This window comes from Streptomyces sp. WAC07094, assembly GCF_036320405.1.
Classification (GTDB): domain Bacteria; phylum Actinomycetota; class Actinomycetes; order Streptomycetales; family Streptomycetaceae; genus Streptomyces; species Streptomyces lannensis.
This window is the reverse complement of record NZ_JAVMJZ010000001.1, coordinates 4411736-4526006: the sequence shown is the minus strand read 5'-3', so window position 1 is coordinate 4526006 and position 114271 is coordinate 4411736. Positions and strand designations below refer to the sequence as shown.

Below are 114271 nucleotides of genomic sequence, written 5' to 3'. Positions count from 1 at the left end.
GCGAGAAGCTGGACACGCTGTACCACGACGCCGCGGTCGCCACCGACGCCTACAACGCGGCCGAGGAGAAGAGCAAGGAGCAGTCGGCGCAGATCGTCGAGCTGGCCCGGGAGATCGTCAAGGGGCAGGACAGGCTCGCCGAGTTGAAGGACCGCGCCGGTGCCGCGGCCCGCGCGCAGTACCGCGGCGGGGGTCTGCCGCCAGAGGTGCGCCTCTGGCTGAGCAGCGATCCGCAGGCGTTCCTCGACGACGCGGGCACCGTCCGCCAGGGCGAACGCGCGACCAAGGGCCTGCTCGCCGACTTGACGCGCACACAGCACGACTTGGAGCAGTACGCACGCGACGCCTCCGACCGCTGGAAGGAACTCGACGCCAACCGCAAAGTCAGGGCCGAGGCCAAGAAGAGGATCGAGAAGCAGATCGCCGCGGCGGAGAAGCTCCAGTCGCAGCTGCAGAAGAAGGAACGGGAGCGGCTGCGCAAGCTCGAGGAGGAGGCCGCACACAAGGCCCAGACCGCCTGGCTCGACTCCGGGATACTGAAGGAGATCAAGGCCAAGGCCTCCCAAGAGGGCAGGAAGGCCGTGCGGTTCGCCACGCGCCAGATCGGCAAACCGTATGTATGGGGCGCAGAGGGCCCCAAGTCGTACGACTGCTCGGGCCTGACCTCCCAGGCCTGGATCGCGGCCGGCACACCCATCCCCCGCACCTCCCAGGAGCAGTGGAAGCAGCTCCGGCACGTCGACGTCAAGGACATGCGCCCCGGCGACCTGATCATCTACTTCCATGACGCCAGCCATGTCGCGATGTACATCGGTCACGGCGCGATCATCCACGCCCCGCGCCCGGGCCGGACGGTGACCATCGCGGGCGCGGGCTCGATGCCCATCCTGGGGGTCGTTCGCCCGGACGCGTGATGCGTCTCACGTGACGTGGCACACGACGGCCCCGCCCAAAACCTCAACCACACGTGACATTCGTCATCCCAGGTGGGGTCCGCCCTGTCCAACTGCGGTACCTGATGCGGCATATGACGGCGGCCGGTTGCCCCGAGCCGCCCCACCGGGCATTCCGTTGCCCCCTCGGCTACCGCTATGGTCCCCGTCGGTGGGTCGAGGTCCCTCGCCCCGCCGTGCCCTCGGGGGGAGGGAAGGAACCCAAGACGATGCCCGTACCCGTACCGCGGCAGAGGGCGATCCCGGCCGCGGAGAGTGGTCAGGCTCAAGCCGAGTCCCTGCCCGTGACCGCGGCCGCACAGGGGCCGGCCGCCCGCGGCACCACCGCGGCCGAGACGCTCACCCTGCTGGTGATCGAGGACGACCCGGCCGGTTCGCCGATCGTGCCCGAGATGCTCGACACCGCGGGCCGTCCCATCCGGCTGCGCACCGCCCGCAACCTCACCGAGGCCGGGCGGCTGCTCACGGACGACGTCCACTGCATCCTGCTGGACCTCGCGCTGCCCGCCCCCGGCCGGGCCGCGGCCGAGGACGACGAGCTGGCGGCACTGCGGCACGTCCTGCAGATCGCGCCCCGGCACGCCGTCCTCGCCCTCACCGCGTCCTGCGATGCCGAGCGCGGCGCCGAGGCCGTGCGCGTCGGCGCCCAGGACTACCTGTTCCGCGACGAGCTGGACGGACGTCTGCTGAGCCGGGCGATACGCTACGCGGTCGAACGCAAGCGCTCCGAGACGGCCGAGCGCCGGCTGACGGAGTCCAAGCTGCGGGCCCAGGAGAACGCCCGTCTCGAGCGGGGGCTGCTGCCCAATCCGCTGCTCGACGGCTCGTCGCTGCGTTTCGCTGCCCGCTACCGCCCCGGCCGCTCCCGCGCGCTGCTCGGCGGTGACTTCTACGACACCGTCCGCACGCCCGACGGCACGGTGCACGCGATGATCGGCGACGTCTGCGGGCACGGCCCCGACGAGGCGGCGCTCGGTGTGGAGCTGCGCATAGCCTGGCGTGCCCTGACGCTCGCGGGCCTGTGCGGTGACGAGCTGCTGTCCACCCTCCAGCAGGTGCTGGAGCACGAGCGCGGCAACGAGGAGATCTTCGCGACGCTGTGCACGGTGGACATCGCGCCGGACGGCCGCCGCGCCGGACTGTGTCTGGCCGGCCACCCGTCCCCGCTGGTCGCCCGCCCGGACCGGCCTGCAGAGCTGCTGCCGTACGACAACAACGGCCCGGCGCTCGGTCTGCTGCGGCACGCCCGCTGGCCGCGTCTGCAGGTCGAGCTGGGGCCCGTCTGGAGCCTGATGCTCTACACGGACGGGCTGATCGAGGGACGTATCGGCGAGGGCCGCGAGCGGCTCGGCCAGGAAGGCATGCTGGAGCTGGTGCGACGCCGGCTGGCCGACGGCCTGACCGGCGAGGAACTGCTGCGCACCACGGTCAACGAGGTCCGCGACCTCAACGGTGGTGAGCTGGCGGACGACGTCGCGGTCGTCCTGCTCGACCGCGGACCGTGACGCACGGCGACAAGCGACGCGACGACGATCAACACGACGGCGGCGGGCCATGCCCGCCGCCGTCGTCGTACCGGTAGGACCGCTGTCCTCGTCTATCGTCCGCCGTTGTACGGACCGTAGGGACCGTCGCTGCTGCTTCCGCGCCGACGCCGGCCCCAGCCGCCTCCGGAGATCTGCTTGAGGGCGGGCCGGACGTCCACGAAGAAGACGATGCTCGCCACCAGGCCCGCGAGCTGCAGGAAGAGCATCGGCACCAGCAGGTTCACCGCGACAGCGATACCCAGGATGATCAGCCAGAAGCCCTTGTTCTGCTTGTCGGCCGCCCGGTACGCGTCATTCCGGTACAGCGCGGCCATCACCAGTGCCACCACGGCGAGCACCAGCATGGCGAGGTACAGCAGCGAGAGAAAGCCGCCGAATGCCGTCAACAGCACTATGCCCACCACCCGGGTCGAGTCCTATGTACGGCCACCGTACCCGTGTCCGGCAGCCGTGTATCCGTGAGAACGGACCGGGCGCTGCGCAAGTGCCCGGTCCGTACGATGTCACCCGATCCCTCGCACTTACTTACTTCGCCGGCGGCGTGGGCTTCTTCGCCGGGGCCTTCTTGGCGGCCGGGGCCTTCTTCGCCACCGGCTTCTTCGCCGGGGCGGCGGGCTCGGCCACGGCCTCGACGGGCTTCGGCTCGTCCTTGACGACGACGGGCTCCGGCTTGCCCTCGACGGCTACGGCCAGCTCCTCGATCTCCTCGGCGGCCTCGCCGCGCCAGGTCTTCACTGCCAGCTCGCCGTGCTCGGCGACCTTCTCGTAGGTCTCGCGGGCCTTGACGGCGTACTCGGCGGCGACACCGACGCTCCGCAGGGCGAGGTCCTGGGCGGTCTCACCGAGCTTCTTCAGGTCGGCGTCGAGGTTGGTGCCGAACTTCTTGATGTCGGAGTCCAGACCGTTGATGAACTCGTTGAACTTGGTCTGGAGGCTCTCCTGCGTCTCCTTGACGCGGGCACCGGCCACCTTGGCGCGGGCCGCGGCCCGCTCCTGGACGGCCTTCGGGTCGGTGTTGCGCACGGCCTCGATGCGGGCCGGGGCCTCGGAGCGCAGCTGCTCCACCAGGCCGGGCACCTTCCTGGCCTGCTGCAGCGCCAGATCGGCGGTGCCGGCGGCGAAGTAGAGCGGGGTCGGGTCGCTGAGGGTCTTGCGCAGGTCGTTGCTGATGGCCATGGGAACGGTCCTCCCGGATCGCATTTCGTCTGAGGGTTTTGGGTGGCCCGCGGGGCGCTTTCCAGTCGTCCCGTGCGTTTCGCTGGTCGTCACGGTCCTGAGGTCACCCCTCGCTCTTCCGCGGACCGGCATCACCGTCGTCGGCCGTACGGGGGCCGGGGGCTGCGGTGTCCTGGGCGTCGTCCGTGTCCGGGCGGGCGATCTCGAATCCGTTCTCCTTGCGGAAGGACTCGTAGATCTGGAGCAGCACCTGCTTCTGCCGCTCGGTGAGCGTGGGATCGGCGAGGATGACCGCACGTGTCTCCACCTCGTCCCGGTCCCGCTCGGCGTCGAGGATGCCGGCCCGCACGTACAGCGTCTCGGCGGAGATCCGCAGCGCCTTGGCGACCTGCTGCAGCACCTCCGCGCTCGGCTTGCGCAGCCCGCGCTCGATCTGGCTCAGATACGGATTGGACACCCCGGCGGCGTCGGCGAGCTGCCTGAGCGACAGCTGCGCATTGCGCCGCTGCTCGCGCAGGTACTCACCGAGATTGCCGACGTTGAGCGATGCCATACGTCCACCTTGCCGCACCCTTGCTAACAATTGCAAGCAGGCCGCTTGCAAAAGTGCGTCGTGTCACGTCCGGGGGGTGCCGCCCGTGCGGGGCGGCCCTGCGTCCGCGAAGGTCGGTCAGCCACGGTGCCGGGCCCTTCCGCCTCCTGCCCGCCATCGAGGAGCAAACTCCTCCGCCCGTGCCGGTGAGGTCGCATATCGTTCAACCACGGGACCAGGAACGGACGTTCGACCGGCGGCTTCTGCTGCGACGCGTCACGCTGCCCGCGGATTCCGGCGTCTGGAGGCACCGATGGCGGCGACGGGGCCGGGTACACCCGGCTGCGCCTGCTCGAACTGCGGCACGGCGGTGAACACGACAACGCCGGGACCGAACTGTCCGGAGCGCTGCGCATCGGCGGTATCGCCCGTGCGGTGGTTCGCTGCTTCGACGAGGTTGCGCTGGTCCACGGCGAAAGCGGATACCGGGTCAAGTGGGGTGAACACTTGCCCCGGAGCGAACTCGTGGCGCTCAGACACACCTGGCGGGCTCACCGTTCGCCTGAGATCCGGTGAGAGTGCCAGAAGGCAAGGTTGCGGCTTTTCCATCCGGCAATAGAGGCACCCCTCACGCCGTCGTCCCCTGTCTCCAGCTCGGGTTCGCGGCGAGGGTCCACAGGTCGTCGAAGTGCTTGTTCCATGTGGTGATCACGGTCTTGGCCTCGTCACCGCCCTCCTGGGACCAGACGTTGAGGTCCGTGCGATAGCCCTTCGGGTCGTAGAACTCGGGATCCGTGCTGCGCAGCATCGTCCGGGCGGCCACGTCGTAGAGGCCGTACAGCACCAACTCCCTGTTGAAGATGCAGACCTTGTCCCTCGGTATGCCGGGATAGACGCGGTACTCGCACTCCGCCGCCACCCGGCCGACCGCGGTGAGCCTCTCGGCGATGATGGAGAGGGTGCGGTCGTACTCCTGGCACCGCAGCTCGAGCCGCCTACGGAAGTCGGGGTCGTCCAGTGGCATCCCGTCCGGTCCCACCATCGAGGGCACGGTCATCGACTGTCCGAAGTCCGGGATCAGGAAACGAATGGTGACGTGTCTGGTCGGGCCGGGATCGTCGAGGAGCCCTTCGAGGCGATGGTAGAGCTCGTTGTAGAGCGTTTCGCCGGTATAGCCGAGGAAGCTGATCTCCACGGTGCGTGCGCTGAACGCCTCGCTGACGAAGCCGCCCAGCTCCCGCGAATTGACCTGCCGGCGCGGTGGCATCCGCAGGGACACGGTCAGGTCCTTCACCGAGTCGTACAGGACGTAGCCGACCAGGCTGAGCAGGGCGCCGCCAAGGAACACCTTGCCCTGAAGGGCGTCCCCCACCGGCTTCACGAACTGCGCGACCAGCCCCGTGACGAAGAACCCCAGCAGCAGGATCCGTGTGACCGCCGGCTCGTAGCGGGCCCGTAGCCTCTTCAGACGCTCGATCACATCGCCTTCGGCCGGCCTTCTCCCACCGACGGACATCCGCAGCCCCTCCCGGCGCCGAGGCGCCCAGCGGTGGTTCAGTTGTCCGCGGAGAGCCCGCCTACCCGTTGGGCTCCATGGTCCTTGTGTGGCAGCGCACGGACAAGATGGGGATTCGCAATCGATTTGACGCGCAATCCGAGTGCGGCCGTGGCCTCGGCCAGGGTCATCGCGTACGTGTCCACGGCCCGGCGCACATTGGGGGCATCCAGACTGTCGCCGGTCACGAGACGGTCGAGGTCCACGTAAGCCGAGCGGACGACCTCCATCCACCGATAGATGCGCCAGTCCTCCTGCCAGCCCCTCGTGTACGCCTCCGGCAGCGACCGGGACCACCGCGTGAACATCCTCCCGCGGATCTCGGGACGTGAGGGAGTGAGATGCATATGGCGGACCAAGTCGTACAGCGGGTCGCCCACCATGGCCATCTCCCAGTCGATGAGGGTGAGTCCGCCCGACCGACGCACCAGATTCCAGGGGTTCAGATCCCCGTGCAGCAGCGTGGTGGACCGGTGGGTCACCCGGTGCCGGGAAAGGATCTCCCGCAGGCGTTGCGCACCGGGCAGGCCCAGAACTCGGGCCAGTTGCTCAGACTCCTTGGGCAGATTTGCCACCAACAGGGCGAGTTGCTCACTCAGCCATCCGTAGAAGCCGTCCCCGCAGGGCACTTCGCAGGACGTCGGATCAACGGAGGCGCAGTCGACCCGTGTCAGGGCGCACAGCTGGTCGACCAGCCCGTCCGCCTCGTGGGGCAGCAGACCGTTGACCGGATGGTTCGGCGGCCGGTCCCCCTCGGGAGGGCCGACGTATGTGTGGATGGCGAAGGGGTCGCCGGCGTGACTCTCGCCGAGGGCGAGCACCCTCGGGGCCATCACCGGGACACCGGACCGCTCGATGGCTGCGAGGACCGCGTGTTCGCTCAGGTAACCGCGCTCGCGACGAGAGCCGGATGCCAACCTGCGTCGTACCACGACGGGGAAATCGATGTCCGCCACGCGCACCACCGAGTTGAGGTGGCCGGTGCCCTTGAACACCCGGTTGGCCGGCGCGGACCCCTCGGCGAGCAAGGCGTCGCGAACGGCCGAACGCGGAAAGTCAGGGTGCTCGGGAAGCCGCTCGTCTGGCTTCCACCTGAGAGCGGTGGCCGTCCGGCGGACACCGCTCGCCTGCTCGCCCCGAGACGTCCGCCACCGGATGAGAACCCGCTCGATCTCGGCGACGTCCGGCACATGGGCCAGCCGAAGGGGTTCGGCCGCGGCCTGGAGGGCGCGGCTCACGCTCTCGGTCGCCGTGTCCAGGCTCTTCTGGTCGAACGAGTCGTCCAGCGACGTCGCAGCGCGGATCACATCGGGGTAGATGGACTGGGCACGCTCGAATGCAACGTAGTGACGCAGATCCCTGGCCAGACCGTTGGCCGCCATCGGTCTGATGGCCTGCATGGCGTGCGCCCACCTGTCGATCACCTCGTCCCACTGGAACGCCGGGTACTTCATCCGGACCAGATGGGTGGCGAGGTCGTGCAGGGGGTCGCCGTAGGTCGCGAGCTCCCAGTCCACACAGATCAGGGGCGGGTCACCGCGGTAGGTGACGATCACGTTGTCCCGGTGCAGATCCGCGTGGAGCAGGCTGAAGGGCCTGCGGACCATGAGCGGCACTCGCTCGGCCAGCCGGATCAGTGCGTCCTCGGGGATGCCGAGCGCGGCGAACAGTCCGCCGAAGGCAGTCCAATTGGGCTGACGGATCTGCCGGTCGGCCCAAAGGGCGAGTGTCCTCAGAAAGCCCTGGCTGTCCTTGCGCGGCCACCCTTCGGGCAGTCGCGGCAGCGCCTCCCTGCGCACCTGCGACATCTGGGCGAGCAGTCCCGCCAGCGCGTCGATCAGCAACCTGTCGACCGGCTTGCCGTTGGGGCAGACCGTGGACAGCGGGACTCCTTCCACATAACTGTGGATGGACACCCCCCGGCCGCGGACCAGACAGGTGGGGACGTGCGGCAGCTCCCCCTTGATGGCGTCGAGGATCTCCGCTTCGTCCCGCCAGGTCCTGATCACGACCGGCAGCGCTTCCGGTCTGCGCATGCGCACGGTCACATTCGTGCCCGGCTTGCGTCTGACGCGGTGCGCCATGGCCTCGGTCAGGGGCAGCACATAGTTCCGGTTGTGATGACCCCTGGTCATCACCCCGCCCAGCTTTGCCTGGCCCACGAACTCGTCGTAGGCGTCACCGGCGGCCCATCGTCCCCATAAGGCGTGCCGGGGAACGGGAGGTGCGCCCACGGGCTGCTCCTGTTGCTCAAGTTGCGGCAACATTAGCGGCAACCTGAAGCGCGCACCCTCCGGACTGGTCTCAACGACGTAACGGGTCGCGAGGATGCAAGGCGGCGTGCCGCCATGGCGGCGAATCGGTCACCCGATTCGGAAGTCAGACCGCGAGCAGATCCCACAACGAGGCGAACCACAACTGCATACTGTCGACAAACGTCGAACCGGGTGAGTTCGGGTCGTGGTCCCTGATGTGGTGGGTGAGCGTGGCGCCGAGTCCGATCACATCGAGCGCCTCGATCTCCTTGCCGCTGTCCAGGACGATGGGCCGCTCGTCGACCACGTAGGGGCCGAACAGGGCTTCGGTCTCGTTGAACAGGTACACCTTGAACGCAGGTGGCAGTCTCACGTGGCGTACCTGGAGGTCGAAGGATTCGACGAGCTTCGCCGCCTGGAGGTTGCCCAGCACGCGCCGCAGCGAGGACGTGTGCTCCTGGGCGATTCCCAGGTGCCTCTCCGCCACGGCGGAGTCGTCCTTGGCGTTCCGGGCCTTCGGATAGGGAAGCTCCAGATCCTCCGCCGGCAGCAGAAGGCGCAGCTTCACCCGTGGGGGCGTGGGATGCGATTCGACTCTCCGATCGCGGACCCATTTGTCGTACAACATCTTGAGATGCATGTTGAGCGACTCCGATGTCAGCGTGTAGACGTCGAGGTCGACCTCCGGCAAATTGAACGCCTGCTCGATGAATGACCCCACGGTCACGGGGTCGCCCGGTTTCACGCCCCGGGGGGTCGAGGACTCGATGCGCTGGGTCTTGATCACTCGTGATCCGCTTCCGCGCTTGGACTCGATCCAGCCTTCGCTGGTGAGCTCCCTGATCGCCCGCTGCACGGTGTCGCGGGAGACGCCGAACTCGTCGGCCAGCGCCCGCTGCGGGGGCAGCGTGCCGTTCAACGGATAGGTCTCGTCGGCTATCCGGGCACGCAGGACTCCCGCGACGCGGTCGAACTCCGTGCCGCCACCTTCACCGACGCGCTCTGCATCCACACGCCGACCGTACCTCCTTCACCCGATCGGCAAACCGTTTCCAGCCAACCAAGCAGTCCAACTGCCCTGTTGGTTACAGGATCAAGCAAGCAGGGCACATGCCAATCACGATAACCAGTCCAATTGGTCGGTAAGTTGGTTGGTTGACTGGAAGCGGAAGGATCGGGTGGGGAAAGTGATCCAGTCAGAAGGACTTGTCGCCGCTGCGGAGTTCGTCCTGTCGATGCTGGCCCAGTCGAAGATCGGGCTACCGGGGGCGATCCTCATGGCGCTGATCTTCGCGGGCATCCGGATGAACCACACCCGCCTCGCGGTGGGAGCCGCGGTCGTGTTCGCCATCCTGATGTCTCAGGCCTGACCGCGCAGCATCCGCAGCACCGGTTCAAGCGACTCCACGACGACTTCGGCTCCCGCGCTCCTCAAACGTTTCTCCTTGTCCTGGTTGCGCGCGAAGCCGATGAACGCGACGCCGGCGTTCTGAGCGGCGTAGAAGTCCGAGGGGGCGTCCCCGATCATCAGGGAGGCGGTGCGGTCCGCGCCCATCGCGTTGAGGGCCTGGTTGAGGCAGTGCGGATGCGGCTTCAGCAGGTCGAGGTCGTGTGTGCGGCCGAAGACATAGGGGGCGAAGCAGGAATCCAGGTCGCGTCTCGCGAGGTACGCGGTCGCCACTCGGGCGGAGTTGTTGGTCGCCACGGCGAGCTGACCGCCGAGGGCGCTCCAGGTGCGGATCAACGGGTCGGCGTACGGCGTCGGCATCGCGGACGTCACCGCCTTCAACTCCTGCTGGGTGAGCCGTTCCTCCAGTTCGGTCACCAGATCGCTCTGCGGATGCCGTCGATGGATCGCCTCGAGGACGTAGTGCGGGTCCGGATGGACCCGCTCCTCCTCGGTCAGCAGGCCACGCAGCCCCCGGCTCTCGAGCCATTCGACCAGTCGGCGCGCGACGTCCTCCGCTGTGTGCCCCGCAAAGAGCCGACAGATCGGCCCATCGAAGTCAAAGAGTATAAAACGCGCCTTGGCGATCAACTTCCGCAGATTCTCAGTCTCTTCTGCCACCAGATCAGTCTGCGTCGTATCAGAAGTCACTAGGAGAGTGTCAGGTCCGACGTGATGGTTTCCCAGAGGGCGTCGAACCACTTCTGCGACTGATCGACGAAAGCCGCGTCCCGTTGCCCGGTCCGGCGTTCGAAGGAGAAGAGCAGGGACTCGGTGCCCAGGGTGTCGTACATCTCGAGCGTCTGGCTGTAGACCTCCTCCTCCCGCCTCGTGAGCATGTAGTAGGCGATCAGGGCCTCCGACCCGTTCAGCAGATAGAGCTTCACCGGCGGGGTGAACGGCAGGGCGCGGAACGTCACGCGGACGTCGATGCCGTGCGACGAGCGCAGGGACTGGAGGTTGTGGCGCAGGACGTGACCCTGGGCGTTGCGCTGGTCCAGCCAGCGCTTGTGGACCGGGTCGTCGTCACCCGGGCTCTGGACCGAGATCGGGAACGCCAGGTTGATGTCCCGGGACGGGAGCAGGATGCGGGCGTCGATCGACTCCGGGCGGATGCGGCCCTCGTGGATCTGCCGCAGCGGCTCGCCCAGCGCCAGCATCAGCGTCTCCGCGGTGAGGCAGGCCGCGTCGATGCGGACGTGCGGGGACCCGAACGCCTCCACGAGCCTCGGGGTCAGCCCGACCATCGTCGGCTGCGGCTCGTCCCTGACCGGCTGGGGCTGGGCGATCCTGGGCGGGCTCCCCTTGCTGACGTTGCTCAGCAGGCCGGCCTCCTGGAGAAGGCGCAGGGCCTGCCGGACCGTGCCCCGCTCCACACCGAACTCCTCGGCCAGCTCGGCCTGTGTGGGCAGGCGGTCGCCTGCCTTCAGCTCGCCGGCACGGATGCGGTCCCGCATCGTCTCGGCGATCTCCTGGGGCGAGAGCCTTCTGCTGTCGTTCACTGCGACGTTCTCCTGGGTCACGACCAAACGCTACAACCTACGTCCATCTATGTGGAGTTGTCTGATAGTTGTTTATAAGCATAGACCAACTGGGGATAACTCTAAAGGAGTTGGTTGCCAACTCGAAAGAGTTGGCGGAGGGATTGCCTCCTCTCGCGCACCAGCCGTAGGTAGTCGCCCCATGCAGACGGTTCGCTCACCCTTGCCCCGCCCGCCGGATCGCCCGGATCCACCCGCACGGAAAGAGGTGCCACCATGCCCGCCATAGCCCTTCTCTCCGCTCTCTTCGTCGTCGGCTTCGACCAGTTCGTCCAGTGGAAGTACGGGACGATGGGCATCATCGGCCTGCTGTTGCTGACCGTCGGCATCAAGGCCAAGAGCCCCACCTGCAGCTCCGTCGGGGCGGTCGTCCTCGCCCTGATGGTCGCCCAGCCGGCCCTCTGACCAGCCCTTCGGGAGACCGTCCGACCCGCTGGAGGACATCGGCTAGCCGCCGAGCTCCAGTTCCGAGCTGATGGTCTCCCAAAGGGCGTTGAACCACAGATGCGACTGCTCCACGAACGTCGTGTCCCGCAGTCCCGCCCCCTGCGCGAAGGGGAACAGCATGGACCGCGTGCCCTCCGCGTCGTACATCTCCAGGTACTCGTGGTCGATCTCCGCGCCGCGGCGGGTCACCGTGTAGTACGCGAAAAGCGCCTCCGCCCCGTTGAGCAGGTACAGCTTCACCGGCGGAGTGAACGGCAGCGCCCGGAAGGTGACATGCACGTCGATGCCGTGCGTGCTGCGCAGCGCCAGCAGGTTGTGCCTGAGGACCTGGCCCTGGGCGTTCCGCTGCGCCAGCCAGCGCCGGCGCAGCCGGCCGTCGTCGGTGTCCTCCACCGGTTTGGGGAACGCCAGCTCGATCCGGCCGCTCGGCAGCAGCAGGCGCACATCGACCTTGGCCGGTTTTATTCGCCCCGCGTGAATCTCGCGCAACGGCTCGCTCATCGCGAGCGTGAGCGATACCGACGTCAGACACAGGGCGTCTATCTCCACGTGCGGAGCGGTGAAGGCCGCCGAGATCCGTGGGGCGAGCGCCACCATCGTGGGCTGGGGCGGAGCCTCCGGGCCGGCCGCGGCCCCGCCCATGTGCGGTGCGACGGTCGCCGGGCTCCCTTTGGACACGTTGACGAGCAGACGCTCCGTCTGCAGGATGCGCAGCGCCTGCCGCACCGCGCCGCGCTCCACGCCGAACTCGTCCGCCAACTCGGCCTGCGTGGGCATGCGCTGGCCGGGCCGCAGCACTCCGGACCTGATCCGGCTGCGCAGCTCGTCGGCCACATCATGGTGCGACCTCTGTGGCCGCTGTGACCTCTTCCGTCCGTTGACGGAGGCATGTTCCGGCTCCACGACCAAACACTACAACTTCACGCCATCTTCCGGCAGTTCAGAGGAAGGTGGTTATGAGACGTCTCCAATCGGAGATAAGTAAGGTGAAGTTGGTCGCCAACTTCGAGAAGTTGAGAGAGCTTGAGCGCTCTTGGCCAGCACAATGGCTGACCGAACTCCCTTCCGGAGGGGAGCCGGGAGCTCGGTCGGTCCGCACCAGGCGTACCACCACAACTGAATCGCTACGGATGCACAGCACGAAGCGCCCACCGCCCGCACGGAAGGAGTGACACCGCAGAGACCGGCCAAGCCCGCGAGGGCTCAGAAGATGTCCGGGCACCACGGTCGCCTGGACGTACGCAGCAGGGCGTCGGCGACAAGGGCGGCGCCCTCTTGCTGTTCCCGCACCCGCCCGAGCGCCGCCAGACGCACCGCGGACTCGTCCCCCAGCCACAGCGTCGCCAGTTCGCCCACGGGAAGGGTCAGCTGGGGTTCCAGGTCGGTCGGCTTGCACTCCGCACCGTCGGGGCCGGCCTCCAGACGGTAGCGTCCGCCGGTCAGGCCCGCCTCGTCCACGACCTCGAGGACGAGCGCGCCACTGCCGCCGTACGTACGCGCCTCCAGAGCCCGTACGACGTCCAGGATCCGCACCCACAGCCAGTCCGCGTACGTGGTGAGACGGGCCGCACGCGGGTCGGGCAGGAGGTGCGGCAGCAGGTCGTCGGGGGCCCGGCGGCCCGACTTCACCGTGGTGACCCAGTCGATCGAGCACAGGTAGTGCCACAGGGCGCGCTCGGCCGCCGGGCTGGTGGTGATCAGGCTCTTGACGGACGCGGTGTTCGTGGGCCGCTTGTCGTCGCCCCAGTTGTCGTCGCAGGAATAGGCGACGAGTCCCTCGATCTCCCCGGACGGGGACCGGTAGACGGCATGGAAGGGCTCGGTCCACGGCCGGGCGTCCTGGCGGACCGCACCCGTGGTGACCTGCCACCAGCGCTCGTTGCGGTTGATCGCCCCCGGCTGGGCGAGCCGGAGGCGCTCGTGGAGCTCGGGGCCGAGCTTGCGCACCTCGCCGACGTCGACCAGGTCGATGCGGCCGCCGTCGTCCGGAATGGAGCGGTGACGGTCCAGACCGGTGCGGGGGAGGTCGACGGTCCACTCGGCGGTGTGGGTGGCGGGGCCGAAGCCGAAGCGGCCGTAGATGGGGTACTCGGCGGCGATCAGTGTGGCGGCGACGTCGCCGCGCTCCTTCGCCGCGGCGAGGTCCAGGGCCATCATGCGGCTGAGGATGCCGCGGCGGCGATGGGTGGCCGTGACGGTGACGTTGGTGATCGCGTCGGCGGGGACGGTCGCCCCGCCGACGGCGGTGAGCTCCTGGGTGAAGGAGCGGAAGGTCCCCACGATGCGGGCGGGGCCGCGGTCGAAGGCGGCGAGCGTACGGGACGGGACGACGTACGTGCCGAGGTCGGCGACGTCGTGGTCCGAGAGGGCCGGGGAACGCAGGAAGCCCGTGCTGAGCGCACGGCTCCAGTCCCGGATCTCGGGTTCGGTGATCGGGCGTACCTCGATGTCTTCGGCGCGGCGGCTCATGGCCCCACGCTAGGGGTACGGCGAATCGGGTGTCGCGCGGATTTCCGCGCCCCGGCTGCCACGAGGGCGCCCCCGGGACGATCCTGCCCGCGCTCCGTCCCGCCTCCGGCCACCGGGGGCGCGCGGCTAGAACACCGCGCGTATCTCCCCCACTTCACGGTCCCCGCCCAGCAGCGGCGCCCGGCCGATGCGGTCCACCACCGGGGCCTGCACACCCATCAGGGTCAGGGCGCGGGCCAGTATCGGGCCGAGCGACCGGGTCGCGCCGTCGTCCACCTTGAACGCGAGGGCCCGGCCGTCCGGGAGTGCCACCGCCTGGACCGCCTCCGCGCCCATCTTCGACAGGGCGCCGGGGATCTCCCGCATGAGCCAGGTGTCGGGGCGGCGCGTGCCCGCCACATACTCGGGATGCGCCCGCATCGCGTCGGCCACGCGGCGTTCCGCGGTGCCCGGCTGCGCGAGCACGAAGGACCGGAATGCGCGGGCCAGCCCGGTGAGGCTGATCGCCATGAGCGGGGCGCCGCAGCCGTCCGTGCCGACCGTCGCCACCGGCTCCCCGGCCGTCTCCTCCACCACCGAGTGGATCAGCTGCTGCAGCGGATGGCCGGGGTCGAGGTAGGAGTCGAGCGGCCAGCCCCGCAGCGCGCACACCGCCAGCATCGCCGTGTGCTTGCCCGAGCAGTTCATCGCGACCCGCTCGCGTACGGAACCGGACACCAGATACGCCTCCGCCTCGGCCGGGTCCAGCGGCAGGTCCGGCGGGCACTGGAGGTCCTCCGCGCTCAGGCCGTGCTCGCTCAGCATGGTGCGCACCAGATCCAGATGGAACGCCTCGCCCGAATGGCTCGCGGCGGCGATCGCCAGCCGCTCCCCGGCCAGGTCCAGGCCCGCCCGCAGCACACCGGCCGCCTGCATGGGCTTGTTGGACGAGCGGGGGAAGACCGGCGACGAGACGTCCCCCAGCGCGAACTCCACGGAACCGTCGGCGCCGAGCAGCACCAGGCTCCCCCGGTGCCGGCCCTCGACGAACCCGGACCGCACCACCTCGGCGAGTATCGGGGGTATGGCGGAGTGGTCGGATCCGGCGGGCAGGACGGTCTGGGCGGAAGTCGACATGGGTGCTTGCCTTCGCGACGGGGACCCGCCCCTCGGCCCGGATGCCGCCGGGGTACCGGGGCCGCCGCGCACACCCAGGGGCCCCGGGTTCGCCGGGGCCCTCCGCGTCACATGAGCAGGTCGTCTACTTGTGCTTCTCCCTCACGGTACCTGCGTGCGATCTCGGCGCTGCAATCGTCCGCCGTGCGCTGCAACCGCTGCCGCCGCCGCGAGACCTGCCGCTCGTACCGCACGAGGCGCTTCATGCCCGCCCCCAACTCGTCGTCCGTACGCGCCTGGAGGTCGGAGAGCTCCACCTCGGCGAGCATCTCCGCCGCAAGCCGCCGGAACTCCTCGCTCTGCGGTGTGCCGACCGTCACATGGCGGGCGGAGGAGCGATGGCGGGCGGGTGCGTCCCTGAGGATCTCCGGCAGCCGAGTCACCACCTCCTCGGGCATCCGACCGCCGCGCCGGGCCAGTTCCGCCCGGAGGATGTCGATACGGCCCTGGAGCAGGCGTCGTACATAGCTGAGATCGGCTTCGTCCCGCTGGGCGCCACGGCGCAGTGCGCGCAGTTCGGTCAGCCGCAGCGTGGACAGGTCCTGCCCGGACCCGTCCGCGGGCAGCGGGCTGTCCGTGCGCTGCACGGGAGCCCGGCACTCCCCGGCGCTCCCCGATCGGGCGGGCGCCGCAACCCCGGGTCGTCGCCCGGTACCCACTGTGCTCATGTCCTTACCGTCCCCTCGACCGGCGCGGCACCCCCCACGGATGCGCCGCAACACACGCATCGTGCCACCCGGAGTGGCCGCAATGTGACCGAGTGCCCCTGATCTGCCCCGGATGGAGGGTTACGGGCCGATAAGAATGCTCTCGTAAGAGAGGACAAACGGGGGCGCGGAATGCCCCGGACGGGCGGTCGCGCCGGCGCTGTCGGCCCCTCCCCGGGGCCGTCGGGAGGCACGGCATGATGGTCCTCATGCGTGCGGTGGTGCAGAGGGTGGACGGCGCGAGCGTCGTCGTGGACGGCGAGACGGTCGGCGAGATCAGCGGCGAGGGGCTGTGCGTGCTCGTCGGGGTCACACACGAGGACACCAAGGAGAAGGCGGCCCAGCTGGCCCGCAAGCTCTGGTCGATCCGCATGCTGCAGGACGAGAGGTCGTGCTCAGACGTCGACGCGCCCCTGCTGGTGATCAGCCAGTTCACGCTCTACGGCGACGCCCGCAAGGGCCGCCGCCCCACCTGGAACGCGGCGGCCCCGGGTGATGTCGCCGAGCCCCTCGTCGACGAGGTGGTCGCCCGGCTGCGCTCGCTGGGCGCGACGGTGGCGACGGGCCGGTTCGGTGCGCAGATGCGCGTGTCGCTGACGAACGACGGCCCGTTCACCGTGCTGCTGGAGATCTGAGCCCTACGGCTCCACGATCACTTCCTGGGCCGCCGCCGTCGTGTCGGCGACCAGGCGGGCGTCGAGCGGCACGTTCCGCTTGACCAGGGCGAGGGCCACCGGCCCCAGCTCGTGGTGGCGGACCGAGGTCGTCACGACACCGATCTTGCGGCCGTCGGGACCCTCGTCCGCCAGACGCAGTTCGGTGCCGTGCGGCGGCAGGTGCACCTCGCTGCCGTCCAGGTGGAGGAAGACCAGCCGGCGCGGCGGCTTGCCGAGGTTCTCCACCCGGGCGACCGTCTCCTGGCCGCGGTAGCAGCCCTTCTGAAGGTGCACGGCCGTGCCGATCCAGCCCAGCTCGTGCGGGATGGTGCGGTGGTCGGTCTCGAAGCCGACGCGGGGGCGGTGGTGCTCGACCCGCAGCGCCTCGTAGGCAAGGAGTCCTGCCGCGGGGCCGCTCTTGTGCGCGTAGGGCTCGAGGTCCGCACGCGGGAGGAAGAGGTCACGGCCGTACGGCGTCTCGCGGACCACGACACCTTCGGGCGGCTCGGCGATCGAGCCGGCCGGCAGATGCACCACCGCGATGTCCTCCGTCCGGTCGGCGACTTCGACGCGGTAGAAGAACTTCATCGATTCCAGATACGCGACGAGCGCGTCCTGGGTGCCGGGCTCGACATGGGCCCAGACCGTCTCACCGTCGTCCACCAGATAGAGCGCGTGCTCGATATGGCCGTGCGCGGAGAGGACGAGCGCCTCGGTGGCCTGATGCGGAGGCAGGTCGCTGACGTGCTGGGTGAGCAGCAGATGCAGCCAGCTCAGCCGGTCCTCGCCGCTCACGGTGACGACGCCGCGGTGCGAGAGGTCCACGAATCCGGAGCCGTCGGCAAGGGCACGCTGCTCACGGAACAGGTCGCCGTAGTGGGCGGCGACGCCTTCGTCCACGCCTTCGGCGGGAACGGCACCGGGCAGGGCCAGCAGGGGACTCTTCATGGGTCCAGCCTACGACGGGGTAGTTGAACTCTTGAGCGAGCAATCCTGGCAGCGGCCGAAGATCGCGAAATGCTTCATGTCCGTTTCGAAGCCGAACGTGTCGCGGAGCTTGGCGGTGAACTCGGCGGCCACGTCGAGATCGGCCTCGATGACGTTCGTGCAGTCACGGCACACCAGATGGATGTGATGGTGCCGGTCCGCGAGGTGGTACGTCGGCGCCCCGTGCCCGAGGTGGGCGTGACTGACCAGTCCCAGCTCCTCGAGAAGCTCCAGGGTCCGGTAGACCGTGGAGATGTTGACCCCCGACGCCGTCTTCCGCACCTCGCAGAGGATGTCGTCGGGGGTCGCGTGCTCCAGGGCGTCCACGGCTTCGAGCACAAGTTGCCGCTGCGGGGTCAGCCGGTAGCCGCGCTGCCGCAGATCGCTCTTCCAGTCGGTGCTCACCACACTGGAAAGTCTAGGACTACTTGAAGAATGCGATCCCGTCGTCCGGAAGGTCGTCCGGGAGAGCCTTCGCCCAGCGCTCCACGTCCTCCGGGGTGACGACCTTCTTCAGGTGCGCCGACATGTAGGGGCGCAGCGGAACCTCGGGGGTCTGCTTCTCGCCCACCCACATCAGGTCGCTGTTGACGTATCCGTACAGGCGCTTGCCGCCGCTGTAGGGACCCGATGCGGCCGTCCGGGCGACGGCGTCCGTGGCCATCTCGATCTGCGGCTTCTTCTGGGCCAGCTCGCCGTACCAGACCTCGACGACCCCGTCGTTGCGGACCATGGTGACCTCGACCTTGCGGTCGGCGTCGATCCGCCAGAACCCGGCCTCGGTCTCCAGCGGCCTGACCTTGTTCCCCTCGCTGTCCAGCACCCAGCTGTGCGAGTGGTACTCGAGGAAGTCCCGCCCGTCGTGGGTGAAGGACACCTCCTGGCCGAAGTTGCACTTCTCGGAACCGGGGAAGTCGTGCACGCCCGCGCCGGCCCAGTCGCCGAGCAGGAACACCAGGGGCACGAGGTCCTTGTGGAGGTCGGACGGGATCTCGATCATGAGCAGCTTCTCGTGGGAGTCGTGACGGTCGCGTACGTGATGGGTGCGGGGCTCAGCGCTGGCCCTCGTACAGCTTCTTCACGGTCAGTCCGGCGAAGGCGAGCACGCCGACGCAGACCAGGACCAGCAGGGTTTCGAAGAAGATCTCCACGGGTGCTCCTTGGTGAGCGAGGGTGGGTACACAGAGCCGGGTCCCACTCTAGTCGGGTGGAACCCGGCCCTCTCTTCGAGGTCGACTCAGTCCAGCAGCTCGCTCTGCAGGACGACCGTCTGCTGGAAGGGCACGGCGTTCGCACCGCCCTTCCGGGACTGGACGACCAGCGCGAGCACGTCACCGGCGGCCAGGTACGCCTGGCGCACCTGCTCAGCCCCGTACGGCTTGGACTCGGTGTACACGAAGCGCTCGATCCCCACGACCCGGGTCGCGGTCGGAAAATCCTCGTCGGCGACCGAGGTCTCGGTTCCACGCAACGGGTACTCCGGCTCGCTGTAGGGGGCCAGTTGGGTCCGCAGTTCGTCCGCGACGGCCCCCGAGTCGAACTGGAGCAGGTAGATCCGCGTGTGCGTGCCGTCCTGCGTGGTCCAGCCCCGGGCTGCGATGTGCCGCAGACCGTCATCGGACAACCGCTGGCCGAACTCCTTGCGATCCTGTGTGTCGGAGTACTCCGCAAGAAGGTCCTCGGTCGGCAGCCAGCCGTCCTTCCCGTGCAGCGCCTTGTCCTCCCGGGCTGCCGCGGGGGCGGGCAGCACCAGGGCGCGCAGGTCGGCGTAGTGCGAGCCGGCCACGTTGGCCTCGGCGAACGGACGGGGGCGGTCCGACGGCAGCGGCGGCCGGACGATCTCGGGGAAGTCCCAGCGCCCGTCCGACTCGGTGGCAAGGCCGGGCACGTCCGTACGGTCCATGCCAGTGATGCCGAACGCCATGGACGCGCCGACCGCCGCGAAAACGGCGACGGCCGCGGTCCAGCGCAGAGTGGCCCGCAGCACCCGGCGGTCCTTCTTCGCGGGCGGCGGCCCGGCGACGGCGAACGCGCCGGGAACGACGGCCTCCGCCGAAGTCCCCTCGGGCACCGGGGGAGCGGCCGGCTGCGGTGTGCCCGCCGCACTCGGCGAGTTCTCCGGCACCGCAGGGTGATCCGTGGTCTGCTGCTCGGTCATACCGCCTCCCCGGGGTCCTTGATGCGGTCCAGCTGTGCGCGGAGCAGGTCCGCCGCGCCCTTCTTGTCCAGTGGCTTGGCCCCGGACACGGTGGCGCTGACCAGGACGTCGCCCTCGTATGCGGAGCAGACCATCAGGTCGATCTTCTCGTCGCGGTTCGTCGGCAGCAGGAAGCAGCGGGCGTTCTTGTGGCCCTCGATCGTCGGTCCCGCCCGGAACACCTTCATGGCACCGAGGAACTCCTGCTGAAAGGCCGCGATCGAACGCACCGTCTGCCGGCTCTCCATCCGGGACAGCGCGATCTCGACTGTGAAGGCGTCCTTCCCGTACGAGGTGGAGGCGGTAGCGCTGTCCGCATTGAGGTAGCTGCGCATCGCCATGCCCTGGATGTGCTGCTTGTCGATCTCCTTCTCCAGCTGCAGCCGCTGGGAGCGGGGCAGGGTGCGGAGCGACTCCTTGCGCAGTTCAGTGGCCTCCCTGCCGCTCAGCTCGGCGTCCGAGCCGAACTTGCCCATGTCCGGACCGCGGCCGTAACCGCTGGTGCCGAAGGGCAGCAGCATGCCGTTGAGGCCGGTGGCCTCGGCCTGGGCCTTCTTTTCCGCCTCGGCCTTCGGCAGGCTCCAGACCGGCGCGCCCGGATCGCGGTCGGCGTTCTGAACGGTGACCACGGTGTACCCGGCGCCGCCGAGCACAGCGAGGAGCAGCACGGCGCTTCCGCCGATCACACCGACGCGTCGGCGGCGGGCGGGTCGCCCGGTTTCGGGTGCGGCCGCCACCGGCGCCGCGAACGGCTCCGCTGCCGGGGCCACGAGCCCGGGCTGTCCGGCCTCGTCCACCGGTCCGGCGGGTACGGGAGTCTGCGGGTTCTCGCTCACAGTCGTCCCATCTGCCGCTCGGCCAGGCTCATGATCTCTTTCTTGGTGATCGCTCTGGTGTCGTTGACGTAGATGTCGACGGCGATATCACCGCGCCAGGCGTGTGCCTCGGCCGAGTACAGCGGGAGGTATCCGGGCTCCCGGTCGGGTGTCGAATCCACGTAGGCCATGCCGTCGCCCGTACCGGGAATCGGCCAGCCGTGCGAGCCGGAGTGCCGTTCGGCCCAGTACGTGCCGTTCTCCGCCTCACCCCTGGCGTCCATGTCCTCCTCCTGCCGGTACTGGACGAGGTGGATCTCGACGTAGTGCGTGTCGCTCGTCCGCCAGGAGGTGACGGCCGCACGCCGGAACTCGCTCGTGACCTGGTCGGTGAAGGCCTGGTCCGGCTTCTCGAAGGTCTCCGCGTACGAGGCGAGGTTCATCCAGCCGTCGTTGCCCACCGGATACGGGGCGTTCCGGGCCCCGGCCGGCCGCGCGACCAGCAGCTTGCGCAGATCGCCGTCGGTCTTCACGCGGCGGTCCTGCGCTGCCGACAGCGGCTCCGCCTCTCCCTTGGCCTGCTTGACCACCGGCTGGGACAACGGCGGCAAGGGGGTGGGCGTGCGGTTCGCCTGCACGACGTAACCCGTGCAGGTCCCGGCGACGACGCCCAGCACGGCTGCACCGACGACGAGCACGGCGGTCCGGCCACGTCGACGGGGGCGGGGTGCGCCGTCGACGGGCCTGTCCGGTGCCTGTGCCGATTCTCCGGTGTCGCCCTCAGCACCCTCGGGCAACTGCGCTTCCGGTGTTTCCGGCGCCACAGCGGAGCTTCCCGGTCGCTCTTCGGGTCTTTCCGGTTCTTCCAAGACGTCCCCCACAGAACGAGAAGCACGGATTCCGTATCCGCGCACACAGGAGACTCATGGCTACTGAACGGAGTTGCACGGGAGTTGATCACGATTCGGACTACGATTCGAGCATGTCGAAGAAGCTCGTGATCAAGGTGACGGCCGGTGCGGACGCCCCCGAGCGCTGTTCCCAGGCGTTCACCGTCGCTTCCGTGGCCGTTGCCAGTGGAGTCGACGTCTCGTTCTGGCTGACCGGTGAGTCCTCGTGGTTCGCGCTGCCGGGCCGGGCCGCGGAGTTCGAGCTGCCGCACGCGGCGCCGCTGCCCGATCTGATCGAGGCGATCATGGCGGCCGGGCGGATCACCCTGTGCACCCAGTGCGCGGCCCGCCGGGACATCACACAACAGGACGTCATCGACGGCATCCGGATCGCCGGCGCACAGGTGTTCGTCCAGGAGGCGCTGGCGGACGACGCCCAGGCACTCGTCTACTGAGGCGTGCCCGGCGAGGGCGCAGACCTCAGTGCCGCTTCTTGCCGTCCAGCTCGTCCCACCACTCGTCGGACTTGGGGTCCCCGGACGGATCGTCCCACCACCGGTCCTCGGGACCCCGCCGGTTCGCCACCATGGCCGCCAGCGGCGGGATCACCATCGCGAGCAGGCACATCCCGACGGCCGCGGGGACCGACCAGATACGCACGACCCCCCAGGCCAGGACGAACAGACCGATGCAGGTCCCCATCATGGCGAAGTAGACGTGCCGCCGTCGCGCGTACATATCTCCAGGCTATGCCCGGACACGCCGAAGGGCCGCACCCCTGCAGACAGGTGTCCTGCCCCGGGATGCGGCCCTTCAGCCGTGCACGTACGGCCCCTCGGACCGTCGTGGAGTGATCGTCAGACGGCGATCGCGACCTCCGCGAGGCCGCCCGTCTGCGCGACGACCGTGCGGTCCGCGGTGGCGCCCGGCACCAGGGCCCGGACGGTCCAGGTCCCCTCGGCCGCGTAGAAGCGGAACTGTCCGGTCGCCGAGGTCGGGACCTCGGCGGTGAACTCGCCGGTCGCGTCGAGCAGGCGCACGTAGCCCACCACGGGCTCGCCGTCGCGGGTCACCTGACCCTGGATCGTGGTCTCACCGGGCTTGATCGTCGAGGCGTCGGGACCGCCGGCCTTCGCTCCACACATGGCTCTTCCTTAGGGGTAGGTCCGGGGATCCGGGGTTACTTGGCGGCGCCGAGCTCGATCGGGACGCCGACGAGGGAGCCGTACTCGGTCCAGGAGCCGTCGTAGTTCTTGACGTTCGGGACCTCGAGCAGCTCGTGCAGGACGAACCAGGTCAGCGCGGAGCGCTCACCGATGCGGCAGTACGCGATGGTGTCCTTGGCCAGGTCGACGCTCTCCTCGGCGTAGAGCGCCTTGAGCTCGTCGTCCGACTTGAAGGTGCCGTCGTCGTTGGCGTTCTTCGACCAGGGGATGTTGCGGGCGCTCGGCACGTGGCCGGGACGCTGCGACTGCTCCTGGGGCAGGTGCGCGGGGGCGAGCAGCTTGCCGGAGAACTCGTCGGGCGAACGGACGTCGACCAGGTTCTGCACGCCGATCGCGTCGACCACGTCGTCGCGGAAGGCGCGGATGGCCGTGTTCTGCTCCTTCGCCCGGTACTCGGTGGCGGCCCGCTCGGGGACCTCCGTGCCGTCGACCAGCTCGCGCGCGTCCAGCTCCCACTTCTTGCGGCCGCCGTCGAGAAGCTTGACGTTCTCGTGGCCGTACAGCTTGAAGTACCAGTAGGCGTAGGAGGCGAACCAGTTGTTGTTGCCGCCGTACAGGACCACCGTGTGGTCGTTGGCGATGCCCTTCTCCGACAGGAGCTTCTCGAAGCCGGCCTGGTCGATGAAGTCACGGCGGACCGGGTCCTGGAGGTCCTTGGTCCAGTCGATCCGGATGGCGTTCTTGATGTGGTTCTTGTCGTAGGCGGAGGTGTCCTCGTCGACCTCGACGATGGCGATCGTCGAGTCGTCCAGGTGCTCCTGCAGCCAGTCGGCGTCTACCAGGACGTCGCTGCGGCTCATGCTCTATCTCCTCCGGGGCAGTTGCGGCGGGGTCTGCGAGTCGGGGTGGGGTGCGGGTGTGCGGCTTCAGGCCGGCGTACACGGCGCACGGGTGGCCCTGCGTCAGGATCAGGGCCGGCGATACGGGAGTCGGGGCTCCCGCTCAGGAAGTGCGACAGAGCATGGCGGCGACGCGGCACAGGTCTACTGCCCGCCGCTTCGTGAGATCCGCCTGTCGCTGCATGGGGTCGATCGTAGGGACGGACCGCCGGGCATGTCACCGGGGTGTCGAATGGTGAGATACGATCGTCCACATTTTGAGAAACATGGGGCGTCGAGCCCGCCGGTGCAGGGCCCCCGGCGCTCCGGGGGCCCTGTCACAGCTGCGGTACGGACCGGACGTCTCGTCTTTCGGACGCCCGGTGCTCAGGACTCGTCCTACCCGGCCAGCCTGACGTCCGAACCCTTCACCGTGATCTCCACGCCCTTCTGGGCCGCGCGCACCGAGTCGATCCGGATGCCGCCGGGCAGTTGGTCGACGGCCTGCTGGAAGTCGGTGACGGCCCGCACCCGGCCCTCGGCCGGCCGGACGCCCCCGAACCTCGGCAGCGTGTCGGCGTGCACCTTCACGGTCTTGCCCTGCACCGTCACCGAGCTGAGCACGGTGACCGGGTCCGGCAGGGTCTTGCCGAGGACCGTCGCCTCGACCGCGACCTTGATCTTGCCGTTGCCGCCGTCCGAGAGGCCGACGACCCGGGCGGTGACACCGGGCGCCACCTGGGTGGGCTCGGCCTTGGCGGTCCTGAGCAGTTCCTCGTAGGAGATGAGCGCCGTTCCGGTGGCGGTGGCCGCGGTCGCGGAGCTGTAGTCGCCGGTGAACCTCACGCCCTTCATGTCGGCGTTCAGGTCGTCTATGCGGATCTTCTCGCCGCCGTCCCCGCTGGGGGCCTCGTAGTTCCTGATCCCGACCTCGATGTCGTCCAGCTCCCCGCCGGCCACCTGGGTGAGGAAGGGGAAGCCCTTGATGGACACGTCCGGGGTGTCGGTCAGCCCCTCGGAGGTCTTCAGCTTGTCGGCCGCCTCGCTCTCCGCGAAGTGGACCGCGACACGGTCCACCACGACGAAGAGGACGCCCAGGACCAGGACGACGATCAGCAGTCTCCGCAGTGCGCGCATGCTCGGTGTTTCCCCCACCTAGGCGGTCGATGACGGACCGGGTGACCGTCGAGCGCGACTGTAACCCCGTGCGGACGGAGGTCCTCCGAATTGTCGATCACCTGTGACACTGGCTAGCCGATGGCACGCCCGAGCAGATAGATCACCGGCGCCGCCGCGGTCAGCGGCAGGGCCACGCCCGCCGTGAAGTGGACGAAGCGGGAGGGGTAGTCGTAGGAGGCGACCCGGTTGCCGACCAGCGCGCAGACGCCCGCACCCAGACCGAGGAAGGCGCCCGACGTGCCGGCGCCGGTGGCGTTCCCCATGGCGATGCCCGCACCGGTCGCCGCCAGCAGGGCCACGACGACCGAGGCCGCGGTCGGCAGCGGCAGCGCCCGCGCAAGGACCGCCACGGCGACGGCGACGGCTCCGACGGTGACGGCGTCCGCCTCGGCCGCGAGGTGCCCCGCAGCGATGATCGACAGCGAGGCCGAGGCGACGGTCGCCATCAGGCCGTGCATCCGGGTGTCCGGGTCGGCGTGCGACCGCAGCTGCAGGACGAGGGAGAGCAGGACCCAGACGCCGAGGGCGCCGAGGATCGCGGCGGGCGCGTGTTCGCGGCCGGCCACGAGCACCGCGACGTCCGCGGCGACGGCGCCCAGGAACGCCAGCGCGATGCCCTGCCGGGCGGGCCACATGCCGTTCAGCCGGAACCATCCCGCGGCCGTCACAGCCTGGAGGATCACCAGCGGCACCACCAGGGCGTACGGTCCGAGGGCCGCGCCACCGGCGAGCAGCGCCCCGAGCAGCGCGGTGAGCGCGGCGGGCTGGAGCCCCGGCTCGATGATGGGCGAACGCCCTTCGAGCCGGGCCCGCTGATTCGCGGGGAGTCGGGAGATGTCGACGGGGGGTGCCGCGGGCGCGGTCGTGGTCTGCGTGCCGCCACCGCCGCGGGCCGCCGGCCCGCCGGGGCCGGTGGGATGGGCGCGGCCGCCCACGCCGTGCGCGGCGTAACCGTGGGGGTCGTACGCCTGGGACTCCGGCGGCAGCGGCTGGGCGGGGCCGTACGCCTGTCCGTCCCAGTGCTGCGGGTAGGCCGAGGGCTGCTGCGGATACCCGGCGCTCGGGTCGTACCACTCCTGCTGTTGCGGCTGCTGCGGATAGGAGTGCTGCTGATGGGGGTCGAAGCCCGGGTCGTAGCCCTCGTACGGCTGGTTGCTCATCGCTGTGCTCATCCTCCTGCGAACGGTGGGAGCACCTCGACCGTGCCGCCCTCGGCCAGCCGTACCGTCTCGTGCTCACGGGTCCCGACGGGGTCACCGTCGACAAGGAAGGAGCATCGCCGCAGGACGCGGACGAGTTCGCCCGGGTGCCGGCCGCGGGCCGCGTCGAGCGCCTCCGCGAGCGTGGTGGCGTCGTACGGTTCCTCGGCGGTCCCGGCCGCGGCCTTTGCGGCGGCCCAGTAGCGCACTGTGCCCTGTGCCATCTGCTTCCTCAACTCGGTCTTGGTGAACACCGTCAGGCTAGCCCGCGTGGGAGACCGCCCACGCCCCGATCCGCGCCACGAGTTCGTCGTCGCTGGCGTGCTCGGCGTGGCCCATGCCGGGCTCCAGCCACAGTTCGGCGTGCCCCGGTGCCGCGTCGGCCAGCATCCGGGGGTGGTCGACGGGGAAATAGCCGTCCTGGTCGCCGTGCACGATCAGCAGCGGGGTCGGTGCGATCAGGGGGACGGACTCCACCGGCGAGGTGGGGACCGGGTCCCAGTCGCGGTGGTGGATACGGGTGCGCAGACCGTAGCGGCCCAGCAGACGCCCCTCCGGCCGGGTCACCAGCCAGTGCAGCCGGCGCATGGGGGCCGTGCCCCGGTAGTACCAGCGGGCGGGGGCGCTGACCGCCACCACGGCGTCCGTACCGGCGTCCCCGAGGTGCAGCGCCGCGTGCCGCAGCACCACGGACCCGCCCATGGAGAATCCGACGGTCACCACCCGTGTGTGCCCGAGGGCACGCGCCCACTCCACCGCGGCCGCCAGGTCGTACACCTCGCGGTCGCCGACCGTCGAGCGTCCCCCCGACGCACCGTGGCCCCGGAAGGAGAACGTGACCACCGCGCCGTGTCGGGCGAGGACGTCGGCCACCCGGCGTACATGGGGCCGTTCCAGGTCGCCCGTGAAGCCGTGGGCGACCACGATCGCAAGATCCTCGAGATGACCGGAAGGTGCATGCCCGATGTCCGTCGCGGCGGCGCCGGGATCGTATGCGGCGTCGATCCGGACCCCGTCGACCGTGTGCAGCAGCGTCCGCAGCGGGCCCCGTCGGGCCGTCTCAGAGTTCGGACGAAGCATGGATCGTGCCGTATGACCTGCCGGACCAGAGCTCATGTGGGCTATTCTGCTGGGGAGAGGACTCGGGCAGCGTAGCCCCCGGGTCCTTTTGTGCTTTCGGAAGCGTTGTATACGAAGCGGGAAACCGCAGGTGTACGGGCCGCCGAACGTGAAGGCGGGTCCCCGGCGCGGGATCCGCACCGTACGAAGCTGTGCCGAAGGCTCCCCCACCGCCCGGAGGGCGTGGGAGGTACCCCCACTCGCAGGGACCGAGGAGGAACCAGACGCTATGGGCGAGCGAACCGTGCACGAACGTATGACGACCGGGGCGGGTGGGGTGCGATGAGTTCTCTGCTGCTCCTGACCAATGCCCTTCAGCCGTCGACGGAGGTGCTTCCCGCTCTCGGCCTGCTCCTGCACAACGTGCGAGTGGCACCGGCGGAAGGCCCCGCTCTCGTCGACACCCCGGGCGCCGACGTCATCCTGATCGACGGCCGGCGCGACCTTCCGCAGGTGCGCAGCCTGTGCCAGCTGCTGCGGTCCACCGGGCCCGGCTGTCCCCTCGTCCTCGTGGTCACCGAGGGCGGCCTCGCGGCGGTGACCGCCGACTGGGGCATCGACGACGTCCTGCTGGACTCCGCGGGACCCGCCGAGGTGGAGGCCCGCCTCCGCCTGGCCATGGGCCGCCAGCAGATCGTCAACGACGACTCCCCGATGGAGATCCGCAACGGCGACCTGTCCGTGGACGAGGCGACCTACAGCGCCAAGCTCAAGGGCCGCGTCCTCGACCTCACCTTCAAGGAGTTCGAGCTCCTGAAGTACCTCGCCCAGCACCCGGGCCGCGTCTTCACCCGCGCCCAGCTGCTCCAGGAGGTCTGGGGCTACGACTACTTCGGCGGTACGCGCACGGTCGACGTGCACGTACGGCGGCTGCGCGCCAAGCTCGGACCCGAGCACGAGTCGCTGATCGGCACCGTCCGCAACGTCGGCTATCGCTTCGTCACCCCGGAGAAGGCGGACCGCGCCTCCGGCGGCGCCTCCCGTCAGGGCGAGGCCGAGAACGGTGGGGGGACGAGCGCGAAGGCCGCCCGGGCAAAGCCGGAGGATGCGGGCGAGATGGCCGCCCTGTCCTCGACCGAGGTCACGGCTGAGGCATAGAAAGGCGTATGCCCTGCCCAGGGCGGGTCCATCCGCGTAGACTCCGCGCGTGGCCAAGGTGACTCGGGACGATGTGGCGCGGCTGGCGGGTACTTCCACCGCCGTCGTCAGCTATGTCATCAACAACGGACCCCGGCCGGTCGCCCCGGCCACGCGCGAGCGCGTGCTCGCCGCCATCAAGGAGCTGGGGTACCGGCCCGACCGGGTCGCCCAGGCCATGGCCTCCCGGCGCACGGACCTCATAGGCATGATCGTGCCCGACGCGCGTCAGCCCTTCTTCGGGGAGATGACGCACGCGGTCGAGCAGGCCGCCGCCGAGCGCGGAAAGATGGTCCTCGTCGGCAACACCGACTATGTGGCCGAGCGCGAGGTCCACTATCTGCGGGCCTTCCTCGGTATGCGCGTCTCGGGTCTGATCCTGGTCAGCCACGCGCTCAACGACCACGCCGCCGCCGAGATCGACGCATGGGACGCCCGGGTGGTGCTGCTGCACGAGCGGCCCGAGGCGATCGACGACGTCGCGGTCGTCACGGACGACCTCGGCGGTGCCCAGCTCGCCGTGCGTCACCTCCTGGAGCACGGATACGAGTACGTCGCCTGTGTGGGCGGCACCGCGGAGACCCCGGCGGTCGGCGACCCGGTCTCCGACCACGTCGAGGGCTGGCGCCGGGCGATGCAGGAGGCCGGGATCCCCACGGAGGGCCGGCTCTTCGAGGCGCCGTACAACCGCTACGACGCCTACCAGGTGGGACTGGAGCTGCTGTCCGGCCCCGACCGTCCGCCGGCCATCTTCTGCTCCACCGACGACCAGGCGATCGGCATGCTGCGCGCGGCACGCGAGCTGCGCATCGACGTGCCGGGGGAGCTCGCGGTGGCGGGCTTCGACGACGTCAAGGAGGCGGCGCTGACCGATCCCCCGCTGACGACCGTGGCCTCGGACCGCTCGGGGATGGCCCGGGCCGCCGTCGACCTGGTGCTGGACGACGGTCTGCGGGTCGCGGGATCGCGCCGGGAGCGGCTGAAGCTGTTCCCGTCCAGGCTGGTCGTACGGCGCTCCTGCGGCTGCACGGGCTGAGCCGGCCGGAGTCCGGTCCCGGCCGTCGCCCCGCAGGCGCCGTGCAGCGACCCGCGGGCGCCGAGCGGCGCGCCCTGCCCGGGCAAACCCGCGCAGTCATGCGGCGCCACCGCCACCGGAAGCCCCCTGCCACCGGACACCCCGCACGCAAACGGCCCGCCGGTGAACCGGCGGGCCGTCGGTGCGCTCGGCTGATCAGAACAGCAGGTTGTACTTGTTGTAGCCGGTGCCCAGCTTGATCCGGGCGCCGAAGAGGCCGGTGGTGGCCTTGTTCGTGCCGCGGTAGAGCCAGAGCGTGCCGCCGGAGTCGCGGGCCATGACATCGGCGATGCCGTCGCCCGTCACATCGCCGTTCGCCACGTACGAGGTGAACTTCCAGCCCGTACGCGCCTTGATCCGCGTGGACCACGGGGTGTGCTCCTGCTGGGTGCCCCGGTAGAGCCACAGGGTGCCGTCGCCGGAGCGGACCAGCAGATCCGCCTTGCCGTCGCCGGACAGGTCGCCGTGGCCGAAGATCTTCACGCCCTTCCAGGCCTTGTTGACGACCTTGACCTTGCCGTAGAACTGACCGTTGCCCTTGCCCGGGTACAGGTACACGGAGCCGTCCGCGTCCACCGCCACCAGGTCGGGGCGGGCGTCACCCGTCATGTCGCCCGGGATGGCGTACGACTTGTAGCCGCCCCACACCGTGCTGATCTGCATCCAGGCGAAGTCCTGGGTGGAGTGGTTGAAGTAGCTGCGGTACAGCTTGCCGTCGTGCTTGTCCCGGATGATCAGGTCCTGGAAGTAGTCCCGGTCCAGATCGGCCTGCAGGGCCCAGCTCATGTCCTGCCAGCCGGCGCTCTGGTAGCCGGGCCGCCCCAGCGTGGTGCCCTTGCTGTTCTGCTGGAAGAGGCCGCCCGAGGGCGTGCGCAGCAGCAGGTCGGCGCGGCCGTCGTACGACAGGTCGGCGTCGTCGATGCGCGGCTGGGCCCCCACGGTATAGGTGGAGACCTTGGTGAAGACCGGGTAGGCGCCCTTGGCCGTGCAGCCCTCCACGCCCCACGACACAATGCCGACGATCTTGCCGCTGACCACCAGCGGGCCACCGGAGTCGCCGTTGCAGGTGCTCTTGGTGCCCTCGTCGGAGCCCGTGGCCGGAGTGCCCGCGCAGATCATCGAGCCCTCGCGGAAGTAGTCCCCGCCGAGGACCGACCGCATGGCGGTGTTGCAGGTGGAGTCGGCGACCAGCGGAAGGGTGGCCTTGCGCAGGGTGGCGGACAGCTCCGAACCGCCGCCGGCGGTCAGACCCCAGCCGTACACGGTGGCATTGGTGCCCGCCCGGTACAGGGTGCTGTCGTTCGAGGCCGCGAGGCGCAGCCAGGGCTGCTCAAGCGGGCGGTCGAGGGTGAGGACGGCGATGTCGTTCTGGATGGTGTCGGGGTTGTAGTGCTGGTGGCTCCACTGACGCAGGACACCGGCGACGGTTCCGCCGCTGTAGTCGTCGAGCGCGGTGGCACCGGCCAGCACCGTGCCGTTCTTCGCCCAGTTCAGACCCGCGACACAGTGCGCGGCGGTGAGGACCTTGTTGGGGGCGACCAGGGTGCCGCCGCAGAAATAGCCCTTGTCGGTGGCGGGGTCGTAGTAGCCGAGCTGGACCATCCAGGGCGCGGAGGCGATCGTCGTCTGGGTGCCGCCGATGATGAACGGGGACACCTTGCCCGACCCGGTGGCGGCGGCAGGCGCCTCGGTGGCCGCCTCCCGCTTCTGTTCCTTGTTCTCGACCGCCTGCCTCCTGGCGGCGTCGAGCAGTCGGTCGCGCAGTTCCTTGTTGGAGGCGGTGGGCTTCGGGGCGGCGGTCCGCTGCTGGAGGACTCCGGGTTTCGGCAGTCCGCCCGCGGCGGCGGCCGGCTGGGCCGCCAGGGCGCCTGCGCCGCTCAGGGCCAGCGCGAGGGCGGTCGCCGAGAGCGTCGTCGCAGTGCGTCTCCAACGGCCGCGCGGGGCACGTATCACTCAGGACTCCTGGGGTGACGTCGTAGGAAGGGCCCGAGAAGGGCGTACGACACACCAGCCCGACGCAGCGCGCACAAAACAGCGCGGCACAGTCGGGCGAAACCGCGGAGCCCCCCTCCGGTCGCCGTGATCTTAGGCCTCAGCGGCCCCTGCGCACACGTCCCACACAGGTCTCAGACAGATGTTCGCCTGACGCTCCACGCACGCTCACCCGCCGGACATCCCGCGTTTCCTTGGTCGACGGAGGCCGGGGGCGGACCCCGGACCCGCGGATTCCGCCCCGGAAGGCCCTCCGAGGCGTCTTTATATCGGGCATACGAGGTTCTGTCGGGCTTCTCAGGGACGACTCAGCTGGCTCTCATGATCCCGGGACAACCTCTATTACATGACCGAGAGCTTCCGCCGCAGCGGCGAGTACGAGCACCCCGAGGGTGACGGGCACCAGTTCGCACACCCGGGGCAGCACGCCTCCTCCCCCGTAAACCCCGAGTGGCCGCCCCCGCCGGCGTACCGTCCGGCCCATCCGGTGGCCGTCGAGCCGGGGACCACGGTCTGGCCCGGACAGCAGCCCGCGTACCCGGCCACCACGGCCGCGGCGGGGCACGGCGGCACGGGCGACGGCGGTGGCACGGCTCCCCCGGCGGCGGTCCCCGCCGAGCCCGGGACGCCGAAGAAGCGCTCCACGGGTCCGCTCGCCCTCCTCGCCGCCGTGGCGATCGTCGCCGCGGCCATAGGCGGCGGCACGGCCTACGGCATCCAGGAGCTGACCGGCAAGAACACGGTCTCCTCCAGCTCCACCAGCACCGCCGTGGTGCCCTCGAGCAAGAGGGGCACGGTGTCCGGTGTGGCCGCCGCGGTCAGCCCGAGCATCGTGGAGATCAACGCCGCCTCGAACGCCGGCGAGTCGACCGGCTCCGGCGTGGTCATCACCGGCAACGGCGAGATCATCACCAACAACCACGTGGTCTCGGGCGCCACCTCGATCAAGGTGACGACGAGCAGCGGCAAGTCGTACACGGCGCGGATCGTCGGCACCGACAGCAAGAAGGACCTGGCTCTGCTCGCACTGGAGGGCGCCTCCGGTCTGAAGACCGCCACGCTCGGCAACTCCGACGGCATCCGGGTCGGCGACCAGGTCGTGGCGATCGGCTCCCCCGAGGGCCTGACCGGCACGGTCACCAGCGGCATCGTCTCCGCCCTCGACCGCGACGTGACCGTCTCGACCGAGGAGAACCAAGGGCAAGGGCAGGGCCAGGGCAACGACCAGTGGCCCTTCGAGTTCGGCGGCCGGCACTTCAACGGCGACACGGGCTCGTCCACCACCACGTACAAGGCGATCCAGACGGACGCGTCCCTGAACCCGGGCAACTCCGGCGGCGCCCTGATCGACATGAACGGCAACGTCATCGGCATCAACTCGGCGATGTACTCGGACGCTTCGGACTCGACCTCGTCGAACGCCGGCAGTGTCGGCCTGGGCTTCGCCATCCCGATCAACACCGTCAAGTCCGACCTGGCGAAGCTGCGCTCAGGCTCTCAGAGCTGAGCGGACCTCCCGCCACCGCGATCGGTAAGGAGCACGACATGATCAAGAAGGTTCTGCACGAGGCCACTGCCCCCATCGCCCCCGCCGGCATCTCCCTCGCCCTCGCCGTGGCCCACGAACTGCACGCACCGTCGATCAGGCGGGTGCCGAAGCCCCACGAGGCGCCCGCACGCGAGTTCCGCCTCCCGGAAGTGGCGGTCCCGCAGCTCATGGGCCTGCGCACCAGCGCCGCACGCCCCCACCGCCGCAAGGTGCCGCTCAACCGGCTGACCGCGGTGCTCGGCTGAGCCGTGTGCCGTACGGCTCGGCGATACCCGGCGAAAAAGCCCGAGCCGCCCTTTCCGTCCCAGCCGGGAAACGTGCGAGGCTGAATGCGTCCAGCCCCGCCCACCGCACCTTGAGGACACCGCACCCCGATGAGTCCCGCCGAAGGCGACCGTGAACCCCAGCGCATCCTGATCGTCGACGACGAGCCCGCGGTGCGCGAAGCACTCCAGCGCAGCCTCGCCTTCGAGGGCTACGAGACCGAGGTCGCCGTGGACGGCGCGGACGCGCTGGACAAGGCGACCGCGTACCAGCCGGACCTGGTCGTCCTGGACATCCAGATGCCGCGCATGGACGGTCTCACCGCCGCCCGCAGGATGCGCGGCGCGGGCACCACCACACCCATCCTGATGCTCACGGCCCGCGACACGGTCGGCGACCGCGTCACCGGCCTCGACGCAGGGGCCGACGACTACCTGGTCAAGCCGTTCGAGCTGGACGAGCTGTTCGCCCGCATCCGCGCCCTGCTGCGGCGCAGCTCCTACGCCGCCGTGGCGGTCGGCGCTCAGGAGGACGAGGCGCTGACGTTCGCCGACCTCCGCATGGACCTCGCGACACGTGAGGTCACCCGGGGCGGGCGGCCTGTGGAGCTGACCCGGACGGAGTTCACGCTCCTGGAGATGTTCATGGCCCATCCGCGCCAGGTGCTGACCCGTGAGCAGATCCTGAAAGCGGTGTGGGGCTTCGACTTCGAGCCGTCGTCGAACTCCCTCGACGTCTACGTGATGTACCTGCGCCGCAAGACGGAGGCAGGCGGTGAACCGCGACTCGTGCACACCGTCCGCGGTGTGGGCTACGTCCTGCGGCAGGGCGGCGCCGAGTGATCAAGCGGTTCCGGTCCCTTCCGCTCCGTTCCCGGCTGGCCCTGCTGGTGGCGGCGGCCGTGGCGTTCGGGGTGGCGGCGGTATCGGTGAGCTGCTGGTTCGTCGTGCAGGGCAAGCTGTACGAGCAGGTGGACAACGACCTGCAGAAGTCGGCGGCCAAACCGCAGGGGTACGCCGACGTACTGGGCACACTGGCCTCCTGTCCGCAGAGCCCGGGGACGGACAGCGACGACTTCCGGGTCCGCGACAACCTCTACGTCCAGCTGGTCAAGGCCGACGGGACACCCTGCCTCTCCTCCCACTCCGCCGGCATGGTCAAGGTCACCGACGCCGACAAGGACGTGATCGAGAACGCCAGCAGCAACAAGGGGATCCTTCGCAACGGCACGGACACGGAAGGCACCGACGTACGGGTGCTGACCCTGCCCCTGGTGGTCAGCACGGGTGGCATCGGCAGCCAGCCCCGGCTGTTCCCGGACACCGCTCTCCTCATCGCCGTGCCGCTCAAGAGCACCCAGAACACCCTCAACGACCTGGCCCTGCTGCTGCTCCTCGTCTCCGGCGTGGGAGTGGTGGGCGCCGGGGCGGTCGGGCTGGCCGTGGCACGCGCGGGCCTGCGTCCCGTCGACAAGCTGACCGAGGCGGTCGAGCACGTCGCCCGTACCGAGGATCTGACCATCCGCATCCCCGTGGACGCGCACGGTGAGGACGAGATCGCCCGGCTCTCCCGCTCCTTCAACTCGATGACCTCGGCCCTGGCCAACTCCCGCGAACTGCAGCAGCAGCTGATCGCGGACGCCGGACATGAACTGCGGACGCCGCTCACGTCGCTGCGCACCAACATCGAACTCCTCACCCGCAGTGAGGAGACGGGCCGCCCGATCCCGCCGGAGGACCGCAAGGCGCTGCTCGCCTCGGTGAAGGCGCAGATGACCGAACTGGCCTCGCTCATCGGCGATCTGCAGGAACTGTCGCGGCCGGAGCAGGGCCAGCACACGGGCAGGACGCAGACCGTGGAGTGGCAGGACATCGTCGAGACCGCGCTGGAACGGGCGCGGCTGCGCGGCCCGGAGCTGACGATCATGGCGAACCTCCAGCCGTGGTACGTACGGGCGGAGCCGTCCACGCTGGAGCGTGCCATGGTGAACGTCCTGGACAACGCGGTGAAGTTCAGCCCCGAGGGCGGCACGATCGAGGTCGTGCTGGCGGACGGTGTGCTGACGGTCCGCGACCACGGACCCGGCATCGCCGCGGAGGAACTCCCGCACGTGTTCGACCGCTTCTGGCGTTCCCCGAGCGCCCGGGCGCTGCCCGGCTCGGGCCTCGGCCTGTCGATCGTGGCCCGTACGGTCCAGCAGGTGGGCGGCGAGGTGTCCCTGACACCGGCGGAGGGCGGTGGCACGGTGGCGACGGTACGGCTGCCGGGCACGGCGACGCCGCAGTTGCAGACCGGCAGACACGAACTCGCGTGATGCGCACGCGGCCGTCCGGACCGGAAAGGCCCGCCCCCGTCGAGGGACGGTGACGGGCCTTCGATCATTGCGTCCCGGTCACCGCACGAGGGTGATCCGCTGGGCCGCCGGCACCGGATACGGCGCCGAGGCCGAGGAGTTGGCCGTGAGGTATCCCTCGAACGCGGCCAGGTCGTCCCCGCCGACAAGCACGTTCGCGCCCTTGCCGAGCTCCGCGAAGCCGTCACCGCCGCCCGCGAGGAAGGAGTTCATCGCGACGCGGTAGGTGGACGCAGGGTCGATCGCCGTGCCGCCCAGCCTGACGGAGTCCACGACCACACGCGCGGCGCCCGACTTCGTCAGGTCGAGGGTGTAGGTCAGGCCGTTCGACACCTGAAGGATCTTCGGCGAGGCCTCGTTGGCGCCGCTGACCTGCTGCTGCAGCGCGGTGATCACCTGGGCGCCGGTCAGGTCGACCAGGTTCACCGTGTTGGAGAACGGCTGGACCGTGTACGCCTCGCCGTACGTCACGACACCGTCGCCCTCGCCGCCGCTGGAGGCGTAGGTGAGCGACGCGCGGATGCCGCCGGGGTTCATCAGGGCGAGATCGGCTTCCGGGTCGAGGGACTTGGCGTACGCCAGCTGCGCATCCGCGATCAGGTCGCCCATCGGGGACTCGGTACCGCTGTTGCCGATCTCACCCGCGATGTAGCCGATGGGACGGGAGGAGATGGGCGCGGCGAGCGTCTTCCACTTCGTGATGAGGTCCGTCATGTCGGGGGCCTTGGCGACGTCCCGGGTCACCACGTGGTTGGCGGAGGTCACGGCGGTCCGGGCGATGTCCCCGGTCCGGCGGTCGTACGTCAGCGTGGTGTCCGTGTACAGCCGGCCGAACGAGGAGGCCGAGGTGACCATGCGCGGGCGGCCCGCCGGGTCGTCGATCGTGCACACGTACGCCTGGTGGGTGTGCCCGGTGACCAGGGCGTCCACGGCCGGGGTGACGTGCTTGGCGATGTCCACGATCGGACCGGAGATGCCGTCGCCGGCACCGGGGCTGTCGCAGTCGTAGTTGTAGGAGCCGGACGCGGGAGCCCCGCCCTCGTGGACGAGGGCGACGATCGACTGGACGCCCTGGCGCTGGAGCACCTTGGCGTACTTGTTGATCGTCTCCACCTCGTCGCCGAACTTCAGGCCCTTGACACCCTCGGCGGAGACGATGTCCGGAGTGCCCTCGAGCGTCACGCCGATGAAGCCGACCTTGATGCCGTTCTTCTTCCACACCCAGTACGGTGCGAGGATCGGCTTGCCGGACTTCTCGTCCGTCACGTTCGCGGCGAGGTAGGGGAAGTCCGCCCCGCGGAACTTCTTCTGCGCGTCGTAGCAGCCGTCCGTCGGGTGGCAGCCGCCGTTCTGGAGCCGGCCCAGTTCCTTGGCGCCCTCGTCGAACTCGTGGTTGCCCACGCTGGTGACGTCCAGGTCCAGCTTGTTGAGCGCGTCGATGGTCGGCTCGTCGTGGAACAGTCCGGAGATCAGCGGCGAGGCGCCGACCATGTCACCGGCGGCGGCCGTGATCGAGTAACGGTTTCCCTCGCGGGCCTGGCGCAGATGCGTGGCGAGGTACTCGACACCGCCCGCGTCGATGCTCTTGGTGGTGCCGTCCTCCTCCTGCTCGGTCACCCGTCCCGAGGATCCGGCCGGCGGCTCGAGATTGCCGTGCAGGTCGTTGAAGGACAGCAGCTGGATGTCCTGGTAGCGGCCCGGTTGCCCGTGACCGGACGGGTTGCCGTGGGCGCTGGCCGGCAGCGCCGCCACCAGGGCTGCGACGGTGGCCAGGCTCGCGGCCGCCCCCAGGGTGCGGTGAAGACGTCTGTGCCGGTGGATCGGCGGCATGTGCCCCCCTCTGTGTAGTGCGCGCGGCGGCCGCGTGCGCACAGCCGGCCCCGTACGGGCGGCCGGCTGCCTGTGCGCGCGTTGTGTAAAGAGTGCGCCAAGGCGGCCAATCGCGCAGCCTAGGATCAACGCGCGTAGCGCAACAGGGGGTTCGGGGTTACAAGCGCGTTGCCTTTGCCTCCCTTTTCCCCCGTCCGCCCCTTACCCTCGTACCCATGACCAGCGACGACACCGCCCGCCCGGCACTGCCCCGCTCCCTCGAGACCGTCACGGAACTCTCGCCCGAACAGAGCGAGGCCGTGCTCGCGCTGCTCGCCGAAGCCGCCCGGGTCGACGGCCAGCAGGCCGTGTCCGAGCAGGGCCGTCTGCAGCTGCGCGGCGGTGAGCGGGAAGGGGTGTCGCATCTGCTGCTGTCGGTGGGCGACACGCTCATCGGCTACGCGCAACTGGAGGACACGGACCCGGTGGAGGCCCCGGCCGCCGAACTGGTCGTGCACCCCTCGTACCGCGGTCACGGGCACGGCCGGGCGCTGGGCTCCGCGCTCCTCGCCACGTCCGGCAAGCGGCTGCGGGTGTGGGCGCACGGCGGTCACTCCGCCGCCCGGCATCTCGCCCAGGTCCTCGGCCTCTCCCTCTTCCGCGAACTGCGCCAGCTGCGCCGCCCGTTGACCGACCTCGACCTGCCCGATCCGAAACTGCCCGACGGCGTCACCGTGCGCGCCTTCGTGCCCGGGCAGGACGACGCGGCCTGGCTCGCCGTCAACGCGGAGGCCTTCGCCCACCACCCCGAGCAGGGCTCTCTCACCCAGCGCGACCTCGACGACCGCAAGGCCGAGCCGTGGTTCGACCCGCAGGGCTTCTTCCTCGCGGAGCGCACGGGCGAGCAGGGGCCCGAGCTCATCGGATTCCACTGGACGAAGGTCCACGCCGAGGAGGGCCTCGGCGAGGTCTACGTCCTCGGCGTCCGCCCCGGCGCCCAGGGCGGCGGCCTCGGCCGTGCGCTCACCACCATCGGTCTGCGGCATCTCGCCGCCCAGGGACTGCCCACCGCCATGCTCTACGTCGACGCGGACAACAAGGCCGCGCTGACCGTCTACGAGCGGCTGGGCTTCACGACCTACGAGACGGATCTGATGTACCGCACGGAGACGTGAGACGCGGAAGCCGCCGGCCGGGTGATGGCCTCGGCGCCGGGACCGGCGCGGGGGCCGCTGCGGGATCGCGTCCACGGACCGGCTCCGGCAGCAGCGCGGCGCCCAGGAGCAGGGTGATCATCAACAGCGCCGCCCACCGCTGACGGGCCGCCGTCCAGCAGGGTGCTCCCGCCGCGACGAACAGGGCCCGGCGCTCGGGCGGCACCATCGCGAGCACCACGCCCACCGGGAGCGCGGCCGCCGTGCCCGGTCCCGGCTCCGACTCACCGGTGCGGCGCACGGCGGCCGCCCCGCGGTGAGCGCCGGAGCCGTGAGCGCCGCCGCGTACGCCGTACCGGACTCGCCGGGGACCGACCGGGCCGCTCCGTCCGGAGCGAGGCCCGGGCCCCCGGCGGCACCGGGCCGCGGCCGGAGCGGACTGCGCCACACCGGCGGGACAAGGGCACGGACCTGCCCGCGCCCCGGCACCCGCCGCGCTACTCCTCGCACGGCTCCCCCTTGCCGGCCGCCCCCTTCGCCGGGGGCACCCCGAGGAGCTCCGCCACTCGCGCCTGCGATGTCGCCGTGGACGTCAGCTCCGTCCAGTGGGCCTTCACCCTGGCCGTGACCTCGTAGTGGGGACGCCGCAGCAGTTCCCGGACGATGCGTGCCTGCTCGGCGCTCATGGAGAGCGGTTCGGTGGGAGTCATGACGACGGCGGAGCCGCCGCCCCCGCCGTTCAGGCTGACCGAGCGCAACGCGGCCACCGGGTCGTCCTGCGCCGCCAGCGCCAGCCACATCACGGTCACCACGCGGGCGTCGCACAGGCCCGGGACGGCCTCCTCGTCGCCGGTGACGAGAACCGACGCCACCCCGACGGCGAACTCGGGAACCCGACTGCCACCCCAGCGCGTACCGACCGTGACTTCGCGCGGCGTGCTCGAAGGGGTCATGGCGGAGTCGCTGCTCAGGTCGTGAAGGACCGGTATCCGCTGCCGGATCGTCAGGCGCGTCCCCCCGGCTGCGCCGCCCGCGAGGTCCTGGACACGGTCGACGACCCGCGCCCAGTCGTCCCGCCAGTCGGTCCACTCCGGGAAGGAGCAGTACGTCGACCGGCCGTGCGCCACGCACGACTGGACCGTCTGCGGCGTCCGACTCAGCTGCGCACGGGCCTCGGTCAGAGCGGCCTCGTGGTTCGGGGACTGCCCGGCGATCCCCACGGCCGTGGCACCGAGTGCGACGAATGTGAGCGCCTTCAGCATCCGCGTGCGTCCCCCGCCGAGCAGGACCGCCAGGCACAGCACCAGCGCGGCCAGGCCCACGAGGTACAAGGCGTGCCAGCCGGCCGGACGGCCCAGGACGTCGGAGGGCACCGGAGGGGAGCCGTCCTCGGTGATGACCGGCTGCAGCCAGTTCAGCCAGTGCAGCCTGCCGCCGGTGACGGAGGAGGCGACCATGAACGTGGCGAACCCCACGACCACGAAGAGCGGACCACCGGCCATGCGGGGGTACAGCCGCGCGAGCAGCACCCCCACGGCGCCGCACAGAAGCACCACGAGAGGCGCCACGGCCAGTTCGGCCGCCGACCCCCGGCCCACGGCACCCGGCTTCAGCGCCGCCCAGCCGTACTCGATTGCGGTGACCACCGCGGTGACCGCCGCGAACGGCACCACGGACAGCGCGTGCGCCACCGTGCGCTGCCAGGGCTCCATGACGAGGACGCCGAAGTGCCGGTCCGTCCCGTGGCGCCGGGACCGCAGCACGGCGGCGTGCACACATACGAGGCATGCGATGCCCAGGAACAGGGAGCCGGACTGCGTGGCGCGATCGGCGTTCTGGAGGACGGGGAAGTCATCCATGCCGTCCCGGGAGAAGAGCGGCTTCCGGAGCGTGGCGCCGAGGTAGAGCGCGAAGAACACGAAAACCGGGATCGTGAGGAGGAGTTCGCGCGCCTCGAAGCGGGCGAGGGCGACGACGGCGGAGGCCGAATGACGGCCGCTCCGCACGCGAGCGGGGACCGCGGAGGTCCTTTCGACGACCGTGCTCATACGGACGCCACCTCCGCCGGTTCTCCGTCCAGGACGAGCAAGTAGCCGTCCTCCAGAGTGGGTTCGAGCAGATCGGCGCCCTTCGGCGGGTCGCCCACGTTCCGGAACGTGCCCAGACCGGTACGCCAGCCGGCGCGGGCGCCCGGGTCGCGCTGCGTGCCGATCCATACCCGGCCCGCGGCCCTGGCGGTCAACTCGGCCGGGGTGCCCGCGAAGCGGACGCGGCCGCGGGCCATGACGATCACACGGTGGCAGAGCATGGCCACGTCCTCCGTCTGATGGGTGGACAGCAGCACCGTGCGGCTCGCGCCCGCGTCGGCGATCAGCTCCCGGAACCGCATGCGCTGCTCCGGATCCAGGCCGACGGTGGGTTCGTCGAGCAGCAGCACGCCCGGGTCGCCGACGAGCGCGGCGGCGAGGGCGACCCGCTGGCGCATACCGCCGGAGAGCCGCTTGATGCGCTTGCCCCGCACGTCGGTCAGATCGACGGCCTCGAGCACGCGTCGCACCTCGCGGTGACGTGCGCCCCGGTCGGTGAGCTCCTTGAGGATCGCGACGTAGTCGACGAATGCGAAGGCCGTGAATTCCGGGTGGAAGCCCGGGTTCTGGGGCAGATAGCCGAGCCTGCGCCGTGCTTCCCGGCGTCCGGCGGCCGTGGCCGGATCGTGCCCGAGGACGGTGAACGCGCCACGGTCGGCGGGCACGGCGGTGGCGAGCACCCGCAGCAGGGACGTCTTGCCCGCGCCGTTGGGCCCGAGCAGGCCGGTCACGCCCTCGCCCAGGCCGAGGGTGACGTCGTCCAGAGCGGCCGTGCGGCCGTAGCGCAGGGTCAGGCCGGCGGCCGAGACGGTGGCGGCACTGGTCATGAGGTGCTCCTGCGGGCGAAGTGGGTGAAGGGGGAGGGGACCGGTGAGGCGTCGAACCGGTCACGCATGCGGTGGAGCACACAGGCCGCAATCACGGCGACCGCCGCCGCGACACCCTGGGCGGGCCCCGTGAAGGCCGCGAGCATTCCGTGGGTGGTCGCCTCGGTCACCATCAGCAGGGCGACCCAGCCTCCGCTGACCAGGGCGGGTGCGAGGACGGGGCCGAGACGTGCCGTCAGCGCGAGCCCCGTCGCCGTCAGCGCCAGGGCAGGCACCAGCCAGGCCAGGGCGCGCAGTCCGTATCCGGGGAGGGCCAGCGTCGCCAGCCCGTTCAGCCCCAGGCTCGCGACGAGCACCGCGATCGTGCGGGTCATCAGCAGGCGGAAGCCGTGCAGCGGCGCGACGACCGCCAGCTCATGGGTCGGGTCGAGAGCGGGGCCGTAGGAGAGCGCGACGCCCGTCAGGGGCAGCAGCGGGGCGAGTGCCAGAAACAGGACCGGTGAGTCCGACGTGTACACGCTGGCCACGGTCATGGCCAGGACCAGCAGAACCGCTCCCAGCCAGGAGGCCCGCAGCACAGGTGTCGCCAGGAGCAGCCGCGCGGTGTGGTCCGCGACGCCGATCCGCAGCAGCAGTCCCTCGACGAAACCCGGCCTCGGCGCATCCAGCTCGGCGTCGAGGCGCTCCCAGCCGGCGTCCAGGGTCTGCGGATCGCTGACCTCGGCGAGCGTGCCACGGCAGATCGCACACGTGACGAGGTGTGTGTCGACCGACCACAGGCGGGGCGCCCGCAGCTCGCCGCGCGCATAGGCGCGGAGGTCGTCGATGTCCGCGTGCCATCCGGTGCCGTCGTGCCCGTCGTCCCTCATGCCAGTTCCTCCCGCAACCGCTTGCGTGCACGCAGTGCCCGCGTCTTGACCGTTCCGGGGGGAATGCCGAGCAGGACGGCCGCCTCCCTGGTCGTCAGTCCGTCGATCACCGTCGCCTGCAGGACGGCGCGCAGCTCGGGCGAGAGCCGGGTCAGGGCTCCCGCCAGGTCGCCGTGTTCCACTCCCGCCAGGACGCGCTCCTCCGCGGAGGCCTCGTGCCGGTGCCGCAGCCGGGCCAGCGTCTGACGGAGCCGGCCGCGCGCGCCGTCGCCGCGCAGCGCGTCCACCAGCCGCCGGGCGCCGACGCGCCACAGCCAGCCGGCCACGTCCCCGTCCTCGCGGTAGCGCGCGGTGCCGCGCCAGACGGCCAGGAAGGTCTCCTGCACGACGTCGTCCACGACCCCCGGGTCGGCGCACCGGCCGCGAAGCCGTGCGGTGAGCCACGGCGCATAGCGCCGGTACAGCTCCTCGAAGGCGCGACGGTCCCCGTCTGCCGCGGCACGCAGCAGCTCCCCGTCACTTCTCGTTTCCCTCACGCCTCCTCATCGGACGAGCCCCCGCGACCGGTTCACGTTCGGGAGAACATTTTCGGCGGCCCACCACGGCCACCCCGCACGCCCCCGACAGAGGCGGCGCACGCCGGGCTTCCAGCGCCCCCGTACGCCACAGCGCCGTCTGTAGACGCCCGCGAGCCCCTCCCCGCTATCCCGCACGTCATGTCGCCGTAACCATTGATTCAGACGGACTTGCGACGCTCGGCCAATGAACACCGCCGTGCCAGAACACACACCCCCCTCGGAGAACGGGGCCGGTGCGGGGCACGGTCATGCCTTCACCGCGCCACCGTCCCGGCCTTCCGACGCGCCCGCCACCCGGTCCGCGCGGAAGAATGGGTTCATGAGCCAGCAGAACGCCCAGGCAGCGGCCCACACGTCCCCCACCGCCCCGAGTGACGGAGAGTCTTCGGACCGCGCGAACCAGCAGCACCTGCAACCCTCCGTAGGGTCCATCGCCGCGCATCGCCCGCACACCCTGGCCGCGACGGTCTCCGAGCTGGAGCCGGACATCGACGCCGACCTCTCGTCGTACGACGTGGCCGAGGGGGCTCTGCCCCAGGGCCGCTTCCTCGACCGGGAGCGCAGCTGGCTTCAGTTCAACGAACGTGTGCTCGAATTGGCCGAGGATCCGAACACGCCGCTTCTGGAGCGGGCGAAGTTCCTGGCCATCTTCGCCAGCAACCTGGACGAGTTCTTCATGGTCCGGGTCGCCGGTCTGAAGCGCCGCATCGCCACGGGCGTCGCCAGCCGGTCGGCGTCCGGGCTCCAGCCCCGCGAGGTGCTGGAGATGATCTGGGCCCGCTCCCGTGAGCTGATGGCCCGGCACGCTGCGTGTTTCCACGAGGACGTCGCCCCGGCACTCGCGGACGAGGGCATCCACCTGGTGCGCTGGAACGAACTGGGCGACAAGGAGCAGGCGCGCCTGTTCACGCTCTTCCGCCACCAGATCTTCCCGGTCCTCACCCCGCTGGCCGTCGACCCCGCGCACCCCTTCCCGTACATCTCGGGCCTCTCGCTCAACCTCGCGGTCGTCGTGCGCAACCCGGTCTCGGGCCACCGCCACTTCGCGCGGGTCAAGGTCCCGCCACTCCTCTCCCGCTTCCTGGAGGCCTCCCCGCAGCGGTACGTCCCCATCGAGGACGTCATCGCGGCGCACCTGGAGGAGCTGTTCCCCGGTATGGAGGTGCTGGAGCACCACACCTTCCGGATCACCCGCAACGAGGACCTCGAGGTCGAGGAGGACGACGCCGAGAACCTGCTCCAGGCCCTGGAGAAGGAGCTCATGCGACGTCGCTTCGGGCCGCCGGTGCGCCTCGAGGTCGAGGAGTCCATCGACCGGTACGTGCTCGACCTGCTCGTGCGCGAGCTGAAGATCTCCGAGGCCGAGGTGTACCCGCTGCCCGGCCCGCTGGACCTGACCGGCCTCTTCGGCATCGCCAACCTCGACCGGCCCGAGCTCAGGTATCCGAAGTTCGTCGCGGGCACCCATCGCGACCTCGCCGAGGTCGAGTCGGCGTCGGCCCCCGACATCTTCGCGGCGCTGCGCGAGCGGGACGTCCTGCTGCACCATCCGTACGACAGCTTCTCCACCTCGGTCCAGGCCTTCCTGGAGCAGGCGGCCTCCGACCCGGACGTCCTCGCGATCAAGCAGACGCTCTACCGGACCTCGGAGACCTCGCCGATCGTCGACGCACTGATAGACGCGGCCGAGTCCGGCAAGCAGGTCCTGGTGCTGGTCGAGATCAAGGCCCGCTTCGACGAGCAGGCCAACATCAAGTGGGCCCGCAAGCTGGAGGAGGCTGGCTGCCATGTGGTGTACGGACTCGTCGGCCTGAAGACGCACTGCAAGCTGTCGCTCGTCGTGCGGCAGGAAGGCGAAACGCTCCGCCGCTACAGCCACGTCGGCACGGGCAACTACCACCCGAAGACCGCACGGCTGTACGAGGACCTGGGGCTGCTGACCGCGGACCCGCAGGTCGGCGCCGACCTGTCCGACCTCTTCAACAGGCTGTCGGGCTACTCGCGCCGGGAGACCTACCGCCGGCTGCTGGTCGCCCCCAAGTCCCTGCGCGACGGCCTGATCTCACGGATCAACAAGGAGATCCAGCACCACCGGGCCGGTCGGCCCGCCTGCGTCCGCATCAAGGTCAACTCGATGGTGGACGAGGCGATCGTCGACGCGCTCTACCGCGCTTCGCAGGCCGGAGTCCCGGTCGACGTATGGGTGCGCGGCATCTGCGCGCTGCGCCCGGGCGTCACCGGCCTGTCCGAGAACATACGTGTCCGGTCCATCCTCGGCCGCTTCCTCGAGCACTCCCGGGTCTTCGTCTTCGGCAACGGAGGCGAGCCCGAGGTGTGGATCGGCAGCGCCGACATGATGCACCGCAACCTCGACCGCCGCATCGAGGCACTCGTCAGGGTGACCGACCCGGCCCACCGGGCGGCGCTCAACCGGCTCCTGGAGACCGGTATGTCCGACACCACGTCCTCCTGGCATCTGGGCCCGGACGGCGAGTGGATCCGTCACGCCACCGACGCGGACGGCCAGCCCCTGCGGAACATCCAGGAGATGCTCATAGACGCCCGGAGGCGCCGGCGTGGCACAGCAACACCTTGATCCCCCGACCGACCCCACGGCCGCGCCGACGTCCGGGGACGCCCTCGCGGGTTACCTGCGGGCCCAGGCCACGGAGTTCCTGCGCTCGTTGCGGCAGCACCGGGAGAACGGCGCCGCCGGCGGTCCCCCCGCTCAGGGCGGTTCTCCCGTGCGGGCGAAGTCGAGAGCGGGAGAGGATTCCAGAGCCGGCGACGGCGGCACGGAGGACGCCGCCGACGCGGCGCTGGCCCTGCGCCGCTCGGCCCGCCGCATCAGCGGCACCCTGCACACGTACCGGCCGCTCCTCGACGCCGACTGGTCCGAGGCGATGCGACCCGAGCTCGCCTGGCTCTCCGGCACGCTGGCCCGCGAGCACGCGTACGCGTCCCGGCTCGAACGCCTGCTCCTCGCCCTGCACCGGCTGTCGGGCTCGTCGGTGTTCCCCGCCCAGTCATCGAGCGCCGGGGAGACCGCCGGCGCCGGCCCGCGCCCCCAGACCGCGATCCCGGAACGGGGCAATCTGACCGTCGGCGCGGCGAAGGCGGGCGCCCTGCTGGAGCGCCAGCTGACCCTGGCCCGGACACGCGCGCACTCCGCGGCCCTGCAGGCCCTCGGTTCGAGCCGGTTCCACGCGGTGGCGGACAGCGTCGCCGTCCTCGCCAGCGAGGTCCCGCTCACGCCCGCCGCGGCCGACGCCGACCTGCGCCCGCTCGCGGCGGCGGCCGAGGAACGGCTGTGCGACGCGGTGGCGGCTCTGCCGCTGGTCACCGCCGGCCACCCGTACAACGCGGAGGCGCTGGTCCACGGACTGTCGCCGGACCCGTCCCCGCACCCGCAGGACGGCCCCTGGCACCAGGTCCGGCTGCTGCTGCGCCTGCACCGCTATGCCCGTGAGGTGCTGCACGGGGCGGAAACGGCCGTCGACGTCCGTCTGCTCGCGGCCGGCGAGGCGCTGAACCGCCACCGTGACGCCGCGGAAGCCGCGGCCGCCGCGGCCGCCGCCGCGCGCACCCCTCGCATCGCCCCTGCGACGGCGTACGCGCTCGGCGTGCTCCACGCCGACCAGCGGCACGAGGTGGAGGCGGCCCGCTTCGCCTTCCAGCAGGCATGGCAGAAGCAGACGGTGGTGACTCCTTAGGCGCCGGTGCGCAAGGCGCCTCGACGACGAGGCACCCGTACGACGGCACGGCGCGCCGACGGGCGCGCCGCAGGCACGGAGAGGAGCCGGAGCACCCGATGACCGACGACACCATCCGCGCGGCGGGCTGCGTCCTGTGGCGCCGCTCGCCCGTCGACGGCGAGCTGGAGATCTGTCTGGTCCACCGGCCGAGGTACGACGACTGGTCGCACCCGAAGGGCAAGCTGAAGCGTGGCGAGGACCCCCTCGCGGGTGCGTTGCGAGAGGTCGAGGAGGAGACCGGCTATCTCGCCGTGCCCGGATCGCCGCTGCCCACGGCCCGCTACGAGGCGAACGGCCGCCCCAAGGAGGTCCGGTACTGGGCGGCGGAGGGGGCGCGCGGTCACTTCATCCCGAACAACGAGGTCGACCGCATCCTGTGGCTCCCGCCGACGGCCGCCAGACACCGCCTGACCCAGCCGCGCGACCGCGATCTGGTCGACGCGTTGCTGAACGCGCTGAACCCGACGTAGCCCGGGTTCGTCGCCGTCGAAAAGGCGCCTCCTGTCCTGGAGGCATCCTTCGCGGCCGTACACATGTTCTGCATACACGTGTTCGGTCGCACACACCGAATTCATCGTCCATACCCGCGGCCGACACCGCGCCCGCCGCACCCGCGGCAGCTGACTTGGGTCCTGGAGACAGCTCGAGCGCCGTTCCCGCGCGGGGTCCACCGAGGTCTCTCACGAAGGGAAGGGGAATGCGCTCCGTAACCGACGAAGATGCCGGAACGACGGGACTTCTCGGACATGAACGGGCCAAGTCGGTTGCGCAGAGTGACGGCGATCGGGGTCGACCCCCGGGACCGCGCCGTGTCCTCGATGTAAGCGTTCCGTGACCTAACCGCACCGACCACAGGGGTTCACCCTCCGTTCACTTACGGCCATAAGCGGCTTCACCTGTTCTGCCTAATTTCGGCCTTACCTGATGGCGAGCGCGGCTTCGAATACGCGCTCGTATCACCAACACTTCGCACGCCGCCGGACAGGACGGCGGCTTCAGGAAGGAACTCCCGAAAGTGAAGCTTCAGCGCATGAACCGGCGGGCCCTCACCCTCGGTGCTCTCGCCGTCTCCGGCGCCCTGGCCCTCACGGCGTGCGGCTCCGACGACACGAGCGACAAGAGTGGCGGCAGCAGCGCCTCGTCCTCGTCCACGGCCAACGCCAGCTCGATCAAGTGTGACGACGCCAAGGGTCAGCTCCTCGCCGACGGCTCGTCCGCGCAGAAGAACGCGATCGACGCGTGGGTCGCGCAGTTCAGCCAGGCCTGTGGCGTGCAGATCAACTACAAGGCCAGCGGTTCCGGCGCCGGTGTGACGTCGTTCAACCAGGGCCAGCTCGCCTTCGCCGGCTCCGACTCGGCCCTCAAGCCCGAAGAGGTCACGGCCTCCAAGAAGGTCTGCTCCGGCGGCCAGGGCATCGACCTCCCGATGGTCGGCGGCCCGATCGCCCTCGGTTACAACCTGCCGGGCGTCGACAACCTGGTTCTGGACGCGAAGACCATCGCCGAGATCTTCAACAACCAGATCAAGACCTGGAACGCTCCGGAGATCAAGAAGCTGAACCCGGACGCCAAGCTCCCCTCCACCAAGATCCAGGCGTTCCACCGCTCGGACGAGTCGGGCACCACGGACAACTTCACCAAGTACCTCAAGGCCGCGGCTCCGTCGGTCTGGGGCAAGTACGAGGGTGGCAAGGCCTGGGAGGCTCCCGGTGGCCAGTCCGCTCCGCAGTCCGCGGGTGTCGCCCAGCAGGTCAAGCAGACCGCCGGCGCCATCGGCTACTTCGAGCTGTCCTACGCCAAGGACATGAGCTCGGTCCAGATCGACACGGGCGCCTCCGCCCCGGTCGCGGCCAACGTCGAGAACGCCACCAAGGCGATCGCGGACGCCAAGGTCATCGGCACCGGTCAGGACCTGGCCCTGCAGCTGAACTACAACACCAAGGCCGACGGTGCGTACCCGATGGTCCTGGTCACCTACGAGATCGCCTGCGACAAGGGCAACAAGGCCGACACCCTGCCCGCCACGAAGGCGTTCCTGCGCTACATCGCCAGCGAGGACGGCCAGAAGATCCTCGCCGACGCCAGCTACGCGCCGATCCCCGACGCGATCATCGCCAAGGTCCGCACCACCATCGAGGGCCTGAGCTGACCTGAGTGTGCGGTCCGGTCCCACCACGGGACCGGACCGCACCGTCCGGTGCACCGCCGCCAGGAGTCGCACAGCGCGTGCGGCTCCGCAGACCGGAGATCCCGATGGACATATCCACACAGAACACTGAAGCGCCTCCCCCTGCCCCCCAGCCGACCACGGGCGAGATGAAGCGCGCGGCCCGTGGCGCCACCCGACCCGGAGACCGGATCTTCCTCGGTCTCTCCCGTGGGTCGGGCATCCTGCTGCTGGTGATCATGGCCGCGATCGCGGTCTTCCTCACCTACCGTGCGTCCCTCGCCATCGGCAAGGACCACGGCAACTTCCTGACCACCTTCGAGTGGAACACCAACCTCAACCCGCCGGTCTTCGGTATCGCCGTACTGGCCTTCGGCACGGTGGTCTCCTCGATCATCGCCATGATCATCGCGGTTCCGATCGCGGTGGCCATCGCGCTCTTCCTGACGCACTACTCCCCGCGCCGGATGTCCGGGCCCATCGCGTACGTGATCGACCTCCTCGCCGCCGTGCCGTCCATCGTCTACGGCCTGTGGGGCGCCCTGGTCCTCGTACCGAACCTGGGCGGCGTCTTCAGCTGGCTGAACGACTACTTCGGCTGGACGGGCATCTTCTCGTGGGAGGGCGGCGCCCCCCGCTCGATGCTCACCGTCGGCATCCTGCTCGCGATCATGATCCTGCCGATCATCACCAACGTGAGCCGCGAGGTCTTCCGCCAGGTCCCGCAGATGCACGAGGAAGCGGCCCTGGCCCTCGGCGCCACGCGCTGGGAGGTCATCCGCATGGCCGTGCTGCCCTTCGGCCGCTCCGGTGTCATCTCCGCCTCGATGCTCGGCCTCGGCCGCGCGCTCGGCGAGACGATGGCCGTGGCCACCGTGCTCTCCCCGGACTTCCTGATCCACGCCAGCCTGCTCAACCCGGGCGGCGGCACCTTCGCCCAGAACATCGCCAGCAAGTTCAGCGAGGCGACCGAGGACGGCCGTGACGCGCTGATCGCCTCCGGTCTCGTCCTGTTCGTCATCACCCTGCTGGTCAACGGCGCGGCTCGCATGATCATCGCTCGCCGCAAGGAGTACTCGGGGGCCAACGCATGAGCCACGCAGCCGTCGCCGACAAGCGCCCCAGCACGCTGCGCGGCGCCAGCCTCCCCAAGTGGACGCCCTGGGCCGTCGCCCTCGGCTCGATCGCCGTCGCGTGCGGCATCGGGGCCGCCGCCGGCCTGAGCAGCCACGTCCAGTGGGGCGTCATCGCCGCGCTCCTCTTCCTCATCGGCACGTACGTCGTCGCCGCCCAGGTCGAGGGCCGTCGCCAGGCCAAGGACCGCATCGCGACCTCGCTCGTGTGGGTCGCCTTCCTGCTCGCCGTCATCCCGCTGGTCTCCCTCGTCTGGACGACCGTCGCGCGCGGTGTGAAGGTCCTCGACATCTACTTCCTCACCCACTCGATGGGTATCGTCGCGGACTCCCAGCCGGGCGGTGGCATCTACCACGCCATCCTCGGCAGCCTCGAGCAGGTCGGCCTCGCCACCGTGATCGGTGCGCCGATCGGTGTGCTCACCGCGATCTACCTCGTGGAGTACGGGCGCGGCCGTCTCGCTCAGGCCGTCACGTTCTTCGTCGACGTGATGACCGGTATCCCGTCGATCGTCGCGGGTCTGTTCATCCTCAGCCTGATGCTCATCTTCAAGATGCAGCCCTTCGGCTTCGCCGGTTCGCTGGCCCTGGCCATCCTGATGATGCCCGTCGTGGTCCGCTCCACGGAGGAGATGCTCAAGCTCGTCCCGAACGAGCTGCGCGAGGCCTCCCTGGCGCTGGGCGTGCCGAAGTGGCGCACGATCCTGAAGGTGGTCCTGCCGACCTCCATCGGCGGCATCACCACCGGCGTCATGCTGGCGATCGCCCGTATCGCCGGTGAGACCGCGCCGGTGCTGCTCCTGGTGTTCGGCAACCGCTTCATCAACGCGAACCCGTTCGAGGGTGCACAGCAGTCGCTGCCGCTGTACATCTACCAGCAGTACGCGAACAGCGCGGGCGCCAACGCGGCGTACGACCGTGCCTGGGCGGCGTCGCTCACCCTGATCGCCTTCGTGATGATCCTCAACCTGGTTGCCCGCGGCATCGCCCGCTGGAAGGCCCCGAAGACCGGTCGCTGACGCGGCCATCAGCGACTGATACTGGAAGTGAAGTAGTCATGGCCAAGCGAATCGACGTAAGCGGGCTCACCGCCTACTACGGCTCCCACAAGGCGATCGAGGACATCTCGATGACGGTCGAGCCGCGATCGGTGACGGCGTTCATCGGTCCCTCCGGCTGCGGCAAGTCGACGTTCCTGCGGACGCTCAACCGCATGCACGAGGTCACGCCCGGCGGGCGTGTCGAGGGCAAGGTCCTCCTGGACGACGAGAACCTCTACGGCACCGGCATCGACCCGGTCTCCGTCCGCCGTGAGGTCGGCATGGTCTTCCAGCGCCCGAACCCCTTCCCCACGATGTCGATCTTCGACAACGTGGCCGCCGGTCTGCGCCTGAACGGCAACTACCGGAAGTCGGAACTGAACGACATCGTCGAGAAGTCCCTCAAGGGCGCGAACCTCTGGAACGAGGTGAAGGACCGCCTCAACAAGCCGGGCTCCGGCCTGTCCGGTGGTCAGCAGCAGCGTCTGTGCATCGCCCGCGCGATCGCGGTCGAGCCGAACGTCCTGCTGATGGACGAGCCCTGCTCCGCCCTCGACCCGATCTCCACCCTCGCCATCGAGGACCTGATCGGTGAGCTGAAGGAGCGCTTCACGATCGTCATCGTGACGCACAACATGCAGCAGGCGGCGCGTGTCTCGGACCGCACGGCGTTCTTCAACCTGTCGGCCGTCGGCCAGCCCGGCCGGCTGATCGAGATCGACGACACCGAGCGGATCTTCTCCAACCCGTCCGTCCAGGCGACGGAGGACTACATCTCGGGCCGCTTCGGCTGATCCGACGGTCTGTGGAAACCCCTCGCGGTGCTGCATGGCGGTGCCACCGCGAGGCCGAAGAGGGCCCGCCCCCGGCTCCCGGGGGCGGGCCCGTTCGCGTTGTTCATTCGGCGAGCTCGGTCCGTTCCCACCAGCGGTAGACGTTCACCTGCCCCTCCTTGGTGTCCTCGTGGCGCGACGTGACCTTGTAGTGCTCGTATCCGCCGCGGTGCGGAATCTTCAGCTCTTGTCCCGGGGGCACGACCGGCACGATCTGGCCCGCCAGATCCTCCGGCCCGCCTTCGAGGAGTGCCTTGCTAGTCATAGCTCCAGTCTTGCCCCCCGATCGGCACCCGCATCTCGAACCGCAACCCGGCCACGGGGCCCGGGCCCGGCCACAGGGCGCATGATCCCGGACGACGGCGGCAAGGCTCGGGGACGGGGCGGCCCCTGTGCGAGGACGGGGTCGTCGGACCGACACCCCGATGAGCGACCGGTCGCACGTCGTGCCGTGGGTCAGGGGGACGGGATCAAGCCCGGAGAAGCCAGGAGCAGGAAACCGCTCGGCGCGTTCCGGAACGGGGACAGGCAGGAGATGGCCTGGCGGAGCTCACCGGCGTGGGTGCGGAGAAGGCGGCACCGAGGGGCCGGGGCACGGGGCGTCCCTTGAAGCGGACGGCGCGGAGGGGGATGCGGGCCACACGACACTGGGTGGCATCCGCGGCGGAAGTCGGGCGGCGAAACGGTCCCGTGGATGCCGGGACCTCGTGATGATTACAGGAAAGCCAGGTTGATCAGCCAGAAGGCGGCCGCCGCCACGAGCGCGGCCGCGGGCATCGTGATGAACCAGCCCAGGACGATGTTCTTCGCGACGCCCCATCGCACCGCGTTCAGCCGCTTCGTCGCGCCCACACCCATGATCGCCGACGTGATGACGTGCGTCGTGGAGATCGGGGCCTTGAAGAGGTACGCCGTCGCGAACATGATCGACGCGCCGGTGGTCTCCGCCGCGAAACCCTGCGGCGGGTCGAGCTCGATGATCTTGCGGCCGAGCGTGCGCATGATGCGCCAGCCGCCCGCGTACGTACCGAGGGACAGCATCGCGGCGGAGACGAGCTTGACCCACACCGGGATCGGATCCCCGTAGTCCTCGACATCGGCGATGACCAGCGCCATCACCACGACGCCCATCGTCTTCTGCGCGTCCTGCAGACCATGGCCGAGGGCCATGCCGGCCGCCGACACCGTCTGCGCTATACGGAATCCCCGCTTGGCCTTGTGCGGGTTGCTCCGGCGGAAGATCCACATGATCAGGGTCATCACCAGGTAACCGGCGATCAGGCCCACCACCGGCGACAGGAACATGGGGGTGACGACCTTGTCCAGGACCCCGGACCAGTAGACCGTCGTACCGCCCGCCAGGGCCGCGCCCACCAGTCCGCCGAACAGCGCGTGCGACGAGGACGACGGCAGACCGAAGTACCAGGTGACCAGGTTCCAGACGATGGCGCCGGTCAGCGCCGCGAAGAGGATCCCCATCCCCTTGCCGCCCTGCGGCGTCTGGATCAGGCCCTCGCTGACCGTCTTTGCGACCCCGCTGCCGAGGAACGCGCCGGCGAGGTTCATCACCGCGGCCATCGCCAGCGCCGCCCGCGGTGTCAGCGCACGGGTCGACACCGATGTCGCGATGGCGTTGGCCGAGTCGTGGAAGCCGTTGGTATACGCGAAGAAGAGCGCGACCAGAATGGTCAGGATCAGAGCAAAGGTGTCCATGGACGCCTCAGGACTCCTTGACCGCGATGGTCTCCACCGTGTTGGCCACGTGCTCGAAGGCGTCCGCCGCCTCCTCCAGCACGTCCACGATCTGCTTGAGCTTGAGGACCTCGATCGCGTCGTACTTGCCGTTGAACAGGTGCGCGAGCAGCTTGCGGTGGATCTGGTCCGCCTGGTTCTCCAGGCGGTTCACCTCGATCCAGTACTCGGTGAGGTTCTCCAGCGTGCGCAGGTTCGGCATGGCCTCCGCCGTGAGCTCCGCCGCCCGGGCCAGCACCTCGATCTGCTGCTCGACGCCCTTCGGCAGTTCCTCGACGTTGTAGAGGACGACCAGGTCGACGGCCTCCTCCATGAAGTCCATGATGTCGTCGAGGGAAGAAGCGAGGGAGTAGATGTCCTCGCGGTCGAACGGTGTGATGAACGAGGAGTTCAGCTGGTGGAAGATCGCGTGCGTGGCGTCGTCACCAGCGTGTTCCGCGGCCCGCATACGCTCTGCGATCTCGGCCCGGGCGGAGGCGTCCGCCCCGAGCAGTTCCATCAGGAGTTTCGAGCCCGTGACGATGTTGTCCGCGGATGCGGCGAACATGTCGTAGAAGCTCGTCTCCCTGGGGGTCAGACGAAAGCGCACGTGGGGTCCTCAGGATCCTTCGGTTTCGGTCAGGCTGATGCTAAGCGCATCATCCGGCCACGGCTAAGGGGCCGTCCTCCAGTGTCGCCCATCGAACACGGTGGTCCGCACGGGGGCGGTGCGGGTGGGACCACGTGGCCGGCCAAGGGCCCTATACCCAGCAAAGTTCGTTACCATATACCCACCAGGGGTATGTGTCCGTACCGGGATGCGCGGAATCCGGACCGACGGTCGTCTGTCCGGATCCTGCCCCCCGGAACGGCAGTCGACAGGAGGACGCGATGACGAGCGAGACCGGCGCGGCAGCGCCCTCCGAGGCCACCGGGACCGTGGTGACCGACCACGACCGCGGCATCCACGGCTATCACAAGCAGAAGGACGAGCACCTCAAGCGACTGCGCCGCATCGAGGGCCAGATCCGGGGCCTGCAGCGGATGGTCGACGAGGACGTGTACTGCATCGACATACTCACGCAGGTCTCCGCTTCCACCAAGGCGCTCCAGTCCTTCGCCCTCCAGCTCCTGGAAGAGCATCTGCGCCACTGTGTGGCGGACGCCGCGCTCAAGGGCGGAACGGAGATCGACGCGAAGGTGGAGGAGGCGACGAAGGCGATCGGCCGCCTCCTGCGGACGTGATGTTTCCGACATTCCGCGGGACCGGGGCGGTGGATCCGCCGCTTTCCCGCGGCGGCGCGCTCACCGGCCGCGGATGTCCCTCTCCTCGGCCACCTTCAGCACCTCGTCGATGCTCTCCAGGCTGAGCCGGTCCTCGTGTGCGGCCGAGGCCGCGATGATCAGGTCACCGCACAGTTCGATCTCGGCGAGGGCCACGTGGTCCTGAACTGCCGTACCGCCGACCGGAGCCACGTGCATCACCTCTTTTTTCTGCCGTCACCAGCTTCCTAGAGTAGGGAGCGGCTACGCACCGCGCATGGCACGGACGGACCATTTCCGGCCCCTCAGCCGCGCCAGTTTCCGGACGGGCGGCGGCCGCTGCCCGCCCGGTTCGGGGCGAACGGGACCGGTCGCCCCCGGCGCGAGCCGTCATCGGCACGTGTGACCGGCGGGCGCCCGGTCATTGCGCGGCGATCTTCCCGGCGTAGATGTCCTTGGTGTCCGGCAGCCGTACGTCGGCGGGGGCGCCGAACGCGTACAGCAGGGTCGTGGAGGCCACGGCAACGGCGGTCTTCTGCCGGCCGTTGACGAAACTGAACCGGTGGCGGATCTTGCGGATGCGGCCCTGATCGTCGAGATAGGCGTCGAACGGCACCTCGGCAGTGGCGAACCCTTTCGCTGCGGCCTGCAACGACGCCTTGTTGTCGCCGGTCGCGCTCCGCGCCGCGAGCCCGATGTCGGCGACCCCTCGATAGTGCCGCACCGGCGTCCCCGCGACCTCGGTGCGCCCCACGTAGGTGGCCTGCCGCACCCCCCGCAGCAACTCCGCCGCCGCGTAGGGGTCGGTGGCGCCTCCCGTGACGAGGTTGCCGTCGCTGAGCGCGGTCGTGTCGACCCGCACCCACTTGTCGGCGGGCACGCCCGCACCGCGGTTCTTCATGAACAGGGCGCCCGGGGCCAGCAGTTCCGTGATGGGGCGGTGCTCCTCGGCGCCCGACGGGTCCTGCGGCAGGGTCACCCTGAGGCGGCCGAGCCGCTCACGGTAGTCGTAGACGCCCTCGCCGCGGATGGTGACCCGGGTCCCGCCGGTGGCCATCTCCATCGAGGTACGGGCCCTGGAGCTGCCCGCGCGCACCAGGGTCGAGGCCGCCTGCCGGAGCGTCGCGACGGCGGCCGAGCCGGAGCGCGCGCCGTCAAGGGCGAACCCGCCACCGGAACATCCGGTGAGCGGGGCGCCGCAGACGAGCAGTCCCACTGTCGCGACGATCGCCGCACCGACCCGACCGTGCCGCCGCACCACCATCACCTGCCTACCCCCAGCCGGTCCGTCCCGGTGCCCTCCTGTCGTTCCGCTTAACGACGGGTCGGGGGAGCCGTCACGCGCACCGCATGGTCGGACACTTGCCCCGGGTAACCTTGTGGGCGTGGAGCGACAGGACACCCCCACCATTCCGCTGGAGCACCGCACCTCGACCGTCGAACAGGGCCGTTTCTGTGTGGCCCGATGCAGTTGTGGCTGGCGAGGTCCCGCACGCAGAGCCCGCAGCCTGGCCAGAACGGACGCCGAGAAGCACGCGAGCGCCTAGGTGTGCTGTCCCGGGGGCCGCTTCGGCGCCCCCGGCCGCACAACTCGCCTGGGGGGCGGACAAGATGGGACCGTTCCGGGCATTTCGGTCGCGCTCACCCCGGGCGTCGTGACGATTCTGTGGCATTTCCCCGCGAACTTTTCCGCCGCGTGGGCCCATCTCATTGCTCGGAACCCATGGGAGGCGCACATGCAACGGCGTACGTTCATCGGCGGTGCCACCGCCACGGTCGCGGCGGCGGTCACCACCGCCTGCAGCGGTGGCGGCACCAGCGGCACATCGTCCGCCACCGGCACGTCCGTGCGTGCAACCACGACGACCGCGACACCGGCCGCGGCCACCACCACGGCCACGAGCAGCCCTCGTGCCGCGGCCGACTTGAAGGCCCTGTCCAAGGACCTGGACGGTGCCCTGGTCCGCCCCGGTGACCGGGCCTGGGCCACGGCCCGGCAGCTCTACAACACCCGCTTCGACTCCCTGAAGCCCGCGGCGGTGGCATACGCGGCACACGCGGACGACATCCGCACCGTGCTGGCGTACGCACGCGCCCAGGGCGTCAAGGTCGCCATACGCAACGGGGGCCACTCCTACGCCGGTTGGTCCTCCGGAGACGACCGTCTGATCATCGACGTGGGCAAGCTGAACACGATACGGGCGAGCGCCGGCGAGGCGGTCGTCGGTGCCGGCTCCAAGCTCATCGACGTCTACCGGGCGCTGACCGCGAAGGGCGTGACGATTCCCGCGGGCTCCTGCCCCACCGTCGGCGTCTCGGGTCTCACGCTCGGCGGCGGCCACGGCGTGGTCTCCCGGGCGTATGGACTGACCTGCGACAGCCTCACCCAGGCGACCCTGATCACGGCGGACGGCAAGCAGGTCGTCGCGAACGCCACCGAGAACGCGGACCTCTTCTGGGCCCTGCGCGGCGCGGGCAACGGCAACTTCGGCGTCGTGACCGAGCTGCGCTTCAGGACCCACCCGGCGCCCCAGGCGGTGTCGGCCTATATGACCTGGCCGTGGTCGCGGGCCGCCGCGGTGCTCGGGGCCTGGCAGGAGTGGGGCCCCGACCAGCCGGACGAGATCTGGTCCTCCTGCCATCTCGAGAACGGCGGCACACCGACCGTCTCCGTCGCCGCGTTCTCGCTCGGCACGTACGGCGAACTCCAGAACGCGGTCGACCGTCTGGCCGCGCGGGTCGGCGCTCCGGCCCGCAGTGTCTCGCTCAACCGGCATTCGTACGAAAGCGCGATGGAGTCCTACGCGGGCTGCTCGTCCTTCCCCACCGACGCCCAGTGCCATCTGCCGGGCTCGACGCCGGGGCGCTCGGAGCAGGGTGCCCTCGGCCGCGAGACGTACGCGGCCCGCTCCGACTTCTTCGACCGTTCCATCCCGGCCGCGGGCATCCAGACGATCCTCGCCCAGGTCGCACAGGCGCGGGGCGGCGCTGGCAGCGTCGCGTTCACCGCCCTCGGCGGCGCGGTCAACCGGGTCTCACCGACGGCGACGGCGTTCGTGCACCGCCGCTCACGCATGCTGGCGCAGTACATCGCGAGCTGGCAGCCCGGCACCTCGGGCACGACGGCCCGGTCGTGGCTGACGTCCGCGCACACGTCGATGCGCGGCTACGCCTCCGGCGCGGCCTACCAGAACTACACGGACTCCACCCTGACGGACTGGCGGAAGGCTTACTACGGCGACGCAGCCACTCGGCTGGCGCAGCTCAAGCACCAGTACGACCCGACCGGGTTCTTCACCTTCCCGCAGGCGCTCTGACGACTGCGAGCGCCCTCACCGGGCGCCGTGCCGCGCGTTCGCCGGACGAGGGCGGGTGTCGGGGGCGGTCGAGAGGCCGCCCCTGCCTCACGCCGCCAGACCCCGCTCCTCCGTCGCGCAGTCCGTCCTGGTGTCGGCGATCACGGGGTCCGCGTCCCGGACGTCACGGGCGCGGATCAGCCGTCCCGCGCGCGGCGAGTGCTCGATCGCCTTCATGACCGGGGTGAGCAGGGCCGTGGCGAGCGGGGAGAGCAGCAGGGCCACCGCGGTGCCGAGCGCGAAGCCGCCGACGACGTCCGTCGGGTAGTGCGCGCCCATGTAGACCTGGCTGAACCCCTCGAGCAGAGCGAGGCCGAGACCGGCGAGGCCGAACTTCCGGTGGGCGACGAACAGTCCTGCCGCCATCGCCATGGTGAGCGTGGCGTGGTCGCTGACGAAGGAGAAACCGCTCCTGCCGGAGACGAGGACGTCGATCCCCTGATGGTCGACGAACGGGCGCGGGCGCTGGACGAAGCCCCGGATCGGCATGTTCACCAGCACGGCGATGCCCGCGGCCAGCGGCGCCCAGACGAGCGCGGTGACGGAGGACGCGGCGCCCTCGCCACCGCGTCGGCGCACGGCCCACCAGCACCCCAGGACCAGCAGGACCATGGCGAGAAGAATTCCGTACTCGCCGACGAACCCCAGGCCGCGGTCGAGCCAGTGCGGCACGTCCTTGGCCAGGCCATTGATGTCGTACAGCAGATCGACGTCGGGGTTCGACCCGGATTCGGCGAGTCCAGCCATGGTGCGCGGCCCCTTCGTACTCTGTCGCGTTCCGCGGACGCGCGCGTGCGCGCCGCTCCACCACCCCCGTGGTCGTAGATACGCTCCACGTCAAGCTGTCCGTCCACGTCGGCGCTCTACGTCAGAAGGAACGCACAGTCGTCTTCCCGACGTTCCGCATTCCACCGAATGATCACGTAGACGTTATCGAAGAGAGACTCGTCTTCGCAGCTCAGCGGGCACTCGCAGGAGATAGTTCCAGCCAGGACGCATCCTTCGACGTGTCGTTCGCACCCCGATTCACACCGTCGTGGGCAGTGCTTTCGCGCCATCCTCGGTGACACGCGTCGCCCCGAAGTACTCCGACGTGTCGATCGGGTCGAAGCGGATCACGGCACCGGTCCTCGGCGCGTCGATCATGTAGCCGCCGCCGACGTAGATCCCGACATGGTGGATGGCCCGGGAATCGGTGGGGTCGTGCGAGAAGAACACCAGGTCGCCCGGGAGCAGTTCGTCCCGCTTCGGGTGCGGCCCCGCGTTGTACTGGTCGTTGGCGACACGCGGCAGCGTGATGTTCACGCTGGCGTACGCGGCCTTGGTCAGTCCCGAGCAGTCGAAGCGGCCGCCCTGTTCGGGCGTGCCGTTGCCGCCCCACAGGTAGGGCGTGCCGAGCTTCTTCTGTGCGTAGTAGATGGCGCCGGCCGCCTGCCTGGACGGCTGGAGCCGCTGGACGGGCGCGGCGAAGCTCTTCGCCAGGGTGGTGATGGTCTTCACATAGTTCCGGGTCTCCCGGTACGGCGGCACGCCCCCGTACCTGATGACCGCGTACGCCCCGGCGTTGTACGCCGCCAGCATGTTCTCCGTCGGGTTCCCGGGCGCGTCCTTCACATAGGAGGCGAGCTTGCAGTCGTACGAGGCGGCGGAGGGGATCGCGTCGCGCGGGTCCCACACGTCGGCCACTCCGTCGCCGTTGCCGTCGATGCCGTGCGCGGCCCAGGTGCCGGGGATGAACTGCGCTATCCCCTCTGCCTTCGCGGGGCTCCTGGCGTTCGGGTTGAAACCGCTCTCCTGGTAGAGCTGGGCGGCGAGCAACGCGGGGTTGATCGCGCGGCACAGATTGCCCCACTTCTGTACGAGCGTCGCGTACGCGGCCGGCACGGCGTTCTTGGCGAGCCCGACGGACCCTCCCCCGATGCCGTTCGCGAGGTTGCCGGCGACCATGTAGACCCCGACGACGAGGACCATCACGAAGCTCAGCGCGGCACCGACGGCGACCGTCGTCCAGATCCACGCCTTACGCACCGTCAACCGCCCCTCTTCGCACGGGAGTCCGCCGAGGGTCAGTGTAGGGGCGCGCAGGGGAGCCGGACCCGAAAAGTCCTGGTCCGGCCACGCGGGGGTACGAGATCGGCCACCCAGGGAAGCTCAACTAGCGCATGCGTTCCGCGGGCCGTCCGCGGACGGCCCGTCCGCGTCCGGCACCCGATCGCTAGCGGGGAGCCGACGCCGTCCGGTACAGGTCCTGCGCCTCGTCCCCCAGCACGACGCTGTAGGAGACATCCGGCGTGGAGCCGCCCTGTTCGTGGCCGCCGAGCACACCCACGACCTCGCCGTGGGTGTTCACCCAGGGGCTGCCGCTGGTGCCGGCGGTGAATCCCGGGCAGGCGATGCGCTGTTGCGTATCGCTGAGCACGGTCGGTTTGTTGGTGCAGGTGATCGGTGTCTCCGCGGAGTCCGGGTATCCCGTGACGGTCACCGCGCTCGCCCCGGTCCCGCGTCCGGTGACGAACTTGTCGGCCCCGACGACGTCCTCGACGTCGACACCGCCGATGGATTCCAGCGTGGCGAAACCGACGTCGCTGTCCTCGTCCTCGTCACCGCTCCAGGCGTCGTCGACGAACGTCCCGGTCACCTTCCACACCCCGTAGGGCGCCTTGCCCTCCCGGTACCCCGGCGCGAACCACACCGCGCCACCGCCCAGACAGTGAGCGGCGGTCACGATCAGGTCGCGCTGTGCGCTGTGGACCACGGAGGCCGTGCAGAAGTGTCCGCCCGCCTGTGCGTCGCCCGTCCCGAAGAGCGCACCGACCCTCGCGACCGCCGCGCCGGCCTTCGCCACGGTGGTGACGCCCAGCGGTCCGGGGCCGCCGTCGGCGGCGGACACGGAGGAGGTCGTGACGGCCAGCATCACGAAGGCACCGAAGAACGCGTGCCGCCGGTTGCCTGGGGGGCGTGGGATGCGGTTCATCACCTCCCACTGTGGCCCAGGAAGGTGAGAAAGACTCCGCAAGCAATCTGAATTTCCTCTGTGATCCTCTGTCGCCGCAGGTCGGCACGGGCACGCCGCCGGTTGCCGCGTCCCCCTTTCGGACGCACCGGTGGGACTCACGACTCCTCCCCCGAAGGGCTTCCGCACGTATGCGCGACCGGGCCGACCACCGGCACGGCGAGCCCTCTCGGACGCGGGGTCTAGCCGCCCGTGTAGGCCGCCGTAGTCCGTTCCGCCGCGGCGCGCGCCGACTCCTCCGGCTCACCGGACGCCACGTTCGCCTCCCGCCAGGCCTCGCTGCTCAGCGTCACGTAGCGGCGGCCCTCGTCGGACATCAGCCACGCCATGCCCTCCGCGGGGTCCATCGAGGCCCCGGTCGCCAGGTACCGCGAAAGGCCCAGCAGACCGGTGTCCCAGCCCACGCCCACGGCCCCCGGGCCGAACTCCGCCCAGCGCTCGTCGTCCACATGCGCGATGTGCTCGAGTTCGAACCGTGTCCCGCCGTCCTCGACCGGCGTCAGGCGCAGCTCGATCCAGCTCACCTCATCGCCGTACTCCCACGTCGCGAAGAAGCTCTTCGGCGGATCGCAGCGCTCGATGGTGCCGCCCGCGTTGCCCTCGAGCTGAAAACGCCCGCCGACGCGGAGCTCTCCGGAGACCGGCAGGAACCAGCGCGGAATGCGCTCGGGGTTCGTACAGGCGTCCCAGAGGTCGTCGAGCGAGGTGCCGTACGTCCGCGAGACCGTCACCACCCGCGCCTCGCCCGCCTTGAACTCCCGCCGGCCCACCTGCCGCCGTACCACATTGATCTCGTGCGTGACGTCCATGTCGTCAGCCCTCACTCTCTCCCGTCCGGCGCCCGAGGCGGCGCTCCCGCTTCCCCCGTGCCAACTCCGTCTCCAGCGCGTCCAGCCGAGGGGCCCAGAAGCGCCGGAAGCGCCCGATCCACTCGTCGACGTCCCGCAGCGGCTCGGAGTTCACCGCGTACAGGCGTCGCGTCCCCTCGGGTCGCACCGTCGCGAACCCGTTCTCGCGCAGCACCTTCAGATGCTGGGAGACACCGGGTTGCGATATCCCGAACTCCGCCGTGATGACCTCGCAGACCGACCCGGACGTCATCTCCCCGTCGGCCAGCAGTTCGAGGATCCTGCGGCGCACAGGGTCTCCGAGCACATCGAATGCGTGCATGGGAGGCAAGATATCAGCATGCGCTTATATAAGCGAGTGCTGAACAATCGAAAACGGGCGTGCCCGGCGGCTCGCCTGGCGGACACGCGCGGGCCCCGCGGGGAAATGCGTCACATCTCCCGGGAGTCCGGTCAAGCCGTGCCCAGCGGACCGCCATCGAGCGGCCATCGACACGTAAGGCACCGCCCTCGTTCGGTAAGGGGGACGTCAGGATTCCCGAGATCTCTTGTTGTCGCGGACGCAACAAGTCATCGTCGTCCACGGGCCGCCGAGCCGTCGCCGGAACCACCGCACCGGCGCGCGGCACATGCCCTCACCGCCCCTGTCACCGCATGCTCAGGAGGCCGTACGTTGCGCCCGCCCCGCTCCCCCCGGACGAACGAACGCGACACCCGAGCCGGCGCACACGACTGCGCGAGCACACCGGCCGCCCTCGCCAAGTACCGCTTCTGCGACGGCATCCCGACCCGCACTGCCGCCAACGACCGGCCCGTGAGGGGCCGCCCGGCGGACATCGCGCCCTCCCGCCTTCTCCGTAAGGCGGTTGAGACCGAGCACCCGGCAGTCGTCGCGGACCCGACGGGCTGACCTCCGGCCACCGGGGAGGCCGGCGGCGGGGGTCGTGGGGACCCCGTCCGCCGGCGCACCGGCGGAACGGGCCACGGCACCCGGCCGCGGCCCGTTCCGCCGTCCAGCGATAGCCTTCCGCTCGTACGGGTGACACCCCGACGGAACGGTCAACACGTCCGGGCCGCGTCGCGGGTCGATCCAGGTCCTCGCTGCACGGAGGAGGTCACCGACGGAGCCGCACCGGAGGTTCCGCCCGACCCTCATTGCCCGGCGTGACCAGGCATGATACACAGAGTGACCAGATGCCCCTCGGTGAACCGTCCCACGCCCCCGAGAGGGTCCCGCGCGGGCCGATGGCAAGGGACACGTACGAAACCCGCCAATCAATGACGCCAAGTCGACATGCGACAGCGCCATCGTCAGCGACAATGACCCTGACCTCTGCGACGGTGGCAGGGGTACGGAACTACCCACTAGGGGCGGTGACTTACATGTATCTCGCGGCCGCAAAAGGCGACATCAACACGATCATCGGCGGTATCGCCCCAGACTGGGGTCCTTTCGGCAGCCTGGGCAACGAGGCTCGCGTGATGGTCGAGGTCGTGATGGCCATCGCCATCCTCCTCTGCCTGGCGATCGCGATCTGGGGCGCGGCGAAACAGCGCATCGGCGCAACGGCCCTGCGCGACACGTTCAGCGCCGAGCAGGGCAAGGGCCTCATCATCGCGGGCCTGACCGGGGTTTTCATCATCGGCTCGCTCGGCACGCTTTTCACGATCGTGTACGGCATGGCCGTCTAGACCCCGCCCCGGACCACCACGACCCTGACGCACCATCAGTCCCCGCCCGGGTGCGCAGGGTTCCCACCCTCCGACCCACCCGTCCGTCGCGCCCACCGGCTGAGGTTGCGTTCCCCAGATGTCGAGTCACCACACCGCGCCCGCGCGGAAGCCAGCACGGCTACCGTCGTACTTCTACGAGTTCCGACACGAAATGCGAATCGGCTACGAGGTCGAGGGGGCGTGCGCGGCGTGAATCTCGATGACGGTGCCTCCCGCGGGGGCGACGAACAGTACGGCGGGGTGGGACAGACCCGCACGCGGCTGCCCGAGCGGGCCGGTGACGTGTACGGGGGCGCCCGGCGGGGCCGGTCGTCGTCCCGCAGCCTGGTGACGGTCGTCGGCGTGGTGGTCCTCCTGATCGCGGCGATCGCCTTCGCGAACCGCGGGGGAGGGGACTCCTCTTCGGACAGCGGCGACAACAAGCCGAACACGTCCGCGACGGCTGCCTCCGGCACACGCCCGGTCAAGTCGAAGTCGTCCGGCATCCCCTCGGGCTTCGCCCACGACCAACAGGGGGCGGCGTCGGCTGCGGCGAACTATGCGGTGGTGTTGGGGTCCGACGGCATGTTCAACGAGGAGAGTCGGCACAGCATCGTCGACGCCATCTATACGCCGACCGCGGCGGGCAAGCTTCAAAGCCCGATGGATCAGGCCTACTCGACGGATTTCCTTGCCAAGTTGGGGCTGGATGCCAACGGCAACGCGCCGGCAGGAAGCACCTTCGTGTCGCGGACAGTCCCCGTTGGCACCAGGAGCACGCATTACACCCCCGACAACGCCAAGGTCTCGGTGTGGTACATGGGCCTCATCGGCATGTCCGGTCAGGGCTCGATCGATCCGGTCAGCTCAACCTGGAAGACGTGGAATTTCGACCTGCAGTGGCTCGACGGTGATTGGAAGATCGTCAGAGATTCCCAGACCGACGGCCCCGCCCCCGTGCCCGGCGACGACAAGGCCGCAACGTCCGACGAGATCAGCAAGGCCATCGAGGAGTACGGAGGGTTCACATATGCCCGGTAGCCCGCGCTTCGTACTCAAATTCGCGGCTGTAGTGGCCGCCGCCCAGACGCTGACCATTCCGCTGGCTGCGCAGGCTTCGGCCGCACCGTCGCCGACGCCTACTCCCACGACATCGAACGATCCGTGCGACCTCCTCATCGGCCCCGCCAAGCAATACTGCGAAAACGGCGACACCTCCGGAGGACCCGGTCCCGATACCCTGACCGATCCCCTCGACCCCCTCTCCTCCCTCGCCAAGGGCTGTGCCAACGCCGCGTCCTGGACCGTGGACAAGCTCAGCGAGGCCGTGAAGGAGACCGCCAGCGTCGACTTCACCAACCAGCAGTTCCTGCACCAGTACGAGATCGTCTTCGCCGCGTCGACCATCCTCACCCTCCTGCTGTGGCTGCTGGCCGTCGCCAAGAGGGCCGTGCGCGGCGTCCCGCTCACCACCGCCCTCTCGGAAGCGGTCGGCTTCCTCTGGCTCACCGTGCTGGCCTCGGCCTTCACCCCGCTGGTCCTCTACACGGTGGTCTCCGCGACCGACAGCGTCAGTGACGTCCTCGCCAAGGCGACCGGCGACCAGACCACCACGTTCTTCGGCGCGTTCTCCGGCGCGCTCAGCAAGGGGTCGAACATCGGCGGCGGCCCCATCATGCTGATCCTGGTGTCGCTCGTGTCGATCCTCGCGGCGGGCGTCCTCTACCTGGAACTGTTCCTGCGGGCCGTCCTGCTGTACGTCGGCGCCCTCCTCGGCGTCGTCGTCTACTCCGGCCTCGTCGACAAGAACCTCTGGGGCCACGTCCGCCGCTGGGCCGGGATCATGATCGCGGTGATCCTGGTCAAGCCGGTCATCGTCATAGTGCTCGGGCTCGCGGGAGCGCTGGCCACGGACAACGGACCCGACTCCCTGGCAGCCGTGGTCTCCGGGCTCGCCATCATCCTGCTCGCCATCTTCGCGAGCGCCATGATCTACCGGTTCGTGCCCGGCTTCGGCGACGAGATCGCCGCCTCCCGCAGCAACCGCATCATGCAGGGCGCCGAGCGCAAGGCCGCCGCCGTCATCAGCTCCCCGGCGACCCTCGTCGCCCAGGGCATCAAGACCCACAGCACACGCGCCGACAGCAACGGCGGCGGTGGCGGCAACCAACCGCCGCGCCCCGCAAACCCGGTGTCCGGCGGTGTGGCCGCGCACAGCACCCGCGCCCCCGGCGGCGGATCCGTCCCCGCCACGCCCCCACCGCGTACCAGCCCGGCCGACACTCCGCACGCCGGCAGGACCCGCAACAGCAGTACCAACCGCACGGGAGGTGAAGGGCGTTGACGACCGAGTCCCACCTGTCGCATCCGGTCACGCCCCGCCGGACATATCTGATCGGCCGCGCCCGGCCGAACGCGATCATCGGCCGCAACCGCGAGTCCGGCGAGATCGTGCTGATCATCGCGGGCGCGTTCCTCGGCATGATGTGCGGCCTCCTCGTCCCCTTCCTCGCGCTGCGTATCGTGCTCCTGATGGGTTTTCCGCTGCTCGCCCTGGCCGCCGTGTACATCCCCTACAAGCACCGCACGTTCTACAGGTGGTTCGAGATCAACCGCACGTACAAGAGGACGCTGCGGCAGGGAACGACGTACCGAAGCAGCGTGATGGAGGCCGGCACCGCCTTCGACGGACGCGAGGTCGAGATCGGACCGCCCCCGGGCATCGGGCGCATCAGCTGGCTCGCCGCCCCGTTCGGGCCCGACGAGATCGCCGTACTGCTGCACGCCGACCGGCGGACCGTGACCGCCGCCATCGAGATCGAGGGTCCCGGCGTGGGCCTGCGCGACAGCGAGGACCAGGAGGCCCTCGTCGACCGCTTCGGCACGCTCCTCAAGCACGTGGCGAACGGCGACGGCTTCGTCACCCGCCTCCAGATGCTCGCCCGGACCCTGCCCGCGGACCCGGACGCACACGCGAAGGACGTCGCCCAGCGCGGCGACGAACGCGCTCCCACATGGCTGCGGCAGTCCTACGACCAGCTCCAGTCCATGGTGTCCACCAGCAGCGAGCAGCACCGCGCCTACCTCGTGGCCTGCATGCACTACACCCGTGAACTGGCGGCCGAGGCCCACACCATGGCGCGGGCCGCACGCCCGCAGGGCGGCAGGAAGGTCGACCGGGACGCGGGCCTCGCGGTCGTCATGGCACGCGAGCTCACCGACATCTGCTCGCGGCTCCAGGAAGCCGACATCCGCGTACGGCAGCCCCTCGGACAGGGGCGGCTCGCCTCCCTCATCCACTCCATGTACGACCCCGACCACCCCATCGACCACATCCAGGCGATGACGAGGCGCAACGCCTGGCCCGCCGAACTCGACGCCATGGAGCCCACCTACCTCCAGGCCAAGACCCGGGAGTCGTCGACGCGGGCACCCTGGTGCCACGCCACCGCGTGGGTCAAGGAGTGGCCCATGACGCCGGTCGGCGTGAACTTCCTGGCGCCCCTCCTGGTCCACACCCCGGACGTCATCCGCACGGTCGCCGTCACCATGGACCTCGAACCCACCGAGGTCGCCATCGAGCGCATGCTGACCGAGAAGACGAACGACGAGGCGGAGGCCAGCCGCGCCGCCAAGATGAACCGCACCGTCGACCCCCGCGACATCGCCTCCCACTCCCGTCTGGACCAGCGGGGCGAGGACCTCGCGAGCGGTGCGGCCGGCGTCAACCTGGTCGGCTACATCACCGTGTCCGCCCGTTCCCCGGAGGCCCTTGCCCGGGACAAGCGGACGATCCGGGCCTCGGCCGGCAAGTCCTATCTGAAGCTGGAGTGGTGCGACCGCGAGCACCACCGCGCCTTCGTCAACACGCTCCCCTTCGCCACCGGCATTCGGAGGTAAGGACCTGATGCGGGATCCGCTGTCCGTCCTGACCGACGCCTTCACGTCCTTCCTCTTCGGCAAGGTCGAGACCACCCGGCTGCCCGTCCGCACCTCCACGGGCCAGGCCCAGGCCGTCTACCTGCCGACGGCCGCACCGGGACTCGGCGACTCCGGCGTGATCATCGGCCGCGAGGTGTACTCCGGGAAGGGATACATCTACGACCCCTTCCAGCTCTACGGTCAGCAGCTCCCCGCTCCGCACTGGCTGGTCCTCGGCGAATCCGGCAACGGCAAGTCGGCCCTGGAGAAGACGTACGTCCTGCGCCAGCTGCGGTTCCGGGACCGGCAGGTCGTGGTCCTCGACGCGCAGGGCGAGGACGGCGTCGGCGAGTGGAACCTGATCGCGGAGGAGCTGGGCATAACGCCGATCCGGCTCGACCCGACGGCTGCGCTCGACCACGGCATCCGGCTCAATCCGCTGGACCCCTCGATCACGACGACGGGACAGCTCGCCCTGCTCCGCACGATCATCGAGGTCGCGATGGGACACGGCCTGGACGAGCGCTCCGGCTTCGCCCTGAAGGTCGCCCACGCCTACGTCAACGAGACCATCGTCGAGCGCCAGCCGGTGCTGATGGACATCGTCGAGCAGCTGCGCCACCCCGAGCCCGAGTCGGCCGAGGCGATGAACGTCGCCCTCGACGACGTCCGGGCCTGGGGCCTGGACGTGGCGCTGGTCCTGGACCGTCTCGTCGACGGCGACCTGCGGGGCATGTTCGACGGGCCCACGACGGTCGGCATCGACCTGGACGCGCCGCTGATCGTGTTCGACCTGTCCCACATCGACCGCAACTCGATCGCCATGCCGATCCTGATGGCGATCGTGGGCGTGTGGCTGGAGCACACCTGGATCCGTCCCGACCGGAAGAAGCGCATCTTCCTGGTCGAGGAGGCCTGGCACATCATCAACAGCCCGTTCGTGGCCCAGCTGTTCCAGCGGCTGCTGAAGTTCGGGCGACGGCTCGGCCTGTCCTTCGTGGCGGTCGTCCACCACCTCAGCGACGTGGTGGACGGGGCCGCCGCCAAGGAGGCCGCCGCCATCCTGAAGATGGCCTCCACCAGGACGATTTATGCCCAGAAGGCGGACGAGGCACGGGCGACCGGCCGCGTTCTCGGCCTGCCACGATGGGCTGTGGAGATCATCCCGACGCTGACACCGGGCATCGCGGTCTGGGACGTCAACGGCAACGTCCAGGTCGTCAAGCACCTGGTCACGGAGTCCGAGCGGCCGCTCGTGTTCACCGACCGCGCCATGACGGAGTCGTCCAGCGACCGGCAGACGGACGACGCCCTGCGCGCGGCGGAGTTGGAGGCGGAAGAGCGCGCGGCAGCATTCATGGAGCAGCGGCTGAGCGACATGGACGGCTCGTCCGAGTCCACGGTGGCATAGACATGGGGTCCCGATGAGACCAGGCAAGGAGCAGCGGGACGGCCAGGGCGGCGTCTCCGACGGTCTGTTGGTGGGTGTACTGGCCTTTCTGCTCGGTGTGACGCTGATGGTGTGGTCGGCCACCGGCCTCTCCGGCTGGTTCGCGCAGGGCGCATGGCCCCATGGCGTCGGGCTCAGCAACACACCGGTGGCGATGCGCCATCTGATCGCCGAGCCGCACGACATCGCGGCCGCGTGGCCCAACACCCCCGCGGACCAGCTCTCCGGCTACGGGCTGTTCTGGGGCCTGTTCATAGGCGAACTGATGGTGCTGTTCGTGCTCACCGTCTTTGCGATCGGCACGGTGGCACGCTGGAAGGCGGTACGGGCGCGCCGCAGGGCCGCGCCCGTTCAAGCCCTGTCACCGGCACGGGTCGCGGGGCCACCGAGCCCCGTCCCGGACGTCTCGGCCCGGGACGCCGGCACGGCCCTCGTCGCCGATCCGGCACCGGTTCCCACCCCACGCCCCGGTGCGGGGGAGCACCATGACCCCGAGCCCACGGCTCCGGCACAGGCACCCGTCCGGACCACCCTCGAACAGCCCGCCGCCGCCACTGCGGAGCCCGTCAGGACCGCCGGGCACGTCGGCGTGGTGAGCGAGCGGAGCGGCCTCGGAGCCTCACCGTCCACCTCCTTGACGCCCGCGTCCGTGGTCCTCGGCGCGCCCGACGTCCGTCATCCCGTCGCCGCCCAGTCGGTACGCGACGCCGAAGGACCCGTCCTGGTCGTCACCTCGAACCCCGCACTGTGGTCCGAGACCAAGGATGCCCGCGCGAAGCTCGGCCCGGTCCTCCTCTACGACCCCTCGCACCTGTGCGACACCCCGGCCCGGCTCCACTGGGCACCGTCCGCCGGCTGCGAGGACAAGACGACCGCGGCGGCCCGAGCCGTCGCGCTGCTCGCTCCGGTCCGACCCACGGCCCGTATCGACCAGGCGGTCGCGGACGTCGCGGAAACGCTCCTGCGGAGCTATCTCCACGCGGCGGCCGTCGACGGCCGCACCATCCGGCACATCCACCGCTGGGCCCAGGGCACCCAGGTCCAGGAGACGGTACGGGTACTGCGGACGAACCCCAAGGCTGCGTCAGGCTCGGCCGGCGAGCTGGAGGCGGCGCTCACCTCGCATCCCGAACGCAAGGACGTGGCACAGGAGCTGACGGCGCGTGCCCTGTCCTGCCTCTTCACGGTCAATATCCGCGAGGCATGCACATCCAACCGAAGTGACAGCCTTGCCTTGGATTCCTTCGTCAACGAAGGGGGCACGCTTTATGTGGTGGGTGAATCCATCGAGGACCCCAGGCAGCACCCCGGCGCCATGCCCCTGCTGACGGCCCTCTCCTCCAGCGTGGTCGAGCGCGGCCGGCGCATGGCCGAACGGTCATCCTCCGGTCGCCTCGACCCACCACTCACCCTCGTCCTGGACGACGTGGCAGCCGTGGCCCCGCTCCCACAGCTCCCCGAGCTGCTCTCCACCGGAGAAGTCCGCGGCCTGCCGACCCTGGCCCTGCTCCGCTCACGCGAACAGGCCCGCGCACGCTGGCCGCAGTACGACCTGCCGGTGCAGAGCCACTAGTACCGCTCGATCACCATCTCCAGTTCCGAGTCCTCACCGTCCCCGGACAGCGGTACGGTGACCCCGCTCGGCACGAACCCCGCCTTGCGGTAGAAGGCCCTGGCCCGCACGTTGTCCTCGTGGACGATGAGCCGCACGCGCTCGGCACCGCGTCCCCACGCCCACTCCAGACCGGCGTCGAACAGCGCTTTGGTCAGCCCGGTTCCGCGGTGCCCGGGCCGCACGAACACGGCGACGACATGTCCCTGTCTCCGGTCCACATCGAACCCGGCCCAGTCCGTCGTGCCGGCCTCCTCGAGCAGCACGGTCAAGGTGCCCGCCCATGTTCCGTCCGGTGCCTCGGCGATGATCTGCTGGGCTCCGGTCTCCCCTTCCGCGGCTCCCGCCGCCCGCTCCTGCCAGAACGAGTCCGGCTTGGCGAGCGCGTCCTCGTAGGTCTCCAGGAACGCGAGATGGGCGACCGGGTCCTGGAGCGCGGCGAGCCGCAGCTTCTTCGCGGCGGGCCAGTCCTCGGGACGTATGGATCGGATGACGTGAGACATGCGGCCACGCTAACGGCCGCACGCGGCAGATGCGCCCCAATTTTCCGCGGAGCCCCGGCCGCACATGATCAGTGAACGCCGGCAAGCGGAGCCGGAAACGCGAAAGAGCCCCAACTCACGGGTATCCACCCGGAGTTGGGGCTCTTTCTCAATATTTGTTCGGCGGTGTCCTACTCTCCCACAGGGTCCCCCCTGCAGTACCATCGGCGCTGAAAGGCTTAGCTTCCGGGTTCGGAATGTAACCGGGCGTTTCCCTCACGCTATGACCACCGAAACACTACGAAACAGAACGCCACACCACCCACAACAATGGGCGGGGCTGTTCGTGGTTTCAGAACCAACACAGTGGACGCGAGCCTCTATGGACAAGCCCTCGGCCTATTAGTACCGGTCACCTCCACACGTTACCGTGCTTCCAGATCCGGCCTATCAACCCAGTCGTCTACTGGGAGCCTTACCCCATCAAGTGGGTGGGAGTCCTCATCTCGAAGCAGGCTTCCCGCTTAGATGCTTTCAGCGGTTATCCCTCCCGAACGTAGCCAACCAGCCATGCCCTTGGCAGAACAACTGGCACACCAGAGGTTCGTCCGTCCCGGTCCTCTCGTACTAGGGACAGCCCTTCTCAAGACTCCTACGCGCACAGCGGATAGGGACCGAACTGTCTCACGACGTTCTAAACCCAGCTCGCGTACCGCTTTAATGGGCGAACAGCCCAACCCTTGGGACCGACTCCAGCCCCAGGATGCGACGAGCCGACATCGAGGTGCCAAACCATCCCGTCGATATGGACTCTTGGGGAAGATCAGCCTGTTATCCCCGGGGTACCTTTTATCCGTTGAGCGACGGCGCTTCCACAAGCCACCGCCGGATCACTAGTCCCGACTTTCGTCCCTGCTCGACCCGTCGGTCTCACAGTCAAGCTCCCTTGTGCACTTACACTCAACACCTGATTGCCAACCAGGCTGAGGGAACCTTTGGGCGCCTCCGTTACCCTTTAGGAGGCAACCGCCCCAGTTAAACTACCCATCAGACACTGTCCCCGATCCGGATCACGGACCCGGGTTAGACATCCAGCACGACCAGACTGGTATTTCAACGACGACTCCACCTGAACTGGCGTCCAAGCTTCACAGTCTCCCAGCTATCCTACACAAGCCGAACCGAACACCAATATCAAACTGTAGTAAAGGTCCCGGGGTCTTTCCGTCCTGCTGCGCGAAACGAGCATCTTTACTCGTAGTGCAATTTCACCGGGCCTATGGTTGAGACAGTCGAGAAGTCGTTACGCCATTCGTGCAGGTCGGAACTTACCCGACAAGGAATTTCGCTACCTTAGGATGGTTATAGTTACCACCGCCGTTTACTGGCGCTTAAGTTCTCAGCTTCGCCCACCCGAAAGTGAGCTAACCGGTCCCCTTAACGTTCCAGCACCGGGCAGGCGTCAGTCCGTATACATCGCCTTACGGCTTCGCACGGACCTGTGTTTTTAGTAAACAGTCGCTTCTCGCTGGTCTCTGCGGCCACCCCCAGCTCAGACCGTAAAGATCATCACCAGGTGTGGCCCCCCTTCTCCCGAAGTTACGGGGGCATTTTGCCGAGTTCCTTAACCATAGTTCACCCGAACGCCTCGGTATTCTCTACCAGACCACCTGAGTCGGTTTAGGGTACGGGCCGCCATGAAACTCGCTAGAGGCTTTTCTCGACAGCATAGGATCATCCACTTCACCACAATCGGCTCGGCATCAGGTCTCAGCCACAAGTGCAACGGATTTACCTATCACACGGCCTACACCCTTACCCCGGGACAACCACCGCCCGGGATGGACTACCTTCCTGCGTCACCCCATCACTCACCTACTACCACCTTGGACCGGCGGCTCCACCACTCCCCTTCACCCGAAGGATCCAGGACGGCTTCACGGCCTTAGCATCAGAAGGTTCGATGTTTGACGCTTCACAGCGGGTACCGGAATATCAACCGGTTATCCATCGACTACGCCTGTCGGCCTCGCCTTAGGTCCCGACTTACCCTGGGCAGATCAGCTTGACCCAGGAACCCTTAGTCAATCGGCGCACACGTTTCCCACGTGTGAATCGCTACTCATGCCTGCATTCTCACTCGTCAACCGTCCACAACTACCTTCCGGTGCTGCTTCACCCGGCAGACGACGCTCCCCTACCCATCACAACACCCGTTAGGGCTATATGCTGCAATGACACGACTTCGGCGGTACGCTTGAGCCCCGCTACATTGTCGGCGCGGAATCACTAGACCAGTGAGCTATTACGCACTCTTTCAAGGGTGGCTGCTTCTAAGCCAACCTCCTGGTTGTCTGTGCGACTCCACATCCTTTCCCACTTAGCGTACGCTTAGGGGCCTTAGTCGATGCTCTGGGCTGTTTCCCTCTCGACCATGGAGCTTATCCCCCACAGTCTCACTGCCGCGCTCTCACTTACCGGCATTCGGAGTTTGGCTAAGGTCAGTAACCCGGTAGGGCCCATCGCCTATCCAGTGCTCTACCTCCGGCAAGAAACACACGACGCTGCACCTAAATGCATTTCGGGGAGAACCAGCTATCACGGAGTTTGATTGGCCTTTCACCCCTAACCACAGGTCATCCCCCAGGTTTTCAACCCTGGTGGGTTCGGTCCTCCACGAAGTCTTACCTCCGCTTCAACCTGCCCATGGCTAGATCACTCCGCTTCGGGTCTTGAGCGTGCTACTCCAACGCCCTATTCGGACTCGCTTTCGCTACGGCTACCCCACACGGGTTAACCTCGCAACACACCGCAAACTCGCAGGCTCATTCTTCAAAAGGCACGCAGTCACACCAAAGTGCTCCCACGGCTTGTAGGCACACGGTTTCAGGTACTATTTCACTCCCCTCCCGGGGTACTTTTCACCATTCCCTCACGGTACTATCCGCTATCGGTCACCAGGGAATATTTAGGCTTAGCGGGTGGTCCCGCCAGATTCACACGGGATTTCTCGGGCCCCGTGCTACTTGGGTATCTTCCAAACGAGCCGCTGACGTTTCGACTACGGGGGTCTTACCCTCTACGCCGGACCTTTCGCATGTCCTTCGTCTACATCAACGGTTTCTGACTCGTCCCACGGCCGGCAGACCGCAGAAGAAAGAACCCACAACCCCGCACACGCAACCCCTGCCGGGTCTCACACGTATACGGTTTGGCCTCATCCGGTTTCGCTCGCCACTACTCCCGGAATCACGGTTGTTTTCTCTTCCTGAGGGTACTGAGATGTTTCACTTCCCCTCGTTCCCTCCACACTGCCTATGAGTTCAGCAGCGGGTGACAGCCCATGACGACTGCCGGGTTTCCCCATTCGGAAACCCCCGGATCAAAGCCTGGTTGACGACTCCCCGGGGACTATCGCGGCCTCCCACGTCCTTCATCGGTTCCTGGTGCCAAGGCATCCACCGTGCGCCCTTAAAAACTTGGCCACAGATGCTCGCGTCCACTGTGCAGTTCTCAAACAACGACCAACCACCCGTCACAGCCCACCGAAGCAGACTTTTACCGGGGTCGGCGCCGAAGGACGAGCAGCGCTCGCACCCTCAGACACCCAACAGCGTGCCCGACACCCTCGCCGACAAGATCCGCGTTCCACGCCGAAGCAGTACTAACGTCCTCATCCATCCAAGAGTGCCGAATAGTCAACGTTCCACCCATGAGCTGACCACCGTCGATCATTCGCCGACGTAGTGGCTCTGGCCGCCTTGCGGCAGCTAGATGCTCCTTAGAAAGGAGGTGATCCAGCCGCACCTTCCGGTACGGCTACCTTGTTACGACTTCGTCCCAATCGCCAGTCCCACCTTCGACAGCTCCCTCCCCGAGGGGTTGGGCCACCGGCTTCGGGTGTTACCGACTTTCGTGACGTGACGGGCGGTGTGTACAAGGCCCGGGAACGTATTCACCGCAGCAATGCTGATCTGCGATTACTAGCGACTCCGACTTCATGGGGTCGAGTTGCAGACCCCAATCCGAACTGAGACCGGCTTTTTGAGATTCGCTCCACCTCACGGTATCGCAGCTCATTGTACCGGCCATTGTAGCACGTGTGCAGCCCAAGACATAAGGGGCATGATGACTTGACGTCGTCCCCACCTTCCTCCGAGTTGACCCCGGCGGTCTCCCGTGAGTCCCCAGCACCACAAGGGCCTGCTGGCAACACGGGACAAGGGTTGCGCTCGTTGCGGGACTTAACCCAACATCTCACGACACGAGCTGACGACAGCCATGCACCACCTGTACACCGACCACAAGGGGGCACCCATCTCTGGATGTTTCCGGTGTATGTCAAGCCTTGGTAAGGTTCTTCGCGTTGCGTCGAATTAAGCCACATGCTCCGCCGCTTGTGCGGGCCCCCGTCAATTCCTTTGAGTTTTAGCCTTGCGGCCGTACTCCCCAGGCGGGGCACTTAATGCGTTAGCTGCGGCACCGACGACGTGGAATGTCGCCAACACCTAGTGCCCACCGTTTACGGCGTGGACTACCAGGGTATCTAATCCTGTTCGCTCCCCACGCTTTCGCTCCTCAGCGTCAGTAATGGCCCAGAGATCCGCCTTCGCCACCGGTGTTCCTCCTGATATCTGCGCATTTCACCGCTACACCAGGAATTCCGATCTCCCCTACCACACTCTAGCCTGCCCGTATCGACTGCAGACCCGGAGTTAAGCCCCGGGCTTTCACAATCGACGCGACAAGCCGCCTACGAGCTCTTTACGCCCAATAATTCCGGACAACGCTTGCGCCCTACGTATTACCGCGGCTGCTGGCACGTAGTTAGCCGGCGCTTCTTCTGCAGGTACCGTCACTTTCGCTTCTTCCCTGCTGAAAGAGGTTTACAACCCGAAGGCCGTCATCCCTCACGCGGCGTCGCTGCATCAGGCTTTCGCCCATTGTGCAATATTCCCCACTGCTGCCTCCCGTAGGAGTCTGGGCCGTGTCTCAGTCCCAGTGTGGCCGGTCGCCCTCTCAGGCCGGCTACCCGTCGTCGCCTTGGTGAGCCGTTACCTCACCAACAAGCTGATAGGCCGCGGGCTCATCCTGCACCGCCGGAGCTTTCCAACCTCCCAGATGCCCGGGAGGCTCGTATCCGGTATTAGACCCCGTTTCCAGGGCTTGTCCCAGAGTGCAGGGCAGATTGCCCACGTGTTACTCACCCGTTCGCCACTAATCCACCCCGAAGGGCTTCATCGTTCGACTTGCATGTGTTAAGCACGCCGCCAGCGTTCGTCCTGAGCCAGGATCAAACTCTCCGTGAATGTTTACCGGATATCCGGTCGAACACCACGAGAGCGGAACCAGGAAGAGGAATAATCCCCCCGGTCCACAGCGTCCTCGCTGTGTTATTTCAAAGGAACCTCGCCCCGATCAGAATGACCGGAGACGGGGTATCAACATATCTGGCGTTGACTTTTGGCACGCTGTTGAGTTCTCAAGGAACGGACGCTTCCTTCGTACTCACCCTCTCGGGCTTTCCTCCGGGCGCTTCCCTTCGGTGTTTCCGACTCTATCAGACCATTTCGCGATCCGATTTCCTCGGTGCTTTCCAGGTTTACGCTCTCGCGTTTCCCTTTCCGGCGTTGTCGACTCTATCAGATCCCTCAGTTCCCTTCGGGGCCTGACTCCCAGTCAACCGGGTTTGCCCTTACGGCTGTTGGGCCGTTCGGACTCGCCAAACCCTAGCGGATCTCTCCGGCGATTCCCAATCGAGTGGATCTCGAGTGGTTCTGCGTCGACACGCGCCGAAGAAATCGAATTCGGGCGCGCCGAAATCGATCCCATCGGGAGATCTTGCTGAGTGGTTTGACTGCCGCTGTCGCGGCGGGAGTTGCTGCCGGAGAAGCGTTACAGCCTCGTGGCAACTCGGAGAACTTTACGGATCTGGGGTTGGACTGTCAAGCCTGCCCGGGCCGACGCAGCGCCAAACCTCCGCCTGCGTCAGTCCAGGTCGCTGAGGCGTCCGCCGGCGTCCGGCTGGGCGTCCTCCACCCGGCGCAACAGGCGGGTCAGCACCTCACCGAGGACCGAACGGTCCTCGGTGGAGAGGTCCTGGAGGAGGTCCTCCTCGAAGCGGGAGGCCAGGCGCATCGCTTCGAGCCACTTCTCGCGTCCCTCGGAGGTCAGCTCCACGATCACCCGGACGCGGTTGGCCTCGTCGCGCTCACGGGTGACGAGCCCTTCGCTCACCATGCGGTCGATGCGGTGGGTCATGGCGGCCGGCGTCAGGCCGAGCCGCTTGGCCAGGTCGCTCGGACCCATGCGGTACGGGGCGCCGGACAGCACCAGCGCCTTCAGCACCTCCCACTCGGCGTTGCTGATCCCGAGCTCCGCCGTCTGCCGGCCGTAGGCGACGTTCATACGGCGGTTGAGCCGGGACAGCGCGGAGACGATCTTCTCCACCTGCGGGTCCAGACCCTGGAATTCGCGCTGGTAGGCGGCGATCTGTTCGTCGAGCGTCGGCTCACTGCCGCCGGGGGTGTCACCCATGGCCGCAGTATGGCACGCACCTGCTTGGCGTTGAAGTCCTTCACAGTGTAATGTTGAAACGGTCAACTTTAGCTTCTAAGTCTTCAGGGTTAACTGCTTCAGAGGTGAGACCTTCTGGTCGTGCACTCCGGGCGGTCCCTCCTTCCCAAGGCAGGTGAACGTGACCAGAGCGATGGGCGCAGCGATGCGCCGGATCCATGTAGGCAACGCACTCAGCGCGTTCGGCCTCGGCTTCACCGTCCCGTATCTGTACGTGTACGTGGCCCAGGTGCGCGACCTCGGTGCCGCGACGGCGGGCCTCGTGCTCGCCGTGTTCGCCGTGGCCGCCCTTGTCGTCCTGCCCTTCGCCGGGCGGGCCATCGTCCGGCGGGGTCCCCTTCCGGTGCTGCTCACCGCCCTGGTCGTCGCCGCGGCCGGCGCCCTGAGCCTGGGCCTCGCCGCCACCGCCGTGCGCGTACTCGTCTCGGCGGCGCTGCTCGGTGCGGGGCAGGCGGTGATGCAGCCCGCGCTGGCCACGATGATCGTGGACTCCTCGACCACGCGGACGCGGTCGCGTGCCTTCGCCATGCAGTTCTTTCTGCAGAACCTGGGGCTCGGTGTCGGTGGTCTGATCGGGGGGCACCTCGTCGACACCACGCGCGCCTCGTCCTTCACCCTGCTGTTCGCCGTCGAGGCCGCGATCTTCCTGCTGCTCGCGGTGATCATGGCGACGGTCCGGATCCCGCATCTGCCCCAGGCGGAGGCCGACGCGCAGCGAGGCGGCCGGTCGAGCTGGAAACAGTTGCTGGGCAACCGCGCCATGGTGCAGCTGTGTGTACTCGGCTTCGTGCTGTTCTTCGCCTGCTACGGCCAGTTCGAGTCCGGACTGAGTGCGTACGGCGTGGAGGCGGCCGGAGTCTCCACGTCCGCGCTGGGCACGGCGCTGGCGGCGAACACGATGGTGATCGTCGTGGCGCAGTTCGCCGTGCTGAAGTTCGTCGAGCGGCGGCGACGGTCTCGGGTGATCGCGGCCGTCGGGCTCCTCTGGGCCGTCGCCTGGGCGATCGCGGGCTACGCGGGTCTCGGGCACGGCAGCAAGACCATGGCGACCGCCGCCTTCGTCTCGACGTACGCGCTCTTCGGGCTGGGTGAGGCCATGCTGTCGCCGACGCTCGCCCCGCTGGTCGCGGATCTTGCGCCGTCGGGCATGGCGGGCCAGTACAACTCGGCGTTCGCCCTGGTCAAGCAGCTTGCTCTGGCGGTGGGCCCGGCGGTCGGAGGTCCGCTGGCCGCGTCGCTGCCGGCGCCGTACGTCGTGACGTTCCTGCTGTTCTCGCTGGGCATCACGTTCCTAGCGGTCCGGCTCGGGCGCAGCCTCACACCCGCCCAGAACCACCCCTCGAGGAGCCGCGTGGTTGCCCAGGGGGCACCGGGTCGCACGGACGGTCTGGAGGTCAGCCCGTCCTGCGCGTGAGCGACGGGTCCCTGAAGCCGGCCGGGGTGCGAGCGCACGACCACACGGTGCTTCGCACCCCTGGGCGGCCCCGCTCAGCGGTCAGCCGGCTCCCCGGGGCAGCGCGAACTCGCACCACACGGCCTTGCCACCGCCCGGCGTCCGGCGCGAGCCCCAGTTCGAGGCGATCGTCGCCACGATCGCGATGCCCCGTCCCGCCTCGTCCGCCGGCTCCGCGCGACGACGGCGGGGCAGATGGTCGTCGCCGTCCGTCACCTCGATGATCAGCCGACGGTCCGTGCGCCGGAGGCGCAGCCTCATCGGCGGGACTCCGTGCTGAAGGGAGTTCGCGACGAGTTCGCTCGCGGCCAGTACGCCGAGGTCGTGCAGATCCGTCGGGAACCGCCAGCTCGTCAGCACGCCCGAGGCGAACGCACGCGCGCGCGGGGCCGCCTCGACGCCCCCGAGCAGGTCCAGGGCGGCGTTGCGGAACAGATCGCCGTCCGGCCCCGGTCTCGCCGGGTGCTGGAGGACCAGGAGCGCCACGTCGTCGTCGTGTCCCGCGGTGACGCCCGCCGAGCGCAACAGGCGGTCGCAGATCACCTGCGGCGTGCCCGTGGCCCCCGCGAGTGCGCTCTCCAGCGCCGCGATGCCATCGTCGAGGTCCGCGTCCCTGCGCTCCACCAGGCCGTCCGTGTACAGGACGGCCGTGGCGCCCGGGCCCAGCGGTACCGAGCCGGACGCGTGGATCCAGCCGCCGGTGCCGAGCGGCGGCCCGGTGGGCTCGTCGGCGCGCAGCACCACTCCGCTCTCGTCCCGCACGAGGATCGGCAGGTGACCCGCCGACGCGTAGACCAGACGTCCCTCGTTCGGGTCATGGATGGCGTACACACAGGTCGCGATCTGGTTGGGGTCGATCTCCTGGGCCAGACCGTCGAGGAGCTGGAGCACCTCGTGCGGAGGGAGGTCCAGACGGGCGTACGCCCGTACGGCCGTGCGCAGTTGGCCCATCACCGCGGCCGCGCGGACCCCTCTGCCCATCACGTCGCCGATCACCAGTGCGGTGCGGCCGCCGCCGAGCGTGATCACGTCGTACCAGTCGCCGCCGACCGCCGCCTCCGTGCCGCCCGGCTGGTAGGTGGCGGCGATGCGCAGGTCGTCGGGCTCTTCGAGTTCCTGCGGCAGCAGGGAGCGCTGGAGGGTCACCGCGGTTCTGCGCTGCTCGCGCTCGCTGGCCCGCAGCCGTTCGGCGGCCTCGGCGTGGTCGGTGACGTCGGCGGCGAAGACGAGCACGCCCCTGGCCCTGTCGCCGGGCACGTCCACCGGAGTGCACGTGAACGTGTACGAACGGCCGCTCGGCGCCTTGCGGGACTTCACCGTGCGCGGCTTGGAGCTGCGCAGGACCTGGTCGAGCAGCGGGAGCAGCCCGAGCTCGTCCAGCTCGGGCAGCGCCTCGCGCGCCGGTTCACCGACGGGGCGCGCGCCGAAGGCCGCCACATAGGCGTCGTTCACATAGGCGATGCGGTGCTCGGGGCCGTGCACGAGGGCGACGAGGGCGGGGATCCGGTCGAGGACCTCTCGGGCCGGCAGCTCGTCGACGGCGGGCACGCCCGGCGGGTCGTCGGTGAGCCGCTCGGCGCGGGCCACGGGCACGGAGCCGTCACCCAGCCGATCCGGGGAGACCGTGTGCTCGGTCCGCGCTGCGGCGCGGCGCTGCGTTCCGGGGAGCCGGGCGCTCCAGCGCGTGAAGTTCACCGATTCCTTGCCTCGTCGTTGTCGTCTCCGGCCCGCTCCGGTTCCGGTCGGGGTCCGGTCCGGAGGCCCGCCCCGGGGGTACGGCCCAGTCGGGGGAAGCCTGGTGGATGCGCCCGGGCGAGGGTCGGCCCGCCCACGGTCGTGGACCAGTCTCCCCGACCGGGCCGACATCCGTCAGACGTCGGCCCTTTCGGCGGAGTTCCTGGATCCGGTCAGGACGACCCCTTCGGGTGCCCAGGAGGCTTTCCACCGGCCGCAAGTTCGAACTCCGCGCGGGGGTGTTCGAGTGAACCGAGAGAGACGATCTCCCGCTTGAAGAGCCCGGCCAGGGTCCATTCGGCCAGCACACGCGCCTTGCGGTTGAAGGTGGGCACCCTGCTGAGGTGGTACACGCGATGCATGAACCACGCAGGGTACCCCTTCAGCTTGCGCCCGTAGACGTGGGCGACACCCTTGTGCAGTCCCAGGGAGGCGACCGAGCCCACGTATTTGTGCGCGTACGTCTCCAGCGCCCGGTCGCGCAGCGAGCGCACGATGTTGTCGGCGAGCACCCGTGCCTGGCGCACCGCGTGCTGGGCGTTGGGCGCGGTCTCCTGGCCCGGTTCGGCGGCGGTGACGTCCGGGACGGCCGCAGCGTCGCCCGCGGCCCAGGCGTGCCGGACGCCGTCCACGGTGAGTTCGGGGGTGCACTTCAGGCGACCGCGGCCGTTCAGCGGAAGGTCCGTGGCGGCCAGCACGGGGTGCGGTTTCACTCCGGCGGTCCACACGACCGTGCGCGCGGGGAAGCGTGCGCCGTCGGAGAGGACGGCGACCCGGTCGACGCAGGACTCGAGCCGGGTCTTCAGGCGTACGTCGATGTTGCGGCGGCGCAGTTCACTGACCGTGTAGCGGCCCATCTCCTCGCCGACCTCCGGCAGGATGCGGTCGGAGGCCTCCACGAGGATCCACTTCATGTCCTCGGGCTTGACGTTGTGGTAGTAGCGCGCGGCGTAACGGGCCATGTCCTCGAGCTCGCCGAGCGCCTCCACGCCGGCGAATCCGCCCCCCACGAAGACGAAGGTGAGGGCCGCGTCGCGGATCTCGGGATCGCGCGTGGAGGAGGCGATGTCCATCTGCTCGATGACGTGGTTGCGCAGCCCGATGGCCTCCTCGACCGTCTTGAAGCCGATGCCGTGCTCGGCCAGACCGGGAATCGGCAGCGTGCGCGAGATGGAGCCCGGGGCGAGGACGAGTTCGTCGTACGACAGCTGCTCCGTCTGCCCGGTCTCCTCGGTGGCGAGCGTGTCGAGCGTGGCGGTGCGCTTGGCGTGGTCGATGGAGGTGACCTCGCCGACGACGACCCGGCAGCCTTCCAGGACCCGCCGGAGCGGGACGACCACATGGCGCGGCGAGATGGCGCCGGCGGCCGCCTCCGGCAGGAAGGGCTGGTACGTCATGTACGGATCGGGCGACACCACCACGATCTCGGCCTCGCCGCACGCGAGTTCCGCCTTGAGTCTGCGTTGCAGACGCAGGGCCGTGTACAGGCCGACGTAGCCGCCGCCGACGATGAGGATGCGCACACACTTCGGGGGGTCGGGGGGCGTGCCCCGATGGGTTGCAGCCGTCACCATCCCATGACGCATCGGACTCTGGAGTTTGTCCACAGCCCCGGCAAATTGTGTGACCGGACAACGGCACGAGGCAGAGTTGGCCGAATTGCCGGACTGTGTGAAAGGACCGCAGGTCAGCAGGTGCGTGCGAGGTGTCGTTCGGGGGATCAATCGGGACGTAACCGCCCCGTACTCCGATCGGGGGGCGCTCTGTGCGGAACCTGCCCCTTCTGAATTGACCCCTGCTCAACTATGTTCGTGTGTCGACGGGGTGTAAGGGGTTGCGCTCGACCGGCCCGCGACGGGCGGACCTGGTCGCATACGGCGCTGGTTCCGTGCACACCGGCTTCCAATGGCGGGAAGTCTCCGGGGGGAGACGTCATCACCGGGGGATCGCTTATGCACATTCAGGACTCTCATTGGCCGTCCACGTCTGCCGTCGGACCGGCGGGCGCGATGAGCGCGGCCACGGGGAACGGACGCGGGGACGGTGCTCGGTCGACACCGCTGCGCGTGGACGCACAGCGCAACCTGGAACATGTACTGCGGGCGGCCCGCGAGGTCTTCGGCGAGCTGGGCTACGGCGCGCCGATGGAGGACGTGGCGCGCCGTGCCAGGGTCGGCGTCGGCACGGTGTACCGGCGCTTCCCGAGCAAGGACGTCCTGGTGCGGCGGATAGCCGAGGAGGAGACCTCCCGGCTGACCGATCAGGCCAGGGCGGCGCTCGGCCAGGAGGACGAGCCGTGGTCGGCGCTCTCGCGCTTCCTGCGGACGTCGGTGGCGTCGGGCGCGGGTCGGCTGCTGCCGCCGCATGTGCTGCGGGTGGGAGTGGCCGAGGACGGTCCGCAGGGGCCGGACTCCCTGCTGGTGGACGAGGCGAGGGTGCCGCAGCAGCGCTACCCGTCGGCCACCGAGCTCCGGCTCGTCGAGCAGCGGACCGCCGCGGAGCAGGACGACGCCGGTGCGGCCACGCTCCTCGAGGTCGTCGGTCAGCTCGTCGAGCGGGCTCGTGGCGCGGGTGAACTGCGGCCCGACGTCACCGTCGCCGACGTGCTGCTGGTGATCGCGACGGCGGCGCCGTCGCTGCCGGACCCGGCCCAGCAGGCGGCGGCCTCGGCCCGGTTGCTCGACATCCTGCTGGAGGGCCTGCGCTCCCGCCCGGCCTGAGCCGGTCGGCGCTCCGTCCGGGCCCTTGCTCGTCGGCTCTCCCCGGGCGCGGATCCTGTGCGGTCCGCGCCCGGGACACCGACCGCGTATCATCCGTCCCGGCGAGCCGTCCCACGAACTCGGGCGGTGCTCCACGAACGGGATCACCGGCAGGGGCCGTCCCGGGCTCCCACGACCCGGTTCACCCGCACATGGACGACGGGGCCCGGCTCATCGGACGGGATGGCGCGCGGATGCCTCCGCCAGGTCCGCCAGTACGTCCTCCGCCGTGAACGCGGAGCCCTTGGCCTGTTCGGCGTCGAAGCGTGCAGGGCCGAGGGCGTCCCGGGCCGCTTCCCGTGTCCGCTCGACCTCCGTGGACTCCGGTGCGGGCCGCACCGACGGACCGCGCCAGCTGTCCGCGGCGGCGAGCAGCCGGACCGCGTCGGCGTGCGCGCCCAGGCTTCCCAGGACGTTGGCCGCGGTGTCCACGAGTCCCGCCGTCACCGCCTCCGCGCACTGGCCCGACACCGCCTGGCGCAGTGCCTCGGACAGCTTGGGCAGACCGGACTCCGGTCCCGACTCGGCGACGGTGACGAGTGCGTCGACACCGTTCAGCGCGGCGACGAACTGCGGGGGCGGTGTGCCGCTCCACATCTCCACCCGCGCCCGTTCCCACCACTCCCGCGCCACGGCGGTCTCCCTGTCGTCCAGCGCCATGTGGGCGCGCAACAGCGACACGTACGCGCGGGCGTCCTGCACTGCGTACCGATCGGCGGCATCGCTCGCCTCGTCCAGCGCCGCCCGCGCGTCCTCCCGCTTCCCTTCGCGGTACGTGATCTCACCGAGCCGTGCGATGAGGAACGGGGTCTCCGCGTATGCCCCCACCTCGTGGGCGAGCCGCAGCGCCTCCTCGTACTCGCCCTGCGCCTCGGGGAAGTCGCCCCGCCCCATCGCCGCCTCGCCCGCCGCGCTGCACACCTGCGCACGCATCCAGCGGTCGCCCACACGGCGGCTGATCAGGCGGAGTTCGGCGAGGTCGCCGTCCACGTCGTGCAGACCGCCCTGCGAGTCGACGAGGACGTGCGTGCGGAGCATGAGGGTGACGCCGATCTCCCAGTCCTCGCCGTGCCTGCGGCAGTTGGCGAGCGCCGCGTCCATGGCGAGCCGGATGTCGTGCGGTTCGCCCAGGTAGTAGGCGGTCATCGGCCAGATGATGCCGGGCGGCCGGGCCGCGTCCCGGCCTCCCCGCGAGAAGTGCTCGTGCACCAGGGCGACGTACCGCTGCGATCGCTCGTTCCGCATCGATTCCGCCGGCCGCGACTCGGCGAGCAGAAACATGTGCAGGATCCGCAGTTTCATCCGCAGCGCATGGAGGGGGTGCCCCCGCTCGGCGTCCTCATGGGCGAGGAACGTGTCGACGGGGTCGACCGCCTCGAGCTCCTCGAAGGCGTCGACGGCGGGGCGCCCCGCGGAGGCGGTGCAGGACTCCGCGTCCCCGGTCCCGACCCGGCGCGGGACCGCCGTCGGCGCGGGAGCGCCCGGGTCATGGCCGGCGCGGGCGTCCAGGACCGCTCCGAGGCGCAGCAGGCGGTCCACCCACTCGGCGCCCTCACGGCGGAAGTTGCGCAGCCACCAGAACCAGCCCGTCGCGAGGGCGACGGCCGCCGCCTCCTCCTCGGCGCCCGCCACGATCGCCCGGTGCAGCCCGGTCCGGATGTTGTCCAGCTCGGTCTCCAGCCTCTGGATCCACGGGAGTTGATCGGCGGAGCGCAGCCTCGGCTCGGCCTTCTCGACGAGCGCCCGCACCCATCGGCGGTGCCGGCGCTCCGCCGCCGCACGCAGTTCGGGGACCTCGGTGGCCCGCTCGGCGGCGTACTCGTGGATCGTCTCCAGCATGCGGTAGCGCATACCGCCGCCGTCCGCGTCGTACGGGGCCGCGACGATCAGGGACTTGTCCACGAGCGCCCCGACGAGGTCGGCGGCGGGTCCGGTGCACACGGCCTCCGCGGCGGCCAGGTCCCAGCCGCCGGCGAAGACGGAGACCTCGCGCAGCACCGTGCGCTCCCGCTCGTCGAGCAGATCCCAGGACCAGTCGACGACCGCACGCAGGGTCTGCTGGCGGGGCAGCACCGTACGGCTGCCGGAGGTGAGAAGCCGGAACCGGTCGTCGAGGCGGTCGGCGATCTGCCGTGGGGTCAGCAACCGGAGCCGGGCCGCCGCGAGTTCGATGGCGAGGGGCAGACCGTCCAGGCGGCGGCAGATCTCGTCGACGGCCTCCGGGTCGCGGGCCGCGGGGGCGTCGGGGCGCACGGCCGCCGCGCGCTCCATGAAGAGCCGGTGCGCGGGGTCGGGCGGCAGGGGTTCGACCGGGCGGACCGACTCGCCGGGCACGCCGAGGGGCTCGCGGCTGGTGGCGAGGATCGTGAGCCCGGGGCAGTGGGTCAGAAGGGTCTCCGCGAGCTCCGCCGCGGCGCCGATCACATGTTCGCAGTTGTCGAGGACGAGGAGTTCGCTGCGAGGTGCGCAGTACTCGACCAGCAGGGCGACCGGATCGTCGTGGGGGACCGCCATGTCGTTGGTGATCAGCGCGGTCTCACGCAGACCGAGCGCGCTCACCACCGCGGCCGGCACCGCCTCGGGCCGGTCCAGCGGGGCCAGTTCGGCAAGCCACGCCTGCGGCAGCCCGGCGGCGGCCTCCTCGGCGAGCCGGGTCTTGCCCGAGCCTCCCGGGCCGGTGAGGGTGACCAGGCGCGACCTGCGCAAGTCCGAGCGGATGGCGTCGAGTTCGGGCTCCCGGCCCACGAAGGAGTTCAGGCGCGGGCGGAGGTTGCCCGTGCGGGCGGCGCGGGAGGCCGCCGGGGCGAGGGTGGGGCGTACGGGCGGCGACGGTACGGGCTCGGAGGGCTCGGGGGAGAGCAGCTCGGCGTGCAGCGACTGCAGTTCCGCACCCGGGTCGGCGCCCAGCCCGTCCGCCAGCGCACGACGCACGACCTCGTACGCGGCGAGCGCGTCCGCTGCACGCCCCGTGGCGCGCAGGGCGCGGATGAGGAGGGCGTGCAACGGCTCGTCGTAGGGACGGGACGAGGTCAGCTCCGTCAGCTCGGGTACGACGTCGTCGGCGCGGCCCAGGCGCAGATCGGCCTCGATGCGGGTCCGGTTCGCCGCGAGGCGCAGTGCCTCGGGACGTGCGGCGGCACCACGGTCCGGGAGGTCGGCGAGGGCGGGACCGCGCCACAGGGCCAGGGCCTCGCGCAGATCACCGGCGGCCGTCAGGGCGTCGCCCTCGGCGAGGGCCGCGGTGCCGCGCTGCACGAGGTCCTCGAAGAGGAAGAGGTCGACGGCGTCGCGGGAGGCCACGAGGCGGTAGCCGCCGGGCTCGGAGGTGACGGCGTCACGTCCGACGACCCTGCGGAGCCGTCCGACCAGGGCCTGGAGCGCGGCCGGGGCGTCCAGCGGCGGATCGTCGGCCCACACCTCGTCGATCAGGTCGGAGAGCGTGGCGGTACGGCCGGCGCGCAGGGCGAGCGCGGTGAGCAGGCCGCGCACGCGGGGGCCGCCGAGGGGGACTGGGGTTCCCCGGTCGTCCTCTGCTTGGGCGACGCCCAGGATCCTGTACCGCATCGGGCCATTCTGGCCGGGGAGGTGCGGTACGGCCACGTGGTTCGGCGTGGTGGAGCCCCGATGCACCGGGGGATGCCTACGCGCCCGCGCCGAGGGCGCGTCCCTGGGGGGCGATGCCCGCCGGCACGGCGCGCGCCCGGGCCGGGGTGCCCGTCCAGCAGGTGCCCCTTCGGGCCAGCAGGCGCCGCAGCCACAGTTCCAGGGCGACGAGGTCGGCGATCCCGTCCAGCGGGAGGGCGACGCCGTCCGCCGCGTCCCGCACCGCCTCGCGGACCACCCGGGCCTCGACCAGGCCCGCCTCGGCGAGGAGCGGTGTGTCGAACAGCGCCGTCAGGGAGTCCGCCGCCACCCGCAGACCGGTGCGGGCGGCCACGGCGGAGGACGCGTGCGTGGGTGCGCCCCAGCCGGGGGGCAGGCCGCCCACTCCCGCGCCCTCCAGCACGCTGCGCAGGATCGCCGCCCGCGCTCCCGGCTGCACACGGAGCGCCTCGGGGAGGGCCCGGCACGCGCGGACGACCTGGTTGTCCAGGAAGGGAGCGTGCAGGCGCTGGGAGCGGATCTCGGCCGCCTGTTCGAGCACCCGCAGGTCCGCCGCGTGTCTCGCCAGCGCCGCCCGGGCGCGGAAGTCGCCCGGCCGCTGTCCAGGACCCACTCCCGTCCGGCCGGCGGCTCCTTGGAGGCGAACCGATACTTCAGCGAGTGCCTCACCGGTGAGCCAGCGCGCCGCGGGCCCCGGTCTGGCCCAGGTGAGCGCCGCGAGCGACGCGCCCACGGCGCCTCCGGGCTCCTCGAACCGCCGCTGCATCAGCCGGTCGGAGAGCGCGTCGACCCCGGCACGGTACGACGTACGGGCCAGCCGTCGCGCCGCGCTGTACACCCGCGCGGGGACCATCACCGAGCCGTCCGCCTTCGCGAGCGCGGCCACCGGGCGCACCAGATGGCGCCGCTTGCGGTCCATCAGCAGGTCCGCCAGACGGGCCGGGTGCGCGTCGAGGACCTGGCGCGCGCCGTAGCCCGTGAAGTGGTCGGCGCTGCCCGCGGCCAGTCGTGCGCGATGCCGGGCCGCCGTCACCAGGGACGGGCCCGGTTCGTCGGTCAGCGGGCCCTCCAGGTCGGCGTACGGCAGCACCTCTTCGCCGCCGGCCACCACCACGTGGTGCAGACGGGGGTTCGCCGCCAGCGTGCCCGCCCGCTCCAGCTCCGCCTCGCGTCCTCCGACGGCCAGGTCGTTGAACGTGACGGCCAGCAGACGCTCACCCGCTCCGGTGCCGTGCCCGAGCACCGTCCCGGGCATCCCGGGCAGACCCGCGGCGAGCAACGCCAGCGTGCCGGAGGCCGGCCCGCCGGAGAGGTCGGAGCCGATGCCGGGCACGGGCATCCCGCGCGCGGCGCGGCGTTCGGCCGGCCCCATCCCGGGAACGGGCCCGGGGTCGATGTCGGTGCCCGGGACGTGCCGGGGCGCCGCCAGACGTGCGCGGACGGCGTCCACGAGGGCGTCGCGCACCGCGTCCACCGCCGCTCCCGGGTCCGCCGGGGGTGCCGCGACCGCGAGCGAGGCGACCGGCTCGTATCCGGCGATCTCGCGCGATCCCGCCCGCAGGATGAGCGCGTGGCCCGGCGGGATGCGCCGCACGCCGTCGTACGGGGTCGAGTCGTGCACCGCGGCCGGTACGTCGGGTGCGGCGAGGAGGGCCGCCAGGTGCCCGAAGTCCAGATTGGCCTCGATGAGGTCGGCGAGGGGGAGAGCGGCGGTCGCGTAGGCCGTGCCGCCCGCCCAGGGCGTGTAGAACACCGGCCGCGCGCCCGCGAGATCGCCGCACACCGTGATCCTGCGTCCGACCTGGACGACGGCGGTATAGCTGCCGGGCCAGGCGGTCAGATGGCGAAGTGCCCCTCCCCGGGCGGCGAACAGGCCGACGCGCAGTTCCTCGTCGGACGCCCCGCACATGCCGAGGACCGCGATCCGGTTCTGGGCGTCGGCCTTCACCACGCGCACCTCGTCCGGGCGCCAGTCGCCCACCGCCCACAGGGGGTCCGGGTCGCCCCACAGGAGTTGGGAGCCCACCGGGTGCACGGTCTCGCCGTCGTATCCGGTGGCCCCGGCCGACCCGGGCACTGCGGCTCCAGCGGCGGTGCTGCTCCAACCCACCAACCACCGCATCGACGCCTCCACAGGCTGGGGACAACCAGTGCACCGTACGAACGGCTCCCATGCTGCCACGAAGAGTGCCCCTGGGAGGGTGTGTGCACTGCTTGCGCGCCGTGGAATGCGCCCGTGCACGAACCGTCACGAGCCGGTGGACTCCCGTTCGGGAAACGGCCGCCGGGCGGAAGTCATGAGCGAACAGCGACGTGAATGCGCCCCCGAAATGCTCCCCGAAAACGCCCTTCGCGCCCTGAAGAGTGGTGGTAGGAGCCTTGATCGCCACTGAGGACCACCGTCGGATTTCGGCCAAATCGGTGGTGAGCGGGCAGGATTGGGCACGCTCCGTACAGGCCCTCGCGCAACGCACAGTCCGGGAGGTGGAGTTCACCTCCCGGACCGGTCCGCCGCCCGCGGGGATGAAGGCGGCGGTGTCCCCCAGCCCACTGGATCCAGTACAGCGGGCCGACCCACGCAAGGCCCATGGAACCGCTCCCCCGGTGGCCGGAGAAGAGCGCACGGACGGGCGCACGGCCACACGCCGGTAGCACGCCGCAACCGTCCGTGCCGAGGTACGGACCACAATCCCGCCATCCGGATTTAAGCCCCTTAACGCTTGGGATGCGGCGAACTACGCTGGGTTTACGAATGCCGCGCGGTTATGCCACCGCTGCGGCAGCCGTCTGTGTCGAGGGGTGACGCATGTCCAGGGAGCAACGCGGGCCGAACGAAAAACTCGGCGCCGTTCTCGCCCTCGCGGGAATCAGCAACGCAGGACTCGCCCGGCGCGTCAACGACCTTGGCGCCCAGCGCGGGTTGACTCTTCGCTACGACAAGACGTCGGTGGCGCGCTGGGTGTCGAAGGGGATGGTGCCGCAGGGCGCAGCTCCCCACCTCATCGCCGCGGCCATCGGCCAGAAGCTCGGCCGCCCCGTACCGCTCCACGAGATCGGTCTGGCGGACGCGGACCCCGCACCGGAAGTGGGCCTCGCCTTCCCCCGGGACGTAGGACAGGCGGTGAAGTCGGCGACGGAGCTCTACCGCCTCGACCTCGCCGGGCGCCGGACCGGCGGCGGCATCTGGCAGTCGCTGGCCGGATCGTTCGCGGTGAGTGCCTATGCGACCCCTGCTTCCCGCTGGCTGATCACACCGGCCGACAGCTCGGTGGCACGTGACCCGAGCCCCGGCGAAGGGGCGGGAGCGCCGCTGAAGGTCGGCCACAGCGATGTCCAGAAGCTCCGCGAGGCCGCGGAGGACGCACGGCGCTGGGACTCCAAGTACGGCGGTGGCGACTGGCGTTCGTCGATGGTGCCCGAATGCCTGCGCGTGGAGGCGGCGCCGCTGCTGCTCGGTTCGTACTCGGACGAGGTGGGCAGGGCGTTGTTCGGAGCCAGTGCCGAACTGACGCGCCTGGCCGGCTGGATGGCGTTCGACACGGGACAGCAGGAGGCCGCCCAGCGCTACTACATCCAGGCCCTGCGCCTGGCGCGCGCGGCCGCCGACGTGCCTCTCGGGGGCTATGTCCTCGCCTCCATGTCGCTGCAGGCGACGTACCGCGGCTTCGGCGACGAGGGCGTCGACCTCGCCCAGGCCGCCCTGGAGCGCAACCGCGGCCTGGCCACGGCCCGCACCATGAGCTTCTTCCGTCTCGTCGAGGCGCGCGCACACGCACGCGCGGGCGACGCCCAGGCGGCCGGCGCGGCGCTGAAGGCCGCCGAGGGCTGGCTGGAGCGGGCTCGCGACGGCGACAACGACCCGTCCTGGCTCGGCTTCTACTCCTACGACCGCTTCGCGGCCGACGCCGCCGAGTGCTACCGCGACCTCAAGGCACCCCGCCAGGTCCGCCGCTTCACCGAGCAGGCCCTGTCACGGCCGACGGAGGAGTTCGTCCGTTCCCACGGACTGCGCCTGGTGGTCTCGGCGGTCGCCGAGCTGGAGTCCGGCAATCTGGACGCGGCGTGCGAGCAGGGCGTACGGGCCGTGGAGGTCGCCGGACGCATATCGTCGGCGCGCACCACCGAATACGTGCGGGACCTTCTGCACCGTCTGGAGCCGTACGGCGACGAGCCGCGTGTGGTGGAGCTGCGGGAGCGGGCACGGCCGCTGCTGATGGCTCCCGCGTAGGCGCTCCGCCCGGCGGGTCCTGCGAGCGGCCGCCCGGCCGCCGCGCTTCGGGGCGGCGGGCCGTCGGGGGCGCTCCGGACCACGCAAGGAACCGCATATCGGCACAGCACCGCGCCGTCACGGGGCGCGGCCCGGTTTGAAGGCATTGTCGGTGGCGCAGTGCACTATCGAAGCCGGGAGGTGAAGCAGGTGCGGGAGAGCGCCTACGACTGCGACGTGCTGGTGATCGGGGGCGGGATCGTCGGCTTGTCGACGGCGTACGCGATCAGCCGTGCCTCTCCGGGCACACGGGTGACGGTCCTCGAGAAGGAGCCCGGCCCGGCCCGCCACCAGACGGGGCGCAACAGCGGGGTCATCCACAGCGGGATCTACTACCGTCCCGGCTCCCTCAAGGCCCGGTACGCGGTGCGGGGCGCCGCGGAGATGGTCGAGTTCTGCTCCGAGTACGGCATCGCCCATGCCGTCACGGGCAAGCTGATCGTCGCGACCGAGCGGGACGAGCTCCCCCGCCTGCACGCGCTCGTCCAGCGCGGCAGGGAGAACGGCATTCCCGTGCGCGAGCTCGGCCCGGCCCAGATCGCGGAGTACGAGCCGCAGGTGCGGGGACTGGCGGCCATCCATGTGGGCACGACCGGGATCTGCGACTTCGTTTCGGTCGCCCGGCGGCTGGGTGAGGCCTCCGGCGCGCAGATCCGGTACGGCGCGGAAGTGGTCCGGATCGATCGGCGTCCGTCCCTGGGCGCCGCCGTGCGCACCGACGACGGCACGATCCTGCGCGCCCGTGTGCTGGTGAACTGCGCCGGGCTGCACTGCGACGAGGTGGCCCTGATGACCGGCGACGACCCGGGGATGCGGATCGTGCCCTTCCGCGGCGAGTACTACGCACTGGCCAGGCCCGAGCTGGTGCGGGGGCTGGTGTATCCGGTGCCGGACCCGGCGTTCCCGTTCCTCGGGGTCCATCTGACGCGGGGGATCGACGCGGAGGTCCACGTCGGGCCGAACGCGGTTCCCGCGCTGGCCCGCGAGGGATACGGCTGGGGGATCGTACGGCCGCGCGAGCTGGGTGGGACGGTGGCATGGCCGGGTGCGTGGCGGATGGCGCGGCAGCACTGGCGGTACGGAACCGGGGAGCTGCTGCGGTCGGTGTCGAAGCGGGCGTTCACCCGGGCGGTGCGCCGGCTGCTGCCGGAGATCGACGAGGACGACCTGGTGCGGACCCTGCCCGGGGTGCGGGCGCAGGCCGTGCTGCGGGACGGGACGCTGGTGGACGACTTCCTGATCCACGAGGGCGCACGCGCGGTCCATGTGCTGAACGCGCCGTCACCCGCCGCCACGGCTTCGCTGCCGATCGGCAGGGAGGTGGCGCGGAGGGCACTGGCCGTACTGGCCCGGGACTGAAGGGCCCACGTCACGTCGGTACGGCGGCCGACCCCGGCCGTGCAGGCCCTAAAATTGGTCCCACTGTGTCTGACTCCCTCAACTTCGCTCCCGAAGATCACCAGATCGCCGTCGGCGGTCCGGGCGGCGGCCATGCCCCCGGCGTGTCCGTGCGTCACAGCCGCGCCAAGGGCGAGCCCCGGTTCCCCGACGGGCCGCAGGCCGATCCCGCCGGCTCGCACTTCGAGCGCCGGATCCGGAGCTTCCAGCCGCGGCGCAGCCGGGTGACGGCCGGGCAGGCCGACGCCCTGCAGCGGCTGTGGCCCCATTGGGGGCTGGACATCGACGGGCAGCGGATCGTCGACCTGGCCGAGTTGTTCGGGAACACCCGTCCGGTCGTCCTGGAGATCGGGTTCGGAATGGGCGAGGCCACCGCACGGATGGCGGCGCAGGACCCCGGCACCAACATCCTCGCGGTCGACGTGCACACGCCGGGGCAGGGCAACCTGCTCAATCTCGCCGACCGGAGCGGACTGACCAATGTCCGGGTCGGGAACGGCGACGCCATCATCCTGCTCCGCGAGATGCTCCGGCCGGACTCCCTCGACGGACTGCGGGTCTATTTCCCCGACCCCTGGCCCAAGAAGCGCCACCACAAACGCCGGCTCATCCAGCCCGAGTTCCTCACGCTCGCCGCCGCCCGCCTGAGGCCCGGCGCGCTGGTGCACTGCGCGACGGACTGGGAGCCGTACGCCCAGCAGATGCTCGAGGTACTGTCCGCACACCCGGACTTCGACAACACGCAGCCCGACGGCGGTTACGCGCCACGTCCCGACTTCAGGCCGCTGACCCGTTTCGAAGGCCAGGGACTGGACAAGGGTCATGTCGTGAACGATCTGCTGTTCCGCCGCGCAGAGCACCGAGACCAGCCCTCCGCCGACGACTGAGCGCCTGTCGCGCGCCGTCGCGAGCGGTTCCCCTCCTCGTTAGGGTCGATGCCGTGGCCACCTTCCCCCCGCATCCGATGCCACCCGGCGGCGACGCCGGCCGGGGCCGTGCCGGGCACCCGCACTGGTGGCAGAAGCGGTGGGTGCGCTACTGCGGGCTGACCACCCTGCTCACGCTCTCGGGACTCGTCATCCTCGCCCTCGTACGCCAACAGACCGGCACCGAGGGCTTTCTGGTCGGCCTCGGCCTCGCCGTGCTGCCCGTGCCGCTGCTCGTCGCCGCCTTCCGCTGGCTGGACCGGGTCGAGCCGGGACCCTGGCGAAATCTGATCTTCGCGTTCGCCTGGGGTGCCTGCGCGGCCGCACTGATCGCGATCGTCGCGAACAGTTTCGCGACCCGGTGGATAGCTACCGCGATCGCCGATCCCCACAGCGCCGACACGCTCGGCGCGACCGTCATAGCACCCGTCGTGGAGGAGTCCGCGAAGGCCGCGGCCGTACTGCTGGTCTTCCTCTTCCGCAGACGCGACTTCACGGGAATTCTCGACGGCGTGGTGATTGCGGGGGTCACCGCGACCGGCTTCGCCTTCACCGAGAACATCCTCTATCTCGGCACGGCCTTCGGCACGGACCGGTTGAGCGGCGGGCACGGGCTCACCTCCGTGACGGCCGCGACCTTCTTCGTGCGCGTGGTGATGTCCCCGTTCGCGCACCCGCTGTTCACCGTGCTCACCGGCATCGGCTTCGGTGTCGCCGCGCTCTCGTCGGAGCGCCGGCGCGTACGCCGTGTGCTGATCCCCCTGGGCGGGCTGCTGCTCGCGATGGGCATGCACGCCATGTGGAACGGCTCGTCGGCATTCGGCGACTACGGGTTCTTCGCGGTCTACGCGTCGTTCATGGCACCCGCGTTCGCCCTGCTGACCTGGCTGGTCGTCTGGACCCGGCAGAGGGAGCTGCGCACCGTGCGCGAGGAGCTGCCTGCCTACATGATCGCCGGCTGGCTGGGGCCCGTGGAGCCGCTCGTGCTCGGCTCGATGCGGGCGCGACGACTGGCCCGGGAGTACGCGGGGCACCACTTCGGCCGAGCGGGGGCGCGCTCCGTCGCGGAGTACGAGGCCTACGCGACATCGCTGGCGTTCCTGCGCCGCCGGGGGCGCCTCGGCCGGGCAGGCGCCGATTTTGTCCCCCGGGAGCGGGAACTGCTCTGCGAGCTGTGGGCACGCCGTGCGGTGGCGCGGCCGGCGCTGGCGGAGGCCGCGCGGTCCATGACACCGGCCATGCCACCGGTGACGGCGCCACCGGTACTGCCGATGTACGGAGCCGCGCCGGCGTACTGGTCACCGCCCTACGGCTCGACGGCACCACCTCCCGCGTACAACCCGTACCGCTCGTAGGGGTCGCCGCAAGGGTCCGGCGCCCGCCGGACCGGGCAGCGGTGACCGCTCGGCGAGGCGGCGGGACGGACCGGTCCGTGCCCTTACGCCGACGCGGCCGTCAGCTTCGCGGACTCCTCGTCCGTCAGCGACAGATCCGCCACCGCCAGCAGGGCCGGCAGCTGCTCCGGGGTGCGCGCGGAGGCGATCGGGGCCGCCACAGTCGGCCGGTCCGCCAGCCATGCGAGGGCCACGGTGGCGATCTCCGCTCCCCGCGCCTGCGCGATCTCGTCCAGGGCCGCCAGGACGCGTGCCGCCCGCTCCGACTTCAGGTATTCGCCGGCCCGCCCGGCCCTAGCCGAGTCCACCGTGGTCCCCGGACGGTACTTGCCCGTGAGGAAGCCGGCCGCCAGCGAGAAGTAGGGAACGGCCGCGAGACCCGCGCGGGAGGCGACGTCCTGCAACGCGCCCTCGTACGTGTCGCGCGAGACCAGGTTGTAGTGCGGCTGCCGCGCCAGGTTCTCGCGGTCGGAGACGTCGAGGGACTCCTGGAGACGCTCGGCGGAGATGTTGGAGGCCCCGATGGACCGGACCTTCCCGGCCTTCACGAGTTCGTCGAGCGCGCCGACGATTCTCCTCGACCGGCACCTCCGGCCGGTCGAAGTGCGTGTAGTAGAGGTCGATGTAGTCGGTGTCCAGACGGCGCAGGGACGCGTCCGCGGCGGCCTTGATGTTGGCACCGCTCAGGCCCGGGTAGTCCGGGTGCTGGCTGACCTTGGTCGCGACGACGACATCCGCGCGGTTGCCGCGCGCCTTGACCCACTTGCCGATGATGGTCTCGGACTCGCCGCCCTTGTTGCCCGGGGCGAAGGCCGAGTAGGAGTCCGCCGTGTCGACGAAGTTGCCGCCCGCGGCCGTGTAGGCGTCGAGTACGGCGAAGGACTGCGCCTCGTCGGCGGTCCAGCCGAAGACGTTGCCGCCGAGAGAGAGCGGGAAGACCTCGAGGCCGGAGGAGCCGAGTTTGCGAAGGGAAGTCATGGTTCATGAGAACGCGCCGACCGGACCGGCGCCTTCCGTGACAGCCGCAAAGATCTTGCAAACCATCGGATCCACCCATTCCGCCCTCGGCGCACCACGGCCGGTGGCCCTGACGTCGGGGGGATGCCGTCAGGGCCACCGGGGCCGGGAGAGGTCCGCGGTCAGGGCGTGAGGCCCCTGCTCTGCAGCCACGCCATCGGGTCGATCGCGTCACCGCCGCCCGGGTGCACCTCCAGGTGCAGGTGCGGCCCGGTCACGTTGCCGGTGGCACCCACACGGCCGATGACGTCGCCGGTGGCAACCTTCTGCCCCACGGTCACGCTGATGGACGACTGGTGGCAGAACCAGAGTTCCGTGCCGTCGTCGAGGGTCAGGATCGTGCGGTAGCCGTACGAGCCGGCCCAGCCGGCCTCCGTGACGGTGGCGCTGTGTATCGCCTTGATGAGCGTGCCCGTGGGCGCGGCGAAGTCGAGCCCGGTGTGGTAGCCGGAGGACCACATGGCACCGGCGTCACCGAAGCGGGAGGTCAGGGTGTAGGAGGAGGTCGGCAGCGCGTACTGCTTGGCGAGTGCGGCGAGCCGCTCCGCCTCGGCCTTCTTCTTGGCCTCTTCCTCTGCCTTCTTCTTCGCGGCGGCGGCCTTGGCCTTGGCGTCGTCCTGCGCCTTGACGGCGGCCGCGGCGGCCTTCTTCGCGGCGGCGTCCTCCGCCGCCTGCGCGGCCGCGGCGGCGATCCGGTCCTGCTGGGACTCGGCCTGCTGCATGATCCGGGCGCGCAGCGCCTCCCCCGCGTCCGAGGAGCCGGCGGCGGCCTCCTCGGTGGTCAGGCCGGCGCCGCTGAGCGCGGTGGCGGAGCCCTTCGGGGCACTGCTGGTGTCCGCGCCGATGAACTCCTTGGCCGAGTGGGTGACCGAGGAGAGGTCGGGCATGGATATGGAGACCGGAGGCTTGCCGCTCTGCGCGGTGGCCATGCCGCCCGCACCTACGGCGGCCATCACGCCGACGCCCAACACCGTGGAGCTGCGCGCGAGTCCGCCCCCGCGCTGCTTGGCGACGCGGTGCCGGCCGCGGACAGGGCGGAGGGACTCCTCGGTGGGGTTCCACTCCTCCCAGGGGCCCTCGTCGTTGCCAGATGCGAAGCCGAACGTCTGAGTGTCGTTCGGAGCGAACGAGGTGCTCTGGGCAGGCCGGTTGGACGCCACGTGGGCGCACTCCTTTCCTTCCGTCTCGCCTACCGGGTTAGCTGACGGGTTCGGAGAGGAAGGTCTCCTACGCGCGTATACCGACCGTGCTTCCACGGCGGTCTCCGCCCGATTCACCCCAAGGTGGTGGTTCCCCGGCTCCCTTGCGGGATTCGGCACACGCGCACGGAGCCGCCTCTTGTGACGGCTGGGACGACCGCGCTGCGTTATCGAACGTTAATAGACCCGGGGCCTTGATTCCAAGCTGTTCGGACAGATCATTAACGCTTCTGGCCTGGACTTTCCCGCCATGATCGGCGGAAAAGGGGCGAGTTGACCGCGCCTCTTAAACCTCAGACGTATTGACGGTAAGTCAGTTGTTATGCGGAGGGGGGTCGGTCACTCACCCTTGGTGACCGCGGTCATGGACGCTCGGGTCTGCGCACCGCCAGCAGGGCCATGTCGTCCGTGGCGCGGCCGCCGGTGTGGCGGGCGACCGCTTCGGTGAGCGCGGCCAGCAGTGCGCCCGGGCCGGCGAAGACCCGGCCGGTGAGGCCCGCGGCGAGGTCGTAGAACTCCCCGTGCCGATCACGCGCCTCGGAGACGCCGTCCGTGTAGAGCAGCAGTGTGGCCCCTGGCGGGAAGTCCCACTCCTCCGCGCGGTCGGGCCGGGCCTCGAGGGCGCCGAGGCCGAGAGGCATCGCGGTCTCGCGGGCCTCGAGCACGCGCAGACTGCCGTCCGGGAGCAGCATCAGCGGGGCGGGGTGACCGCGGTTGAGGATGCGGACCAGGTCGCCGCCGTGCGGGATCTCCGCGAGGACCGCGGTGGTGAACCCCTCGACCATGTCGGGGCCGTCGCGCCGGGTGCCCTCGCGCGACAGGGCCCGCTCCAGCCGTTGGGCGACGGCCTCCGGCGTCGACTCCTGTTCCGCGGCCTCCCGGAAGGCGCCGATCACCACCGCGACCACGGCCACCGCGCCCATCCCCTTCCCCCGCACGTCGCCCACGACCAGCCGTACGCCGTGCGGGGTGTCCTGCACGGCGTACAGGTCACCGCCGATGAAGGCGCCGGCCTGGGCCGCCTCGTACCGGGCGGCGATGTCGAGCCCGCCGATCCGTGCGGCGGGCTCGGGCAGCACGGCGCGCTGGGCGGCCTCGGCGATCCCGCGTGCGGAGGCGAGCCGCTCGTTCTTGCGGCGGACGAGCACGTTGATGAGGACGGCGAGCACCGCGACGGTGACGATGGTGACCGACTCGGTGATCGCACCGGCCCCGCCGAGCAGGCCGAGCCCGACGTGGACGGCGAGGACGGCGACGATCGCCGCCAGGCCGGTGAGAACCGTGCCGCGCAGCGAGTACAGGGGCGCGGCGACGAGGGGCGCCGCGGTGAAGAGGGGGCCGGCCGTGACGTCGGACGGGGTGAGGCAGTCGTAGCACGTGCCGACCACGACGAGCAGCACGGGCAGGGCAGACAGGATCGCCCGCGCGCGCACGAGGCGGCGGGTCTCACGCTCGGCCCGGCCTGGCCGCCGGACGTCCCCGGTACCGGGGACGCGGACGGGTTCTCCGGTGAGTAAGGCGTCGAGGCGGTCCTCGTCGTCGTAGGACTCCTGCAGCCACGGCGCACCTGCTTGCTGAACCACCCGTCCAGGCTTCCCGTAAGGACGGCGGGAGGCGACCGCTGTGGGCCGGCCGGAGTACGGACCGGCGGGACCCGCCCGGGCGGGGGCGAGGGAACGGGCACCGGGGAAACACCGAGGGCCGGAGTCCTCATGGACTCCGGCCCTCGACCATCAGTAGCGGGGACAGGATTTGAACCTGCGACCTCTGGGTTATGAGCCCAGCGAGCTACCGAGCTGCTCCACCCCGCGTCGTTGATTCAAGTGTACGCCATGCGCGCGACACTAATGACACGGGTTTTGCGGCCAGGGGCCCTCACCGGCTCTTTGCAGCCGTCAAGGGGGTGCGCGACGCCTCAGGGACGGCCCGGCGGGGGCAGCAGGTGGGCGTTCGGCGCCTTCGCCTGCTCCTCGTACTCCGGCAGGAGCACCACCTCCGCCCCGGCGGCCGTCAGCAGCGCGTTCCCGTCGGCGGACCGCACGAACGTGTCCGGTTCACGCCAGGCCGTCACCACCCGCCGTATCCCGGCGTCCAGGATCAGCCGGGCACACGGCGCGGGCCGGGACGAGCGGCGCGCGCACGGTTCCAGACTGCTGTACACCGTGGCGCCGGGCAGTCGCGGATCCTCCGGGTCCAGCTTGGCCAGGGCGGCCTCCTCCGCGTGGACCACGGGATCGCCCTCCTCACGGGAGTGCCCGCGCGCCAGCTCGGTGCCGTCGGCCGCGACGACCACCGCTCCCACGCTGAAGGCCGTGCGGGAGGGCGGGCACTGCGCCGCGAGCTCGCAGGCCGTCTCCAGCCACCGCCGGTCCGCGGCCGAGACGAGCGTCCCGGTTCCGGGCGCCGTGGGGACGTACCGCAGCAGCACCACGTCCCCGACCGTCCGCGCCTCCAGCAGCCGCATCCGCCCCGGCGGGTAGTCGCCGGGCCCGAACATCCGCGGCGCCTGCGCCTGCCCCACGAACAGCGGTGCGACCGCGAGCTGAAGCTCGTCCGCGAGCCCCTGCCGCAGCAGCTGGGTGTGCACACGCCCGCCGCCCTCGACCATCAGCCGCCGTACGCCCTTGACGTCCCCGAGGTGGTCGAGCACCGTCCGCCACTCCACGTCGGGGCCGAGCGCGACCACGTCCACGCTCCCCGGCAGCAGCCCGCGCAGCCGCTCGGCGCCCTTGTCCGTCGTATAGACGGCCTTCGCCCCGCCGGTGTGCCAGAACTGGGCGTCCGGGTCGAGGTCGCCGGACGCGCTGACCGTGACCTTGAGCGGGTATTCCGGCAGCCCTGCGGCGACCCGTGCCGCGCGGCGCTCGGGCGAGTTGACCAGCAGCCGCGGGTTGTCGATGCGCAGCGTGCCGGCGCCGACGAGTATCGCGTCGCTGCCCGCCCGCACCTCGTCCACCCGGTCGAAGTCCTCCGGTCCGGACAGCAGCAGCCGCGAGGGCCCGGTGTCGTCCAGGAAGCCGTCGAGGGAGACGGCGGCGGACAGCAGGACATAGGGGTGGGCCATGGGGTGCGCTCCAGTGGGACTTCGGTCGACAGCCAGGAAGGCCGCGCTGCTGACGCTTGGTTCAAGTTTTAAACAATAACTACACTGCCAGTATGACGACCCGCTGGCTCACCCCGGAGCAAGAGCGCGCCTGGCGCTCCTACATCGCCGCGTCCTGGCTTCTGGAGGACACGATCGACCGGCAGCTCCAGCAGGAGGCCGGCATGCCGCACCTGTACTACTCCGTGCTGGCCCACCTCTCCGACGCACCCGACCGCCGGATGCGGATGACCGATCTGGCCGAGGCCACGAAGATCACCCGCAGTCGGCTGACGTATGTCGTCACCCGCCTGGAGAAGGACGGCACCGTCCGCCGGGAGGGGTGCCCGACGGACCGGCGCGGCAGCATGGCGGTCCTCACGGACGCGGGGACGGCGTTGCTGGAGCGTGCCGCGCCGGGCCATGTCGAAACGGTCCGGGCCGCCGTCTTCGACCATCTCACGCCCGAGCAGGTGAGCCAGCTCGAGGCGATCTGCGACCGGATCACGGAGGCGCTCCAGGCGAGCGAGGAGCAGTCCACGTGCGGCGGCCTGCCCTGGCGGCGGCGTTCGTCCTCGGCGTAAGCCCCCGGAGGCCCCGCGGCCCCAAAAGGGTTGCTTGAACTTTAAAGCACGGGCTAGAGTCTCCGACCGAGGTTGTGCTTCAAATCTGAAGCAGCGGGGCACTCCGCACCCGCAGCCGGCCTGGAGGAGGACGACAGACATGACCGACCCACGCGACGCCACCACATCCGGCGACGGCGGCGACCCGACCCGCCTGCCCACCGCCACGGTCCGCACCCGCGTGACGGTCCCGCTGCGCTTCGGCGACGGCTACACGGTCACCGCCGACCTCGTCACCTTCCACGGCCTGGCCGACGGTCAGGAGCACCTCGCCGTGGTCCTCGGCGAGATGTCCGCCGACCGGCCCCCTCTGGTGCGCCTGCACTCCGAATGCCTCACCGGCGACGTCTTCGGCTCGGCCCGTTGCGACTGCGGCCCGCAGCTGCGCGAGGCGGTGGAACGCATCGCCGACCAGGGCGGCGTTCTGCTCTACCTCCGCCAGGAGGGCCGCGGCATCGGCCTCTACAACAAGCTGGACGCCTACGCCCTGCAGGACCAGGGTCTGGACACCTACGAGGCGAACGCCGCGCTCGGTCTGCCGGAGGACGCCCGCGACTACACGGCGGCCGCGCAGATGCTCCGCGCCCTCGGCATCAACAGCCTGGACCTGCTGTCCAACAACCCGGACAAGGCGGCGCAGCTCCGCGCCCTGGGTCTCGCGGTCACCCACGACGTCCCCACGGGCGTCTTCACCACGGCGCACAACGTCCGCTACCTCCGCGCGAAGGTGGTCCACACCCACCACACCCTGCCCCTCACGGAGCTGACGGCCGGCTGACGCGGCCGGCGACGCCGGTGTCCAGGACGGCCGGGGCGGCCTGGCCGCATGTCAGTCGTCGCGGCCCGCCCCCGGCCCGCGCCCGTGGCGCACGGCCTCCGCGGTGCCGCCTCCGAGCCGTGTCAGAGGCCGCCCTGCGACGGTTCCCAGACCGAGCAGTCGTGTGCGAAGAGCACACGCCGGGGGTCGAGATCGGCGAGCCGGTCCAGCCAGGACGGGTAGGCCGGGAGCGGCTGCTCCACGCCCTGTCGGGCGGCGTGGCGGGCCAGCTGGTCCGACGCGAACCCGGATGCGAAGTCATGGGCCTGACCGGCGAGGACCACGGTGCCGTCGTCCTTCCGCAGGACCAGGGACTGATGTCCCTCGGTGTGCCCCGGTGTGGGAACGACCCGGACCCCCGGCCAGATCTCGGTCTCCCCGGTGAGCTCCTCGTAGACGACACCGGGGAAGTCGACCAGCTCGTCGAAGGTGTGGTTGCCCCGCCGGGCGGTGGCCAGCTCCACGTCCTGCACGAGGACGGGCCTGCCCCCCAGAAGGGGATTCCCGCCGCAGTGGTCGAAGTGCAGATGGCAGTTCACGACGACGGAGATGTCGTCGAGGACGGCCCCCGCCGCGGACAGGGCCTCCTGCAGCGCACGGCGCCGGGGCCGGTAGTGCGCCTCGGTCCCGGGGTCCGCGGCGCCGATGCCGGTGTCGAAGAGGAGCAGGCCGCGCTCGTGTCGCACCAGATAGGCGAGCACCGGCTCCACCCGTGGCTGCCCGCTGTCCGTCTCCGAGGCGGGCCGGACGAAGTAACCGAGGTCGAGCCGACGCACCGCGATGTCTCTTCCCATGCCGCCATCCTCGCGGACCGCGCAGCGCACGACGGCTGATCTGCCGACAGCGAAGCGCACCGTCACCGTTCTGTTCCCCGCCGTGACTCGTGAGCGACAATGCCCGCACGAGGCGGACGGAGACGGGGTGTTTCGCGCAAGAGGGTGGTGGGTGGGTCTCGCCGTCTGTGTGCTCGCCGGCGTGCTGGCGTCGGCCGCCCTCACGCTCCTGACCTCGGTCCTTCTCATCGGCCTGCCCCACGGCTGGACGACGGCGACATCCTGGGCCGATGTCCGGCTGCGCTTTTCATGGATCGTCAGGTTCGTTGTCCCGGCTGCCGTCACCGTGCAGCTGACGATTCGTCTCCGTGACCGCGCTCGGACCCGAAGACGAGGCGACGGCCCCCGACCCCCGAAGAGGGGCGGCCTGCACCGTTGACCCGTCCGGCCGGGCACGCGGCCATGGGCGCCCCGACGTCGACCCGCGGCTTCTCGGCCATGCCCGGAGCCCGGTAGAGGAAGACGCGGCCGGCGTACCGCACCGGACGGTCCGGCAGCTGACCGGCGTGACCACTCGGCGGCCGCTTCACCTGCGCAGCTTCCTGCCGAGCCCGCCGTCCCGAAGACGGCGAAACCCCCGCCGACGCAGGTCGACGAGGGTTTCGACCCCGAGGGGTCCTGGTAGGCCCTGTGGGACTCGAACCCACAACCAATGGATTAAAAGTCCACTGCTCTGCCAATTGAGCTAAGGGCCCAGGCGATGTTGCCTCCCCGAGCATAGCCGGAGGAGGCCGGGACTCCGATCGGGTATCGGTGACCCGGCCACACCGACGGCCGAGATCCTGCGGATGGCCCCACCGCCCCGCCCGGTCCTACGGATCCTCCACCGTCGGCGCCCCGGCCCGCGCCGCCTCCCGTGCGCGGGTGCGCGCGTGCTCGGGGTTCAGGAACCAGTGCCGGGCCGACACCACCCACCAGGTCGCCGCGAAGCCGAGCACCGCGAGGACCGCCACCGGGGCGTAGTTGAAGGTCTCCCAGGTGACCGGGGAGACCTGGGGCAGCATGAAGAGGATCGTGATGACCCCGACCCACCCGACCGACACCACCCCGACGATGTGCGACCAGCGGCCCAGGTGCCAGGGCCCGCGTTCGAACGCCTCGCCCTTGCGCACCCGCAGCAGGGTCGGGATCACATAGGCGACGTACAGCCCGATGACGGCGATCGAGGTGACGGCCGCGTAGGCCGTGTAGTTGATCAAGTACGGCAGACCGAGGGCCAGCGCGCCGAGCGCGGCGAGCCAGACGGCCGCCACGGGTGTCCGCGTACGCGGATCGACCGTGTGCCAGACATGCGAGAAGGGCAGGGCGCCGTCGCGTGAAAAGGCGTAGATCATCCGGCTGTTGGCCGTCACCGACGCCATCCCGCAGAACAGCTGGGCGCCGATCACCACCAGGAGCAGCAGCTTGCCCGCGGTCGCGCCGAGGGCGTCCAGCAGGATCTGGGCGGGCGGTGCGCCCGTCGGGGACGCGAGCTCCTTGTCGTAGGACTGGATGGCGAAGGTGAAGCCGAGCAGCAGCACGAACCCGGCCACCCACGACGTCCAGATCGACCGGACGATCCCCTTCGGGCCGGCCGTCGACGCGTCGTGCGTCTCCTCCGTCATATGGGCGGAGGCGTCGTAGCCGGTGAAGGTGTACTGGGCCATCAGCAGCCCCAGCAGCACCACGTAGACCCCGCTGCCCCAACCCGTGTTGTTCACGAACTTCGAGAACACGAAGGACGCCGACTGGTGGTGGTCCGGCACGAAGGCCAGCGCTCCGACGATCACCCCGACCCCCACCACGTGCCACCAGACGCTGACGCCGTTGAGGAAGGCGACGATCCGGACGCCGAAGGTGTTCAGCAGCCCGTGCAGCACCAGGATCGCCGCGAACAGCAGGACCGTGCGGCCCGGTGTCACCTCGAAGTCGAACTGGAGGTTGAGGTAGGCGCCCAGGAAGGACGCGGCGCCGAAGTCGATCCCCGCCGTCACCGCCACCTGGCCCAGCACGTTGAACCAGCCCGTGAACCAGGCCCAGGCCGCGGCGGTCCGCGGGGGCGCGAGGCGGTGGGCCCAGAAGTACAGGCCCGCCGAGGTCGGATACGCCGAGCAGATCTCGGCCATGGACAGTCCGACGAACAGGGTCATCAGGCCGACGACGACCCAGCCCCAGGTCATCACGGCCGGGCCGCCCGTGTTCATGCCGAACAGATAGAGCGTCAGGCAGCCCGAGAGAACCGAGATGATCGTGAAGGACACCGCGTAGTTGGAGAACGCCGACATCCGGCGGGCGAGAACCTGGGTGTAGCCGAGTTGGGCGAGCCGTTCCTCGTCGGACACGGCGGCGCCCGCGGTCCCCGAAGGGCCGCGGGCGCCGGAGGATGAGGGAGATGTCATGTCCCCAGCGATTCCCTCACCGAGGACGTGACATGCGCCACACAGTGGTTGTCATGGCCAAAAGTTGTCGTACGGGTGGCAGCCCCGGGAACCGCTAGAAGATCCCCTTGTACTTCTGCCAGCCGGTGCCGATCTTCACCCGCGGCGCGAAGGACCCGTTGCCGTAACCGGTCTGCCGGAACAGGTTGCCCGCGGTGTCCCGCGCCACGATGTCCGCCTTGCCGTCCCCCGTGATGTCACCCGCACCGACCACCACGTTGTACGAGTTCCCCCAGCCCGTGAACAACCGCACCCGGGAGGCGAAGGTGCCCTTCCCGGTGCCGTAGTAGTGATACAGGACGTTCGACGTGTCCTGGGCGATCAGGTCCCCGATGCCATCACCGTTCAGGTCCCCCACACCGACGACCTTCTTGTACGTCTTCCAGTTGTCGTACAGCTTCACCCGCGCCGACAGCTTCCCCGCACTGGTCCCCTTGTACAGATACACCGCACCCGTCGACGCGTTACGGGCCAGCAGATCGGGCCGCCCGTCACCACTGACGTCCCCCGGCGAGGTCAGCATGTCGTACTGGTTCCAGCCACTGGTCACAAGCGTCGTGTACGGCGTCGCCGGTTTGAGCGCCGCACCACAACCCGGCTTGTACAGACGCACGGCACCGCTGCTCAGCTTCACCAGCACGTCGTTGCACCGGTCCCCGCTCAGGTCGCCGATCGGCACCGCCTTGATCGACGTGGCCCAGCCCGAGGCGGTCGTCCGCGCGGAGAACTTCCCGGTCCCCGTCCCGTTGTGGATCGTCAGAGCCCCCGCGGAGTCGAGGGTGATCAGATCGCCGACGCCGTCCGGGTCCTGCGAGGTGCTGCCCGCGAAGTCATGGCGCGCCGCGCCGCCGTGCAGCAGCCGGACCGTGCCCTTCGTCTCCAGCGGCCCGCCCACGCCGTCCGCCGGCGCGACCGAGAGCGTCCAGTCGTAGGGCCCGTTGGGGAGACGGCCCGTACTGGTCGTCCCGTGCCACTTCACCGCCAGCTCACCGCGCGCCTCCCCGCCGTCGCGGGTGTCGACGACCTTGCCGGTCGCCTTGCTGCGCACCGTCAGACGCCAGTTCACCGCGGGCTTCGACAGCTCGATCCTGGTCAGGGCGGGACCGGAGTCGCCCTGGTCCGCGAAGACACTGTCGCTGGACTCCGCCGGGTCCAACGGACTCAGCGCCTGCTGCGGCACCCCGGACGGTACGAGATGCACACGCTCCTGCTCGTCGACGTAGGCGGCGTTCGGGCCGGACTCGTCGACCGTCCAGCGCACATCCCGCTGCGAGACCCCGGTGTCCGGCAGATCGCCGATGACCCGACTCACGGGCGTTCCGTCCGTGACCGTCGTGAGCGTCAGCTTCCCGGCCCGCCGGTCGTGCGAGACGACAAAACCGTCGCCGAGCTTCGCCTCGTCCGCCGGAACGGGCACGGACCTGTGCGTGTCGCGGTCGTAGACCCCGGCCTTCCCGTCGCAGGTCCAGTAGATCCAGCGGCCGAACGCCTGGAGTTCGATGGGCGTGCACCCGGCGTCGATGGTGAGAGTCTCGGTGGTCTTCTTCGTCGTCAGGTCGTAGGCCGTGACCGTGCCGGGAGTGGTCCCCGCCGTCCACAGCACGTCACCCGAGAGAGCGGCGGCGCCGGGTGCGCGGACGACGCTCGCGACCTCGTTGTCGAGTTGGACGACCCGCTGCTGGGTCGCGGTCGTGTGGATCACGTACCGGCCCGAGGCGTCGGTGATCTGCCCGCCCGCAGGAAGGCTCAACTCCCGCCGGCCGCCCTCGTCGGGCCCGTCGGCCCGGAGGCGGTCGATGCTCGCCGTGTCCCTCGTCAGCCATACCGCGCGGTTGTCCGGCGTGGCGAACAGCCGGCAGGCGCCCTCCGCCGACGGGCAGCCGAACAGATCGTCGCTGTACAGGGAACGCTCACCGAACTCGGGCGTTCCGGTCGCCGCGACGGTCCGGCCGTAGGCCCGGCGGTACCCCTGATCGCGCTCTTCCGCGACGATCAGCCGCCCCTGCTCCAGGGCAAGGCCCTCGATCCTGTACGGCGGTTTCGGCAGCGCCTTGACCTGGGTGACGGCGGGCCGGCCGTCGGCGCCCGCGCGGATGCGCTGGATGCCCCAGTCGTCGGCGGTGGTGCGCCCGACGACCACGGCCGTGCCGTCGGAGACGGCGGAGACGGGGGAGTCCGACGAGGTGAGCACGGTCACCGCGGCACCGCCGGCGATGGGCACCGCGGTCACGGCCGTGCCCGCGCTGGGCCGGTGGACCAGCCAGTCACCGACCACGGCGAGACCGTCCGCGGGGTTCACGCTCCCCGTGCCGTCCAGCGTGACCCCGACCGGGGCGGCCGACAGATCGGAACGGGAAAGCACCTGGACGGCGGCCTCGTTGGGGTTGAACAGCACCACGTGATCGGCGGTGACCTGCGCCTTGAGATAGACCTTGGAGCGCAGCGGGGTCAGGCTCTGCACCTGTCCCGTCCTCCGGTCGACCATGATCGACAGATAACGCCCGTCCTCGGAGGCGTTGAACAGCAGACCCGTGGCGTCCCCGCCCACGGGCGCACCGAGGTTCACACCCTCGGGCAGTCCTCCGACGGGCACGTCACGTGTGGTCCCGTCGGCGTCCGGGATCAGGAGGTGCATCTCCCGCACGGTGGTCCCGTCGGGGGCCTGCACACTGCGCCAGCCGACCGCCAGGTCGCTGTACTCGGTGAGCAGTTGGAGTCCCGCGGGCGTCTGCACGCTGCGGGTGGTCCCGTCCACCGCGTTCCACAGCTCGACCCGTCCCCCGCCGTACTGGTAGGCGATGACGTCGCCGCCGGTCGCCAGGGCGGAGACGGCCCCGGCGGGCTTGACCACGGGCACGGTCCGCCCGTCCGCATAACGCGTCCAGACCTGGCCGGTGTACCCCTCCAGCGAGTGGAAGACGCCCTGGGTCCCGGCGCCGTCGTGGCCCGTGTAGGTCGACCCCTGGAAGAGGCGCGCGGAGGTGTAGGTGCTGCGCAACGTTGCCGGAACCACCGTCTCGTGCGGCCCGTCCGCGAATGCGGCCGATGGCAGCAGAGGTCCCAGCCCGGCGGCGAGAACGGCGGACGCGGCGATCAGCCGCAGGCGTACGAAGGCATGACGCGACAAGGAAATCCCTCCCCGAAAACATGAGAGGGGATGCGTGCGCGTGCGGTGCACGCATCGGATCCCCCGGCCCCCAGCCGCCACATCCCCCTCAAAGCCCGCTGATCGTATAGGAAGTTCACAGCATGCGGGAGCGCGATTACCGCGCCCCCTGCTGCGGCTCGCGCACCACGAACGCCGTGGCCCCCCACCGATTCCGGTGGGGGGCCACGGCGTTCACTGTGCGCTCGGGTCGCGCCCGGCGTCAGCCGTTGCGCTTCCAGCGGGGCTTGTCCTCGCGGCGGCCGAACCCGCCCGAGCCGCGGTGGTCGTCACGGCGGCCGAACGGGCGCTCGTGACCGCCGGCGCGGAAGCCGGGGCGGTCACCCTGGCGGTCGCGGTTGAAGGGCCGGTCGCTGCCGCGGTGCCCACCGCGGTCGTCACGCCGCTCGAACGGACGCCGGTCGTTGTCCCGGCGGAAGCCGCCACGGTCGTCACGGCGCTCGAACGAACGGCCGCCACGCTCACCACGCTCGCCGTCCCGACGGTCGAAACCACGGTCCCGGTCGCGGTTGAAGCCTCCGCGGTCGTCCCGGCGGTCACGGTCGAAGGGGCGACGGTCACGGTCGTTGTCCCGGCGGAAACCACCGCGGTCGTCACGACGCTCGAACGAACGCCGGTCGTTGTCCCGGCGGTCACGGTCGAAGGGGCGACGGTCACGGTCGTTGTCCCGGCGGAAGCCGCCACGGTCGTCACGACGCTCGAACGAACGGCCGCCACGCTCACCACGCTCGCCGTCCCGACGGTCGAAACCACGGTCCCGGTCGCGGTTGAAGCCTCCGCGGTCGTCCCGGCGGTCACGACCCCGGTCGAACTCGCGGTCGCGTTGGGAACCGCCCCGCTCGTCGCGCTGTTCACGGCGCTCGTACGACGAACCGGCCGGCCGCTCCTCGCGCTGGGCACGCTCGACGTCCTGGGCGGTCGGCTGCTCGGGCACGGAGATCTCCGCCTCCGGCGCCTCGGCGGCCGCCGTGGACGCGTCGGTGGCCGCCTGGACCGCCGACTCCGGGTCATCGCCCCGCTCCCGCGCGGCACGGGCGACCAACCGGTCCGCCTCCTCGCGCAGTTCGGTCGCACGCCGGGTGGCGTGCTCCAGCTGCTTGGCGAGGTGGGCGACCTCGCGCTCGGCCTGCTGCGCGGCGTTGCCGGCGGACTCGGCCTGGACCTCGGTCATCGACCGGGCGCCGGTGATGTCGGCGACCTCGGGGTCGAACGCGGCCCCGCCCTGGATGATGTGGCGCGAGGCGTCGACGCCCGCGTCCTCCATCAGCCGGAAGATCTGGCGCCGCTGGTGCGGCAGGGCGAGGGAGACGACCGTGCCGGTACGGCCGGCGCGGGCCGTGCGTCCGGCGCGGTGCAGGTAGTCCTTGTGGTCGCCGGCCGGGTCCACGTTCAGGACGAGGTCGATCCCGTCGACGTGGATGCCGCGGGCCGCGACGTCCGTGGCGACGAGCACGTTCACGTAGCCGTCCTTGAAGTCGGCCAGCGTCCGGGTGCGCGCGCCCTGCGTCATGCCGCCGTGCAGCGCGTCCGCCTTCACACCGGCGTCGCGCATCTGCTCGGCGACCCGGTCGGCACCGAGCTGGGTGCGGACGAAGACGATGGTCCGCCCCTTGCGGGAGGCGATGGCCGCGGTGACCGGGGCCTTGTCCTTGGGCTTCACGATGAGGATGTGGTGCGACATGGTCGTCACGGCGCCCTGGGCGGCGTCGACCTCGTGGCTCACCGGGTCGTTCAGGTACCGGTCGACGAGGGTCTGGATCTCGTTCTCCATGGTCGCGGAGAAGAGCATGCGCTGGCCGTCGGCCGGCACCTGGTCGAGCAGCTCGGTGACCTCGGGAAGGAAGCCCAGGTCCGACATCTGGTCGGCCTCGTCGAGCACCGCGATCTGCACGTTCTCGAGGGAGCAGGCACCGCGGTTGATGATGTCGCGCAGACGGCCGGGCGTGGCGACCAGAACGTCCACACCGCGCTCGAGGGCGTAGATCTGGTTCGCCATGGACGTGCCGCCGCAGACGACCTTCATCTTCAGGCCGAGCACATCGCCGTACGGCTGCAGCGCGTCCGCGACCTGCATGGCGAGCTCACGGGTCGGCGTGAGGATCACGGCCCGCGGCTTCTTCTTCTCGGTGCGACCGCCGGCCAGGGTGGCGAGGGTCGGCAGACCGAAGGAGAGCGTCTTGCCGGAACCCGTGCGGCCGCGGCCGAGGATGTCCTTGCCGAGCAGGGCGTCCGGGATGGTCGCGGCCTGGATCGGGAAGGGGACGGTGACGCCGTTCTGGGCGAGCTTGCGGACGATGCCCTCGGGGAGCCCGAGATCGGCGAAAGTCACCTCGGGAGCGGTTTCCCCGCCCTCGGTGTCCTCGGACAGGACGACGTGCTCAGTACTGACAGCAGACATGCGAAATGCGAACCTTCCGGAGTTCACGGCACGCGCCCAAACATCCGTGAAGTCGCATTCGACCGCCTCAATGCGGTCCGGCCACGGCAAGGGAGAGTACGCGCCACACGCGGCGCGTCTTTGTGGCGCCGGGCAAATGGGATCAAACGATCTACCACCATACGCACCCGGCCCCCTCGAGTGCAAACCGAGTCCCGCCCGCCACGGGTGACCCTCACCACACGGCCGCTTCGCCCCGCCGTGGGCCTCCCCGGGCGGGGCGGACGGCTACATCGCCGGAACGCCCGCACGCGGCGCGGGCTCCCGCTGCATCAGCTGGGTGGTCTGCTCATGCGCCGAGGACGAGGGCTCGGCGGTCGTCGGCGTGGACGAGGTGGGGTCCGGCTCGCTCGGCGGTGTCGGATCCGCCGTGGTCTCCGTCGGGGTCGGATTCCCGTCCGTCGGGGCGGGAGGCACCCCTCCGTCACCCCCCTTGCCCTCGGTGTGGCCGGCGGTCGGCTTGCCGTCCTTGCCCTTGCCGCCGTGCTCGGACTCGGAGGAGGAAGGGGAAGCGGAGGTCCCGGAGGACTCGTCCGGGTCGGTCGAACCGCCCTTGACCGCGGCCCCGCCGCGGCCGCCGCCCGCACCCTGGCCCACCGCCGACCCGCCGCCGGGTGCACCCCCTCCGTGGTGTCCCGCCGAGTGCGACGGGGAGGGACTGCCCTCGTCGTCCCCCACGCTCATGCAGCCGGCGAGCGCGGCCACGACCATGACCGCGGCGGCCAGACGGACGGGTACGTAACAGGCGCGCACGGGCAGCCACCTCCGATAGGGGTCTCCCCTGCCCGTGAGGGTCCCCCGGTCCGGTGGAACCGAGAACCTGGGGAGCGGCCGAGAGCGCGGGGAAGGTGCGAGGAGTCCCCCTGCCCAACTCCCCGTACCCGCAGGAGGACACGCACCCGGGGGAGAACGTCACGCGTCCGGCGAGTCGCGTCCGCGGTCCGCCGGGCCCGGCGCCCGCACACACACGCCGTCCGTCGCCGTCATCCGTACCCGAGCGCGTGCAGCCGGGCGTCGTCGATCCCGAAGTGATGGGCGATCTCGTGGACCACCGTGACCTCGGTCTCCGCCACCACGTCCGCACGCGTCTCGCAGATCCGCAGGGTCGGCCCCCGGTAGATGGTGATCCGGTCCGGCAGCACCCCCGCGTACCACTCCCCGCGGTCCGTCAGCGGAGTCCCCTCGTACAGTCCGAGCAGCTCGGGGTCGTCGGCGGACGGCTCGTCCTCGACGAACACCGCAACGTTGTCCATCAGCCGCGTCAGCTCCGGCGGGATCCGGTCGAGCGCCTCGGCGACCAGTTCCTCGAACTCCTCGCGCGTCATCTCCAGCACAGGGCCATTGTCCGGTACGAACCCCGTTCGAGGAGAGCCGTGAACCGTTCCGCATATCGGCCGGGGAACTTGGGCATACGGGACCAATGGCCCGCGTCCCCGCCGCAACTCAGCTTGGAATACGAAGGGCGTCAGGCACGCTCGTCCGGTACTACCGCTCGCTCCGACCCCATCCGTCCGCCGAACTGGTCCCCCAGCCCCATCCCTGGCTCCGAGCGCTCGGCATGGTCGCCGTCGTCCTCCTGGGCGCCTGGCTCGGCCTGCTGATCGTGGGCAACGTACGCGTCCCGGTGGGGCCCATGAACACCACCATGACGCTGCGTCCCTCGCTCTCCGGCGGTACGAAGATCAACGTCTCGCCGCTCGGCGCCCTGGAGCTGGACAGCCACAGGGCGCCCGTCCGGCTCGACGTGAACGTCGACCAGCTCGACCCGGACCGCGCCCAGGCCCTGGTCGACCACCCGGAACGGATCTCCGGGCTCCAGGAGGAGATCGCCCACGACGTCGAACACGGCACGCTCGATCTCGCCGTGCGCTCCGGCGTGGCCGTGGTCGCCGGCGCCGGCGCGCTCGGGCTGGCCGTCTACCGCCGTCCGCGCCGTGCCCTCGCCGCCGGCGGTCTGGCGCTGACCCTCCTCGCCGCCTCCGGGGCGACGGCCTGGGCCACCTGGAACCCCAAGTCGGTCCTGGAGCCGAGGTTCTCCGGGCTGCTGTCCTCCGCCCCGTCCGTGGTCGGCAACGCGCGCAGCATCGTGACGGAATTCAATGTCTACCAGGAGGAGTTGGCACGCCTGGTGACGAACGTGACCAAGCTCTACGACGTCACGTCCACCCTCCCGGCCTACGACCCCGACCCGACGACCATCCGGGTCCTGCACGTCTCCGACATCCACCTCAACCCGGCGAGCTGGAAGATCATCGCGTCACTGGTGGAGCAGTACAAGATCAACGTGATCGTCGACTCGGGCGACACCATGGACCACGGCACGGCCGCGGAGAACGGCTTCCTCGACCCGATCTCCGACCTGGGCGCCCCGTACGTATGGGTCCGCGGCAACCACGACTCCCGCGCCACCCAGCGCTATCTGGAGGGCATGAAGAACGTCCATGTGCTGGACGACGGCAAGGCGGTGTCCGTCGCGGGCCTGCGGTTCGCCGGGATCGGCGACCCCCAGTTCACCCCCGACCGCTCGGTCGAGCCGGGCGGCGAACGGACCGAGGAGCTCGCGGGCGCCCGCCTGGCCGCGGCCCTGACCGACCAGAAGGCCGCCGGCACCCCCGTCGACATCGCCATCGCCCATGAGCCCACAGCCGCACGCGGGACGGACGGCGCGGTGCCCCTGGTGCTCGCCGGGCATCTGCACCACGAGGGAACGGAGATCATGAAGTACGGCACCCGGCTGCGCATCGAGGGCTCGACGGGCGGCAGCGGGCTGCGTGCGGTCGAGCACAAGTACCCGGCGCCCATCGAGGCCTCGGTCCTCTATCTGGACCGGGACACCCGCCGTCTGCAGGCCTGGGACGAGATCAAACTCGGCGGCCTCGGCCAGACCACGGCCGAGGTGTCCCGCCATCTGGCCGAGGAGAACCAGCCGGGCACCGGGCCCTCCCCCGGCACGTCGCCCCCGACGTCCACGCCACCCGGCAGCTCCACCTCGACCCCGTCCCGGCCCGGCGCGCCCCCTGCGTCGAGCGCCCCCTGAACTGTTTTGGCGAACGCTCCCCGCATCCCATATGCTTCTCACGTCCCCGACGCGCTGAGAAGCGCGCAGGCGGGCCGATAGCCCTCATCGTCTAGCGGCCTAGGACGCCGCCCTTTCAAGGCGGTAGCACGGGTTCGAATCCCGTTGGGGGCACGCACCACCATGTGCGACACTGTCGTACGCACGCTTGGTCCTGTGGAGCAGTTTGGAGTGCTCGCCACCCTGTCAAGGTGGAGGCCGCGGGTTCAAATCCCGTCAGGACCGCTAAGGTTTCACGTGAAACCTTGCGGCTGGGTAGCTCAGTTGGTACGAGCGTCCGCCTGAAAAGCGGAAGGTCGCCGGTTCGACCCCGGCCCCAGCCACCGCCGCCCTATCAGGGCAAAGCCCCCTCCAAAGATCTTCGGAGGGGGCTTTTTTGTGCCCGTGACATCACCTGGTGACATCAACGCGTCAGGCGAGAGCTACGTTCAGCCGATCCAGGGCTCGCCGCTTCTCATCGAGCGAGGCGTGAGCGTAGACGCCCATGGTCACCTCAAGGTCGCTGTGCCCGGCGATCTGCATCACGACGTGCGGGGGCGCCCCGAGGTCGAGCAGCAGTGTCACGCAGGTATGCCGCAGATCATGGAACCTGTGCGTCAGCCCGAACTTCCGG

At 70.0% G+C, this 114271-nt stretch carries 96 protein-coding genes, 5 tRNA genes, 3 rRNA genes, 1 pseudogene and 1 riboswitch (2 of these 106 cut by a window edge); of the genes and pseudogenes, 41 read left to right on the top strand and 64 right to left on the bottom strand.

Annotation, left to right across the window (positions count from 1 at the left end):
- Both RCR19_RS19970 and RCR19_RS19965 read left to right on the top strand, forming a co-directional pair.
- A protein-coding gene (locus RCR19_RS19970; RefSeq protein WP_331266370.1) for an NlpC/P60 family protein crosses the window boundary here: on the top strand, positions 1 to 914 show its 3' portion. Its footprint begins 163 nt before the window's first position; 914 of the gene's 1077 nt are visible here — the last part of the coding sequence; its start codon lies off the left edge, out of view; it ends in the stop codon at positions 912 to 914.
- A 248-nt stretch (positions 915 to 1162) separates the two neighbouring features.
- Positions 1163 to 2458, top strand: a complete 1296-nt coding sequence (locus RCR19_RS19965) for a fused response regulator/phosphatase (protein ID WP_331266369.1) — start codon at positions 1163 to 1165, stop codon at positions 2456 to 2458.
- 92 nt (positions 2459 to 2550) lie between these two features.
- On the opposite strand, the gene RCR19_RS19960 is transcribed toward RCR19_RS19965, so the two are convergent.
- The 7 genes from RCR19_RS19960 to RCR19_RS19930 all read right to left on the bottom strand — a co-directional run bounded on the left by RCR19_RS19960 (position 2551) and on the right by RCR19_RS19930 (position 9030).
- Positions 2551 to 2892 carry a DUF2516 family protein gene (locus tag RCR19_RS19960; RefSeq protein WP_059127112.1) on the bottom strand — a complete coding sequence of 114 codons (342 nt, stop codon included), beginning with the start codon at positions 2890 to 2892 and terminating at the stop codon, positions 2551 to 2553.
- A gap of 133 nt (positions 2893 to 3025) precedes the next feature.
- Complete coding sequence (locus tag RCR19_RS19955; protein ID WP_331266368.1) at positions 3026 to 3676, bottom strand: hypothetical protein; 651 nt, start codon at positions 3674 to 3676, stop codon at positions 3026 to 3028.
- A gap of 103 nt (positions 3677 to 3779) precedes the next feature.
- Positions 3780 to 4229 carry a helix-turn-helix transcriptional regulator gene (locus tag RCR19_RS19950; RefSeq protein ID WP_059126960.1) on the bottom strand — a complete coding sequence of 150 codons (450 nt, stop codon included), beginning with the start codon at positions 4227 to 4229 and terminating at the stop codon, positions 3780 to 3782.
- 255 nt (positions 4230 to 4484) lie between these two features.
- Positions 4485 to 4679 carry a hypothetical protein gene (locus RCR19_RS19945; RefSeq protein ID WP_331266367.1) on the bottom strand — a complete coding sequence of 65 codons (195 nt, stop codon included), beginning with the start codon at positions 4677 to 4679 and terminating at the stop codon, positions 4485 to 4487.
- A gap of 157 nt (positions 4680 to 4836) precedes the next feature.
- On the bottom strand, positions 4837 to 5688 hold the full coding sequence (locus RCR19_RS19940) for a hypothetical protein (protein ID WP_331266366.1): 852 nt from the start codon (positions 5686 to 5688) through the stop codon (positions 4837 to 4839).
- Positions 5689 to 5762: 74 nt separating this feature from the next.
- On the bottom strand, positions 5763 to 7898 hold the full coding sequence (locus tag RCR19_RS19935; protein WP_331269494.1) for an aminoglycoside phosphotransferase family protein: 2136 nt from the start codon (positions 7896 to 7898) through the stop codon (positions 5763 to 5765).
- Between the two features lie 244 nt (positions 7899 to 8142).
- Positions 8143 to 9030, bottom strand: coding sequence for a GntR family transcriptional regulator (locus RCR19_RS19930; protein WP_331266365.1), 888 nt, complete (start codon positions 9028 to 9030; stop codon positions 8143 to 8145).
- A 175-nt stretch (positions 9031 to 9205) separates the two neighbouring features.
- Between RCR19_RS19930 and RCR19_RS19925 the strand changes: the two genes are divergently transcribed.
- On the top strand, positions 9206 to 9388 hold the full coding sequence (locus RCR19_RS19925) for a hypothetical protein (RefSeq protein WP_331266364.1): 183 nt from the start codon (positions 9206 to 9208) through the stop codon (positions 9386 to 9388).
- Here RCR19_RS19925 and RCR19_RS19920 read toward each other — a convergent pair.
- Together RCR19_RS19920 and RCR19_RS19915 are read right to left on the bottom strand one after the other, a co-directional pair.
- A complete protein-coding gene (locus tag RCR19_RS19920) occupies positions 9379 to 10167 on the bottom strand; it encodes an HAD family hydrolase (RefSeq protein ID WP_331266363.1) in 789 nt (262 codons plus the stop codon). The genes RCR19_RS19925 and RCR19_RS19920 overlap by 10 nt on opposite strands.
- Positions 10116 to 10994, bottom strand: coding sequence for a winged helix-turn-helix domain-containing protein (locus RCR19_RS19915; protein WP_331266362.1), 879 nt, complete (start codon positions 10992 to 10994; stop codon positions 10116 to 10118). Before RCR19_RS19915 ends, RCR19_RS19920 begins: the two co-directional genes overlap by 52 nt.
- 228 nt (positions 10995 to 11222) lie before the next feature.
- On the opposite strand from RCR19_RS19915, the gene RCR19_RS19910 reads away from it, so the two are divergent.
- Positions 11223 to 11411 carry a hypothetical protein gene (locus RCR19_RS19910; RefSeq protein WP_220293578.1) on the top strand — a complete coding sequence of 63 codons (189 nt, stop codon included), beginning with the start codon at positions 11223 to 11225 and terminating at the stop codon, positions 11409 to 11411.
- A 42-nt stretch (positions 11412 to 11453) separates the two neighbouring features.
- Here the strand turns inward: RCR19_RS19910 and RCR19_RS19905 are convergent, their stop codons facing one another.
- From RCR19_RS19905 to RCR19_RS19890, 4 genes are all read right to left on the bottom strand, one after another.
- Positions 11454 to 12362, bottom strand: a complete 909-nt coding sequence (locus tag RCR19_RS19905; RefSeq protein WP_331266361.1) for a GntR family transcriptional regulator — start codon at positions 12360 to 12362, stop codon at positions 11454 to 11456.
- 294 nt (positions 12363 to 12656) lie between these two features.
- Entirely contained in the window at positions 12657 to 13922 is a 1266-nt protein-coding gene (locus RCR19_RS19900) for a GNAT family N-acetyltransferase (RefSeq protein WP_331266360.1), read from the bottom strand.
- 126 nt (positions 13923 to 14048) lie between these two features.
- Positions 14049 to 15038: an asparaginase gene (locus RCR19_RS19895; RefSeq protein WP_331266359.1), complete on the bottom strand. Its 990-nt coding sequence runs from the start codon at positions 15036 to 15038 to the stop codon at positions 14049 to 14051.
- Between the two features lie 107 nt (positions 15039 to 15145).
- A complete protein-coding gene (locus RCR19_RS19890) occupies positions 15146 to 15745 on the bottom strand; it encodes an AmfC protein (protein ID WP_115975686.1) in 600 nt (199 codons plus the stop codon).
- Positions 15746 to 15993: 248 nt separating this feature from the next.
- On the opposite strand from RCR19_RS19890, the gene dtd reads away from it, so the two are divergent.
- Positions 15994 to 16419 (top strand): D-aminoacyl-tRNA deacylase, encoded by a 426-nt coding sequence (gene dtd, locus RCR19_RS19885; protein WP_331266358.1) that lies wholly within the window; start codon positions 15994 to 15996, stop codon positions 16417 to 16419.
- Positions 16420 to 16422: 3 nt separating this feature from the next.
- On the opposite strand, the gene RCR19_RS19880 is transcribed toward dtd, so the two are convergent.
- The 6 genes from RCR19_RS19880 to RCR19_RS19855 all read right to left on the bottom strand — a co-directional run bounded on the left by RCR19_RS19880 (position 16423) and on the right by RCR19_RS19855 (position 21236).
- Positions 16423 to 17388, bottom strand: coding sequence for a folate-binding protein (locus tag RCR19_RS19880; RefSeq protein ID WP_220293573.1), 966 nt, complete (start codon positions 17386 to 17388; stop codon positions 16423 to 16425).
- A 9-nt stretch (positions 17389 to 17397) separates the two neighbouring features.
- Positions 17398 to 17835, bottom strand: coding sequence for a transcriptional repressor (locus RCR19_RS19875; protein WP_331266357.1), 438 nt, complete (start codon positions 17833 to 17835; stop codon positions 17398 to 17400).
- A 16-nt stretch (positions 17836 to 17851) separates the two neighbouring features.
- A complete protein-coding gene (locus tag RCR19_RS19870; RefSeq protein WP_059126942.1) occupies positions 17852 to 18427 on the bottom strand; it encodes an FABP family protein in 576 nt (191 codons plus the stop codon).
- A gap of 237 nt (positions 18428 to 18664) precedes the next feature.
- Complete coding sequence (locus tag RCR19_RS19865) at positions 18665 to 19585, bottom strand: hypothetical protein (protein ID WP_331266356.1); 921 nt, start codon at positions 19583 to 19585, stop codon at positions 18665 to 18667.
- On the bottom strand, positions 19582 to 20460 hold the full coding sequence (locus RCR19_RS19860; RefSeq protein ID WP_331266355.1) for a hypothetical protein: 879 nt from the start codon (positions 20458 to 20460) through the stop codon (positions 19582 to 19584). Before RCR19_RS19860 ends, RCR19_RS19865 begins: the two co-directional genes overlap by 4 nt.
- On the bottom strand, positions 20457 to 21236 hold the full coding sequence (locus RCR19_RS19855; protein ID WP_331266354.1) for a hypothetical protein: 780 nt from the start codon (positions 21234 to 21236) through the stop codon (positions 20457 to 20459). The genes RCR19_RS19860 and RCR19_RS19855 overlap by 4 nt, the downstream gene beginning before the upstream one ends.
- A 185-nt stretch (positions 21237 to 21421) precedes the next feature.
- Here RCR19_RS19855 and RCR19_RS19850 point away from each other — a divergent pair, with 185 nt between their 5' ends.
- Positions 21422 to 21784: a DsrE family protein gene (locus RCR19_RS19850; protein WP_331266353.1), complete on the top strand. Its 363-nt coding sequence runs from the start codon at positions 21422 to 21424 to the stop codon at positions 21782 to 21784.
- 25 nt (positions 21785 to 21809) lie between these two features.
- Here RCR19_RS19850 and RCR19_RS19845 read toward each other — a convergent pair whose 3' ends face one another.
- The 7 genes from RCR19_RS19845 to RCR19_RS19815 form a co-directional block, all read right to left on the bottom strand.
- Positions 21810 to 22067: a DUF3099 domain-containing protein gene (locus RCR19_RS19845; protein ID WP_059126939.1), complete on the bottom strand. Its 258-nt coding sequence runs from the start codon at positions 22065 to 22067 to the stop codon at positions 21810 to 21812.
- Between the two features lie 119 nt (positions 22068 to 22186).
- Entirely contained in the window at positions 22187 to 22474 is a 288-nt protein-coding gene (locus RCR19_RS19840; protein ID WP_331266352.1) for a DUF1416 domain-containing protein, read from the bottom strand.
- Positions 22475 to 22509: 35 nt separating this feature from the next.
- Positions 22510 to 23355, bottom strand: coding sequence for a sulfurtransferase (locus tag RCR19_RS19835; protein ID WP_331266351.1), 846 nt, complete (start codon positions 23353 to 23355; stop codon positions 22510 to 22512).
- Between the two features lie 417 nt (positions 23356 to 23772).
- Positions 23773 to 24510 (bottom strand): DUF2993 domain-containing protein, encoded by a 738-nt coding sequence (locus RCR19_RS19830; RefSeq protein ID WP_331266350.1) that lies wholly within the window; start codon positions 24508 to 24510, stop codon positions 23773 to 23775.
- A 113-nt stretch (positions 24511 to 24623) separates the two neighbouring features.
- Positions 24624 to 25712 carry a hypothetical protein gene (locus RCR19_RS19825; RefSeq protein ID WP_331266349.1) on the bottom strand — a complete coding sequence of 363 codons (1089 nt, stop codon included), beginning with the start codon at positions 25710 to 25712 and terminating at the stop codon, positions 24624 to 24626.
- Positions 25713 to 25720: 8 nt separating this feature from the next.
- Positions 25721 to 25975: a MoaD/ThiS family protein gene (locus RCR19_RS19820; RefSeq protein WP_059126934.1), complete on the bottom strand. Its 255-nt coding sequence runs from the start codon at positions 25973 to 25975 to the stop codon at positions 25721 to 25723.
- A 37-nt stretch (positions 25976 to 26012) separates the two neighbouring features.
- Complete coding sequence (locus tag RCR19_RS19815) at positions 26013 to 26867, bottom strand: alpha/beta fold hydrolase (RefSeq protein ID WP_331266348.1); 855 nt, start codon at positions 26865 to 26867, stop codon at positions 26013 to 26015.
- 285 nt (positions 26868 to 27152) lie between these two features.
- On the opposite strand from RCR19_RS19815, the gene RCR19_RS19810 reads away from it, so the two are divergent.
- Positions 27153 to 27968: a response regulator transcription factor gene (locus RCR19_RS19810; protein ID WP_331266347.1), complete on the top strand. Its 816-nt coding sequence runs from the start codon at positions 27153 to 27155 to the stop codon at positions 27966 to 27968.
- Positions 27969 to 28017: 49 nt separating this feature from the next.
- A complete protein-coding gene (locus RCR19_RS19805) occupies positions 28018 to 29043 on the top strand; it encodes a LacI family DNA-binding transcriptional regulator (protein ID WP_331266346.1) in 1026 nt (341 codons plus the stop codon).
- A gap of 195 nt (positions 29044 to 29238) precedes the next feature.
- Here the strand turns inward: RCR19_RS19805 and RCR19_RS19800 are convergent, their stop codons facing one another.
- Positions 29239 to 31035 carry a trypsin-like serine protease gene (locus tag RCR19_RS19800; protein ID WP_331266345.1) on the bottom strand — a complete coding sequence of 599 codons (1797 nt, stop codon included), beginning with the start codon at positions 31033 to 31035 and terminating at the stop codon, positions 29239 to 29241.
- A 385-nt stretch (positions 31036 to 31420) separates the two neighbouring features.
- On the opposite strand from RCR19_RS19800, the gene RCR19_RS19795 reads away from it, so the two are divergent.
- From RCR19_RS19795 to RCR19_RS19780, 4 genes are all read left to right on the top strand, one after another.
- The gene (locus tag RCR19_RS19795; protein WP_331266344.1) at positions 31421 to 32581 is read left to right on the top strand and encodes a trypsin-like peptidase domain-containing protein; all 1161 of its coding nucleotides are present in this window, start codon (positions 31421 to 31423) and stop codon (positions 32579 to 32581) included.
- 38 nt (positions 32582 to 32619) lie between these two features.
- Positions 32620 to 32868 (top strand): hypothetical protein, encoded by a 249-nt coding sequence (locus tag RCR19_RS19790; RefSeq protein WP_059126928.1) that lies wholly within the window; start codon positions 32620 to 32622, stop codon positions 32866 to 32868.
- Positions 32869 to 32997: 129 nt separating this feature from the next.
- On the top strand, positions 32998 to 33729 hold the full coding sequence (locus RCR19_RS19785) for a response regulator transcription factor (protein WP_059126927.1): 732 nt from the start codon (positions 32998 to 33000) through the stop codon (positions 33727 to 33729).
- Positions 33726 to 35201: a HAMP domain-containing sensor histidine kinase gene (locus RCR19_RS19780; RefSeq protein ID WP_331266343.1), complete on the top strand. Its 1476-nt coding sequence runs from the start codon at positions 33726 to 33728 to the stop codon at positions 35199 to 35201. The genes RCR19_RS19785 and RCR19_RS19780 overlap by 4 nt, the downstream gene beginning before the upstream one ends.
- A gap of 78 nt (positions 35202 to 35279) precedes the next feature.
- On the opposite strand, the gene RCR19_RS19775 is transcribed toward RCR19_RS19780, so the two are convergent.
- Positions 35280 to 37070, bottom strand: a complete 1791-nt coding sequence (locus tag RCR19_RS19775) for a bifunctional metallophosphatase/5'-nucleotidase (protein ID WP_331266342.1) — start codon at positions 37068 to 37070, stop codon at positions 35280 to 35282.
- A 215-nt stretch (positions 37071 to 37285) separates the two neighbouring features.
- Between RCR19_RS19775 and mshD the strand changes: the two genes are divergently transcribed.
- Positions 37286 to 38224, top strand: coding sequence for a mycothiol synthase (gene mshD, locus RCR19_RS19770; protein WP_059126924.1), 939 nt, complete (start codon positions 37286 to 37288; stop codon positions 38222 to 38224).
- Between the two features lie 476 nt (positions 38225 to 38700).
- Here mshD and RCR19_RS19765 read toward each other — a convergent pair whose 3' ends face one another.
- The 4 genes from RCR19_RS19765 to RCR19_RS19750 are packed head-to-tail and all read right to left on the bottom strand — an operon-like array spanning position 38701 to position 42522.
- Positions 38701 to 40251, bottom strand: a complete 1551-nt coding sequence (locus RCR19_RS19765) for an ABC transporter permease (protein ID WP_331266341.1) — start codon at positions 40249 to 40251, stop codon at positions 38701 to 38703.
- A complete protein-coding gene (locus tag RCR19_RS19760) occupies positions 40248 to 41117 on the bottom strand; it encodes an ATP-binding cassette domain-containing protein (RefSeq protein WP_331266340.1) in 870 nt (289 codons plus the stop codon). The genes RCR19_RS19765 and RCR19_RS19760 overlap by 4 nt, the downstream gene beginning before the upstream one ends.
- Entirely contained in the window at positions 41114 to 41986 is an 873-nt protein-coding gene (locus tag RCR19_RS19755; RefSeq protein WP_331266339.1) for a zf-HC2 domain-containing protein, read from the bottom strand. The genes RCR19_RS19760 and RCR19_RS19755 overlap by 4 nt, the downstream gene beginning before the upstream one ends.
- Positions 41983 to 42522 (bottom strand): RNA polymerase sigma factor, encoded by a 540-nt coding sequence (locus tag RCR19_RS19750; RefSeq protein ID WP_220293560.1) that lies wholly within the window; start codon positions 42520 to 42522, stop codon positions 41983 to 41985. The genes RCR19_RS19755 and RCR19_RS19750 overlap by 4 nt, the downstream gene beginning before the upstream one ends.
- Positions 42523 to 42883: 361 nt before the next feature.
- Between RCR19_RS19750 and RCR19_RS19745 the strand changes: the two genes are divergently transcribed.
- The 7 genes from RCR19_RS19745 (at position 42884) to pstB (ending at position 51453) form a co-directional block, all read left to right on the top strand.
- Positions 42884 to 45160, top strand: a complete 2277-nt coding sequence (locus tag RCR19_RS19745; protein ID WP_331266338.1) for an RNA degradosome polyphosphate kinase — start codon at positions 42884 to 42886, stop codon at positions 45158 to 45160.
- A complete protein-coding gene (locus RCR19_RS19740; protein WP_331266337.1) occupies positions 45141 to 46277 on the top strand; it encodes a CHAD domain-containing protein in 1137 nt (378 codons plus the stop codon). The genes RCR19_RS19745 and RCR19_RS19740 overlap by 20 nt, the downstream gene beginning before the upstream one ends.
- A gap of 98 nt (positions 46278 to 46375) precedes the next feature.
- Positions 46376 to 46789: an NUDIX hydrolase gene (locus tag RCR19_RS19735; RefSeq protein WP_331266336.1), complete on the top strand. Its 414-nt coding sequence runs from the start codon at positions 46376 to 46378 to the stop codon at positions 46787 to 46789.
- A gap of 545 nt (positions 46790 to 47334) precedes the next feature.
- Positions 47335 to 48468, top strand: coding sequence for a phosphate ABC transporter substrate-binding protein PstS (gene pstS / locus RCR19_RS19730; protein WP_331266335.1), 1134 nt, complete (start codon positions 47335 to 47337; stop codon positions 48466 to 48468).
- 104 nt (positions 48469 to 48572) lie between these two features.
- Positions 48573 to 49580, top strand: coding sequence for a phosphate ABC transporter permease subunit PstC (pstC, locus tag RCR19_RS19725; RefSeq protein WP_331266334.1), 1008 nt, complete (start codon positions 48573 to 48575; stop codon positions 49578 to 49580).
- The gene (pstA, locus tag RCR19_RS19720) at positions 49577 to 50638 is read left to right on the top strand and encodes a phosphate ABC transporter permease PstA (protein WP_059126915.1); all 1062 of its coding nucleotides are present in this window, start codon (positions 49577 to 49579) and stop codon (positions 50636 to 50638) included. The genes pstC and pstA overlap by 4 nt, the downstream gene beginning before the upstream one ends.
- A gap of 38 nt (positions 50639 to 50676) precedes the next feature.
- Positions 50677 to 51453 (top strand): phosphate ABC transporter ATP-binding protein PstB, encoded by a 777-nt coding sequence (gene pstB, locus RCR19_RS19715; RefSeq protein ID WP_059126914.1) that lies wholly within the window; start codon positions 50677 to 50679, stop codon positions 51451 to 51453.
- 103 nt (positions 51454 to 51556) lie between these two features.
- Here pstB and RCR19_RS19710 read toward each other — a convergent pair whose 3' ends face one another.
- The 3 genes from RCR19_RS19710 to RCR19_RS19700 form a co-directional block, all read right to left on the bottom strand.
- On the bottom strand, positions 51557 to 51757 hold the full coding sequence (locus RCR19_RS19710; RefSeq protein ID WP_220293557.1) for a DUF5988 family protein: 201 nt from the start codon (positions 51755 to 51757) through the stop codon (positions 51557 to 51559).
- Positions 51758 to 52206: 449 nt separating this feature from the next.
- Positions 52207 to 53205, bottom strand: a complete 999-nt coding sequence (locus RCR19_RS19705; RefSeq protein WP_331266333.1) for an inorganic phosphate transporter — start codon at positions 53203 to 53205, stop codon at positions 52207 to 52209.
- Positions 53206 to 53212: 7 nt separating this feature from the next.
- A complete protein-coding gene (locus tag RCR19_RS19700) occupies positions 53213 to 53833 on the bottom strand; it encodes a DUF47 family protein (RefSeq protein ID WP_331266332.1) in 621 nt (206 codons plus the stop codon).
- A gap of 281 nt (positions 53834 to 54114) precedes the next feature.
- On the opposite strand from RCR19_RS19700, the gene RCR19_RS19695 reads away from it, so the two are divergent.
- On the top strand, positions 54115 to 54468 hold the full coding sequence (locus RCR19_RS19695; protein ID WP_059126910.1) for a metal-sensitive transcriptional regulator: 354 nt from the start codon (positions 54115 to 54117) through the stop codon (positions 54466 to 54468).
- A 60-nt stretch (positions 54469 to 54528) separates the two neighbouring features.
- Here the strand turns inward: RCR19_RS19695 and RCR19_RS19690 are convergent, their stop codons facing one another.
- On the bottom strand, positions 54529 to 54699 hold the full coding sequence (locus RCR19_RS19690) for a hypothetical protein (protein WP_331269672.1): 171 nt from the start codon (positions 54697 to 54699) through the stop codon (positions 54529 to 54531).
- A gap of 208 nt (positions 54700 to 54907) precedes the next feature.
- Positions 54908 to 55750: a hypothetical protein gene (locus tag RCR19_RS19685; RefSeq protein WP_331266331.1), complete on the bottom strand. Its 843-nt coding sequence runs from the start codon at positions 55748 to 55750 to the stop codon at positions 54908 to 54910.
- A 121-nt stretch (positions 55751 to 55871) separates the two neighbouring features.
- Here RCR19_RS19685 and RCR19_RS19680 point away from each other — a divergent pair, with 121 nt between their 5' ends.
- Both RCR19_RS19680 and RCR19_RS19675 read left to right on the top strand, forming a co-directional pair.
- Positions 55872 to 56033 (top strand): hypothetical protein, encoded by a 162-nt coding sequence (locus tag RCR19_RS19680; RefSeq protein WP_181923093.1) that lies wholly within the window; start codon positions 55872 to 55874, stop codon positions 56031 to 56033.
- Positions 56034 to 56222: 189 nt separating this feature from the next.
- Positions 56223 to 57803, top strand: coding sequence for an FAD-binding oxidoreductase (locus RCR19_RS19675; RefSeq protein WP_331266330.1), 1581 nt, complete (start codon positions 56223 to 56225; stop codon positions 57801 to 57803).
- A gap of 87 nt (positions 57804 to 57890) precedes the next feature.
- On the opposite strand, the gene RCR19_RS19670 is transcribed toward RCR19_RS19675, so the two are convergent.
- The 5 genes from RCR19_RS19670 to RCR19_RS19650 all read right to left on the bottom strand — a co-directional run bounded on the left by RCR19_RS19670 (position 57891) and on the right by RCR19_RS19650 (position 62025).
- Positions 57891 to 58589 (bottom strand): phosphatase PAP2 family protein, encoded by a 699-nt coding sequence (locus RCR19_RS19670; RefSeq protein ID WP_331266329.1) that lies wholly within the window; start codon positions 58587 to 58589, stop codon positions 57891 to 57893.
- Positions 58590 to 58868: 279 nt separating this feature from the next.
- Entirely contained in the window at positions 58869 to 59876 is a 1008-nt protein-coding gene (locus tag RCR19_RS19665) for a bifunctional lytic transglycosylase/C40 family peptidase (RefSeq protein WP_234380715.1), read from the bottom strand.
- 181 nt (positions 59877 to 60057) lie between these two features.
- Positions 60058 to 60816 carry a trypsin-like serine protease gene (locus RCR19_RS19660; protein WP_331266328.1) on the bottom strand — a complete coding sequence of 253 codons (759 nt, stop codon included), beginning with the start codon at positions 60814 to 60816 and terminating at the stop codon, positions 60058 to 60060.
- 221 nt (positions 60817 to 61037) lie between these two features.
- Entirely contained in the window at positions 61038 to 61664 is a 627-nt protein-coding gene (locus RCR19_RS19655) for an SRPBCC family protein (protein WP_331266327.1), read from the bottom strand.
- 4 nt (positions 61665 to 61668) lie between these two features.
- Positions 61669 to 62025: a metalloregulator ArsR/SmtB family transcription factor gene (locus RCR19_RS19650; protein ID WP_220293552.1), complete on the bottom strand. Its 357-nt coding sequence runs from the start codon at positions 62023 to 62025 to the stop codon at positions 61669 to 61671.
- Between the two features lie 1061 nt (positions 62026 to 63086).
- Here RCR19_RS19650 and RCR19_RS19645 point away from each other — a divergent pair.
- From RCR19_RS19645 to RCR19_RS19620, 6 genes are all read left to right on the top strand, one after another.
- Positions 63087 to 63395, top strand: coding sequence for a hypothetical protein (locus RCR19_RS19645; protein WP_059126903.1), 309 nt, complete (start codon positions 63087 to 63089; stop codon positions 63393 to 63395).
- Positions 63396 to 63617: 222 nt separating this feature from the next.
- Positions 63618 to 64457, top strand: a complete 840-nt coding sequence (locus tag RCR19_RS19640; protein WP_331266326.1) for a hypothetical protein — start codon at positions 63618 to 63620, stop codon at positions 64455 to 64457.
- Entirely contained in the window at positions 64447 to 65760 is a 1314-nt protein-coding gene (locus RCR19_RS19635; protein WP_331266325.1) for a hypothetical protein, read from the top strand. The genes RCR19_RS19640 and RCR19_RS19635 overlap by 11 nt, the downstream gene beginning before the upstream one ends.
- Positions 65757 to 67316 (top strand): SCO6880 family protein, encoded by a 1560-nt coding sequence (locus RCR19_RS19630; RefSeq protein WP_331266324.1) that lies wholly within the window; start codon positions 65757 to 65759, stop codon positions 67314 to 67316. The genes RCR19_RS19635 and RCR19_RS19630 overlap by 4 nt, the downstream gene beginning before the upstream one ends.
- 7 nt (positions 67317 to 67323) lie before the next feature.
- Positions 67324 to 68748, top strand: a complete 1425-nt coding sequence (locus RCR19_RS19625) for an ATP-binding protein (protein ID WP_331266323.1) — start codon at positions 67324 to 67326, stop codon at positions 68746 to 68748.
- Positions 68749 to 68761: 13 nt separating this feature from the next.
- Positions 68762 to 70360, top strand: coding sequence for a type VI secretion protein (locus tag RCR19_RS19620; protein ID WP_331266322.1), 1599 nt, complete (start codon positions 68762 to 68764; stop codon positions 70358 to 70360).
- Here RCR19_RS19620 and RCR19_RS19615 read toward each other — a convergent pair.
- From RCR19_RS19615 to RCR19_RS19595, 5 genes are all read right to left on the bottom strand, one after another.
- Entirely contained in the window at positions 70357 to 70902 is a 546-nt protein-coding gene (locus RCR19_RS19615; RefSeq protein WP_331266321.1) for a GNAT family N-acetyltransferase, read from the bottom strand. The two genes, RCR19_RS19620 and RCR19_RS19615, sit on opposite strands and share 4 nt — an antisense overlap.
- Positions 70903 to 71059: 157 nt before the next feature.
- Positions 71060 to 71176, bottom strand: a 5S ribosomal RNA gene (gene rrf, locus RCR19_RS19610).
- 87 nt (positions 71177 to 71263) lie between these two features.
- Positions 71264 to 74366 (bottom strand): 23S ribosomal RNA (locus tag RCR19_RS19605).
- A gap of 300 nt (positions 74367 to 74666) precedes the next feature.
- Positions 74667 to 76190 (bottom strand): 16S ribosomal RNA (locus RCR19_RS19600).
- The 16S, 23S and 5S rRNA genes sit together here, the layout of an rRNA operon.
- A 679-nt stretch (positions 76191 to 76869) precedes the next feature.
- Positions 76870 to 77418, bottom strand: coding sequence for a MarR family transcriptional regulator (locus tag RCR19_RS19595; RefSeq protein WP_331266320.1), 549 nt, complete (start codon positions 77416 to 77418; stop codon positions 76870 to 76872).
- A 172-nt stretch (positions 77419 to 77590) separates the two neighbouring features.
- On the opposite strand from RCR19_RS19595, the gene RCR19_RS19590 reads away from it, so the two are divergent.
- Positions 77591 to 78871 (top strand): MFS transporter, encoded by a 1281-nt coding sequence (locus tag RCR19_RS19590; protein WP_331269493.1) that lies wholly within the window; start codon positions 77591 to 77593, stop codon positions 78869 to 78871.
- Positions 78872 to 78952: 81 nt separating this feature from the next.
- On the opposite strand, the gene RCR19_RS19585 is transcribed toward RCR19_RS19590, so the two are convergent.
- Entirely contained in the window at positions 78953 to 80605 is a 1653-nt protein-coding gene (locus RCR19_RS19585) for a SpoIIE family protein phosphatase (protein WP_331266319.1), read from the bottom strand.
- 212 nt (positions 80606 to 80817) lie between these two features.
- Positions 80818 to 82218 carry an NAD(P)/FAD-dependent oxidoreductase gene (locus tag RCR19_RS19580; RefSeq protein ID WP_331266318.1) on the bottom strand — a complete coding sequence of 467 codons (1401 nt, stop codon included), beginning with the start codon at positions 82216 to 82218 and terminating at the stop codon, positions 80818 to 80820.
- A 378-nt stretch (positions 82219 to 82596) separates the two neighbouring features.
- Between RCR19_RS19580 and RCR19_RS19575 the strand changes: the two genes are divergently transcribed.
- Complete coding sequence (locus RCR19_RS19575; RefSeq protein ID WP_331266317.1) at positions 82597 to 83364, top strand: helix-turn-helix domain-containing protein; 768 nt, start codon at positions 82597 to 82599, stop codon at positions 83362 to 83364.
- Positions 83365 to 83574: 210 nt separating this feature from the next.
- On the opposite strand, the gene RCR19_RS19570 is transcribed toward RCR19_RS19575, so the two are convergent.
- The gene (locus tag RCR19_RS19570) at positions 83575 to 86967 is read right to left on the bottom strand and encodes a BTAD domain-containing putative transcriptional regulator (protein WP_331266316.1); all 3393 of its coding nucleotides are present in this window, start codon (positions 86965 to 86967) and stop codon (positions 83575 to 83577) included.
- 76 nt (positions 86968 to 87043) lie between these two features.
- Positions 87044 to 89128: an asparagine synthase-related protein gene (locus RCR19_RS19565; protein ID WP_331266315.1), complete on the bottom strand. Its 2085-nt coding sequence runs from the start codon at positions 89126 to 89128 to the stop codon at positions 87044 to 87046.
- A 684-nt stretch (positions 89129 to 89812) separates the two neighbouring features.
- Between RCR19_RS19565 and RCR19_RS19560 the strand changes: the two genes are divergently transcribed.
- The 4 genes from RCR19_RS19560 to RCR19_RS19545 all read left to right on the top strand — a co-directional run bounded on the left by RCR19_RS19560 (position 89813) and on the right by RCR19_RS19545 (position 94952).
- Positions 89813 to 91234 carry an MFS transporter gene (locus tag RCR19_RS19560; protein WP_331266314.1) on the top strand — a complete coding sequence of 474 codons (1422 nt, stop codon included), beginning with the start codon at positions 89813 to 89815 and terminating at the stop codon, positions 91232 to 91234.
- Between the two features lie 159 nt (positions 91235 to 91393).
- The gene (gene lhgO, locus RCR19_RS19555; RefSeq protein WP_331266313.1) at positions 91394 to 92632 is read left to right on the top strand and encodes an L-2-hydroxyglutarate oxidase; all 1239 of its coding nucleotides are present in this window, start codon (positions 91394 to 91396) and stop codon (positions 92630 to 92632) included.
- Between the two features lie 104 nt (positions 92633 to 92736).
- Positions 92737 to 93558, top strand: coding sequence for a tRNA (guanosine(46)-N7)-methyltransferase TrmB (gene trmB / locus RCR19_RS19550; protein WP_331269492.1), 822 nt, complete (start codon positions 92737 to 92739; stop codon positions 93556 to 93558).
- A 53-nt stretch (positions 93559 to 93611) separates the two neighbouring features.
- On the top strand, positions 93612 to 94952 hold the full coding sequence (locus tag RCR19_RS19545; RefSeq protein WP_331266312.1) for a PrsW family intramembrane metalloprotease: 1341 nt from the start codon (positions 93612 to 93614) through the stop codon (positions 94950 to 94952).
- 83 nt (positions 94953 to 95035) lie between these two features.
- Here RCR19_RS19545 and RCR19_RS19540 read toward each other — a convergent pair.
- From RCR19_RS19540 to RCR19_RS19520, 5 genes and pseudogenes are all read right to left on the bottom strand, one after another.
- A pseudogene (locus RCR19_RS19540) lies at positions 95036 to 95969 on the bottom strand (aldo/keto reductase).
- Positions 95970 to 96130: 161 nt separating this feature from the next.
- Positions 96131 to 97168, bottom strand: a complete 1038-nt coding sequence (locus RCR19_RS19535) for a M23 family metallopeptidase (protein ID WP_331266311.1) — start codon at positions 97166 to 97168, stop codon at positions 96131 to 96133.
- Between the two features lie 11 nt (positions 97169 to 97179).
- Positions 97180 to 97336, bottom strand: a riboswitch (cyclic di-AMP (ydaO/yuaA leader).
- Positions 97337 to 97569: 233 nt separating this feature from the next.
- Positions 97570 to 98640 carry a PP2C family protein-serine/threonine phosphatase gene (locus RCR19_RS19530; protein ID WP_331269491.1) on the bottom strand — a complete coding sequence of 357 codons (1071 nt, stop codon included), beginning with the start codon at positions 98638 to 98640 and terminating at the stop codon, positions 97570 to 97572.
- Positions 98641 to 98944: 304 nt separating this feature from the next.
- Positions 98945 to 99018 (bottom strand) — tRNA-Met (locus tag RCR19_RS19525).
- Positions 99019 to 99122: 104 nt separating this feature from the next.
- The gene (locus tag RCR19_RS19520; RefSeq protein ID WP_331266310.1) at positions 99123 to 100271 is read right to left on the bottom strand and encodes a dihydrofolate reductase family protein; all 1149 of its coding nucleotides are present in this window, start codon (positions 100269 to 100271) and stop codon (positions 99123 to 99125) included.
- A 92-nt stretch (positions 100272 to 100363) separates the two neighbouring features.
- On the opposite strand from RCR19_RS19520, the gene RCR19_RS19515 reads away from it, so the two are divergent.
- Positions 100364 to 100873, top strand: a complete 510-nt coding sequence (locus RCR19_RS19515) for a MarR family transcriptional regulator (protein ID WP_331266309.1) — start codon at positions 100364 to 100366, stop codon at positions 100871 to 100873.
- Positions 100874 to 101012: 139 nt separating this feature from the next.
- On the top strand, positions 101013 to 101690 hold the full coding sequence (ribA, locus tag RCR19_RS19510; RefSeq protein ID WP_331266308.1) for a GTP cyclohydrolase II: 678 nt from the start codon (positions 101013 to 101015) through the stop codon (positions 101688 to 101690).
- 122 nt (positions 101691 to 101812) lie between these two features.
- On the opposite strand, the gene RCR19_RS19505 is transcribed toward ribA, so the two are convergent.
- The 7 genes from RCR19_RS19505 to RCR19_RS19475 all read right to left on the bottom strand — a co-directional run bounded on the left by RCR19_RS19505 (position 101813) and on the right by RCR19_RS19475 (position 111916).
- On the bottom strand, positions 101813 to 102523 hold the full coding sequence (locus RCR19_RS19505; RefSeq protein ID WP_331266307.1) for an N-acyl homoserine lactonase family protein: 711 nt from the start codon (positions 102521 to 102523) through the stop codon (positions 101813 to 101815).
- A 658-nt stretch (positions 102524 to 103181) separates the two neighbouring features.
- Positions 103182 to 103257: transfer RNA gene (locus RCR19_RS19500), tRNA-Lys, on the bottom strand.
- A 117-nt stretch (positions 103258 to 103374) separates the two neighbouring features.
- Complete coding sequence (locus RCR19_RS19495) at positions 103375 to 104826, bottom strand: amino acid permease (protein ID WP_331269490.1); 1452 nt, start codon at positions 104824 to 104826, stop codon at positions 103375 to 103377.
- 208 nt (positions 104827 to 105034) lie between these two features.
- Entirely contained in the window at positions 105035 to 108106 is a 3072-nt protein-coding gene (locus tag RCR19_RS19490) for a VCBS repeat-containing protein (protein WP_331266306.1), read from the bottom strand.
- A 241-nt stretch (positions 108107 to 108347) separates the two neighbouring features.
- The gene (locus RCR19_RS19485) at positions 108348 to 110543 is read right to left on the bottom strand and encodes a DEAD/DEAH box helicase (RefSeq protein WP_331266305.1); all 2196 of its coding nucleotides are present in this window, start codon (positions 110541 to 110543) and stop codon (positions 108348 to 108350) included.
- A gap of 267 nt (positions 110544 to 110810) precedes the next feature.
- Positions 110811 to 111335 carry a hypothetical protein gene (locus RCR19_RS19480; protein WP_331266304.1) on the bottom strand — a complete coding sequence of 175 codons (525 nt, stop codon included), beginning with the start codon at positions 111333 to 111335 and terminating at the stop codon, positions 110811 to 110813.
- 230 nt (positions 111336 to 111565) lie between these two features.
- Positions 111566 to 111916, bottom strand: a complete 351-nt coding sequence (locus RCR19_RS19475; RefSeq protein WP_331266303.1) for a metallopeptidase family protein — start codon at positions 111914 to 111916, stop codon at positions 111566 to 111568.
- A gap of 86 nt (positions 111917 to 112002) precedes the next feature.
- Here RCR19_RS19475 and RCR19_RS19470 point away from each other — a divergent pair, with 86 nt between their 5' ends.
- The 4 genes from RCR19_RS19470 to RCR19_RS19455 all read left to right on the top strand — a co-directional run bounded on the left by RCR19_RS19470 (position 112003) and on the right by RCR19_RS19455 (position 113981).
- On the top strand, positions 112003 to 113619 hold the full coding sequence (locus tag RCR19_RS19470; protein ID WP_331266302.1) for a metallophosphoesterase: 1617 nt from the start codon (positions 112003 to 112005) through the stop codon (positions 113617 to 113619).
- A gap of 80 nt (positions 113620 to 113699) precedes the next feature.
- Positions 113700 to 113772 (top strand) — tRNA-Glu (locus tag RCR19_RS19465).
- 36 nt (positions 113773 to 113808) lie between these two features.
- Positions 113809 to 113883, top strand: a tRNA-Asp gene (locus RCR19_RS19460).
- 24 nt (positions 113884 to 113907) lie between these two features.
- A tRNA-Phe gene (locus RCR19_RS19455) sits at positions 113908 to 113981 on the top strand.
- 88 nt (positions 113982 to 114069) lie between these two features.
- On the opposite strand, the gene RCR19_RS19450 is transcribed toward RCR19_RS19455, so the two are convergent.
- Positions 114070 to 114271 carry the 3' portion of a tyrosine-type recombinase/integrase gene (locus RCR19_RS19450; RefSeq protein WP_331266301.1) on the bottom strand. The gene runs 152 nt beyond the window's last position, so 202 of the gene's 354 nt are visible here — the last part of the coding sequence; its start codon lies beyond the right edge, outside the window; it ends in the stop codon at positions 114070 to 114072.

What these genes read in the sequence shown, in the direction of transcription:
- RCR19_RS19965 (WP_331266369.1), top strand. Translation starts at nt 1,163, where the DNA reads ATGCCCGTACCCGTACCGCGGCAGAGGGCGATCCCGGCCGCGGAGAGT.
- RCR19_RS19955 (WP_331266368.1), bottom strand. Translation starts at nt 3,676, where the DNA reads ATGGCCATCAGCAACGACCTGCGCAAGACCCTCAGCGACCCGACCCCG.
- RCR19_RS19950 (WP_059126960.1), bottom strand. Translation starts at nt 4,229, where the DNA reads ATGGCATCGCTCAACGTCGGCAATCTCGGTGAGTACCTGCGCGAGCAG.
- RCR19_RS19935 (WP_331269494.1), bottom strand. Translation starts at nt 7,898, where the DNA reads ATGACCAGGGGTCATCACAACCGGAACTATGTGCTGCCCCTGACCGAG.
- RCR19_RS19910 (WP_220293578.1), top strand. Translation starts at nt 11,223, where the DNA reads ATGCCCGCCATAGCCCTTCTCTCCGCTCTCTTCGTCGTCGGCTTCGAC.
- RCR19_RS19900 (WP_331266360.1), bottom strand. Translation starts at nt 13,922, where the DNA reads ATGAGCCGCCGCGCCGAAGACATCGAGGTACGCCCGATCACCGAACCC.
- RCR19_RS19895 (WP_331266359.1), bottom strand. Translation starts at nt 15,038, where the DNA reads ATGTCGACTTCCGCCCAGACCGTCCTGCCCGCCGGATCCGACCACTCC.
- RCR19_RS19890 (WP_115975686.1), bottom strand. Translation starts at nt 15,745, where the DNA reads ATGAGCACAGTGGGTACCGGGCGACGACCCGGGGTTGCGGCGCCCGCC.
- dtd (WP_331266358.1), top strand. Translation starts at nt 15,994, where the DNA reads ATGCGTGCGGTGGTGCAGAGGGTGGACGGCGCGAGCGTCGTCGTGGAC.
- RCR19_RS19880 (WP_220293573.1), bottom strand. Translation starts at nt 17,388, where the DNA reads ATGAAGAGTCCCCTGCTGGCCCTGCCCGGTGCCGTTCCCGCCGAAGGC.
- RCR19_RS19870 (WP_059126942.1), bottom strand. Translation starts at nt 18,427, where the DNA reads ATGATCGAGATCCCGTCCGACCTCCACAAGGACCTCGTGCCCCTGGTG.
- RCR19_RS19865 (WP_331266356.1), bottom strand. Translation starts at nt 19,585, where the DNA reads ATGACCGAGCAGCAGACCACGGATCACCCTGCGGTGCCGGAGAACTCG.
- RCR19_RS19850 (WP_331266353.1), top strand. Translation starts at nt 21,422, where the DNA reads ATGTCGAAGAAGCTCGTGATCAAGGTGACGGCCGGTGCGGACGCCCCC.
- RCR19_RS19845 (WP_059126939.1), bottom strand. Translation starts at nt 22,067, where the DNA reads ATGTACGCGCGACGGCGGCACGTCTACTTCGCCATGATGGGGACCTGC.
- RCR19_RS19840 (WP_331266352.1), bottom strand. Translation starts at nt 22,474, where the DNA reads ATGTGTGGAGCGAAGGCCGGCGGTCCCGACGCCTCGACGATCAAGCCC.
- RCR19_RS19835 (WP_331266351.1), bottom strand. Translation starts at nt 23,355, where the DNA reads ATGAGCCGCAGCGACGTCCTGGTAGACGCCGACTGGCTGCAGGAGCAC.
- RCR19_RS19830 (WP_331266350.1), bottom strand. Translation starts at nt 24,510, where the DNA reads ATGCGCGCACTGCGGAGACTGCTGATCGTCGTCCTGGTCCTGGGCGTC.
- RCR19_RS19825 (WP_331266349.1), bottom strand. Translation starts at nt 25,712, where the DNA reads ATGAGCAACCAGCCGTACGAGGGCTACGACCCGGGCTTCGACCCCCAT.
- RCR19_RS19820 (WP_059126934.1), bottom strand. Translation starts at nt 25,975, where the DNA reads ATGGCACAGGGCACAGTGCGCTACTGGGCCGCCGCAAAGGCCGCGGCC.
- RCR19_RS19815 (WP_331266348.1), bottom strand. Translation starts at nt 26,867, where the DNA reads ATGAGCTCTGGTCCGGCAGGTCATACGGCACGATCCATGCTTCGTCCG.
- RCR19_RS19810 (WP_331266347.1), top strand. Translation starts at nt 27,153, where the DNA reads ATGAGTTCTCTGCTGCTCCTGACCAATGCCCTTCAGCCGTCGACGGAG.
- RCR19_RS19795 (WP_331266344.1), top strand. Translation starts at nt 31,421, where the DNA reads ATGACCGAGAGCTTCCGCCGCAGCGGCGAGTACGAGCACCCCGAGGGT.
- RCR19_RS19790 (WP_059126928.1), top strand. Translation starts at nt 32,620, where the DNA reads ATGATCAAGAAGGTTCTGCACGAGGCCACTGCCCCCATCGCCCCCGCC.
- RCR19_RS19785 (WP_059126927.1), top strand. Translation starts at nt 32,998, where the DNA reads ATGAGTCCCGCCGAAGGCGACCGTGAACCCCAGCGCATCCTGATCGTC.
- RCR19_RS19775 (WP_331266342.1), bottom strand. Translation starts at nt 37,070, where the DNA reads ATGCCGCCGATCCACCGGCACAGACGTCTTCACCGCACCCTGGGGGCG.
- mshD (WP_059126924.1), top strand. Translation starts at nt 37,286, where the DNA reads ATGACCAGCGACGACACCGCCCGCCCGGCACTGCCCCGCTCCCTCGAG.
- RCR19_RS19765 (WP_331266341.1), bottom strand. Translation starts at nt 40,251, where the DNA reads ATGAGCACGGTCGTCGAAAGGACCTCCGCGGTCCCCGCTCGCGTGCGG.
- RCR19_RS19760 (WP_331266340.1), bottom strand. Translation starts at nt 41,117, where the DNA reads ATGACCAGTGCCGCCACCGTCTCGGCCGCCGGCCTGACCCTGCGCTAC.
- RCR19_RS19755 (WP_331266339.1), bottom strand. Translation starts at nt 41,986, where the DNA reads ATGAGGGACGACGGGCACGACGGCACCGGATGGCACGCGGACATCGAC.
- RCR19_RS19745 (WP_331266338.1), top strand. Translation starts at nt 42,884, where the DNA reads ATGAGCCAGCAGAACGCCCAGGCAGCGGCCCACACGTCCCCCACCGCC.
- RCR19_RS19735 (WP_331266336.1), top strand. Translation starts at nt 46,376, where the DNA reads ATGACCGACGACACCATCCGCGCGGCGGGCTGCGTCCTGTGGCGCCGC.
- pstC (WP_331266334.1), top strand. Translation starts at nt 48,573, where the DNA reads ATGGACATATCCACACAGAACACTGAAGCGCCTCCCCCTGCCCCCCAG.
- pstA (WP_059126915.1), top strand. Translation starts at nt 49,577, where the DNA reads ATGAGCCACGCAGCCGTCGCCGACAAGCGCCCCAGCACGCTGCGCGGC.
- pstB (WP_059126914.1), top strand. Translation starts at nt 50,677, where the DNA reads ATGGCCAAGCGAATCGACGTAAGCGGGCTCACCGCCTACTACGGCTCC.
- RCR19_RS19710 (WP_220293557.1), bottom strand. Translation starts at nt 51,757, where the DNA reads ATGACTAGCAAGGCACTCCTCGAAGGCGGGCCGGAGGATCTGGCGGGC.
- RCR19_RS19705 (WP_331266333.1), bottom strand. Translation starts at nt 53,205, where the DNA reads ATGGACACCTTTGCTCTGATCCTGACCATTCTGGTCGCGCTCTTCTTC.
- RCR19_RS19695 (WP_059126910.1), top strand. Translation starts at nt 54,115, where the DNA reads ATGACGAGCGAGACCGGCGCGGCAGCGCCCTCCGAGGCCACCGGGACC.
- RCR19_RS19685 (WP_331266331.1), bottom strand. Translation starts at nt 55,750, where the DNA reads ATGGTGGTGCGGCGGCACGGTCGGGTCGGTGCGGCGATCGTCGCGACA.
- RCR19_RS19675 (WP_331266330.1), top strand. Translation starts at nt 56,223, where the DNA reads ATGCAACGGCGTACGTTCATCGGCGGTGCCACCGCCACGGTCGCGGCG.
- RCR19_RS19670 (WP_331266329.1), bottom strand. Translation starts at nt 58,589, where the DNA reads ATGGCTGGACTCGCCGAATCCGGGTCGAACCCCGACGTCGATCTGCTG.
- RCR19_RS19660 (WP_331266328.1), bottom strand. Translation starts at nt 60,816, where the DNA reads ATGAACCGCATCCCACGCCCCCCAGGCAACCGGCGGCACGCGTTCTTC.
- RCR19_RS19655 (WP_331266327.1), bottom strand. Translation starts at nt 61,664, where the DNA reads ATGGACGTCACGCACGAGATCAATGTGGTACGGCGGCAGGTGGGCCGG.
- RCR19_RS19650 (WP_220293552.1), bottom strand. Translation starts at nt 62,025, where the DNA reads ATGCACGCATTCGATGTGCTCGGAGACCCTGTGCGCCGCAGGATCCTC.
- RCR19_RS19645 (WP_059126903.1), top strand. Translation starts at nt 63,087, where the DNA reads ATGTATCTCGCGGCCGCAAAAGGCGACATCAACACGATCATCGGCGGT.
- RCR19_RS19635 (WP_331266325.1), top strand. Translation starts at nt 64,447, where the DNA reads ATGCCCGGTAGCCCGCGCTTCGTACTCAAATTCGCGGCTGTAGTGGCC.
- RCR19_RS19625 (WP_331266323.1), top strand. Translation starts at nt 67,324, where the DNA reads ATGCGGGATCCGCTGTCCGTCCTGACCGACGCCTTCACGTCCTTCCTC.
- RCR19_RS19620 (WP_331266322.1), top strand. Translation starts at nt 68,762, where the DNA reads ATGAGACCAGGCAAGGAGCAGCGGGACGGCCAGGGCGGCGTCTCCGAC.
- RCR19_RS19615 (WP_331266321.1), bottom strand. Translation starts at nt 70,902, where the DNA reads ATGTCTCACGTCATCCGATCCATACGTCCCGAGGACTGGCCCGCCGCG.
- RCR19_RS19595 (WP_331266320.1), bottom strand. Translation starts at nt 77,418, where the DNA reads ATGGGTGACACCCCCGGCGGCAGTGAGCCGACGCTCGACGAACAGATC.
- RCR19_RS19590 (WP_331269493.1), top strand. Translation starts at nt 77,591, where the DNA reads ATGGGCGCAGCGATGCGCCGGATCCATGTAGGCAACGCACTCAGCGCG.
- RCR19_RS19580 (WP_331266318.1), bottom strand. Translation starts at nt 82,218, where the DNA reads ATGGTGACGGCTGCAACCCATCGGGGCACGCCCCCCGACCCCCCGAAG.
- RCR19_RS19575 (WP_331266317.1), top strand. Translation starts at nt 82,597, where the DNA reads ATGCACATTCAGGACTCTCATTGGCCGTCCACGTCTGCCGTCGGACCG.
- RCR19_RS19570 (WP_331266316.1), bottom strand. Translation starts at nt 86,967, where the DNA reads ATGCGGTACAGGATCCTGGGCGTCGCCCAAGCAGAGGACGACCGGGGA.
- RCR19_RS19565 (WP_331266315.1), bottom strand. Translation starts at nt 89,128, where the DNA reads ATGCGGTGGTTGGTGGGTTGGAGCAGCACCGCCGCTGGAGCCGCAGTG.
- RCR19_RS19560 (WP_331266314.1), top strand. Translation starts at nt 89,813, where the DNA reads ATGTCCAGGGAGCAACGCGGGCCGAACGAAAAACTCGGCGCCGTTCTC.
- RCR19_RS19520 (WP_331266310.1), bottom strand. Translation starts at nt 100,271, where the DNA reads ATGGCCCACCCCTATGTCCTGCTGTCCGCCGCCGTCTCCCTCGACGGC.
- RCR19_RS19515 (WP_331266309.1), top strand. Translation starts at nt 100,364, where the DNA reads ATGACGACCCGCTGGCTCACCCCGGAGCAAGAGCGCGCCTGGCGCTCC.
- ribA (WP_331266308.1), top strand. Translation starts at nt 101,013, where the DNA reads ATGACCGACCCACGCGACGCCACCACATCCGGCGACGGCGGCGACCCG.
- RCR19_RS19505 (WP_331266307.1), bottom strand. Translation starts at nt 102,523, where the DNA reads ATGGGAAGAGACATCGCGGTGCGTCGGCTCGACCTCGGTTACTTCGTC.
- RCR19_RS19495 (WP_331269490.1), bottom strand. Translation starts at nt 104,826, where the DNA reads ATGTCGGCGTTCTCCAACTACGCGGTGTCCTTCACGATCATCTCGGTT.
- RCR19_RS19485 (WP_331266305.1), bottom strand. Translation starts at nt 110,543, where the DNA reads ATGTCTGCTGTCAGTACTGAGCACGTCGTCCTGTCCGAGGACACCGAG.
- RCR19_RS19470 (WP_331266302.1), top strand. Translation starts at nt 112,003, where the DNA reads ATGGCCCGCGTCCCCGCCGCAACTCAGCTTGGAATACGAAGGGCGTCA.